General features: G+C 69.8%; 75 protein-coding genes, 3 tRNA genes and 1 pseudogene (1 of these 79 only partly in view). 31 read left to right on the forward strand and 48 right to left on the reverse strand.

What is annotated here, in order from left to right; translation table 11 throughout:
• Positions 1-440: the start of an acyltransferase family protein gene (locus ACIBF5_RS24315; protein WP_396815173.1), read on the reverse strand. It extends 1690 nt beyond the left edge of the window; 440 of the gene's 2130 nt are visible here — the first part of the coding sequence; its start codon is at positions 438-440; its stop codon lies beyond the left edge, outside the window.
• Positions 441-650: 210 nt separating this feature from the next.
• Between ACIBF5_RS24315 and ACIBF5_RS24320 the strand changes: the two genes are divergently transcribed.
• Positions 651-1370, forward strand: a complete 720-nt coding sequence (locus ACIBF5_RS24320; RefSeq protein ID WP_396815174.1) for a hypothetical protein — start codon at positions 651-653, stop codon at positions 1368-1370.
• Between the two features lie 70 nt (positions 1371-1440).
• Here the strand turns inward: ACIBF5_RS24320 and ACIBF5_RS24325 are convergent, their stop codons facing one another.
• Positions 1441-2634: a Gfo/Idh/MocA family protein gene (locus tag ACIBF5_RS24325; RefSeq protein WP_396815175.1), complete on the reverse strand. Its 1194-nt coding sequence runs from the start codon at positions 2632-2634 to the stop codon at positions 1441-1443.
• Positions 2635-2861: 227 nt separating this feature from the next.
• Here ACIBF5_RS24325 and ACIBF5_RS24330 point away from each other — a divergent pair, with 227 nt between their 5' ends.
• Both ACIBF5_RS24330 and ACIBF5_RS24335 read left to right on the forward strand, forming a co-directional pair.
• Positions 2862-4160, forward strand: coding sequence for an ABC transporter substrate-binding protein (locus ACIBF5_RS24330; RefSeq protein ID WP_396815176.1), 1299 nt, complete (start codon positions 2862-2864; stop codon positions 4158-4160).
• Positions 4161-4347: 187 nt separating this feature from the next.
• Positions 4348-5562, forward strand: a complete 1215-nt coding sequence (locus ACIBF5_RS24335) for a zinc-dependent alcohol dehydrogenase (protein ID WP_396815177.1) — start codon at positions 4348-4350, stop codon at positions 5560-5562.
• 19 nt (positions 5563-5581) lie between these two features.
• Here ACIBF5_RS24335 and ACIBF5_RS24340 read toward each other — a convergent pair whose 3' ends face one another.
• From ACIBF5_RS24340 to ACIBF5_RS24355, 4 genes are all read right to left on the reverse strand, one after another.
• Positions 5582-5791, reverse strand: a complete 210-nt coding sequence (locus ACIBF5_RS24340; protein WP_396815178.1) for an alpha/beta hydrolase — start codon at positions 5789-5791, stop codon at positions 5582-5584.
• Positions 5792-5813: 22 nt separating this feature from the next.
• Positions 5814-6194, reverse strand: a complete 381-nt coding sequence (locus ACIBF5_RS24345; RefSeq protein WP_396815179.1) for a hypothetical protein — start codon at positions 6192-6194, stop codon at positions 5814-5816.
• 22 nt (positions 6195-6216) lie between these two features.
• Positions 6217-6843, reverse strand: coding sequence for a DUF305 domain-containing protein (locus ACIBF5_RS24350; RefSeq protein WP_396815180.1), 627 nt, complete (start codon positions 6841-6843; stop codon positions 6217-6219).
• Between the two features lie 98 nt (positions 6844-6941).
• Positions 6942-8264, reverse strand: coding sequence for a DUF1996 domain-containing protein (locus tag ACIBF5_RS24355; RefSeq protein WP_396815181.1), 1323 nt, complete (start codon positions 8262-8264; stop codon positions 6942-6944).
• A 334-nt stretch (positions 8265-8598) separates the two neighbouring features.
• Between ACIBF5_RS24355 and ACIBF5_RS24360 the strand changes: the two are divergent.
• A pseudogene (locus tag ACIBF5_RS24360) lies at positions 8599-8925 on the forward strand (hypothetical protein); the annotation flags it as partial.
• On the forward strand, positions 8910-9083 hold the full coding sequence (locus ACIBF5_RS24365; RefSeq protein WP_396815182.1) for a transcriptional regulator: 174 nt from the start codon (positions 8910-8912) through the stop codon (positions 9081-9083). The pseudogene ACIBF5_RS24360 and the gene ACIBF5_RS24365, both read left to right, overlap by 16 nt.
• A gap of 98 nt (positions 9084-9181) precedes the next feature.
• Here ACIBF5_RS24365 and ACIBF5_RS24370 read toward each other — a convergent pair whose 3' ends face one another.
• The 5 genes from ACIBF5_RS24370 to ACIBF5_RS24390 all read right to left on the reverse strand — a co-directional run bounded on the left by ACIBF5_RS24370 (position 9182) and on the right by ACIBF5_RS24390 (position 15479).
• Positions 9182-10672, reverse strand: coding sequence for a rhamnulokinase family protein (locus ACIBF5_RS24370; protein WP_396815183.1), 1491 nt, complete (start codon positions 10670-10672; stop codon positions 9182-9184).
• 35 nt (positions 10673-10707) lie between these two features.
• Positions 10708-12747, reverse strand: coding sequence for a bifunctional aldolase/short-chain dehydrogenase (locus ACIBF5_RS24375; protein ID WP_396815184.1), 2040 nt, complete (start codon positions 12745-12747; stop codon positions 10708-10710).
• Positions 12748-12803: 56 nt separating this feature from the next.
• Positions 12804-13979, reverse strand: a complete 1176-nt coding sequence (gene rhaI, locus ACIBF5_RS24380; RefSeq protein ID WP_396815185.1) for an L-rhamnose isomerase — start codon at positions 13977-13979, stop codon at positions 12804-12806.
• On the reverse strand, positions 13976-14356 hold the full coding sequence (locus ACIBF5_RS24385; protein ID WP_396815186.1) for an L-rhamnose mutarotase: 381 nt from the start codon (positions 14354-14356) through the stop codon (positions 13976-13978). Before ACIBF5_RS24385 ends, rhaI begins: the two co-directional genes overlap by 4 nt.
• Before the next feature lie 88 nt (positions 14357-14444).
• Positions 14445-15479, reverse strand: coding sequence for a LacI family DNA-binding transcriptional regulator (locus ACIBF5_RS24390; protein ID WP_396815187.1), 1035 nt, complete (start codon positions 15477-15479; stop codon positions 14445-14447).
• 323 nt (positions 15480-15802) lie between these two features.
• On the opposite strand from ACIBF5_RS24390, the gene ACIBF5_RS24395 reads away from it, so the two are divergent.
• Complete coding sequence (locus ACIBF5_RS24395; RefSeq protein ID WP_396815188.1) at positions 15803-16645, forward strand: PmoA family protein; 843 nt, start codon at positions 15803-15805, stop codon at positions 16643-16645.
• Between the two features lie 106 nt (positions 16646-16751).
• On the opposite strand, the gene ACIBF5_RS24400 is transcribed toward ACIBF5_RS24395, so the two are convergent.
• From ACIBF5_RS24400 to ACIBF5_RS24420, 5 genes are all read right to left on the reverse strand, one after another.
• A complete protein-coding gene (locus ACIBF5_RS24400) occupies positions 16752-17459 on the reverse strand; it encodes a hypothetical protein (protein WP_396815189.1) in 708 nt (235 codons plus the stop codon).
• A gap of 4 nt (positions 17460-17463) precedes the next feature.
• Positions 17464-18327, reverse strand: a complete 864-nt coding sequence (locus ACIBF5_RS24405; RefSeq protein WP_396815190.1) for a carbohydrate ABC transporter permease — start codon at positions 18325-18327, stop codon at positions 17464-17466.
• Positions 18324-19289 carry a carbohydrate ABC transporter permease gene (locus tag ACIBF5_RS24410; protein ID WP_396815191.1) on the reverse strand — a complete coding sequence of 322 codons (966 nt, stop codon included), beginning with the start codon at positions 19287-19289 and terminating at the stop codon, positions 18324-18326. Before ACIBF5_RS24410 ends, ACIBF5_RS24405 begins: the two co-directional genes overlap by 4 nt.
• A gap of 228 nt (positions 19290-19517) precedes the next feature.
• Positions 19518-20099 (reverse strand): TIGR03086 family metal-binding protein, encoded by a 582-nt coding sequence (locus tag ACIBF5_RS24415; RefSeq protein WP_396815192.1) that lies wholly within the window; start codon positions 20097-20099, stop codon positions 19518-19520.
• A 93-nt stretch (positions 20100-20192) separates the two neighbouring features.
• Positions 20193-20798, reverse strand: coding sequence for a TetR/AcrR family transcriptional regulator (locus ACIBF5_RS24420; protein ID WP_396815193.1), 606 nt, complete (start codon positions 20796-20798; stop codon positions 20193-20195).
• A gap of 171 nt (positions 20799-20969) precedes the next feature.
• On the opposite strand from ACIBF5_RS24420, the gene ACIBF5_RS24425 reads away from it, so the two are divergent.
• From ACIBF5_RS24425 to ACIBF5_RS24460, 8 genes are all read left to right on the forward strand, one after another.
• Entirely contained in the window at positions 20970-23249 is a 2280-nt protein-coding gene (locus ACIBF5_RS24425; protein WP_396815194.1) for a TRAP transporter permease, read from the forward strand.
• The gene (locus ACIBF5_RS24430) at positions 23246-24265 is read left to right on the forward strand and encodes a TAXI family TRAP transporter solute-binding subunit (RefSeq protein WP_396815195.1); all 1020 of its coding nucleotides are present in this window, start codon (positions 23246-23248) and stop codon (positions 24263-24265) included. Before ACIBF5_RS24425 ends, ACIBF5_RS24430 begins: the two co-directional genes overlap by 4 nt.
• Before the next feature lie 253 nt (positions 24266-24518).
• Positions 24519-25748: a S8 family serine peptidase gene (locus ACIBF5_RS24435; protein WP_396815196.1), complete on the forward strand. Its 1230-nt coding sequence runs from the start codon at positions 24519-24521 to the stop codon at positions 25746-25748.
• 299 nt (positions 25749-26047) lie between these two features.
• Positions 26048-26120 (forward strand) — tRNA-Gly (locus ACIBF5_RS24440).
• Between the two features lie 34 nt (positions 26121-26154).
• Positions 26155-26225: transfer RNA gene (locus ACIBF5_RS24445), tRNA-Cys, on the forward strand.
• 15 nt (positions 26226-26240) lie between these two features.
• A tRNA-Val gene (locus ACIBF5_RS24450) sits at positions 26241-26315 on the forward strand.
• Positions 26316-26533: 218 nt separating this feature from the next.
• A complete protein-coding gene (locus tag ACIBF5_RS24455) occupies positions 26534-26788 on the forward strand; it encodes a hypothetical protein (protein ID WP_396815197.1) in 255 nt (84 codons plus the stop codon).
• 103 nt (positions 26789-26891) lie between these two features.
• Positions 26892-30584 carry a DUF4132 domain-containing protein gene (locus tag ACIBF5_RS24460; protein ID WP_396815198.1) on the forward strand — a complete coding sequence of 1231 codons (3693 nt, stop codon included), beginning with the start codon at positions 26892-26894 and terminating at the stop codon, positions 30582-30584.
• A 210-nt stretch (positions 30585-30794) separates the two neighbouring features.
• On the opposite strand, the gene ACIBF5_RS24465 is transcribed toward ACIBF5_RS24460, so the two are convergent.
• A complete protein-coding gene (locus tag ACIBF5_RS24465) occupies positions 30795-31205 on the reverse strand; it encodes a hypothetical protein (RefSeq protein WP_396815199.1) in 411 nt (136 codons plus the stop codon).
• Between the two features lie 554 nt (positions 31206-31759).
• Here ACIBF5_RS24465 and ACIBF5_RS24470 point away from each other — a divergent pair.
• Complete coding sequence (locus tag ACIBF5_RS24470) at positions 31760-32767, forward strand: ArsR/SmtB family transcription factor (protein ID WP_396815200.1); 1008 nt, start codon at positions 31760-31762, stop codon at positions 32765-32767.
• A gap of 123 nt (positions 32768-32890) precedes the next feature.
• Here ACIBF5_RS24470 and ACIBF5_RS24475 read toward each other — a convergent pair whose 3' ends face one another.
• Positions 32891-33307 carry a hypothetical protein gene (locus ACIBF5_RS24475; protein ID WP_396815201.1) on the reverse strand — a complete coding sequence of 139 codons (417 nt, stop codon included), beginning with the start codon at positions 33305-33307 and terminating at the stop codon, positions 32891-32893.
• Between the two features lie 1404 nt (positions 33308-34711).
• Between ACIBF5_RS24475 and ACIBF5_RS24480 the strand changes: the two genes are divergently transcribed.
• The gene (locus ACIBF5_RS24480; protein WP_396815202.1) at positions 34712-38287 is read left to right on the forward strand and encodes a S8 family serine peptidase; all 3576 of its coding nucleotides are present in this window, start codon (positions 34712-34714) and stop codon (positions 38285-38287) included.
• 182 nt (positions 38288-38469) lie between these two features.
• Here ACIBF5_RS24480 and ACIBF5_RS24485 read toward each other — a convergent pair whose 3' ends face one another.
• On the reverse strand, positions 38470-38904 hold the full coding sequence (locus tag ACIBF5_RS24485; RefSeq protein WP_396815203.1) for a hypothetical protein: 435 nt from the start codon (positions 38902-38904) through the stop codon (positions 38470-38472).
• Between the two features lie 572 nt (positions 38905-39476).
• Here ACIBF5_RS24485 and ACIBF5_RS24490 point away from each other — a divergent pair.
• Complete coding sequence (locus ACIBF5_RS24490; protein ID WP_396815204.1) at positions 39477-39986, forward strand: SigE family RNA polymerase sigma factor; 510 nt, start codon at positions 39477-39479, stop codon at positions 39984-39986.
• Positions 39987-40569: 583 nt separating this feature from the next.
• On the opposite strand, the gene ACIBF5_RS24495 is transcribed toward ACIBF5_RS24490, so the two are convergent.
• Positions 40570-40803 carry a transposase gene (locus ACIBF5_RS24495; RefSeq protein ID WP_396815205.1) on the reverse strand — a complete coding sequence of 78 codons (234 nt, stop codon included), beginning with the start codon at positions 40801-40803 and terminating at the stop codon, positions 40570-40572.
• 246 nt (positions 40804-41049) lie between these two features.
• On the opposite strand from ACIBF5_RS24495, the gene ACIBF5_RS24500 reads away from it, so the two are divergent.
• Positions 41050-42072, forward strand: a complete 1023-nt coding sequence (locus tag ACIBF5_RS24500) for a serine hydrolase (protein WP_396815206.1) — start codon at positions 41050-41052, stop codon at positions 42070-42072.
• Positions 42073-42577: 505 nt separating this feature from the next.
• Complete coding sequence (locus ACIBF5_RS24505; protein WP_396815207.1) at positions 42578-44467, forward strand: ABC transporter ATP-binding protein; 1890 nt, start codon at positions 42578-42580, stop codon at positions 44465-44467.
• A gap of 556 nt (positions 44468-45023) precedes the next feature.
• On the opposite strand, the gene ACIBF5_RS24510 is transcribed toward ACIBF5_RS24505, so the two are convergent.
• From ACIBF5_RS24510 to ACIBF5_RS24525, 4 genes are read right to left on the reverse strand one after another with little or no spacing between them, the layout of a single operon-like run.
• Positions 45024-46241 (reverse strand): ABC transporter permease, encoded by a 1218-nt coding sequence (locus ACIBF5_RS24510; RefSeq protein WP_396815208.1) that lies wholly within the window; start codon positions 46239-46241, stop codon positions 45024-45026.
• Positions 46234-46914 carry an ABC transporter ATP-binding protein gene (locus ACIBF5_RS24515; protein WP_396815209.1) on the reverse strand — a complete coding sequence of 227 codons (681 nt, stop codon included), beginning with the start codon at positions 46912-46914 and terminating at the stop codon, positions 46234-46236. Before ACIBF5_RS24515 ends, ACIBF5_RS24510 begins: the two co-directional genes overlap by 8 nt.
• Positions 46911-47915: a peptidoglycan-binding protein gene (locus tag ACIBF5_RS24520; RefSeq protein ID WP_396815210.1), complete on the reverse strand. Its 1005-nt coding sequence runs from the start codon at positions 47913-47915 to the stop codon at positions 46911-46913. The genes ACIBF5_RS24515 and ACIBF5_RS24520 overlap by 4 nt, the downstream gene beginning before the upstream one ends.
• A gap of 29 nt (positions 47916-47944) precedes the next feature.
• Positions 47945-48502: a hypothetical protein gene (locus tag ACIBF5_RS24525; RefSeq protein ID WP_396815211.1), complete on the reverse strand. Its 558-nt coding sequence runs from the start codon at positions 48500-48502 to the stop codon at positions 47945-47947.
• An 84-nt stretch (positions 48503-48586) separates the two neighbouring features.
• Here ACIBF5_RS24525 and ACIBF5_RS24530 point away from each other — a divergent pair, with 84 nt between their 5' ends.
• Together ACIBF5_RS24530 and ACIBF5_RS24535 are read left to right on the forward strand one after the other, a co-directional pair.
• A complete protein-coding gene (locus tag ACIBF5_RS24530) occupies positions 48587-49762 on the forward strand; it encodes a sensor histidine kinase (RefSeq protein ID WP_396815212.1) in 1176 nt (391 codons plus the stop codon).
• 3 nt (positions 49763-49765) lie between these two features.
• A complete protein-coding gene (locus ACIBF5_RS24535) occupies positions 49766-50425 on the forward strand; it encodes a response regulator transcription factor (RefSeq protein WP_396815213.1) in 660 nt (219 codons plus the stop codon).
• A gap of 146 nt (positions 50426-50571) precedes the next feature.
• On the opposite strand, the gene ACIBF5_RS24540 is transcribed toward ACIBF5_RS24535, so the two are convergent.
• Genes ACIBF5_RS24540 through ACIBF5_RS24590 form a run of 11 tightly spaced genes read right to left on the reverse strand, consistent with a single transcriptional unit; the run spans position 50572 to position 63414 of the window.
• Complete coding sequence (locus ACIBF5_RS24540) at positions 50572-51435, reverse strand: TylF/MycF family methyltransferase (RefSeq protein ID WP_396815214.1); 864 nt, start codon at positions 51433-51435, stop codon at positions 50572-50574.
• Positions 51432-53039 carry a hypothetical protein gene (locus ACIBF5_RS24545; RefSeq protein WP_396815215.1) on the reverse strand — a complete coding sequence of 536 codons (1608 nt, stop codon included), beginning with the start codon at positions 53037-53039 and terminating at the stop codon, positions 51432-51434. Before ACIBF5_RS24545 ends, ACIBF5_RS24540 begins: the two co-directional genes overlap by 4 nt.
• The gene (locus ACIBF5_RS24550) at positions 53036-54274 is read right to left on the reverse strand and encodes a glycosyltransferase family 4 protein (RefSeq protein ID WP_396815216.1); all 1239 of its coding nucleotides are present in this window, start codon (positions 54272-54274) and stop codon (positions 53036-53038) included. The genes ACIBF5_RS24545 and ACIBF5_RS24550 overlap by 4 nt, the downstream gene beginning before the upstream one ends.
• Before the next feature lie 2 nt (positions 54275-54276).
• Positions 54277-55251 (reverse strand): glycosyltransferase family 2 protein, encoded by a 975-nt coding sequence (locus ACIBF5_RS24555; RefSeq protein ID WP_396815217.1) that lies wholly within the window; start codon positions 55249-55251, stop codon positions 54277-54279.
• Complete coding sequence (locus tag ACIBF5_RS24560; protein ID WP_396815218.1) at positions 55248-56534, reverse strand: O-antigen ligase family protein; 1287 nt, start codon at positions 56532-56534, stop codon at positions 55248-55250. The genes ACIBF5_RS24555 and ACIBF5_RS24560 overlap by 4 nt, the downstream gene beginning before the upstream one ends.
• Positions 56531-57724, reverse strand: coding sequence for a glycosyltransferase (locus ACIBF5_RS24565; RefSeq protein ID WP_396815219.1), 1194 nt, complete (start codon positions 57722-57724; stop codon positions 56531-56533). The genes ACIBF5_RS24560 and ACIBF5_RS24565 overlap by 4 nt, the downstream gene beginning before the upstream one ends.
• Positions 57717-59009: a glycosyltransferase family 2 protein gene (locus tag ACIBF5_RS24570; protein WP_396815220.1), complete on the reverse strand. Its 1293-nt coding sequence runs from the start codon at positions 59007-59009 to the stop codon at positions 57717-57719. Before ACIBF5_RS24570 ends, ACIBF5_RS24565 begins: the two co-directional genes overlap by 8 nt.
• Positions 59006-59845 (reverse strand): class I SAM-dependent methyltransferase, encoded by an 840-nt coding sequence (locus tag ACIBF5_RS24575; protein WP_396815221.1) that lies wholly within the window; start codon positions 59843-59845, stop codon positions 59006-59008. Before ACIBF5_RS24575 ends, ACIBF5_RS24570 begins: the two co-directional genes overlap by 4 nt.
• An 11-nt stretch (positions 59846-59856) precedes the next feature.
• Positions 59857-60708, reverse strand: a complete 852-nt coding sequence (locus ACIBF5_RS24580; protein WP_396815222.1) for a methyltransferase domain-containing protein — start codon at positions 60706-60708, stop codon at positions 59857-59859.
• On the reverse strand, positions 60705-62276 hold the full coding sequence (locus ACIBF5_RS24585) for a lipopolysaccharide biosynthesis protein (RefSeq protein ID WP_396815223.1): 1572 nt from the start codon (positions 62274-62276) through the stop codon (positions 60705-60707). Before ACIBF5_RS24585 ends, ACIBF5_RS24580 begins: the two co-directional genes overlap by 4 nt.
• Positions 62269-63414 carry a sugar transferase gene (locus tag ACIBF5_RS24590; protein ID WP_396815224.1) on the reverse strand — a complete coding sequence of 382 codons (1146 nt, stop codon included), beginning with the start codon at positions 63412-63414 and terminating at the stop codon, positions 62269-62271. Before ACIBF5_RS24590 ends, ACIBF5_RS24585 begins: the two co-directional genes overlap by 8 nt.
• 232 nt (positions 63415-63646) lie before the next feature.
• Between ACIBF5_RS24590 and ACIBF5_RS24595 the strand changes: the two genes are divergently transcribed.
• Positions 63647-64819: an acyltransferase gene (locus ACIBF5_RS24595; RefSeq protein WP_396815225.1), complete on the forward strand. Its 1173-nt coding sequence runs from the start codon at positions 63647-63649 to the stop codon at positions 64817-64819.
• 57 nt (positions 64820-64876) lie between these two features.
• On the opposite strand, the gene ACIBF5_RS24600 is transcribed toward ACIBF5_RS24595, so the two are convergent.
• The 6 genes from ACIBF5_RS24600 to ACIBF5_RS24625 all read right to left on the reverse strand — a co-directional run bounded on the left by ACIBF5_RS24600 (position 64877) and on the right by ACIBF5_RS24625 (position 73418).
• Positions 64877-66919: a peptidase M6 gene (locus ACIBF5_RS24600; RefSeq protein WP_396815226.1), complete on the reverse strand. Its 2043-nt coding sequence runs from the start codon at positions 66917-66919 to the stop codon at positions 64877-64879.
• Positions 66916-68745 (reverse strand): S8 family serine peptidase, encoded by a 1830-nt coding sequence (locus ACIBF5_RS24605; RefSeq protein WP_396815227.1) that lies wholly within the window; start codon positions 68743-68745, stop codon positions 66916-66918. Before ACIBF5_RS24605 ends, ACIBF5_RS24600 begins: the two co-directional genes overlap by 4 nt.
• Positions 68746-69032: 287 nt before the next feature.
• Positions 69033-71309, reverse strand: coding sequence for a catalase/peroxidase HPI (gene katG / locus ACIBF5_RS24610; RefSeq protein WP_396815228.1), 2277 nt, complete (start codon positions 71307-71309; stop codon positions 69033-69035).
• A 23-nt stretch (positions 71310-71332) separates the two neighbouring features.
• Complete coding sequence (locus ACIBF5_RS24615; protein ID WP_396815229.1) at positions 71333-71761, reverse strand: Fur family transcriptional regulator; 429 nt, start codon at positions 71759-71761, stop codon at positions 71333-71335.
• Positions 71762-71856: 95 nt separating this feature from the next.
• Positions 71857-73002 carry an RNA polymerase sigma factor gene (locus ACIBF5_RS24620; protein WP_396815248.1) on the reverse strand — a complete coding sequence of 382 codons (1146 nt, stop codon included), beginning with the start codon at positions 73000-73002 and terminating at the stop codon, positions 71857-71859.
• An 8-nt stretch (positions 73003-73010) separates the two neighbouring features.
• A complete protein-coding gene (locus ACIBF5_RS24625; protein ID WP_396815230.1) occupies positions 73011-73418 on the reverse strand; it encodes a YciI family protein in 408 nt (135 codons plus the stop codon).
• A 194-nt stretch (positions 73419-73612) separates the two neighbouring features.
• On the opposite strand from ACIBF5_RS24625, the gene ACIBF5_RS24630 reads away from it, so the two are divergent.
• A complete protein-coding gene (locus ACIBF5_RS24630) occupies positions 73613-74077 on the forward strand; it encodes a heme-degrading domain-containing protein (RefSeq protein WP_396815231.1) in 465 nt (154 codons plus the stop codon).
• Between the two features lie 35 nt (positions 74078-74112).
• Here the strand turns inward: ACIBF5_RS24630 and ACIBF5_RS24635 are convergent, their stop codons facing one another.
• The gene (locus ACIBF5_RS24635) at positions 74113-75318 is read right to left on the reverse strand and encodes a DUF1996 domain-containing protein (protein WP_396815232.1); all 1206 of its coding nucleotides are present in this window, start codon (positions 75316-75318) and stop codon (positions 74113-74115) included.
• A gap of 362 nt (positions 75319-75680) precedes the next feature.
• On the opposite strand from ACIBF5_RS24635, the gene ACIBF5_RS24640 reads away from it, so the two are divergent.
• Positions 75681-75854: a hypothetical protein gene (locus tag ACIBF5_RS24640; protein WP_396815233.1), complete on the forward strand. Its 174-nt coding sequence runs from the start codon at positions 75681-75683 to the stop codon at positions 75852-75854.
• 27 nt (positions 75855-75881) lie between these two features.
• Here the strand turns inward: ACIBF5_RS24640 and ACIBF5_RS24645 are convergent, their stop codons facing one another.
• Positions 75882-76427, reverse strand: coding sequence for a TetR/AcrR family transcriptional regulator (locus ACIBF5_RS24645; RefSeq protein WP_396815234.1), 546 nt, complete (start codon positions 76425-76427; stop codon positions 75882-75884).
• Between the two features lie 205 nt (positions 76428-76632).
• On the opposite strand from ACIBF5_RS24645, the gene ACIBF5_RS24650 reads away from it, so the two are divergent.
• On the forward strand, positions 76633-78108 hold the full coding sequence (locus ACIBF5_RS24650) for an aldehyde dehydrogenase (RefSeq protein WP_396815235.1): 1476 nt from the start codon (positions 76633-76635) through the stop codon (positions 78106-78108).
• Between the two features lie 31 nt (positions 78109-78139).
• Here the strand turns inward: ACIBF5_RS24650 and ACIBF5_RS24655 are convergent, their stop codons facing one another.
• The gene (locus ACIBF5_RS24655; RefSeq protein WP_396815236.1) at positions 78140-79090 is read right to left on the reverse strand and encodes a D-2-hydroxyacid dehydrogenase family protein; all 951 of its coding nucleotides are present in this window, start codon (positions 79088-79090) and stop codon (positions 78140-78142) included.
• A gap of 210 nt (positions 79091-79300) precedes the next feature.
• Between ACIBF5_RS24655 and ACIBF5_RS24660 the strand changes: the two genes are divergently transcribed.
• Entirely contained in the window at positions 79301-79633 is a 333-nt protein-coding gene (locus ACIBF5_RS24660; RefSeq protein ID WP_396815237.1) for an amphi-Trp domain-containing protein, read from the forward strand.
• A gap of 207 nt (positions 79634-79840) precedes the next feature.
• On the opposite strand, the gene ACIBF5_RS24665 is transcribed toward ACIBF5_RS24660, so the two are convergent.
• On the reverse strand, positions 79841-80197 hold the full coding sequence (locus tag ACIBF5_RS24665) for a winged helix-turn-helix transcriptional regulator (protein ID WP_396815238.1): 357 nt from the start codon (positions 80195-80197) through the stop codon (positions 79841-79843).
• A 73-nt stretch (positions 80198-80270) separates the two neighbouring features.
• Here ACIBF5_RS24665 and ACIBF5_RS24670 point away from each other — a divergent pair, with 73 nt between their 5' ends.
• Positions 80271-81275, forward strand: coding sequence for a zinc-binding alcohol dehydrogenase family protein (locus tag ACIBF5_RS24670; protein WP_396815239.1), 1005 nt, complete (start codon positions 80271-80273; stop codon positions 81273-81275).
• Between the two features lie 24 nt (positions 81276-81299).
• On the opposite strand, the gene ACIBF5_RS24675 is transcribed toward ACIBF5_RS24670, so the two are convergent.
• Positions 81300-82511, reverse strand: coding sequence for a glycoside hydrolase family 3 N-terminal domain-containing protein (locus tag ACIBF5_RS24675; RefSeq protein WP_396815240.1), 1212 nt, complete (start codon positions 82509-82511; stop codon positions 81300-81302).
• Between the two features lie 144 nt (positions 82512-82655).
• Here ACIBF5_RS24675 and ACIBF5_RS24680 point away from each other — a divergent pair, with 144 nt between their 5' ends.
• Positions 82656-83069, forward strand: coding sequence for a type II toxin-antitoxin system Phd/YefM family antitoxin (locus ACIBF5_RS24680; protein WP_396815241.1), 414 nt, complete (start codon positions 82656-82658; stop codon positions 83067-83069).
• A 60-nt stretch (positions 83070-83129) separates the two neighbouring features.
• Here ACIBF5_RS24680 and ACIBF5_RS24685 read toward each other — a convergent pair whose 3' ends face one another.
• Positions 83130-84509: a glycosyl hydrolase family 18 protein gene (locus ACIBF5_RS24685; RefSeq protein WP_396815242.1), complete on the reverse strand. Its 1380-nt coding sequence runs from the start codon at positions 84507-84509 to the stop codon at positions 83130-83132.
• Positions 84510-84718: 209 nt separating this feature from the next.
• Here ACIBF5_RS24685 and nhaA point away from each other — a divergent pair, with 209 nt between their 5' ends.
• A complete protein-coding gene (gene nhaA, locus ACIBF5_RS24690; protein ID WP_396815249.1) occupies positions 84719-86584 on the forward strand; it encodes a Na+/H+ antiporter NhaA in 1866 nt (621 codons plus the stop codon).
• A gap of 49 nt (positions 86585-86633) precedes the next feature.
• On the opposite strand, the gene ACIBF5_RS24695 is transcribed toward nhaA, so the two are convergent.
• Positions 86634-87056: a YchJ family protein gene (locus tag ACIBF5_RS24695; protein WP_396815243.1), complete on the reverse strand. Its 423-nt coding sequence runs from the start codon at positions 87054-87056 to the stop codon at positions 86634-86636.
• A gap of 254 nt (positions 87057-87310) precedes the next feature.
• On the opposite strand from ACIBF5_RS24695, the gene ACIBF5_RS24700 reads away from it, so the two are divergent.
• Together ACIBF5_RS24700 and ACIBF5_RS24705 are read left to right on the forward strand one after the other, a co-directional pair.
• On the forward strand, positions 87311-88060 hold the full coding sequence (locus tag ACIBF5_RS24700; RefSeq protein ID WP_396815244.1) for a hypothetical protein: 750 nt from the start codon (positions 87311-87313) through the stop codon (positions 88058-88060).
• Positions 88061-88086: 26 nt separating this feature from the next.
• Complete coding sequence (locus tag ACIBF5_RS24705; protein ID WP_396815245.1) at positions 88087-90102, forward strand: transglycosylase domain-containing protein; 2016 nt, start codon at positions 88087-88089, stop codon at positions 90100-90102.
• Positions 90103-90557 lie beyond the last annotated feature (455 nt).

A 90557-nucleotide genomic window follows, 5' to 3' on the forward strand; every position in this document is an offset into this window, starting at 1 on the left:
ATGCTCGGTGGCTCGTTCGCGGCCAGGTAGTCGACCGCCTGGGTGGCCAGTCGCCAGTTCATCACGTACGACCCGCTGGCGACGACGTCCCAGCCGGTCTGTAGCCACCGGGTCCGGGGCAGGAACAGGTAGGTGAGCAGGAGCGACGCGGCGAGGACCAGGGCCGCCGCGGGTAGGAGCCGTTTCGCGCGCCGGGCGTAGAAGCCGACCAGGGAGATCTTGCCGGTCCGCTCCAGTTCGGAGACGAGCAGTCCGGTGATCAGGAATCCGGAGATGACAAAGAAGACGTCCACGCCGATGAATCCGCCGGGTACGACGGCGAGGTCGATGTGGAAGAGCAGCACCAGTACGACCGCCAGGGCGCGCATGCCCTCGATGTCGCCTCGGAATCCACGTCCGGACCGGGTCCGGTCACCGGCCCGGCTCGCGAGCTGAGTCATCTCCGCCTACCCCCCTACGAGCCCGGCGCCAATCTGTAGCCAAGTCGTCTATGTCCCAATCTGGTTGATATTAGAACGACTGTGGCGGTATTCGTGGTTTATCCGGGCAGCCCGGGCTACCCGCAGGATGGCTACGATGGCGGGCGATCCGATTCCGAGTGACTCCTGGCGATGCGGAGCCGGATCGGGCCCGACACGGGGAGGGTGCCGATGTGGAGGTTCCGGATCGTCGGGGTGGGGCTGGGGCTGCTCGCACTCTTCGGCGCCGGCATCGGTGACTCCACGGCGGGCGGACGTGAGACCGCCTCGGAGACGCTGGCGCGGGCGTACGAGCGGCTGGGTGGGGAACGGTTCCGCATCCTCGCCCGTTCGACGTCGATTGACGGTCGGCAGTTGTTCCAGCTCGACGCCGTCGTGGACCGCAGCCGCCGGCTCGGTGACCTCACGACAGAGGCGACGGAGGCGGGCGTGCCGGTCTCCGAGCACACGCTCCTGATCGGCGATGGTGCGTACACCCAGTTGACCAGGGACGGCGAGATCGTCGTCGGGGCGACCGGACGGAGCTGGGTCTACACCAACCTGACCCGGGTCCCCGGTGACCACGGACTGCTCGGACCGACCTTCGAGGTGCTGCTGGAGCCGTTCCGGCAGGTCCAGCACCTGGAGCGGGTGGGCCGGACGGGCTTGCGGGGAACAGTGGACCTGGTACGCGAGCAGAACGTCCCGGACGTGCCCGAGCTGCGTACGGTGCCGTTCGAGGCGACCGTCGACGACCGGGGACGGCTCACCGGCTACACGCTCGTCCGCCCCGAGTACGGCGGCAGCCCGGCGGTCCGGTCGGAGGTGCTCTTCCGTGACTTCGGACTGCCGGTCGAGGTGACCGCGCCGCCCACCGCCGATCTGATGGAGAACCCGCTCGTCGGTCGCTGAAACGACGTCCGGCGCCCCACCTTCGGCAGGGGCGCCGGACGTCGTGCCGTGGGGGCTTCCCGCCCGACGATCAGGACAGGTCGCCCGTGTGGGGCTCGGTGGTCCAGGACAGGCCGAGGTCCGCGTACGTACGCATGCTGGTCGCGGCGGCGGCGACCGCCGCGTCGACGCCGTCGATCACCCAGGCCGGGCTGCCGCTGTCGTGTCGCAGGTGCCGGTTCCCACTCGGGATCAGGGTCGGTGCCGGTGCGGCGAGGATCGCCTCGACCAGCGCGGTGAAGTCCCGGGCCGCGTCGAGCGGGGCGAGCAGCGCCACCCCCGAGGGGTCCCGGCGGTGGTCGAGCAGGTTCGCCAACAGGCCGGTCCGTTCGGCGCTCTCCGCGGCGCTCGCCCCGCCCGGTACGGCGCCCGCGTCGGCAGCGGGTGCCGAGGTGAGCAGCAGCCGGTCGGTCGGGTACTCCAGCACCGCCGAACCTTCCGTACCGTGGACGATCATGTCGCCCTCACGGAACTCGGCGGCGCTCAACGTGACCGCGATCAGCAGTGGCGGACCGGCGGTGAACTCCACCCGGAGGCAGGCGGTGTCCTCGACCTCGATCTCCCGGGTGCGGTAGCGCTCCAGGGTGAACCGGGTCGGCACCGCGCCCGTGGCGGCGGCGCGGACCAGGTCGAGACCGAGCATCAGGGTGTGCGCGAACGGGTTGACCAGGGCGCCGTCGACCACCGCCCGTCCGTCGACCGAGCGTCGTCCGGCCCAGGGGGAGCGGGCGTAGTAGGCGTCGTCACGGATCCAGGTGCCGGCGGCGGCGACGCCGGTGACCTTTCCGAGCCGACCGGTGCGGATCGCGTCGCGGAGCGTCGCCAGCGCGTGTGAGCCCTGGGCCTGGAACCCGACCTGGCAGATCCTGCCCGCGTCGCGCAGGGCCCGGGTGAGCCGGTCGTGGTCGGCGAGGCTGGTGACCGGGGGCTTCTCCAGCAGCAGGTCGGCGCCGGCGGCCACCGCGTCGAGCGCGATCGGCAGGTGGGTGTGGGGTGGGGTGCTGACCACGACGATGTCCGGGCGGGTGGCGGCGAGCATCGCCCGGTGGTCGGTGTGTACGGGGACCGCCGGGCCGGCCTCCTCTTCGGAGAGTGGCCGGGTGTCGCAGACGGCGACCAGGCGGACCCGGCCAGCGCGTTGCAGGGCGTCGATGCTCCGCCGGTGCTGGGCGCCGTAGCCGGTCGCACCGATCAGGGCCACCGTGGGGGGTGTGGGCTCGGACATGTGGGCGAGGCTACCCAGAGAATATGTAACGATTCAACCTGCCCGGCGGGCAGTGCGCGCTGGCCCAGGTAACAGAGGCGACGCGTCCTGGTAACCATCCCTTGACAAGAGGGTGGAGCGGTCCTAGCGTCCGCTCTAGTTAAACCGTTTCATAGAGCTGAGTCGCCCGTGCCGGGCAAGCGCTTACCCCCGTGCTCCACGCGCCCCCAGCGAAGGAGAAAACCCCTATGTTGAGAACCCGCCGCAACCACCGCACGGTGCGAGCCGCCGCGGTCGCCCTGTCGGCGCTCCTTGCCCTGCCGTTGGCCGCCTGCGGCGGCGGCGACGCGGCCGACGACGGCCCGGTCACCCTCCAGTTCACCTGGTGGGGCAACGACGCCCGGGCGAAGGTCACCGAAGAGGCCATCGACCTGTTCGAGGCGAAGTACCCGGACATCAAGGTGCAGACCTCGTTCGGTGCCTTCGACGCGTACTTCCAGAAGCTCTCCACCCAGATCGCCGGCGGCGACGCCCCCGACGTGGTGCAGATGGACCGCGCCTACCTGCGCGAGTACGCCGACCGCAACGCCCTGCTCGACCTGGAGAAGTACATCAAGGACGGCACCCTCAAGGTCGCCGACCTGACCCCCACGCTGCTCCCGGCCGGCAAGGTCGGTGACGCCACCTACGCGATCCCGATCGCGCAGAACACCCAGGGCGTGATCTACGACCCGGCGCTCTGGAGCAAGGCCGGTGTCACGCCGCCGAGCACCACCTGGACCTGGAACGACCTGCTCGCCGCCGGCCAGAAGCTGAGCCAGGCCAGCGGTGGCAAGGTCGCCGGTTTCGGTGACTTCGGCTTCGCCATCGACTGGTTCGACATCTGGCTCCAGCAGCGTGGCAAGAAGATCTACACCGACGACGGCAAGCTCGGCTTCGAGGAGGCCGACCTCGCCCAGTTCTGGACCATGACCGGCCAGTTCCGTACTGCGGGGGCACTCGCCCCGGCCGAGCTGACCACCCAGATGGACGGCTCGGTGCAGAACTCCTCGCTGATCAAGAAGGGCGTCACGGCGGAGGTCAACTACGACTCCAGCTTCAGCCCGATGATCTCCGCGTACGGCGCCCCGCTGGCCATCGGACCGATGCCGAGCGACACCGACAAGCGCGGCATGATCGCGTCGATGGCGATGGCCTACAGCGTGGCCGAGCGGAGCGAGCACCCGAAGCAGGCCGCCATGCTGATCGACTTCCTGATCAACGACGAGGCCGCCGGCAAGGTTCTCGCCGTCTCCCGGGGCATGCCGGCGAACGCCAAGGTCCGCGACGTGCTCGCGCCCAGCCTGGCCGCGAACGACAAGCTCGTGTACGACTTCGAAAGCTCGGTGACCAGCCAGTTGCTGCCGACCCCGCCGGCCCAGCCCAAGGGCGGTGGCGCGGTCAAGGCCGAGTTCCAGCGGGTCTACGACGAGGTCATCTTCGGCCGGATCACCCCGCAGGAAGGCGCCAAGCGCCTGATCACGGAGGCCAAGAGCCAGCTCGGCTGAGCCCGACGCACCAACGGTGCCCCGGTCCCCGCGGACCGGGGCACCGCCCTGTCCGCCCTGTCCGCGCTCGTCGTACCCGCTTCCCGCGCTCGTACCCGCTTCTCGCCGCCCCACGGGCGGTTTTTCGCGACCAGGGCCGGGTAGGCCCCGTGGACGGCTCGTGGACCTGGGGAAGGGGCTTTTCGAGATGAGGGCAGCGGTCTGGCACGGTGTCGGCGATATCCGGTTGGACGAGGTACCGGATCCGCGCATCGAGGAACCCACCGACGCGATCGTCCGAATCACCAGAACCGCCATCTGCGGCACCGACCTGCACTTCGCTCGGGGCACCGTACCCGGGCTGAGTGACGGCAGCATCCTCGGCCACGAGGGCGTCGGCCAGGTGGTCCAGGTCGGCAGCGCGGTACGCAACTTCTCACCCGGCGACCGGGTGGTGGTCTCGTCCACCATCTCCTGCGGGTTCTGTTCCTACTGCCGGGCCGGCTATCAGGCCCAGTGCGACAACGCCAACCCCGGTGGGCGACGCGCGGGCACCGCCTACTACGGCGCCCCCGCGAGCGCCGGTGGGTTCGCCGGACTCCAGGCCGAGTACGCGCGCATCCCGTACGCCAGCAACGGCCTGGTCGCCCTCCCCGACGACGTCTCCGACGACGAGGCGATCCTGCTGTCGGACATCTTCCCGACCGCCTGGTTCGGGGCCCGGATCGCGGACGTCTCCGCCGGTGACACGGTCGCCGTCTTCGGCTGCGGACCGGTCGGACAGTTGGCGATCCTCTCCGCGCAACTCCAGGGCGCCGGCCGGGTCATCGCGGTCGACCAGTTACCGGACCGGCTCGCGACCGCGAAGGGTCAACACGCCGAGGTGGTCGACTTCAGCGTGGAGGACCCGGTGTCGGTGATCGACGAGCTGACCGGCGGAATCGGTGTCGACCGGGCGATCGACGCGGTCGGCGTCGACGCCCAGCACCCGTCCCACGGCCCGGCCGCCCAGCAGGCGCAGGAGCAGGCCGACCTGCTCGCCTGGGAACGCGACGCGGTCGCCGCCCAGGCGGCACCGCAGGACGACAACTGGGTGCCGGGCAACGCCCCGGGGCAGGCACTGCGGTGGGCGGTCGACGCCCTGGCCAAGGCCGGCACGCTCGGCATCCTCGGGGTCTACCCGCCGACGATGACCTCGTTCCCGACCGGCATCGCGATGAACAAGAACCTCACCATCAAGGCCGGCAACGCCAACCACCGGCACTACCTGCCGCAACTGGTCGAGATGATCGGCAACGGCACGGTCGACCCGTCCGGGTTGGTCACCGAGGAGGAGCCGATGGGTGACATCATCGGCGCGTACCACGAGTTCGACCGGCGTGAGCCGGGCTGGCTCAAGGTGGCGATCGATCCCACCACCTGAGGCTCCGCCGGAGCTTCGGTTATCCGAGCAGGTCTGCCAGCAGGCGTTCACCGGCCAACCAGGGGCCGTAACCGGCGGCCGTGTTGAGGTGACCGGCGTCGCCCGCGTCGACCAGCTCCGCGCCCCAGGCCGCCGCGTACGTGGCCACCTGCGCGAACGTCGCGTGCGGATCGTGCCAGTGGTGCGTCGTGGGGAGGCCCCGGCCGGGCACCAGAAGCACGCTCGGCATGCGATCGACCGTACCGCCTCCGCTAGCGTGCCGGCTGCCCCGAGCGCCAGGTGTCAGGCGCGACGAGCAGCAGCACCAACGCCGTGGTGATCGCGAGCCCTTGTGCGACATCCGCCGCGCCCGTCCCATGGACGATCAGGGCTACCAGCCCGACGGTGGAGAGCAGGAGAAAGAACCAGCGAAAGATCCGGCCACCGTGCCAGAGCGCGTACGCCCACGCAGCGCCCACCGCCAGCCGAATGACGCCATCTATCAGTGTTTCGGCTCTGGCGGCGCCGAATCCGCCGATCGTCTCGGCCAGCACCACGACGAGGTTCACCGCGCACACCAGTACCACCGCGCCGACCACCTGGACCGGTGGTCGGCGCCGCCCTGACCTTGTCGGTTCGCTGATACCGGTCACTCAGGCAGTGTGCGCCAGACGATCAACGGCCCTGGGATTCCAGCTTGGCGAGCTGGTCGAGCTGCGTGGTCCGGGTCTGCTCGATCTGGGTGGCCAGCTCCCGGATGTGCGGCTCGCTGCCGGACTTCTCCACCGCACGGGCGAGCCGCACCGTCTGCTCCAGGTGGTCGCGCATGTTGCTGACGAAGAGCTGGTCGAACGCGGGGCCGCTGGCGTCGTTGAGCGCACGCAGGTCGTCGGCGGTGACCATGCCCGGCATGTCGTGCCCCTCGTGCTCGTTGCTCTCCGCCACCCCCGCCTGCCGCAGCAGGTCCCGCAGCCCGGTCAGCTCGCCCCGGTGGCCCTTGCCGACCTGGTCGGCCAGCTCACGTACACCGGTGTTCGAGGTCTGTTTCGGGGTGAGGTCGGTCAGCAGCAGGGTCGTTTCGTCCAGCGCGATCATCAGTTGGGTCCAGGCGACGTCGGTCGGGTTGAACGCCCCGGCCGCCCCGGCGGGACCGGTCGTGCCGCTCGGGCCGAGGGTCACGGACGGCGCCGCCGACCCGCCTGGGCCGGACCCGGCCGCCGGCTTGCCGCCGCTGTCGGCACAACCCGCCACGAGTACGGCGAGCAGGACGAGCGGCAGCGCGCCGCGTACGGTCGAATTCATCGTGGTTCTCCCAGGTGCTGACGGTGGTGGACGAACCGGGGCGGGACCCGGCTCGCCGGGCCCCGCCTCTCGATCACCTTCTCACCATCGGGACAGCCTCAGTAGGTCCCGTTGTGGTTGCACTTGATGACCGGCCGGATGCAGTCGCGCACCCGCCGCTCCATCTCCGCCGCGGGCCAGGCGTTGAAGAAGTCGCCGTGCATCGTGTAACCGGGACCGGACGCCAACCGGAAGTTGGCCGGGTTGCCGTTCACCGGGTAACGCAGCACCTGGCGCAGCTTCGGCACGTGCACCGGGTGGGTGGACGGGCATGCCTGGTTGACCGGGTAGGCCATGTGGCTCTTGTGGTCGGGCGAGTCCAGGTCACGGCCGTTCCAGCACTGCGGGAAGTCGAGGTACGACTCCATCATGGTGCCGGCGGGACAGTTGACGAAGTCCTTGCCCGGTGGGATGTGCCCGGCGTGCAGGCAGGACCAGCGGGCGATGCTGTCGTCACCGCCGGTGGCCCGGGCGTTGCCGGCGACGATCTTCAGACCGAGCGGCATCGGCTGGGTCTGGGCCACCACGTCGGCGCGTACGCCCTCGCCGAGGTAGTAGAAGGTGGCGATGGTCGGCTCCACCGGCACGTTGTTGTTGTAGAGCGTCGGCACCCAGTACGACGACAGGTCGATCGCCGGATTGCAGTTGCTCGACGCATTGGCCAGGCTCGTGTAGTCCGAGTTGGCGTTGGTCGAGGTGTTGCCGAAGAAGCTGTGCATGTGCGAGGCGCCGGCCAGGCCGGGGTAGATGATCGGGTCGTCCGGCAGCCGGTGGCTGAACGGACAGTCGGCCGGGAACTCGGCCACCCGGACGATCGGACCGCCGGGCGGTGGCGGAGGCGGTGGCGGAGGTGGTGCCCCACCGTCGTCGCCGAAGACCTGGAACTCCCAGAGCGACACCCCGTACGCGGTGGCGCGCTTGGTCGCGTGCAGCCGTACGTAGCGGCCGTTGCCGGAGACGGTGATGCTCTTGCTGCCGCCGGTCCCGTTCACCGTGGTGTGGATGGTGGTCCAGTTGGTGGCGTCGTTCGAGGTCTGGATGCGGAAGTCACTGGCGTACGCCGCCTCCCAGTTCAGCGCCACCCGGCTGATCGCGCGGGCGGAGCCGAGGTCGACCTGGATCCACTGCGGGTCGCTGAACGCGCTGGACCAGCGGGTGCCGGCGTTGCCGTCGACGGCTGCGGCGGCGGTGAAGCCACCCTCGACCGACGACGCGGTGGCCGGCCGCCCCTGGGAGAGCGTGATCTCGGCGGCGGCGGCGGGGCTGACACCGACCGCGAGGTAGGTCCCGAGCAGGGCGACGAGGGCGGTGGCCAGGGTGGCCAGGCGCAGCCGTTGGTGTGGTGGTCGGGTACGGACTGGTGGTGGTGCGACCGGTTGCATGGGGGCTCCTTCGAGGCATGGGGCGGAGAGCGGCGGGGGAGTCGCCACCGGTGCAACGTCCGTGGGTGAGGTTCGGTGGCGTCCGGCTCCACGGTGGAGGTGACGCCGGGACGGGCGCGGGTCGGGCGCACCGGAACCTGTGTCGAGCGGGTTAACGGACGGGTGTCGAACTGTGAAGGGAGAGCGCTCTCTGGCACCACTTTGACTCTTCTATCGCCCAGAGTCAATGCTTCGGGACGGTTCCGGAACAGCCTCTTTTCGCGGACGAATCCCTCGATCGTGATCGATGTCCGCGCGCTCCGCTCCACGCGGCGTGATCATGCAGAATGGTGCGATGGACCGGCCGCTCCTGTTCCTCGACGTAGACGGGCCGCTCATTCCGTTCGGGGCGCCAGGGTGGGCACGGGAGGCGGATCACTCGCCACCTCGTACGTTCGCCAACCCGCTGCTCGCCAGGCTCGATCGGGATCACGGGCGACGGTTGTGGGCACTCCCCTGTGACCTGGTGTGGGCGACGACCTGGATGGCTGATGCGAACGACGAGATCGCCCCGCTGCTCGGCCTGCCCGACCTGCCGGTGGTCGAGTGGCCGGACGTGGATGACGTACGCGGTGGGCTGCACTGGAAGACCCAGGGGCTGGTGGGTTGGGCGGCCGGACGTCCCTGGAGTCGGCGGGCTACCTCACCATCAGGAAGGGCCACGTCGGACGTCGCCCGCGTACCTGGTTGTCGCTCACGCCCGGCGGTCGCGCCGCCCTCCGGTCACACATAGCCGCGCTGCAACGCATCCTCAGCCGGGCCGAACGCTCGGACGAATGACGTGCGACGTGTCAGGTCGACGGGGTGGGGTGCCGTGCCACCGCACGAGACACGGCACCCCCTTTCCGAACCCGTGGGCACCCCTCCCACGGGGGTCTTCAGCCGGGCCGACCGACCCGCTCTGCCGCCGACCGCCACGCCGCCTCGGCGCCCGGCGTCGGCCGGTACGTCCGCAGCGCCCCGTCGCGGCGGGTCAGCGCCCGCAGCTCGGTCAACCCACCGTCCAACACCCCCAACGCCCGCGCCTGCACCAGGGCGTTGCCGATCGCGGTCGCCTCGACCGGTCCGGCCACGACCGGCAGCCCACAGGCATCGGCGGTGAGTTGGCAGAGCAGTTCGTTGCGGGCGCCGCCGCCGACGATGTGCACCACCTCGACGTCGCGTCCGGCCAGTTCCTGCGCCTGCCGCACGGCGGCCCGGTGGGCGAGCGCCAGACTGTCCACGATGCAGCGCACCAGCGCCGCCGGGTCGGCCGGCGCCGGCTGACCCAGCCGTACGCAGGCCTTCGCCAACCGCGTCGGCATGTCACCCGGCGACAGGAACTCGGGGTCGTCGGGATCGACCACGGCGGCCAGCCCCGGTCGGCGGGCGGCCTCGGCCAGCAGCTCGGGCAACTCCACCGTCAACCCACCGGCTCGCCAGGTACGCAGCGACTCCTGCAACAGCCAGAGTCCCATCACGTTGCGCAGGTAGCGGATCGTGCCGTCGACCCCGGCCTCGTTGCTGAAGTTGGCCGCCCGGCTGGCGGGGGAGAGGACCGGGGTGGTCAGCTCCAGCCCGACCAGCGACCAGGTGCCGCAGGAGATGAAGGCGAACCGGTCGTCCGCTGCCGGCACCGCGACCACCGCCGAGGCGGTGTCGTGCGAGCCGACAGCGGTGACCGGCACCGGCCAGGTCGCGCCGATCGTCGCACCGATCTCCGGCAACAGGTCTCCGGCGGCGTCGCCGGGGCGGCGCAGCGGGCCGAAGATCCGTGCCGGCAGCCCGGCCTGTTCGATCAGCTCGGTCGACCACTCCCTGGTCCGTACGTCGAGCAGTTGGGTGGTGGAGGCGTTGGTGACCTCACTGCCCGCGACCCCGGTCAGCCAGTACGAGAGCAGGTCCGGGACGAGTAGCATCCGCTGCGCCGCCGCCAGCGCGGGTGTGCCGAGAGCGGCGGTGAGCTGGAACAACGTGTTGAACGGCAGCAGTTGCAGCCCGGTTGTCTGATAGAGCCGCTGCGCGCCGAGCGCCCCCACCACCCGCTCCGGGACACCGTCGGTGCGCGAGTCGCGGTAGTGCACCGGGTTGCCGAGCAGCGCACCGCCCGCGTCGAGCAGGCCGTAGTCGACCGCCCAGGAGTCGATCCCGATGCTGGCCAGGTCGGGGCGGCGGGCCACGGCGGCCCGCAGCCCCGTCAGCGTCTCGGTGTGCAGCCGCAACGCGTCCCAGTAGAGCGCGTCGGGTAGCCGTACCGGGCCGTTGTCGAACCGGTGCGCCTCGGTCAGGGTGAGCCGTTCCCGGTCCACCTCGGCGAGCATCACCCGGCCACTGGACGCGCCGAGGTCGACGGCGGCGACCGCCGCCGACCTCGGAGCACTGCCGTTCATCGTGGACGGCCTGTCATCTGACCCATGTCGTCGGCTCAGCGCAGGAATGCCGCGGCTACGCCGGCGTCGACGGGTACGTGCAGGCCGGTGGTGTGCGACAGGTCCCCGCCGGTGAGCGCGAAGACCGCGTTCGCCACGTGCTCCGGCAGCACCTCCCGCTTGAGCAGGGTGCGCTGGGCGTAGTAGGCGCCCAACTCCTCCTCGGGTACGCCGTACACCGCCGCCCGTTTGGCACCCCAACCGCCGGCGAAGATGCCCGAACCCCGGACCACGCCATCGGGGTTGACCCCGTTGACCCGGATCCCGTACGGGCCCAGTTCGGCGGCGAGCAGCCGGACCTGGTGCGCCTGGTCGGCCTTGGCCGAACCGTACGCGACGTTGTTCGGGCCGGCGAAGACGGCGTTCTTGCTGACGATGTAGACGATGTCGCCGCCGGTGCCCTGGTCGATCAGCAGCTTCGCGGCGGCCCGGGAGACCAGGAACGACCCCTTCGCCATCACGTCGTGTTGCAGGTCCCAGTCGGCCTCGGTGGTCTCCAGCAGCGACTTCGACACCGACAGCCCGGCGTTGTTGACGATCAGGTCGACCCCGCCGAAGGCGAGCGCGGCCTCGGCGAACGCGGCCTCGATCCCGGCGGCGTCGGTGACGTCCACGGTCACCGGCACCGCCCGGTCAGCGTTGCCGATCTCGGCGGCGATCGTGGCCGCGGCGGTCGCGTCCCGGTCGGCGACGACCACTGCCGCGCCTTCGGCGCCGAGCCGGCGGGCGATCGCCGCCCCGATCCCGGAACCGCCGCCGGTGACCAGCGCGACCCGGCCGGCGAGCGGCTTCGGCGCCGGCAGCCGGCGCAGCTTCGCCTCTTCGAGCAGCCAGTACTCGATCCGGAACTTCTCCGACTCGTCGATCGGGGCGTACGTCGACACCGCTTCGGCGCCGCGCATCACGTTGACCGCGTTGAGGTAGTACTCCGCGGCGACCCGGGCGGTCTGCTTGTCCTTGCCGAAGCTGAACATGCCGACCCCGGGAACCAGCACGATCGCCGGGTCGGCACCCCGGATGGCGGGGGAGTCGGCGGACGCGTACCGGTCGTAGTAGGCCTGGTAGTCCCGGCGGTACGCGTCGTGCAGCTCGCGCAGCCGGGCCACCGCCTCGTCGACCGGTGCGTCCGCCGGCAGGTCCAGCACCAGCGGTCGGACCTTGGTCCGCAGGAAGTGGTCCGGGCAGGAGGTGCCGAGCGCGGCGAGCCGGGGGTGTTCGGCGCGGGCCAGGAAGTCCAGCACCGCCTCGTCGTCGCTGAAGTGCCCAACCTGCCGGACGTCGGTGCTGGCCAGACCTCGGATCACCGGGGCCAGCGCGGCGGCCTTGGCCCGTCGCCGGTCGGCCGGCAGCGCCTCGTATCCGGGCAGGACCGGACCGAAGGGCTCGGGCCGGCCGTGTTCGGCCAGGAACCGCTCGGCGGTCGCGATGATCTCCAGTGAGCGGGCTTCGCACTCCTCGCTGGTGGCGCCCCAGGCGGTGATGCCGTGGCCGCCGAGGATGACGCCGATCGCCTGCGGGTTCTCCTTGGCGAGGGTGGCGATGTCCAGACCGAGTTGGAAACCGGGGCGACGCCACGGCACCCAGAGCACCCGGTCGCCGAAGCAGCGGCGGGTCAGTTCCTCCCCGTCGGCGGCGGTCGCGAGCGCGATGCCGGCGTCGGGGTGCAGGTGGTCGACGTGCGCGACGTCGACCAGGCCGTGCATGGCGGTGTCGATCGACGGTGCGGCCCCACCCTTGCCGTGCAGGCAGAAGTCGAACGCGGCGACCATCTCGTCCTCGCGTTCGACACCGGGGTAGACGTCGACGAGGGACCGGAGCCGGTCCAGCCGCAGCACCGCCAACCCGGCCTCGGTGAGGGTGCCGATGTCGCCACCGGAGCCCTTCACCCACATCAGCTCGACCGGTTTCCCGGTGACCGGGTCCTCGCCGTTGGCCTTGACCGAGACGTTGCCGCCGCCGAAGTTGGTGTTGCGCCGGTCGGCGCCGATCCGGTGACTGCGCCCGAGCAGCGCGGTCACCTCCGGATGCGTACCCATGGCTCTGTTTCGTTTCCCCTCGTGTGTGACGTTGACTGCGATCGTGCCCACTGTGCTCAGGCGCCCCAGCCGGCCTGCTGACCGCCGACCCGGTCGGCGGCGATCTTCCCGGCGTAACCGGAACGGGCGTACGCGGCCATCGGGTCCGGGTCGAGTCCCTGTTCGGTGCGGATCTCCCGCAGCAGCGGCCGGACATCGGTGTTGTACGCGTCCATCAGCACCGCGTTCGCGCCGAGTACGTCACCGGCGGCCTGCGCGGCGGCGAGCGCGTCGGCGTCGACCAGCAGTGCCTTCGCGGTCGCCTCCTGGACGTTGAGCACCGAACGGATCTGGCCGGGGATCTTCGGCTCGATGTTGTGGCACTGGTCGAGCATGAAGTTCACGCCGGACTCCACCCGCAGCGCGTCCGCGCGGACGATCTCGTGCATGATCCGGAACAACTGGAACGGGTCGGCCGCCCCGACCATCAGGTCGTCGTCGGCGTAGAAGCGGGAGTTGAAGTCGAACGCGCCGAGTCGTCCCTCGCGCAGCAGGAACGCCACGATGAACTCGATGTTCGTGCCGGGGGCGTGGTGCCCGGTGTCGATCACCACCTGGGCCCGCTCGCCGAGCTTGAGGCAGTGCGCGTACGCGGTGCCCCAGTCCGGTACGTCGGTGACGTAGAACGCCGGCTCGAAGAGCTTGTACTCCAGCAGGATCCGCTGGTGCTCGCCGATGCGCTGGTAGGTGGCGGCGAGCGCCTCCGCGAGCCGGTCCTGCCGGGCCCGGATGTCGTCCTGGCCGGGGTAGTTGGTGCCGTCGGAGAACCAGAGCTTGAGGTCGCGGGAACCGGTCGCGTCCATGATGTCCACGCACTCGAGCAGGTGGTCGAGGGCCTTGCGCCGGATCCGGGGGTCGGGGTTGGTGACACTGCCGAGCCGGTAGTCGTCGTCCTGGAAGACGTTCGCGTTGATCGCGCCGATCCGTACCCCGAGGTCGGCGGCGTGCGCGGCGAGCTTGGCGTAGTCCTCGACCCGGTCCCACGGGATGTGCAGCGAGACGATCGGGGCGATCCCGGTGTACGCGTGCACCTGCGCCGCGTCGGCGATCTTTTCCTCCGGCGTACGGGGCACACCGGGCTGGGCGAAGACCTTGAACCGGGTGCCCGAGTTGCCGTACGCCCAGGAGGGCACCTCGATCTGCTGGCCGCGCAGGGCGGCCCGAACCTCCGGCGAGGCTGCGGTGGCGGTCACGATAGCTCCTGTGTGGATGCGGATGCGCGCTCGGTGGAGTCGAGTGCGTCGAGTTGCGCGTCGAGGTCGAAGATCTCATCGAGGACCGTGAAGCCCTCGTCCGGGCGGCGCCCGTCGAGCCCTTCGAAGAACGGGGCCATCTCCGCCTGCCACCGTGCGTTGACCTCGGTACGTTCCATCGCGGCCAGCGACTCGGCCAGGTCCTCGGTCCGGAAGTGCCCGACAAGCAGCCCGTCGGTGTGCAGGTGGAGCGAGTAGTCGTGCCACCCGGCGGCTCGGAGGGCGGCCAGCATGTCCGGCCAGACGGCGGCGTGCCGCGCGCGGTACTCGGTCAGCCGATCGGGTCTCACCCGTAGGACGAAACAGACTCTCCGCACCGGGCCCCCTTAGTTGTGAACCGTTTCAAAAAACCCGCTCTCAAACTACGAGCGACGGCGCGGGGATGTCAAGGAATGATGGCGGCGGTCAGCTTGGCCGGCGGGTGTACCGGCTCGACTCGCGGACCACGAGTTCCGGTTCGAAGATCACCTGCTGGTGCTGGTGCACGGTCGGGTCGTTCGACTCCTCCAGCATCAGCGCGGCGGCGGTACGCCCCAGGCGCTGACGGGGCTGGCGGACCGAGGAGAGCGGCACCGCCGCGGCGGCGGCGAACTCGATGTCGTCGTACCCGACCAGGGCGATCTCCTCGGGCACCCGGACCTGCTGGCGGGTCAGCTCCTGCAACACCCCGAGGGCGAGCAGGTCGTTGGCGCAGAAGACCGCGGTGGCACGGGCCGAGCGGGGCTGGCCGAGGATGCGGGCGGCGGCGTCCCGGCCGGCGGCGACGGTCGGACTGGGAGTGTCGAAGCGGCGCAACTGGTCCTCGTCGAGCCCCGCCTCGCGTAGCGCGCCCAGCGCGCCCGCGTACCGGTCCCGGACCTGCTCCAGCCGCCACGGCCCGCCGACGAAGGCGATCTGCCGGTGTCCGGTCTCGACCAGGTGTCGAGCCGCCAACTCGCCGCCGAGCCGGTCGTCGACCGAGACCGAACAGACGTCCGGTCGGGTCGAACGCCGGTCCAGCAGGACCACCAGCACGCCCCGGTCCCGGAGCCGGACCAGCCGCTCGTTGGCGTCGTCCACCGGGGTGATCAGCACACCCTGGACCCGCTGTTCCTCCAGTAGGTCCAGGTAGGCGCTCTCGCGTACCGGGTCGCCGTCGCTGTTGCAGAAGATGACCGCCATCCCGGCCGCGCCGGTGGCCTCCTCGACTCCCTTGGCGACATCGGTGAAGAAAGGGTTTGCCACGTCGAGCACGACCAGGCCGAGCGTGCGTCCCCGGCCCCGGCGCAACTGGCGGGCCGCGTCGTTGGGCACGAAGCCGAGTTCGCTGATCGCGGCGAGTACGCGGGTCCGGGTCGACGCCGCGACGATGTCGGGCCGATTGAGCACGTTGGAAACCGTGCCGACCGACACACCCGCGCGGGTGGCCACGTCACGGATGCTCACGGCTGGTCCCGCCACCGTCGCCTCCTTCCGTAGTCGTCGCTGCTGCGCGAGCGACTGAAACGTGTCAAGAATAGCGGTGCCCGGTCCGGGTCCCCCGTGTCCCGCCGACCGCGCGTCGTCGAGTCGCTCCGGGCCCGTCCGTCGCGCGTGGCCGCACCACCTCGCGCGCACCGTTGCGCGTCGTGGCGCCGACCCTACCGGCAGCAGTGGCCAGGCCGCGCCGGGTAGGGTGACGCGGATCGGGGGCAAGCGCTTTCCCGTTCACGTCGGGATCGACCCGAACCAGTTCGTACCGGGATCGACCCGAACCAGGCCGATCGACCACGAGAGGCGGACCGATGAGCCACGAAACGACCGCGACCCGGCTGCGCGTACGCGGCGAGACCGTCGCCGAGTACGTTCCCGAGCCGGACCTCGACCCGCGCCTGTCTCCCCGGCCGTACCTGCACCCGGTACGCACCCTCGCCGGAGTCACCGTCACCGACATCCTGCCCGAGGACCACCCGCACCACCTTGGCGTCTCGGTCGGGGTGCAGGACGTCAACCGCTTCAACCTCTGGGGCGGTCGCACCTACGTCCGCGACCAGGGCTACACCTGGCTTGAGGACCACGGCCGGATCGTGCCGGAAAGCTGGGGCCGGCAGGCCGACAACGGCTTCGGGCAGCGACTGCGCTGGCTCGACCGGTCCGGGCAGACCCTGGCCACCGAGGACCGGACCGTCTCCGCCGGTGCGATCGCCGGCCGCGACGACGCCTGGCTGCTCGACTTCGCCTACACACTGACCGCACCGGCGGACCGGGACGTGACGTTGGGCAGTCCGGCCACCAACGGTCGACCGGACGGCGCCGGCTACGGCGGTTTCTTCTGGCGGGCGGCACCGGGCGACACCCGGGTGCTCACCGCCAGCGCCGAAGGCGAGAAGCAGGTCAACGGGAGCACCGAGCCGTGGCTGGCGATGGTCGGGCAGAGCACCGACGGCGCCCCGTACACCCTGGTCTTCTCCGGGCTCGGCGAGGGCGACCAGTGGTTCACCCGGGACGGCGAGTACCCCGGGGTCTGCGTCGCGCTGGCCTACCAGCGCACCCTGACCATCCCGGCCGGCGGTCGGATCAGCCGCCGGCACCGGGTCGCCGTCGTGGACGGCGCCCTCACCCGTGATCGGTTGGCCGGACTGAGCTGAATCGGACCCCGACCCGGCCGGAGCGCGCCCGCACCGAGGAGGCGGGCGGTTCCGACCGGGTCAGGGTCCGCGCCGCCGGTACGACAATGGACCGGCGGGAGAGCGGTCAGCGCTCGTACGCGGGGGAGCGCCCGGCCCCGACACCGCGCGCCGAGCGGCGCTGGTCCGTTGCGTCCGCCGGGCGGTGCCGGTGTGTTGCGCCCGCGACCGCGCGGCGTCGGTCGACGGCGACCGCGGCGAGCGCCGGCAAGCCGGGCAGCAGCGGCCAGAGCACGGGTCCCATCGACGCGGTCAGTCCCACCGCGACGAGTGCGAGCAGCAGCAACCCGGTGCCGGCCGGGTCGGACCGGGTCCGGGCCACCGCCTCGGTGGCCGCGAGCGGCCAGCCGGTCGCGGGCCGCCAGGCCACGCAGGCGCGCAGCGCCACCGTGACCAGCAAACCGGTGGCGAGCAGTAGCGCCGGGCCGACGACCCGGGCGCCGGGCAGACCGGCACCGACCGCCACCGCGTCGAGCGTGAGCACGGCGGTCACCCCGACCGGCACCAGGTACGGCCACCAGCCGCTGCCCGCCGCCGCGCGCCAGGCCCGCAGGTAACCCCGTACGGTGACGCCGGTCCCGTCGTCGGCGCGCTGACGCAGCACGGTGACCGCGGCCGTGACGGCCACGTACGCGGTCACCAGTGGCAGCGCCGTGACCAGCGTGAGTACGCCGGTCACCAGCACCTCGGAGAGCCAGGCCAGTCCGGTGGCGAACCCGCCACCGGCCCTGAGCCGTCGCCCGGTGTCGCCCGCTTCCTCGTCCGTGGCGGTCATCCGTTCAGCCCTTCAACCCGGAGGTGGCGATCCCCTCGACCAGGTAACGCTGGAAGGCCAGGAAGAAGAGGACCACCGGCACGATGCTCAGCACCGACATGGCGAACATCGGGCCGAACGCCGACTCGCTGGTCTGGTCGATGAAGAGCCGCAACGCCAACGGCAGCGTGTACGTCTCCGGATCGTTCAGGTAGACCAGTTGGCTGAAGAAGTCGTTCCAGGTCCAGATGAACGTGAAGATCGTGGTGGTGACCAGTGCCGGCTTCAGCAGCGGCAGGATGACGTACCGGAAGGTCAGCACCGGTCCGCAGCCGTCGATCTCGGCGGCGTCGTCCAGTTCCCGGGGCAGCCCCCGGATGAACTGCACCATCAGGAAGATGAAGAACGCGTCGGTGGCGAGCAGCTTCGGCAGGATGAGCGGGACGAAGGTGCCGACCAGGTCGAGCTTCTGGAAGATCGTGTACTGCGGGATCAGCACCACGTGGTACGGCAGCATGATGGTGAGCAGGGTGAACGCGAACAGCGGCCCGCGCAGCCTGAACCGCAGCCGGGCGAAGGCGTACGCGGCCAGCGAGCAGGAGATCAGGTTTCCCAGCACCGCGCCGACCGCGACGATCACCGAGTTGCCGAAGAACCGCCACACGCTGATGCCCGCCACCCCGTCCAGTGCCGTGCCGTAGTTCTCCGGCACGAACCGGGTCGGCAGCAGGTCGAGACTGGACAGGATCTCGTCGGTCGGCTTCACCGAGGCGGTGAGCAGCCACGCGATCGGGTAGAGCAGCAGCACCAGCATGGCGATGATCAGCACGTGCCAGCCGAGGCCGCGCAGCCGGCGGCCGGTGCTGATGGTTGCCGTGTGAGTGGTCATTTGTTCTCCCCGGCGTAGAAGACCCAACGGCGGGAGGTGCCGAAGAAGAGCGCGGTGATCGCGGCGACGGTGAGCAGCAGGATCCAGGCCATCGCCGAGGCGTAGCCCATCCGGAACTGGGAGAAGCCGCGTTCGTAGAGGTAGAGCGTGTAGAAGAGGGTGGAGTTGCTCGGTCCGCCCCGGCCGCCGCTGACGATGAAGGCGGGGGTGAACGCCTGGAAGGCGTGGATGGTCTCCAGCACCAGGTTGAACAGGATGATCGGGGAGAGCATCGGCAGGGTCACCGAGCGGAAGGTGCGCCAGCGACCCGAGCCGTCGACCGCCGCGGCGTCGTACAACTCCTGCGGGACCTGCTTCAGCCCGGCCAGGAAGATGACCATCGGGGCGCCGAACTGCCAGATCGCGAGGATGATCAGCACGTAGATGGCGTAGTCCGGCTCGTTGATCCAGCCGCCGGTGTCCCAGCCGACCTGGCCGGTCAGCGAGTCGACGACCCCGTCGTCGGTGAAGAGCGCCCGCCAGGCCAGCGCGATCGCGACCCCGGTGCCGAGCAGCGAGGGGGCGTAGAAGGCCGACCGGTAGAAACCCTGCCCGCGCCGCGAGTTGTTGAGCAGCATCGCCACCGCGAGGGCGGCGGCCAGCTTCAACGGTACGGAGATCAGCACGTACGTCGCGGTCACCTTGGCCGAGGCGAGGAACCGGGCGTCGTCGGTGAAGAGCTTCCGGTAGTTCTCCAACCCGACCCAGTTCGGCGTGGTGAACAGGTCGTAGTCGGTGAACGAGAGGTAGAGCGAGGCGAGCATCGGGCCCAGGGTGAGCAGGAGCGCACCGAGGACCCAGGGGGAGAGGAAGAGGTAGGCGATCCCCGGCCGGTGCCGGCGGTAGCGGGGTCGGTTCCGGCCCCGTCCGGCGGCCGGGTCGGCGGACCCTGGGGGCGGCCGGCGAAGTGTCTCAGTCGTCATGGCGTGGCTATCCGATCGGCTCGTGACGCCTGCGCCGCCGGGGCAGCGCACTCCCGTGCTGGCGCGCGTGAAACCATTCAATGACGGCGAACGTACCGGCGGTCGCTGGTCCTGTCAACGAAATGGACACGGCCGTGAAACATTCACCGGCCCCTGTGGATCGGTAAGGCGGGCTTGTGAAACGTTTCATTTACCGGTACGCGCAGAGCCGCACCAGCTAGGCCCGCCTCAGTCGCCCGGAGCCCAGTCCGGGTCCCGCCCGAACACGGCCACCAACCGGTCCTGCTCACTGGCATTCTCCGGTACGTGCACCGCCGGCGAGACCAGCCCGCCCTGCCGGTACATCCCCGACCGCTCGGTGAACCACCGGGCACACTCGCGGACCGCCTCGGGGTCCAGTTTCGGCTCCACCCCGATCGCCACCGCCAGGTCCCAGCCGTGCACCAGGTGCTCGGCGAGCAACTGGCGCAGGTACTCGCTGGCCGGCGTCAGCCCGAACGACAGGTGAACCGTCCGGTCCAGCGCGCCGGCCTCGCTCGCCGCCCGTACGGCCGCCGCCGCGGCGTCCTGCGCGGCACCGGCCGGATCCGCCCCCAGCAGGTCACCGTCGAACCGGTCGCCGACCTGCTCGACGGTGGCGCCGGAGAGCAGCGGCACGGTCCAGCGGTCCTCGCCGACCACGTGGTTGACCAGTGTCCGTACGTCCCAGTGCGCGCACGGCGTCGGCGTGGGCCACTGGTCGTACCCGACCTGGGCGACCCGGTCGGTGAACTCGCTCAGGCTGCGCTGGTACGTCTGCAGCAGGTCCATGCGCCCGATTCTGCTCTGGTTCGCCCCCGCTGGCCGGGCTTTCCGCCCACCTGCTGCCGGTCGGCTCCGCGCCCGTCCGGCCCCCCGGGGTGGCTAGCCCTCCAGTTGCTCGGGGGCCAGGCCGAGTTCGCGGGCGGTGGCGAGCCGTACCCAGTCGGAGAGTCGCCGTCGGGAGATCACCCGATCATGGACCGCGGACTGCACGGCGAGCCCGTCGATCAGCGCGTTGATCCGCCAGGCGGCGCCGGCCGGGTCCTCGCAGACGAAGACCCCGTCGTCGACGCCGGCCGCGATGATCCCGGTGAGGTCTTCCTTCCAGCGCAGGTCGAGCCGGCGGGAGACCTTCTCCAACTCGGGCGTCCGCAGCGACTCGGACCAGCCGTCGATCCACATCGCCCACGACTTCGCCCGACCGGTCGGTGCGTAGAGCTTGAGGATCTTCCGGAGCTTCTCCAACGGCTGGGCCGACGAGCGCATCACCGTGTCGAGCCGGGCCAGATCCTGCTCGGCGGCGTACGCGAACGCCTCTGCGAGCAGCCGGTCCTTCGTGGAGAAGTGGTAGAAGACCAGGGCCTGACTCACCCCGGCGGCCTGGGCCACATCGGCGGTACGGGTGTTGGCCAACCCGCGCTCCTTGATCACCGCACAGGCGGTACGCAACAGCGCATCTAGGCGGACCTCGGCCGCGCGTCTTGTCACGCGGCTACGTTAACCTATCGATGTGAATACGGTAAGTCACCAGTACTGACGGTCTTCGCGTCGTGACCCGGCGTGCGATCGACAGTTCAACGGCGTACTGGGCCGCACACATTGATCTACATTGCGCAAAGGTATCGGTGTTCATCGGTGGCTCGTAGTAGGGTCCCGCACATGCCCGAGGGTCAGGCCCCTGTTCCACCAACGGCCAAGGCCGAGCGGGACAGCCCCACACGACCGTCGACGGTGGAGTCGACCACCGGCACCGGGACGGACGACAGTGGCCAGTCGACGCAACCGGACAGAAGCGCCGGGCCGGCCCTGCCCGGCGGACCGTCAGACCTGCCGGCAGTCGGGTACGACGACGAGGAACGACCCGCCCGCGCACTGACCGGACCAGCCGCCACCGTGGTCACCACGGTGGCGTTCGTCGTCGCACTGCTCGTCCTCGCGCAGGTGTTCCGGCCACTGGCCCAGGGCAGCCAGTTCTACCTGATCATCTTCCTCGCGGGCGTACTCCCGCTGGTTTTCCTCGCCTACCGGTCCGGCCTGCGGTGGCCGGCGCGGCTACGCCCGCGCGGCGCCGCGCCGACCGACCCGGACCAGCCGGACCAGCCCCGGCCCACCCGGCACGACCGCCCCACCGTCGGCGACTGGCTGCTCGCCGGAATCGCCCTGCTGGTCTGCCTCTACCCGGTGCTGCCGATCCCGATCGCCGGGGCCGGCGGCGGCTACGACGACTTCCTGGACCGGCAGGGCCTGCTCGCCCCGACCGACGTGCTGTTCGGCGCGGTGCTGCTGGTCCTGCTGATCGAGGCATGCCGCCGGACCACCGGCTGGGTGCTGCCCGTCGTCTGCCTGCTCTTCCTCGGCTACGGCTACTACGGCGGCCTGCTGCCGCAGCACTGGGCGGTCGCCCACGCCGGGCTCGACTTCGCCCAGATCGTCGACGCGCTCTACAACTCCGGCAGCGGCTTCTACGGCACCCCGCTCGACGTCGCCGCCACCTACATCGTGCTCTTCACCATCTACGGCGCCGTCCTCGACCTCTCCGGTGCCGGCCGCTTCTTCGTCGACCTCTCGGTCGCCGCGTTCCGCCGCTCCCGCAGCGCCGCCGGCCGCACCGCCGTCGCCGCCGGCTTCCTCCTCGGCACCGTCTCCGGCTCCGGCACCGCCACCGCGGTCAGCGTCGGCGCGGTGAGCTGGCCGATCCTGCGCCGCGCCGGCTACCCGGCCGAACAGGCCGGCGGCATGCTCGCCGCAGCCGGCGTCGGCGCCATCCTCTCCCCGCCCACCCTCGGCGCCGCCGCGTTCATCGTCGCCGAATACCTCCGCGTCTCCTACCTGACCGTGCTCGGCTGGGCGATGATCCCGACCCTGCTCTACTACCTCGGCATCCTGCTCGCGGTCGAGATCGACGCCCGCCGCTTCAGGGTCCGCCCGGTCGAGGTCGTCGCCGGCTCACCGAGCCGGCTGCTGCTCCGCTTCGGCTACCACTTCTCCTCACTGATCATGATCGTGGTGCTGCTCGCGGTCGGGGTCAGCGCCACCCGTTCGGTCGTCTACGCCACCGCGCTCGCGTTCGCGCTCTCCTTCCTCGACCGCCGAGGCTGGCTCACCCCCGGCCGGCTCTTCACCGCGCTGGTCAACGGCGTACGCGGGGTCCTCCCCGTCGCCGCCGTCTGCGGCGCCGCCGGCATCATCACCGCCACCACCACCAAGACCGGACTCGGCGCCCAGTTCGCCGGACTCCTCGTCCGTGCCGCCGAGACCCTCGCCGACCGGCCCGCGGTCGTGCTCGCACTCACCGTCGTCTTCGCCGCCGTCGCCCTCGCGCTGCTCGGGCTCGCCGTACCGGTCACCGCCTCGTTCATCATCGGCTGGGTCATCATCGGACCGGCGCTGCTCGCGCTCGGCGTACCGGCCCCGGCCGCGGCGATGTTCGTCTTCTACTACTCGGTCCTCTCCGAGGTCACCCCGCCGACCGCGCTCGCCGCCGTCGGAGCCGCCGCGATCACCGGCGGACGGACCGTCGGCACCATGTGGCAGGCACTGAAGTACGCGCTCCCGGCCTTCCTCGCCCCAATCGCCTTCGTTCTCACCGGGCCGGGGGAGTACCTGCTCGGTCGGGGACCGGCGCTCGGGGTGCTCTGGACCGGTCTCGTCGCCTGCGTCGGCATCGCGGCGCTCGCCACCGCGACCGGCGGATGGGTGCTCGGCGTCGGACCGGTCGACCGGCCGGGGCGGATCCTCGCCGGCACCGCCGGCCTGCTCCTGCTCTACCTGCACCCGATCTCGATCCTCGCGGGCGGCGGGCTGCTCGCGGCGACCGTCGCACTGGCCCTCGTCCGGCGCCGCGCCGACCACCGGGCGGCCGACGGCGGTGCGGTCAGGTCAACGGCCCGGCCCACCCTGAAGTCGGACCCGTCATCCCGGAAGAAGGAGAGCACATGAACCGTGCCACCAAGGCCGTCGCGACACTCGCGGCGGTCGGCCTCGGCCTGGCCGGCCTGGTCGGTTGCGGCGGCCGGCAGGACGGGGCCAGCACCGACGCCGGCGGCGACGTGACCTGCGAGGTCGGGGCGGACACCCGGATCGGCATCGCCACCGGCAATGCCACCGGCGTCTACTTCGCGCTCGGCAACGCGTACGCGGAGCAGGTCACCACCACGACCGACGGCAAGGTCAAGGCGAGCGCGGCGGAGACCGGCGCGTCCGTACAGAACATCCAGCAGTTGGTCGCCGGGAGCTACGCGGTCGCGTTCTCACTCGCCGACACGGCGGCCGACGCGGTGGCGGGCAAGGGCAGCTTCAACGGGCAGGCACAGCCGGTGCAGGCACTCTCCCGGATCTACACCAACTACACCCAGGTGGTGGTCCGTACCGGCGCCGGCATCACCTCGGTCGCCGGGATGAAGGGCAAGCGGGTCTCCACCGGTTCCCCGAAGTCGGGCACCGAAGTGATCGCCCACCGGCTGTTACAGGCCGCCGGTCTCGACCCGGCCTCGGACATCCAGGCCCAGCGGCTCGACCTGACCAAGACCGTCGACGGCATGAAGGACGGCTCGATCGACGCCTTCTTCTGGTCCGGCGGCCTCCCCACCCCCGGCATCACCGATCTGCTCACCACCAGCCGCGACCAGGTCGCCTTCCTCGACATCACCCCGCTGCTGGCCGAGATGAAGAAGGTCAACCCGGTGTACGAGGTCGGCACCATCCCGGCCGCGACCTACGGCACCCCCGCCGAGGTACGGACCATCGTGGTGCCGAACCTACTGCTGGTGAAGAGCGACCTCGACGCGAACCTGGTCTGCGTACTGACCAGGGCACTGTTCGACCGGAAGCCGCAGTTGGAGCAGGCCAACGCGGCAGCCAGGGAGATCAGCCTGGAGACCGCCCGCAACACCGACCCGGTTCCGCTGCACCGGGGCGCGCGCAAGGCGCTGGACGACCTCACCGAGGCGAAGTAGCGACCCGGGCGGGGTGCGCCGGTGTCCGTGGCGGCACCGGTGCACTCGGGCGCTGCCGCACTCCGATGCCGGTGCGTCCCGAGGGCCGGTGCGTTCCGGGGGCCGGTGCGTTCCGGTGCCGGGACACGGGTGGCCGAAACCCCAAGGTATCCGAGTTGGTCGATGTCCTAGTAGGCTTCGGTCACCATTCGGGCCGACCGTCGCCGCGCCCAGGAGCCCGGCTGTGGTCGCCGGGTTTCAGGGAGGCCGGAAGATGACCGCCGTACCCGCCCACCGACGCTGGCTGACCGCCGTCAGCGCCGTCGTTGTCACCGCCGTCGTTGGCGTCGCCGGAACCAGTGTGCCGTCGACGGCCGCGCCCCACCCCGGTGGGCAGATCCATCGCGCTGGCGGTGCGACCGCCGTACCGGACAGCTACATCGTGCTACTGCGTGAACCGGCCGCGTCCGGTGCAGCCGCGACCCGCGCCGACACCGGTGCCGAGGCCACCCGCCTCGCCCGCCGCTACGGCGGCACCCTCGACCGGGTCTACCGGGCCGCGGTGCGTGGCTTCGAGGTACGGCTACCAGCGCCCGCCGTTCGCCGCCTCGCCGTCGACCCGGCTGTCGCGTACGTCGAACAGAACCACCTGGTCCCGCTCGCCGCCGGGGTGCAGCTCAACCCGCCCTCGTGGGGGTTGGACCGGATCGACCAGCGTCAACTGCCACTGGACCAGCGGTACGCCTATCCGAACACCGCGCCGAACGTGCACGCGTACGTCATCGACACCGGCATCCGGGCGACCCACGTCGACTTCGGTGGCTCCGTCGTCGGCGGGTACGACGCCGTTGACGGCGCGCTGCCGGCGGACGACTGCAACGGTCACGGCACCCACCTCGCCGGCACCATCGGCGGCCAGTCGTACGGCGTCGCCAAGGACGTGCGACTGGTCCCGGTACGCGTGCTCGGCTGCACCGCCAGCGGCAGTTACGCCCAGGTCATCGCCGGCATCGACTGGACCACCGCGAACGCGGTCAGGCCGGCGGTCGCGAACCTCGCCATCGGCGGCGGCGCCAGCGCGGCGCTCGACGCGGCGGTGACCAACTCGATCAACTCGGGCATCACCTACGCCGTACCGTCGGGTGGTTCGGCCACGAACGCGTGCACCTTCTCGCCCGCCCGGGTCCCGGCGGCACTGACCGTTGCCGGCACCACACCGACCGACGCCCGGCTCGGCTCCGCCAACTACGGCGCCTGCGTGGACATCTTCGCCCCCGGCCAGGGGATCACCTCCACCTGGCACACCAGCAACACCGCTACCGCCACGATCAGCGGCAGCTCGGCGTCCGCGCATGTCGCGGGCTGTGCGGCACTGGTCCTCTCGACCCACCCCACCTGGACCGCCGCCCAGGTGGCCGCTCATCTGATCGCCCAGTCCACGCCGGGGATCGTCGCCAACCCCGGTGCCGGCTCGCCCAACCGTCTCCTCTACTGCGGCCCCTGACCGATCCGTCCGCCCCGGCGGGCCGCCCTCTTGCCCGGTGCCTCTTCGGGGAGCGGCCCGTCCCTCAACCGAACGGACCAAACCACATCCACCGTACGTCCCTCCCCCCTCAAACCCAGGTTCCTAGGATGCTTACCGGGTGTGGCCTCCGTCCGGCCGTGATGCCTGCCGCGACCCTCGCTCACCTGGGACAATCGGAGTACGGAGCTGCGCCGACCCGCCATGGTCACCCCCGATTTGGCACATGTTCGCGGGCTCGGCTAAAGTTCTCATCCGTCACCAGGAAACACCGGAGACAAGCGGACGTAGCGCAGTTGGTAGCGCATCACCTTGCCAAGGTGAGGGTCGCGGGTTCGAGTCCCGTCGTCCGCTCGGAGATGCCGCCACGCACGTCGGGGGCAACCTCGGTGGAGTGGCCGAGAGGCGAGGCAACGGCCTGCAAAGCCGTGTACACGGGTTCAAATCCCGTCTCCACCTCGGCAGTAATGGCGAGGGCGATTGGCGCAGTGGGAGCGCGCTTCCTTGACACGGAAGAGGTCACTGGTTCAAACCCAGTATCGCCCACCAGTAGTACCAGCAGGTCAGCGGCTCGTTACCGGAAATCCGGTAACGAGCCGTTCCCGTTGCGCCCCTCACACTGGGAGCAAACTGGGAGCAGCTCCGTTGCGTTGTCGGTAGCGGAGGTCGAGGCAAGCTGGGTGTGTGTGAAGCGATCGAGCTACCGAGCGTAGTGGTCACCGCCCAAGTCGGCGTTCGCCGGCTTCCGGCTCCCCGCCGAGGTGATCGTGGTCGCGGTCCGCTGGTACGTGCGGTACGACCTGGCCGGCTCGGCCTCGGCCGTCGAACCGCATGTCTTCGCGGGCGCGGCCACGGAGACGACGATCTTGCTCGGCGAAGGCCGCGCGGCGCGGTTCGTGCCGGTCGGGGAGCTGCTCGACGTGGACCTGAGCCCCACGGCGGCGGCGGTGTGGCACCGGTTCCTCGGCGGTTTCGCCGGGGCGCCGTCGGGCACCGGTTGGTCAGCAACACGGGTCCCGTAGAAGCCGATGAGCCGGATCAGCCGACGTGGACGCGCGGTCGCCGGGGCGGCGGCGTACAACCAGTTAGAGTGCCGTGGTCCTGGACACGGTCGGGGGAAGTGCAGTGCGGAACTTTCAGTTCGTCAGCGGTGACTCGGCAAAGTATTGGCGGGTCAACCGCGATGGCTCGACAGTAATCGTGCAGTTCGGCCGGGTCGGCGCCAACGGCACGAGTCAGGCCAAGGAGTTTCCCGACGAGGAGGCTGCGGCCGCCCACGTGGACAAGTGCGTCGCCGAGAAGCTGCGCAAGGGGTACGTGGAGGTGACAGCCGCCGCGCCGCCGAACGCGGCCCCGCCGGTGGGCTTGGCGTCGACGGGCTCGGCCGCGCCCTCGGATAGCTCGCTTCCCGAGGGTGCGGTGGTTCGGGTGGTGGTCGGCGGGTCGCCGGCCGCGCCTGCCACCGACGCAGTGGCCGCTGCCGTACCGGATGAAGACATCCTGGTCCCCCCGTCCACCTGGCGGCGGAACCTGCGTTTGCGGCGCGGTGGCTGGTTCACCGGCACGCCGATGCCGGCCGGGGCGGACGCGACCGGAACGGAGTACCTCGACTCGGCACGTCCGGAGATCCACCGACTGTTACAGGACCCGGGATCTGACCCCGAGCTGCGCGCCGCGGCCCTGCTCCTGCTCGACGGCGATCGCCACCGCCCCCTCGGCGCCGATCCGGCCGTCGGCTCGCCCCTGGGCGCGGCGGCGCTGATGGGGGCCGCGGCCCGAGTGCGCGGCCTCTCCTTCTACGGTGGGCTGGCTCAGCTCGCCAACTACTGGGCCGAGACACGCGGGCTGCTCTTCGCCGCGGAGGCGGCCGTCGCGCTCGCCGGCATCTACGTCGACGACAACGTGCGCCGAGCGACCCTGCCCGACTTCCAGCCGCAACACGTCTACCGGGGGTGGCCGGACAGCAATCTGCACTACTGCGGCCGGATACGCGACCTCCTGGCGACCGCGAGCGAGGCCGACTACGCGGCGGTCGAGCGTGTCCTACAACCGGTCCGTCAGGCCGGCACCCCGCTGCAACGGCTGGTGACGTCGTTCCTGCTGCCGACCCGGACGGACTGGGTGGAGGAGGACACGCTACTTGCCGGCACCCTGCCAGCCGGCCTCGACGCCGCCCCGTTGCTACTGCCCGCCCTGCATACCGCCGAGCAGCTCGAGCGGGTGAGCCGGCATCTCCCCGTGCACCCGAACGGCTGGACGGAGTCGGTGTTGCCCTCCTTGCTGGAGGGCGTGGGCGCGGCGGCACTGCCGGTGCTGCTGCGCTGCTTCGACGCCGCCCCGGACGCACGCGACAAGCAGGCGCTGTCGTCGCTGGTCGCACTGCTTCCCGCCGACGAGGCGTTCCAGGCGCTGCTCGACCGGATCGACCGTAGTCACGTGCTACCGGCAGCGCTACACGAGGCCGCTGCCGCCTACCCGCGCCGGGCCGTCCGACTCATGGCGCAGTCCGGCTCCCGCACGGTCGACGGTATGCTCCGCCTCCATCTGGCCCGGCACCGAGAACTCGTCGATGAACTGCTGCCGACGCTGCCGGCCCTCGCCGCCGACCGGATCCGCGCAATCGACGCCGAGGCGGCTGCGATGACCGACGCGCCGACCGCGAAGCTGCCCGCAGTGCTGGTCAGCCCGCCGTGGAGCGGCAAGAGCAGCGTCGCCAAGTCGTTGACGATCCCAGGTCTGGCCGCCGAGTTCCCGCCAGCGGTGAGCTGGTTGCCCGGCGAGCGTGACGAGTGGCTGGCCGCGTACGACAGGCGGTTCCGGCACGAGATTTCCCGGACCGACCTCGACCAACTGATGCAGCTGTACCGCACGGGTGGCCCCATCACGTACGGCGACCAGACCCTGCTCCTCGCCAAGGCTCCGGAAGAGCTGGTCCGGCCACTGCTCGCTCACATACAGCACCAGGACGTCTGGAATCTCACGCAGCTACGCGTCATCGTCGCCCGGCACGGAACTGCCGCACTGCCGGCGGCGCTACGCATCGCGCGGGTGGCGACCACAATGGCGCCGGCCTTGCTGCCGTTGGCGAGTCCCGAACTCGCCACGCTCATGGCCGACTGGTGCACCCGGAGCGGCCCTCTACACCAGGTGGCCCGCACCTGGCTGGAGCGCCACCCACTCGCTGCGGCGCGGGCCTTGGTGCCGGCGTCGCTCGGCAAGGCGGGCTCGTCCCGGCGCCGCGCCGAGGCGACGCTTCGCCTCCTGGCCGGGGCTGGGCACCGGGCCGTGGTGCTGGTAGCCGCCGCCGAGTACGGCGAGGCCGCCGCCGTGGCCGTCGGGGCAGTACTCGATCAGGATCCGCTGGACCTGCTGCCGACGAAGATGCCGGTGATCGGGGATTGGGCCGACCCCGCGTCGCTGCCCCGGATCCCGCTGCGCGACGGCTCCGGGGCGCTGCCGCACGAGTCGGTGCGACACCTGCTCACCATGCTGGCCATGTCCAAGCTGGGCGAGCCCTACCCTGGCGTCGCGATCGTCAAGGAGGTGGTGGAGCCGCGCGGTCTCGCCGAATTCGGCTGGGCCGTCTTCGAACGGTGGCAGGCGGCCTTGATGCCACCCAGGGACAGTTGGGCCCTGGAGTCCTTGGGGTTGACCGGCGACGACGAGACGATCCGTCGGCTGGCTCCGATCATCCGCGCCTGGCCGGGCGAAGGCGGCCACGCCCGCGCGGTCACCGGGCTCGACGTGCTCGCCGCGCTCGGCAGCGACGTGGCGCTGATGCACCTCAACAGCATCGCGCAACGGGTGAAGTTCAAGGGCCTCAAGGAGCAGGCCGTCGAGAAGGTCGCCAAGGTTGCCGAGGCGATCGGGCTGACCGGTGAACAGCTCGCCGACCGACTCGTCCCCGACCTGGGCCTGGCCACGGACGGTACACTGCGGCTGGACTACGGGCCGCGGCAGTTTGTGGTTACCTTCGACGAGCAGCTGAAACCGTGTGTGACGGATGCGGCGGGCGGGCGGTCGGGCGCGTTGCCCAAGCCGGGCACCGGGGACGACGCCACGCTGGCCAACGAGGCGTACACCCGGTTCGCCGCGGTCCGGAAGAACGTCCGGAGCATCGCCGCCGACCAGCTCGTACGGCTGGAGCAGGCCATGGTCACCGCGCGGCGTTGGACCGTCACCGAGTTCCGGGAGCTCCTCGTCGCGCACCCGCTGCTGTGGCACCTCGTCCGACGGCTGGTCTGGGGCGTGTACGAGCTGCCCGATGGCCCTCTCCGGTACGGGTTCCGGATCGCGGAGGACCGTACCTTCGTCGACGCGACCGACAACAAGGTCGCCATCGCCGACGAGGCGGTGATCGGTCTGGTGCATCCGATCGAGCTGGGCACGGCGTGTGCCGGATGGGCGACGCTCTTCGCCAACCACCAGACCCGGCAGCCGTTCCCACAGCTCGACCGGAAGGTCTTCGTGCCAACTCCAGAGGTCGTCGCGGCGTTGGACGGCCAGACGGTGCCGACCGGCCGGATCCTGGGCCTGGAACAGCGCGGCTGGCGGCGCGGCGGCCCGCAGGACGGGGGCATCCAGGGGTGGATCGAGCGGACGGTACGCGACGAGTGGACCTTTGTCGTCGGGGTGGACCCGGGGATCGCCATCGGTGCGCCCACCGAGTGGCCGGAGCAGAAACTCGATACTCTCGGCCTCTATGAGGGCGCCGGAGTGTACTGGTGGTTTGACCGCCCGACGGTGCCGCTCGACCGGCTCGACCCCGTGACCGCGTCCGAAATCATCCGTGACATCACCGAACTGACCGCCAAATGATGTCGGCGCTCAGCGAACCTCGCCACCGGTAGCGGCGCGACGAACCAGCACTTCCCGATCGACACTCCGACGGCGTCCGCCGCGCGCCAGGCCAACTCGGGGTTCGGCTTGCGTATCCCCGCCTCGTCGCTGTACGGCTCGGCGGCGAACAGCGGGCCGAGGCCGGCGGAGGCGAGGAAGTCCGATGGGCGGCGCCGCTGATCGCGTTGCTCACCACCACCATCGGGATCCCCCCCGGCCGCCGCCGTACGCAGCGCTTCCGGGATTCCGTCGCGGGACGGTCCACTCGTCGCCCCACGCCCACGCGTAGCTCAACGAGACCGCCTCACGCCGTACCGCCTCTCGCGCCGCGTCCGGCCAGCCCGGGGTGACGACGTCTTCCCATACCCGCTCGTGGGTCACCTCCAAGGGACCCTGGTCCCGGCTGGTGTCGTCGCGCCAGCGGGAATACCGGCGGGAGCCGTCAGCGATGCCCCGGACGATCGTGTCGATCGGGACGGTTTGCCCGGTGAGTGCGTGTATTCGCTGGACCAGGGCGGGCGGGGCGGCTGGCTGCGGGCGTGGCAACTCGACAAGGACACCACCGAAGTCCAGCAGCAGCGCGGCGGGCGGAAACAGCATGCGTCCATCGTCGCCGCATCGGCCGGCTCTTGCGGCCAGGAGGCCAGAGTTCGCGGGGCAGGGAAGCCGCCTGAGCGCTGGGTGACCGGGCAAGCCGGCGACCCCCCATGCGCTGATTCACCGCTGCCATCAACCGGCCCGCTGCCCTGAGGCCCTGACATCGCCGGACGGGAGTAGGAGGCGGACGCGGTATTTGCGGATGGGATCGGGTCCGCCGCCGAGCGCTGACCGTACGAGAAGCGGAAGCCGAGCGGCTGCGGTAGTCGGGGCACCAGTCACGTACGGCCACCGACTGGGCCCGTCACCAGAGCCGACGGGCCGGTCACCGCGACGCCGCGCGGGTCGCCGACCCGGCGGCGGCCGGCTCCGGATCGTGATCTGTCGGATATGGAACGAAGTCGCTGTACGGAAAGCTGCCGACCGGTAACAATGGGTTTCGTGAATCCAGAGAGGCGGGAGACGGATTTCGCCCGCCAGCCGAAGATCCATCCCGACCAGTGGCGTCGCCCCCTCCAGCCCAGGAAGAACGCGTTCTGTGACTGCCGGTGGGTCCTGTGTTGAGGATCCACTTCCTGCCAGAGGACCTGGCCCGGACCCACGTCGCCGCCAACGTGGACGCGTTGTGGGAGACGGTGTTGAGCCTGCAGTTGCTCCACAACCACGACGGCCGGCTCGTGTTCCGCCACTGGCGCCGCGAGGTGCGGCCCCGGGCTCCCCGTTCGGTGCGGGCGATCCTGCTGTCCCTGTCGCCACCGCGTGGCGACTTTGCCGACCTGCTCACCCCGGCCACCGGAACGCTCGGCTTGGACGCTGGTCTGGAAAGCGTCCGCGCCACCCCGCTGCGGCTGATCCGTCGCGACCTCGACCACCTGGCCGTACGCCAGCGGCTCCCCTCATGGAGCAGCCCATTGGCCGACGGGGAACCTCAGGCGCTGAACCACGTCGTCCAGGCGCTGCGCACCTGGCATGACACCGCAGTCCGTCCGTACCACGATCAGATCACCACACATCTCGACGCCGACCGGGCGATCCGCCTCCGGGACGCCCGGCTGGGCGGACCGGAACGCGTCCTCGCCGGCCTGCCACCACCACTGGACTGGCAGCCGCCGGTCCTGCTCAGCCCGTACCCGGAAGATCATGACCTGTACCTCGACGGCCGAGGGCTGATCCTGTTGCCGGCCTTTTTCTGCTGGGGTAAGCCGGTCACCCTCATCAACCCGCATCTACCACCGGTCCTCGTCTATCCGGTGGAGCGCGACCTGGACTGGCTGAACCCGCACTCCACTTCGACCACCTACGGAGACCGTGCCATCGCGGCCCTGATCGGATCGACCAGAGCCGCGGTGTTGGACACGGTGGGCCAGGGCCCGGTCAGCACCACCGAGGTGGCGAAACGCCTACGCATCTGCCCGTCGTCGGCCAGCGAACACGCTACGACTCTCCGCGAAGCCGGGCTCATCGTCACCCGCCGAGCCGGCAACGCCGTGCTTCACAGCCTCACCCCGACCGGAGTCGCCCTGCTCGACGGTCCTCGGGGGAGTGTGTCGATTTCGCCTCTCTAGCAGACATAGTGTTGGACTTTGAAGTCGAGCGTGCGCGGGATGGCTACCTGCGCACGTGCCCGCAAAGCCAAACCTATGTCTCACCCACGGTCAGAGGCCACCTTATCGGTGGTCGCGGCTAGACTAGACCGGGAAATAGACGTCGACCGCGAGAAAGCCGCCGGCCACGTCGCACGTCTTCTCGAATCCGAAGGTTTTCGTGGTGCCCGCAGACGCCGTGCGGGGCTCTTCGAAGTAGCAGCTGCCATTCTCGTTGTAGCCTACGAACAACACCGTCCGCGAATCGCTGACCGCCTTCACGTATCCACCGATTTGCAGGCTGCGGTTGTAGAAGATGATGTCACCCTCGGTGATTGATGCGCCGTAGGTGATGCGGAATGGTTGTGTAGTCGAGTCGACTGCCGATACGGTGGCCACGCGTACGTATGTCTGCGGGGCGGCCTGAGCTGGAGCTTCGGCTTGGGCCAGCGTGCCGGCGGTGAGGGTGGCTGCGGCGGCCAGCGCGGTCAATAGTCGGCCGGCGTTCCTGCGTGCGGTCATCGACACTCCCTGCTTCCTACTTGGGAAGATCTGTTCCGACAATCTCTGTCGATGAGATCCCCGTTGACAATGCGCCGGTACACGACACCGCGTCGGCTTCGCGTGGCCGGCTCCTGTCCATGCTGGTGGCTGCGGTCATCAGAGCGGAGCGCCATTCGGCCAGTGCCGAATGGCGCAGGTCCGAGGCAAGCGGGGGAATTCTGGATGATCTTCGTACTTGCCGGGCAGGTGCTGCGACCAGCAGGCGGTTCTCTGGGCGGGTAGTCGAGGGTGACCAACTCCGGGGTGACGCGGACGGTGACCATGACGAAGCCGTTGCGGTCCGGGTACGCATCGATCGTCGACGGTGGCGACAGCGGTGCCGTTGGGTGCGTGCCGTCGGATATCTGGTGATCCGCAGGCGGGTCGAACCTCCCGGCGTCCGACGAGGCCACTGCCGTCGCCGCCTGTACCGTGCCAATACTTGCCGCTGGGAACCGTCTCGGCGGGGAACCGGAACCCGGCGAACGCCGACTTGGGCGGTGACCACTACGCTCGGTAGCCCGATCGCTTCACACACCCAGCTTGCCCCGACCTCCGCTACCAGCAACGCAACGGAGCCGGCACCCGATTCCCTCGGCACCAGCGATATGCCGATCCGGATGCGACGAAAGACGCTGATGGCCTGTGGAATGTGGCGGTGCAGTCTCCGTGGTGGTCTTTTGTAGACAGCCGATGGCTCTTGATTGCCTGCGCTGGACTTCCTTGGGTTCCCGAACCGATCCCGGCGCGAGGCACCCACCACGTGGCGCCAGGATCAAATCAGGCTGATTTGCGTTGCGGTCTGGGTCGCCTGGTGGTCAAGGCGTTCGCCTGGGTCAGGCTTGGAGGAGAGCTTGGAGTTGTGGCGACGGGGTGTCGGGGTCGACGACCAGGTTGGTTCGTTGACGACGAGACCGGCGTTCCATCGGCAGTGTTTGCGATGCAGTTCGCAGTCGCCTGTCGGACAATCGACGCTGCTGGCCGTCGGCGTCGTGGCATGGAATCTTACTACCGGGCGGCAGTGGGGGCATGGGCGCCGGTTCTTCTGACTTGGCGCCGGAATACCTGCGTCCAGGTGTGATGTCCATCTGGCGTCATGTCGCCTCTGCGACAGGGCTGAGGCGGCGCCGACGAAATGTTCGCGTCGCAGACTCCCAGCTGTCGTCATTTCCGATGGCGCACTGCTGAACACAAGGAGTCTGTTTCATGTCCACCGTTCTGCGTCGTACGGCTGCTGGACTGGCGGCCGTCCTCGCGATCACCGCTGCCAGTCCGCCGCTGGCTTCAGCCGCGCCGTCAACCGCTCCGCCGGTAGTTCCGCCTGGGAGTGGTCCGGCCTTGTCGGCTGGCGCGGCTGCGAAGGTCACCCTGATCACGGGTGATGTGGTTGAGGTCAGCTCGGTCGGGGGCGGCCGGTTCGCCGCTTCGGTGCAGCCGGCTCCGGGTCGGGAGCAGATCACGTTCCACACGCTCGAGGCCGATGGCGGCTTGCGGGTGCTGCCGAGCGACGTGATTCCCTACGTCTCGACCGGCAAGGTGGACGCGGATCTCTTCGATGTGCAGGAGCTGATCGCAGACGGCTATGGTGACTCGTCGGCGGTGAGTCTGCCGTTGATTGTGCGTTACCGGGATCCGGCCGCCGGGGCCCGGGCCGCGATGGCGGGTGTGACGAGCAGCCGGGCGTTGCCGAGTATCGGTGGTGCCGCGTTGGCTGCGGGTAAGGCGTCGTTGGCCGACTTCTGGCGGGCCGCCGCGACGGAACCGGCTGCGGGTGCCCGTTCGGGTAGCGCGGCGGCGTTGGGCGGTGGGATCGACAAGATCTGGCTGGACGGCAAGGTCCGTCCGGTGCTTGACCGGAGTACCGCACAGATCGGTGCGCCAGCGGCGTGGCAGGCGGGTTACGACGGCACCGGGGTCAAGGTGGCGGTGCTCGACACCGGCATCGATCAGACCCATCCGGATATCGCGGGCAAGGTGGTACTGGCAAAGAACTTCACCACCAGCGAGGATACGGTTGACCACTTCGGGCACGGCACGCACGTGGCGGCGACGGTGGCGGGGACCGGTGCTGGTTCCGGTGGCACCCGCAAGGGGGTGGCGCCGGGGGCGAGTCTGCTGGTCGGCAAGGTCCTCGGAGATGACGGAAGTGGATCCGAGTCGTGGATCATCTCCGGGATGGAATGGGCTGCGGCTCAGGGCGCCGGTGTGATCAACATGAGTCTCGGTGGTGGGGCGACTGACGGCACCGATCCGATGAGTGAGGCGGTCAATCGGATCACCGCCGAGGAGGGCACCCTCTTCGTGATCGCCGCAGGTAATGAGGGTGCGGAGTACACCGTCGGGTCGCCGGGTGCCGCCGCGTCGGCGCTGACGGTAGGCGCGGTGGACCGGGACGAGTCGCTGGCCGACTTCTCGAGCCGGGGTCCTCGGTTGGGTGATGAGGGGTTGAAGCCCGAGATTACCGCTCCGGGTGTGGACATCGTCGCGGCCCGGGCCGCTGGCACCACGATGGGTACGCCGGCGGATGAGCTGTACACGGCGGCGTCGGGTACCTCGATGGCGACCCCTCACGTGGCCGGTGCGGCCGCGCTGCTGGCGCAGCAGCACCCGGACTGGTCGCCGGCGCGGTTGAAGAACGCGTTGGTCAGTACTGCCCGAACGAACAAGGACGTCTCGGTGTTCGGCGGGGGGGCCGGGCGGGTCGATGTGGCTCGGGCTGTCTCCCAGCACGTCTTCGCCACCGGGGTGGCCGACTTCGCCCTGATCACGGGTGCGGGCCCGGACTCGGCACCGGTGAGTCGGACGGTGACCTACACCAACGACGGTCCCGCTCCGGTGACGCTGAACCTGGCGCTTGAGATGTCGGACCTCGGCACTGGTGCCCCCGCGGGTGACGCGATCACGGTTGGCGGTCGCGCGGTGACGGTGCCGGCTGGCGGATCGGTCGAGGCGCCGGTCACGGTCGATGTGGCGAAGCTGCCCTACGGGCAGTATGGCGGCTGGCTCACCGCGACCGGACCGGATGGCGTCGTGGTCACCACCGCCGTCGCGGTCTCCGTCGAGGGACCGCCGCACACCGTGACCTTCCGCGCGGTGGATCGAGCCGGCGCGCCGCTGCAACGATTGCCGGTCATCCTTCTGCAGGGCGACAACTCGCGTTCGGACCGGTCCGGCTCGCTGTACGGGTCTCCCACCTGGACCACCTCTGTGGCGGAGGGCACCTATCTCCTGTACGCCATGATGGAGGACACCACCAACCGGCAGTACATCCAGGCCGGCGTGATCATCGATCCTGAGCTGAAGGTGGATCGGGACATTGAGGTGATTCTCGACTTCCGTAAGGCCACCCCGATCCGGATCGAAACGCCAAAGCCGGCCGAGCAGCAGTCTGTGCTGAGCTACTACGCGCATCGGGTGACCGGCACCGGTCGCGAGATCAACATCGGCGCCATGCACTTCAGCGGGGTCCGACAGGTCAGCGTCACGCCGACCAAGAAGCTCTCCAGCGGCGAGTTCGAATTCTCATCCCGCTGGCAACTGGCCGCGCCGAGGGTCCAGGCCAAAGTCGGCGGGGTACCCGGCCCGCTCGACATGAGCCTCTCTGTTCGCTCACCGGCCTCCGACGGTAAGCGCAGCTTCCCGCTGGTCGACGCCGGCCAGGGCACCCCCGCCGAACTGAAGGCGGCGAAGGTGAAGGGCGCGGCCGTCCTGTTCCGGTCCAATCTGACGAACGAGGGGGCGCTCGCTGCGGCTGCTGCGGCTGCTGGCGCGGCGGTGGCGCTGATGGTGCGTCCCAGCGAGTTCTCGACATGGGCTGAGTGGAACCCGGTTCATCCGTTCCGGGAGGCGCTCCCCATGCTGGTGGTGTCGGCGGAGACCGGGGCGAAGCTGATCGACCGGGTAGCCAAGAGACCGGCCACCCTGGACCTGACCATTACCACCGCAAGCCCATACCTCTACGACGTGCAGCACGTGGAGACTGACCAAATCCCGGAGCAGATCGTCTACCGGGTGACCCCGGAGAACTCCGTGCGGATCACCACCAAGTACCCGGACAACGGCGGTAGTCTCTGGGCGAAGGAGCAGCGGTTCGGCTGGCGCCCCTGGCAGGATTTTGCCTGGAACGATCAGTCCCGCTACGCCGCGACCTCGCAGGTGCGCGAGGAGTGGGTAACCGCCGGAGACTCTCTCTGGCAGCACCGGGTGGCGCAGGACTGGGCGTTGGGGCCCGATGACACGTTGAGGTCCGGAATGACCAAGCCGCCCACCAGCTACCGTCCCGGTAAGCGTGAGGAGAGCTGGTACACCCCGGTGGTCCGGCCAGCATCACCCAAGGGTGTGCCGGAGCTGGTCTCCACCCGCACCGGCAATACCCTCGCGCTGCGGGTACCCGAGTTCGTCGACGCCGATGGCCACTACACCATCGGTGAGGCGAACAGGGTCAACGCCACCCTGTGGCGCGATGGCCAACTCTTGGCCGAACTCCCCAACGCGCGCCGGGACGTCACCACCACTAGCGCCCAGGCGTGGTACCGCCTGGCCCTGAACACCAGCCGTTCGAGCGCGGAATGGACCTGGGGTACCCGCACTGAGACGGTGTGGGACTTCCGCTCCGGACAACGACCGGGCGACAAGGCCCGGCCGCTGCCGCTGCTCCAGGTCGACTACACGGCACCGGTCAACCTGGACGGTGTGGCCCGCGAACGGGAACACACGCTGCGCCTGAGCGTGCGTAACCAGAACGGGCTCGGCGCCGTCGACGGTGCCGCGCTAACCGCCGAGGTCTCCTTCAACGAGGGAGCCACCTGGAAGAAGGTCACCGTCTCCGGCAAGGGTCCGGACTTCCGGGCCAGCATCCCGGCCGGACACGGCAAGAGCGTTTCGCTGCGGGTCCGGGCGACCGACGCTGACGGTAACGCGATCACCCAGACCGTCATCCGGGCCTATGGTCTGAGCTGACAGCTCACTGGGCGGGGCGACCGGTTGGTCGCCCCGCCCGCAGTGGCGGTACGGAGCCTGCTGCCCGCTCGGATCCTGACCGATCGCGATAGCGGGCTAGGTAAAGGCGCAGGCCACAGCCCGTCCCCCAGATATGGGGGCCGGGCCGCCGAAGCCAGTGGCTCCGGCAGCTCCAGGTCGACCTAACTGCCGGAGATCGGGGCTTCCTCCCACGCCACGCGATCTCCATACGACCATGGGTCCTCAGGAGCATCGAGGAAGTCCGCACGCGGCAGATCAGCAACAGCGACGTGAAACGCGCATCCCGCCCGGACCGTCTCATCGATCCACGCCGTGTCGGGTTCACCAGCGGCGACTCGCCATGCCTCCCAGCCATCAACCAACCAGCTCCCGTCCGCCGCTGGCACCGGACGTGGCACTCGGAACTCGGCCGACATCTGCACCATGGCGAGTGCCTCCGCCCGCCACCGCGACTCCTCGGCGCGCTCGGACGGCTTGAGCACCACATCACCAACACGCCAGGTTCCACCCTTGCCGCCCGGTAACACCTCCTGCACGCCTGAAACACCGAACGCGTGCAGGATTTCCAGCGGAGGGCCATTCGTCGCAGACTCCACGACCAAAGAGCGTAGATACCCCGACCCTCTCGACGTCATCCGGATTGCCAACCGGGTCAACCGAGCAACAGACCCACGTCCGTTGACGCACGATGGGAGCGCGGGCCGGGAGCACCGGATTCCACGGAATCGCCGCGCGGGAACATGCTGCTGCCGGCCCTGCATTCTGGCCGCTAGAACGGCCCTCGGTTATTGATGTGACTTCCCAGACAAGAAGACCATCACCCAAGGCCTGTTTCGTCATCGGTCAGGGGCCATCCCCACAGGGCCTTCCGCCCTTGAAGATCAGCATGACTTCCGTTTCCCCTGGTAGAGTGGCCCGCCGGCCGCCACGAAGTGGCGGTGCCGGCTCGCGCGGTGACGGAAACGATCAATGTCCGCGCCTGCCCCGACTAGGTCGACGGACAGCCCGGCCGGGCCACCCTCGCCGTGCTCTCGCACCCTCCTTGGGTTGGTGGTCGGGCCCTAGCAACAGCCACCAAGACTTGCCAGGGCTGAATCCGTCGCCGAGTCGGGATAGCTGGACCCAGCTGCGGCGTCTGTATCTATGACAACGATGAACGGGAGGGTGAGTGGACGAGAACGACCAGGCCCGGCTGGCCGAGTTCGTAACCAGCCGCACACCCGCGCTGATGCGGGTGGCGTACCTGCTCACCGGCGATCGGCATGCCGCCGAGGACCTCCTACAGTCGGCACTGGCCAAGACCATCCCGAAGTGGCGGACACTGCGCAACGCTGACCCGGAGGGCTACCTGCGCGCGGTTATGTACCGGGAGCAGGTGAGCTGGTGGCGGCGACTGCGGCGCCGCCGGGAGACGGTGGTCACCGAAACTGCCGAGGCGGTGCAGCCGGATCCCAGCGGCGGGACCGACGTACGCCTAGCCATGCGGGCGGCGCTACGGCTGCTTCCGCCGGACCAACGCACGGTACTGGTCCTGCGCTACTACGAGGACCTCACTGAGAACCAAGTAGCCGATGTGCTGGGCTGCAGCGTCGGCACTGTTCGCAGCCGAACTCACCGTGCGGTGACTCGGTTGCGCCGGCTTATACCGGACGACGAACTTCTGGAGGTACGGCGGTGACCACGGCCTTCGAGCACCTTATCCGCGCCACCCTTTCCGACCTAGCCGAGGAGGCACCAGCAGTGCAGGACCAGATGGCCCCGGCGGAGCGCCGATTCCGGAATCGGCGGCGGAGCACCATGACACTCAGCGCGGTCGGCGTCCTGGCCGCCGTGTCGCTCGGCACGCCTTTCGCCATGGCGATGCCTCAAGACAACGCTCCGCTACCAAGCACGCCGAGCGGACGAATCGAGGTCACCATCTCCCCCACCCCGGCACCTACCACAACCTCGGGCGCCACGCCACAGACCTCGACATCCCCGTCCACAAACTCCCACCTCACACCTGAAACCTCAACATCCCCGCCGGCCGCAAACCCCCACGTGACACCACTAACCTCAATATCCCCGTCGGCCGCAAACCCCTACATGACACCACTAACCTCAATATCCCCGTCGGCCACAAACTCCCACGTCACGCCGGACTCCTCAACCTCCCCCTCCACGCCAGCCACGACGCAATAGCCGGCAGCCGCTTTCCCGTAACCCGGCACGTAGTCCAGGAACGGCACGAACTGCGGCCAGGAAGTCCGCCAGAGCCGGGATCACGGCCGGATACTGGTCGCCGAGCTCGGCGACGAACGCCCCGAACCGTGCCTCCACGGCGTGAACAAACCGGCCCGATCCCGGGGGACTCGGACCCACACCGGCCCGACCTCGGTCTGCGCCGTCTTCGCACCATGACTGTTACGTACATTGGTCCGCCGGCCGGTCGTCTCGTCAACGCCGGCCCCATCGAGGTGGACATCCAGCTCGGCGTCGAGCGCTGACTCGAGCACGGTGCGAGTGCTCCCGACCGGGAGCCCACCCGAGCCGACGAGGGATACCCCATCGTCCTTGGCCCGCTCCCTCCAACTGCTGGGCGAACTCTACCTCCACCGCAGTTGCTTGCGGAAGCTGAACAGCGCTTTCTTGCTGCCTGACGTAGTCCTTCCCGGACAAGATCAACGTCCTGTCCAACGGACCACGCCCAAGTCAAACACGGAAATCCACGCAGTCCCGAAGCCCCGAAAAGGAACTCCCCGATGCGCCCTCGCATGATCATGACGCTCGCCCTGGCGAGCCTGGTCACTGGCGGCGTCCTGCTGGCGCCGGCCGTGCTCGCCCAACTCGGCACCGACTCCCGGGCCAGGACTGAGGTGACCGGTTCGATGGGGTCGGCCCCGGATGCCCCCTCCTATGCCCGGAAGGCGTCCGAGCCAGCCCCGCCACTGCCACCGACCCTGTCACCCGGACCGGTTAAGGTGCAGATCGACAAGGGCTTCTTCTCTTGGGCGCTACTCGACCGCAAGAGCGGCAAGATCTCGGGCGCACCGAACCTGAACGCCACCAACAGCACCGAGTCGATGATCAAAATCTGGATCGTCTCGGACTACCTACGGGAACTCGGCAACAAGGAGCCCTCGGCCGAGCAGTTGCGCATCGCGACTGTCGCCATCATCAACAGTGACGACGACGCCGCACAGATCCTGTTCGAGGCCGGCCACGGCAAACCGGTGATCGATCGCCTCGTGAAGTTGTGTGGCCTGACCGACACAAGAGCGGTGGTCCCGCCGGGCCGCAAAACCGTCTGGTGGAGCTACACCAAGATCTCCGCCCAGGACGCGGTACGCATGGGGGAGTGCGTCAAGAACGGCACCGCCGCCGGGCCGAGATGGACCGAATGGATCCTCGACACGATGACGAAGGTGCAGGGCAGCACCGCTGCCAAGGATCAGCAGGCGAAAAGGGGCGGAGGGCGGTGGGGGATCATCGACGGCCTACCACGGGAGATCACCGACCAGGGCCGCATCGGAATCAAGAACGGCTGGACGAAGATCTCCGCAGACCAGTCGTGGCACCTCAACTGCCTGGCGGTGGCGGACGACTGGGTGCTTGCTGTGCTGCTGCGCTATCCCCAGCACCTCGGACTCGACTACGGGGCCGACATCTGCGCGAGTGTGGCCGCCCAACTGGTCACCCCGCAGCCCGGTGCCGCCCTCAAGGTGCCGCTGCCAGAGCGCGAGCCGGCGGTCCGCCGCCCCGGTCCGAGCGGAGCACCCGCGTGACCGGAACCCAGCGGAACGCTCCGTACATCGCGGCCTCGGGGATTAGCCGGCTGGCCGGCGAGTAGCGGGTCGACCCGCCGGGATCGGCTTCGACCTGGCGCTCGCGGCTGGGTGATCGACCGATGGGCGACGGTAATCGCTGTGCTGGTGTCGTGGTCGTCACCCGGACTGCGTGGAGCGATGCATCACGGACGACTCCGATGAAACATCTGTTCGACACGCCGACTACTGAATGACTCGATCTTGTTGCGGACCGTAGGCTCCTCGACGTGGTCGTCGGTCACTGACATTCGACATCCGCACCCCAGGAACTCCTGCTCCCGACGCCAGACGCGCCGGGCGTACCTCCGTGCCCGACGGTGTCAGCATCGACGCCGCCCGGCATCACCCGCTGACCCGAGGAGGCCGTGTGAGGACAGCGATCCGCCAGCGACGATCCACCGACGATGAGGGTCGGGCAACCGTAGGCAAGGGCCCGACGACCAGCGAGAGGGCGACGGAGTCGGTGCTGCCGGAGCTACGCAGCATGTGGTGGGAAAGCGGCATGCGGGCCCGTGCCAACGCCGGCCTGCTCGCCGTCTTCGCCGAGCTGCCTCGTCTGGTCGGACAGGCATTGCGCATCAGCTGGCGCGCGGACCGGATCCGTACCAGCGTCGTTGCCGCTGCCACGATCGGCGCCGGTGTGACGGCGGCGTTCGGGCTGCTTGCCACCCAGCGGATCCTGGTAGAGCTGTTCGCTGGCGGTCCCACGCCTGACCGGGTGACGGCGGCTCTGCCGGCGCTCGCGTTTCTCGCGGCGGCGACCGCCCTCCGTGCCGGGATGGGCATCGCCACCGGATATGCCCAGAACGGGCTCAGCCCGCGGGTGAGCCGTGAGGTCGAACGTGGTCTGTTCGAGGTCAGCACTCTGGTTCGCCTGGATGCCTTCGATGAGGATGCGTTCGCCGACGACATGGAACGCGCGAGCCGGGGCACGGAATCGGTGACCGGGCTTGTCCAAGGCGTCATGAATCTGCTTGCCGGGCTGGTCAGCCTTCTTGCCGTCACAGTCGCGGTTATCGTGATTCACCCGCTGCTGCTTATCGCGTTACTGGTCGCGACTCTGCCCAACGCGTGGGCGTCTCTACGCGCCGGCCATCAGCGGTACCAGACGTACACCGCCGGTTCGGTACGCCGACGCCGGCTGTGGCTCCTGCACCGTCTGATGGCTGAGCGGGCTTCGGCGCCGGAGTTGCGTTCGTACGGGCTACGCGGGTTCCTGCTCGACCAGTACGACCGGGTCATGAACGTGGAAACTGATATACAGATCGCGCTGGCCCGGAAGGTAACCACCACCACCAGTATCGGGTCGGTGATCGGCGGGCTCGCCACTGGTGTGGTGTATGTGCTGCTCGGTGTTCTGCTCCTCGACGGGCAGATTCCGCTCGCGGCGGCGGCGACGTGCGTGCTCGCAGTCCAGGCCGCGCAGCGTTCTTTGACTACCGTGACCTTGCAGATGGACCGGATCTACACCGAGGGTCAGCATTTCGGCGACTACACCGGGTTCATGCGCCGTGCGAACGACTACCTGCCTGGGGCTGTGGGCGGTGCGGCCGTTACGCCGTTGAAGGAAGTCGCCGTACGGGGGGTCAGCCTGTGCTACCCCGACCGTGACATCGCAGCCGTCAACGACGTGACACTTACCATCCACGCCGGGCAGACCGTGGCTTTCGTCGGCGAGAACGGCTCTGGCAAGAGCACCCTCGCCGCGATGATCGCCGCCCTGCGGAGCCCAGGTGCTGGCACCATCGAGTGGAACGGTCGACCGCTCGGCGAGTGGAATCCCGACGAGCTACGTGCACGTATCGCCGTGGTCACCCAGGAGTACCACAAGTGGCCCTTCACTGCGGCGACCAACATTGCCATCGGAGACACCGATGTCGAACCACGGCAGGACCGGATCGAGATCGCCGCGCAACGCGCGGTCGCCCATGACATGATCCGTGACCTGCCCCATGGGTACGAAACACTTCTCGACCGCACGTTCGCCAAGGGCCAGGATCTCTCCGGCGGACAGTGGCAGCGGATCACCGCCGCACGCGGCTTCCTCCGCGAGGCCGAACTGCTAATCATGGACGAGCCGTCGTCTGCCCTGGACCCCCGTGCCGAAGATGCGCTCTTCCAGGCAATCCGCGACCGCCAGGGCAACGCGACCACGATCCTGATCACCCACCGACTTGCCAACGTCCGCCACGCTGACCGGATCTTCGTCCTGGACAACGGCAACCTGATCGAGGCCGGGACCCACGACGAACTCGTTACCGCGGGCGGTCGGTACGCCGAACTGTTCACCCTGCAGGCCGCCGGCTACGCAGACAGGACTAATCACCACGAAAACAACTCCCCATCCGCGTAAGTCATCGTGAAACCGATCAACTCCACTGCCTCGATCCGGTCATCTCGGACGTGCGGCTGGCAGCTCGTCGAGGGTGATCCGTCGAGAGTGATCCGATGGATTGCGCGACATGAATTTAGGGGAGCAGATTGGGAGCGGTGGTGCGTCCCCACACCGCGCTGAACGGCGTTCAACCGGTTGAGCTGCTCGGATCGTCTCCACCTGGCCTGCGGTCGTTGGTGTTGTCCCTGTCAGAGCGTCGGGGACCGTTACTTGGCACGGAAGAGTTCGCTGGTTCACACCCAGTAGCCCACCAGTAGTACGAGCCGTTCCCGTTGCGCCCTTACGTCGGGAGCGGATTGGCAGCGGATTGGGAGCGCATGATCATCCTGTGTGGGTCGGCGGCGTGGGTGCGACCGGGCCAGACGACTACCTCCCCGCACTGCGCGTCTTCCGGACGTGCCGCTGGCGGACCACGAAAGGTGTCTGCGGGGCCGTGGTCGAGGGTGCCGCCGGCCACGGCCCCGCGGCTCGACGCCTTAAGCAACGGCTGGACGCCTACGCAACGGCTCGACGCCTACGCAACGGTGAGTGCCTCCGTCGGTGAGAGGCGAGCGGCGCGGATCGCCGGGTAGAGGCCGGCGACGGCACCGATCAGGATCGTGACCAGGACGGCCCCTGCTTGCGCCGTACCCGGTACCGAGACGGGCCAGCCCTGGGTCAGGGCGTAACCGGTGGTGACGGCGACACCGAGCACGAGGCCACCGAGGCCACCGAGCGCCGACAGGAGCAGCGCCTCGGTCAGAAACTGGATGCGGATCTGGCCCTTCGTCGCGCCAAGCGCTCGGCGCCAGCCGATCTCGCCGCGTCGTTCGAGGACAGAGATCACCATGGTGTTAGCGACACCGACGCCGCCGACGAGAAGGGCGACGGCGCCGAGGCCGAGAAGCAGGGCCGAGAAGGTCCGGTCGGTGGCCTCCTTGACGCGCAGGGCGTCCGAGGGACGTTCGACCCGGACCTCGTTGGGGCGTTCGGGGTTGACGGTGCGGCCCAGCTTCGCCCGCACCTCGTCCACGGCGTGTGGCGCGATCCGGGCGTAGACCGTCGTGGTGTGGCCGTCGAATCCGAGCCGGTCACGGGCTGCCGTCCAGCCGACGAAGACTGCGGTGTTCAGTTCGGGTGTCAGTGCTATCGGCGCGAGGATCCCGATGACCGTGAACCATTGCTCGCCGAGCCACACCCGTACGTCCGGGCCGGGGGCGTGGAGACCCAGATGTCGGGCCGAGGTGGCGCCGAGGACGACCACCGGGGCGCGTTCGGTGGCGGAATTGAACCATGTGCCGGCGGCGAGGCTCGCGTCGACCGGGGCGCGCAGGTCGGTCCGGGCGGCCAGCACGGCGATGGCATTGGTGTTGCCTTTGGGCACGTTGTCGTTGCGGTACACCGCCGCGTCGACCGCGCCGGTCGCGGAGACCTGCTCCACGTCGCTGATCCGGGCCACCATCCGGACCGCCTCCTCGGGTAGAACCGCGTCCTCACCGTTGAAGTCGACGCCCGGGGTCACGGTGAGGATGTTCGTACCGAAGCGGTCGAGCCGCTGCTGCAGTTCGAGTCGGCTGGAGGCGGTGATGCCCACGACGGCGATCATCGCGGCGATGCCGATCGCGATGCCGAGCGCGGAGAGGGCGGCCCGTGCGGGCCGGGTGTGGAGCCCGATCGCGCCGACGCGGGCGACGTCGAGCGGACGTAGCCGGGCTGGCCTGGGGGCGGCGTGGTGTCGTGGGACGTCAGACATCGGAGCCTCCCGAGTCGGCGACGACCTGGCCGTCGCGCATCACAACCTGCCGGGGAAGGCTCGCGGCGAGGTCTCGGTCATGGGTGATGACAACCACGGTGGTACCGGTCGCGTGCAGTTCCCGGAGCAGTTCGAGCACGCCGGCGCCGGCTGCGGTGTCAAGATTGCCGGTGGGCTCGTCGGCGAGCAGCAGTGGCGGTGATCCGACTGCCGCGCGGGCGATCGCGACTCGTTGCCGCTCCCCTCCCGAGAGCTCGTTCGGGCGGTGCCCGAACCGGTGGCCGAGCCCGACGCGCTCCAGGACCAGGCGTGCGCGTCTCCTCCGCTCCCGCAGCGGGACGCCCCGGTAGAGCAGGCCATCGGCGACGTTGTCGACCGCGGACACCCCGCCAGCGAGGTGGAACTGCTGGAACACGAAGCCAATCGTGTGGGCGCGCAGAGCCGCGAGCCGCCGGTCCGTAAGCCGGGACACGTCGCGGTCGTCGACAGTGACCTGCCCCCTGGTGGGCCGGTCGAGCGTGCCAGCGACGTGCAGCATCGTGGATTTCCCGGAGCCGGACGGGCCAACGATGGCGACGAGTTCGCCAGGCTGGACGGCGAGACTGACGTCGTCCAGGGCCACGACGCCGCCCGGGTACTCCTTGCGTACGCCCGCGAGGGACAGGATGCTCATGAGGAGGCCACCCCGACGATCATGCCCTCGGCCAGCTCCGGTGAGCTGACCTCGGCCCGGCCCTGGGCGAACATTCCGACTGTGACGGGCACGACCTGCCGCCCACCTTCTCCGAAGAGCTCGACGCCGTAGCCGTCGCCGACCGCGAGCAGGGCCACCACGGGTACGGTCAGGACGTCCTTTTTCTCGGCGCGTACCACGACCACCTCGACGGTGTCACCTTTGCCGAGCGCCGACTGGTCCGAAACGGTCACGGTGACGGCGGTCTTCGGTTGCCCGGTCGTGTCCTGCACGGTCTTCACCGCGGTCATGACGCCGCCGGTTGGCTTCCCGTCCTCGGCTCGTACCTGAACCTTGGTGTTGACCTTGGCTACCGCCGACGCTTTCGTGTCGAGCTCCATCGTGACGGTACGAGTGGTGCCGGTCACGGTGAAGACCGCCGTGCCCGGCGTCGCCGTTTCGCCGACCCGCTGTTTCAGCTCGGCGATCCGGACCGGGTCGGCGACGTAGGCGATCCGGCCCAGTTCCACGGAGCCGGTCTCGGTGAGACCGAGATCCCTCTGCCACTGCTTCACTGCCTGCGCGGTCGACTTTCCGAAGCTCTCGTCGACGGTAAATCCGCGGTAGCCGAGTGCCCGGAGATTCTCCTCGAACTGCTCGACGTCCGGACCCTCGACATCCAGGGTCAGCGCCCGGTACGCCGGCAGTTCGCCGATCAGGACGATGACCGGCTGCTCGTCGACCCGGTAGGCGACGTCGCCGCGGCGCAGTACGGTACCCACTCCGGCGATCTTCGTCAGTGTGCCGGGAAGCTTGCCGACGAATTCCTCCCCGGACCCGTAGCCGATCTTGCCGCTGAGGCGTACCTGGTCGATGAGGTCCATCCGGGTCACCGATGCGGTCTGCGGCGTCGGGGTCGGGGGAGCGGTGTCGTCCCGGCCCATGCCCCGGCCGCCGTATCCGAGCGTGGCGAGGACGGCGACGGCTGCGGCCAGCGTCACCGCGGTTCCTCCGATCACCGTGCCCCGGCTCATTTGGTCGCTTCCTGAGCCTTGGCGGCGCACTCGCGGGCCGCCGTGTCAGTCGCCCCTTCCTCACCGGAGTTCTCCGGGCCAGCGGGCGGTGCTCCCGGGACGAAACCGAAGCTGATGCCCGAGCCGTCGGCTCCCGGGTCCGGCAGGTCGATGCCGTGTTCGCGCATGCACTGGGTGAACCTGCGCTGCTGTTCCACCTCTGCCTCGCTGAGCTTTGGTGCTTCCCCACCGTTGGGCAGGAAGGTGCGGCACGCGGCGAGGGCGTCGGCCTGCGGCTGCGAGTCGCCGAGGTGACCGGACCCGCCCGACGGCCCCGGTTGCGCCTGGGCCTGGCCGTTGCCGGGCCCGGCGGCACCGTTGGAGCCGGAATCGGAGACATCGATGCCGTGCTCGCGCATGCACTGCGCCCACTTCAGGCGTTGCTCGTGGTCGCGCTCGGCGGACGACACGCCGTTGTCACCGCCGCCGCCGTCGGAACCACGGCAGGCGGTGGTGCCGAGCACCACCAGGCTGGAGATCGCGAATACCGCCACAAAGATCTTCAACTTCGACATGGCGTCATCGTTCGCGGCCCGGCGTGGCCCCACCGTGTGGCGGCAGCACACGCCGACGCCACATCGCGCGGGCACAATAGTGGAATGATCTCAAGGCTCACCATCCGGGGGCGCCTCACGCTGTGGTACGCGGCCGTGTTCGCGGTGACTGGCGCGGTGCTGCTCACGTTGATGTACCTCCTGGTGCGTCGCGAGTTCTTCGCGGCGAGCGGCGAGGTGGTCGAGAGGCTTGGCGAGGATGCCGCGAAGCCCTCGGTGATGACCGGGCAACACCTCTCGGACCTGGGGTTGGGCGGCGTCCCGCAGCCGAACGCCCAACCCGGCCTCGGGGTCGTCGAGGTGGTGACGAGCGAGGCCCGCACCGATGCGCTGCGTACGATCATGATCGAGTCCGGGATCACGTTTGTCGTACTCGCCGCCGTCTCCTTGGCGCTCTGCTGGCTGATCGCCGGACGGGCACTGCGGCCGCTGCGACGGATCACCGCCACCGCCGCAGGGCTGTCACAGGAGACCCTCGACGCTCGGATCGGGCTTCGCGGCGCGCGGGACGAAATCCACACCCTCGCTGACGCCTTCGATCAGATGCTGGACCGGCTCGGCCGGGCGTTCCAGGCGCAGCGACTCTTCGTGGCGAACGCGTCGCACGAACTGCGTACCCCGCTGGCCATCATCCGCACGGCGTGCGAGGTGGCGCTCTCCCGCCCCGAGCGGTCGGGCGAGGAGTACCGGCGGGCGCTGCGAACGGCCGCCGCCGCGGCGGCTCGGAGTGACGCGACGCTCACCAGCCTGCTGCGGCTCGCCCAGACCGCCCGCAGCGCGGCGCTGGAGCCGGTCGACCTGGCGGCGCTGGTCCGCTCCGAGATCGCCGCCTGGCCGACCCTCGCCCTGCCGGTACACGCGAATCTCGCGGTCGCGCCCTGCGTGGCCGATCCCGCGCAGGTGGGCATACTGCTGCGCAACCTGTTGGAAAACGCCGCCCGCTACAACACCGACGGCGGGGCGGTTTGGGTCACGACCGGCAACAATACGGACAGCTCGTGGCTGCGGGTCGAGAACACCGGCCCGGCCGTCGACCCTTCCGCCGTGCCATCCCTGCGTCAGCCGTTCCAACGCGGTACGGGTCGCAGCACCGGTTCACCCGGCGCGGGTCTGGGCCTGGCGATCGTCGACGCTGTCGTCACCGCGCACGGCGGCGACTGGAGCGTGACGCCGCGCGACGGTGGCGGCCTGTCGGTGACCATCAACCTCGCGGCGGGCTGACCCATGCTCCGTGTGCTCGTAGTTGAGGACGACACCGTGCTGGCCGGGCTGATCGCCGACGGCCTGCGCGAGCACGGCATCGTCGTGGACGTGGTACACGACGGCGCGACGGCCGTCAGTCGCGCGACCGATCTCGTCCCGGACGTCGTCGTGCTCGACCGCGACCTGCCGGTCCTGCACGGCGACGACGTCACCCGGGCCCTGATCCGGATCGGATGCCCCGCCCGGGTGCTGATGTTGACCGCGGCCAGCACCATGGAGAGCCTGGTCGAAGGGCTGCTCCTCGGCGCCGACGACTACCTCGCCAAGCCCTTCGCGTTCAGCGAGCTCATCGCACGGATTACCGCGCTCGGTCGGCGGGCCAGTACACGAGTACCAACGATCCTGAATCGCGGCGAGCTGCATCTTGACGTCGGGCGTCACGAGGCACGCCGATCCGGCAAAATGATCACGCTGACCAGGAAGGAGTTCGCGGTGCTCGCCGAACTGATGCGCGCCGACGGCGAACTCGTCAGCGCCGAGCAGTTACTTGACCGGGTCTGGGACGAACATGCGGACCCCTTCACCACCGCCGTGCGTACGACATTGAAGACGTTGCGCCGCAAGCTTGGTGACCCCGACCCGATCGTGACGGTAGTCGGGCGCGGTTACCGGCTACGCTGATCGACTTTCCCGGTGCCTGAAGGAACAGTGAGCAGCAGGAAATCCGGCGCATGCGCCGGGAGCTGCGCGCTGGGAGCTGTCGGGGCGGGGTCGGTGGGTTTTCCCTGGGACCGATCCCACCCCGTGTCCGCGTACGGATAGTGCCGTCAGCTCGTCCGCTGCCAGTAGCGGCAGGTCCAGTCAACCTGTCGCAGTTCGTCGGTGATGCCGTGGGCCGCGCGGAAGTCGTCCACCGCCTGGCGGCAGCCGCGCACCGCGTGGTAGTCGTCTACGATCACGTACCCGCCGACCGACAGTTTCGGATAGAGCGAGTTCAGCGCCACCATTGTCGAGTCGTACAGGTCGCCGTCGAGTCGCATGACCGCGACCTGCTCCACCGGTGCGGTCGGCAGGGTGTCCTCGAACCAGCCGGGGAGGAACCGTACCTGCTCGTCGAGCAGGTCGTAGCGGCGGAAGTTCGCCTGCACCCGTTCGAGCGGCACCGCCAGGAAAGGCTCGGCCCACAGCGCGTCCTCGACGTCCTCGATTCGCTTCGGATCGGGTTTCGGCAGCCCGCGGAACGAGTCCGCGACCCAGACCGTCCGGTGCTGGTCACCGTAGGCCTTCAACACGCCTCGCATGAAGATGCAGGCGCCGCCACGCCAGACCCCGGTTTCGATAAGATCACCGGGTACGCCACGTTCGAGGACGTCGGTGACACACTGCTCCAGGTTGTCCAACCGGCGTAGCCCGACCATCGTCTCCGCCTCCGGCGGCCAGTCGCGTCCGTGCGCCCGCTCGTCGGGGTTGAACGGGAAGCGCACGACGAGTTCCATGCCGCGCCGGTGCAGCATGCGCTGCCCCCGGCGTACCAGGGAAGTGCGCAGCGACCTGCGGCGCGGGCTGTACGCGATCCACGACTCGCCGAAGGCGTACCGGGTGAGCGCCTTTTTCATCAGGTCGCAGTACAACCTGCGGGGGTCGTCCAGGCCCGAGGCTTGGTGGCGGGGCGGGGACAGGGTTTCGCTCATGACTTCTCCTCATTCGGGTGTTGGCTGTCTGTGGCCGAGGCCACCGGGTACCTCGTCGGCCGTTCGATCGGATGGGTTTCGACGGGCATGTTCGGTTCGGCGGGTCGGCGTGGGTTTCGCGCCGGCCCCCAGGACGTGGCGAGCATCTGCCCGCCCGGCCATGACGGCGTCCGGTTGGCGGACCCGTCGGACAAGGACGGGCGAAGTGAGGCTCTCTTGTCGACCGATGGGTCCGACCTCAGGTGCCGTGCGCCGACGGTTCCGGCCCGGACCGGCCGGGTCGGCCAGATGTCGGCCGCCGGGCTCACCTCACCGGCCCCGTCGACCACCAGGACGCCGACGAGCGGAACACCCATCCGCTGGACGAGCAGCGCGGCCCGGCTCGCCTCGTTCGCGTCGGTGACGTCCCGCTGTACGACCAGCAGCACACCCTCGACGTGTTTGGCGATCTCGGACAGTTCCGTCCCGGCAAGCACCGGAGGCCCGTGGACGATGACGGTGTCGTCTCGGTCTGCCAGTCGGTTCAGCAGTGCGCCGAGACGGTCTTTCCCCTCACCCGCTCCGGCCGACTGCTCCCGAGCGAAGTCGGGGGCGAGCACGGTGAGCGAGGTGGACCCGGCGAGCGGGGCGACGGATCCGTCCGTGGTTTTTCGCAGCGCCTGCCCAGCCATTTCGGGGAAGTGGCCCGAGATCAACGGAGGTTGTGACTGTCCGTCGACGAGCGCCACCCGGTCGTGCCGCCCGGCCAGCCCGAGGGCCAGCAATGTGGCGACGAGCGCCTTGCAGTCCTCGTTGCGCGCGCTGGTGATCAGCAGCCGGCGACGGGGCAGAGAGGAGGTCAGCACAGCCAGACTCGCGACCGTCGCGGCAACCGCGTCGGCTACCTCCGGACGGGAGTGCAGCGTACGGGCGCGACGCAGCGCGAACCGCCGAGGCAGCCGGGGGAACACACCGAGCACCGGAAGCCCGAGCTGTACCTCGATCTTGTCGAGGTCGCGCAGTCTGCGGTCCACCCGGTTGCGCATGCTGATCAGTGCGAGGCCGGCCAGTAGACCGGCGACCGCGCCGAAGATGCTGTTCAGCTCCGGTTTCGGCAGCGAGGGCCGGGTCGGCGGGGCGGCCTGGTCGAGCGGCTCCGCGGTGACCTCGGTGCCGCTGGCGATTCTGAGGCGGGCGAGTTGACGGCTGACCGAACTACTCGCCGCGTTGGCGATCGCCGCCGCCCGCGACGCGGACCGGGCCGAGGCCCGTACGGTCACGATGTGCAGCCCGGGCTCGAACTCGCCGTCGATGCGACCGGCCACGTCCGCCTCGGGCAGACGCAGTGTGGCCGCCGTGTCGCGGGAGACCTCCCGGGACTCGACCAGCCGGGCGATCGTCGGTGCGAGGTTCTGGGCGAGGGTCAGAGCGGCGGCCTCCCGACCGCTCGAATCGTCCGACGGACCGGCTGCGATCACCAGCGAGGCCGACGCCTCGTACGTGGGTGGCAGCAGTTTCGTGACACCCTGTGCCGCGATCAGGCCCACACCGAGCCCGAGCAGCGGAATCCCGACTTGCCGCCGTATCTTTCGCAAGGCGCGTAGCGCCCTGAACGAGATTGTCATGAGGTCTTTGCCTCTCGGTTGGCCGGACCCACCTGCCGCGCGGCCAGCGTCACCGGCGTGTCCCGGGCGACCGATGTCGGTCCGGGAGCGTCCGGCTGTCTCGCCGTCAACAGGTTGGTCCAGATGTCGTACATCCTGTGTGCGATCTGATCCCAGGTGAACTCTTCGCAGACCCGGTCGACGCCGCGGGCGGAAAGCTCTGCGGCCAGGTCGGGGTGGTCCCGTAGCCGACCCAGACGGTCGGCGAGAGCCACCGGGTCGCCGGGCGGGAAGATCAGCCCCGCCGCTCCGATCACATGCCGGATCTCGCCCACGTCGCTACCCACGACCGGCACCCCGCAGGCCATCGCCTCGACCAGCACCCGACCGAACTGCTCCCGCAGCGGGATGCCGATCCACGGCAGCACGTTGCGCTGGATCAACTCGACCGACGGCAGGACGAGCGCGCTCATGCGGGCGAGCAGCGCGGGCAGGTTCCTGTGCTCGGTCCAGCCGTGTAGCACCACCCGGCCGGGACGGCGCCGCGCGGCCTCCTCCACCAGCGGCCGGAGACTGCCCTCGCCGATCAGCAGCAGGTCGCAGTCGATCAGCTCGGCGGCCCGTAACAGGTCCGGCAGACCCTTGTGCTGTTCGAGTCGCCCCACGAATCCTGCGGTGAACGCGCCGGTCGACGGTGGCGTCGGGCGCGGCTGGAAGCGGTTGCCGTCCACACCGAGCGGCACGATCGTCGCGTCCCCCCGGTAGCCCTTCACGCGCAGCACGTCGAGCGCGGCGGGCGTGATCGGGAAGACGTGGCTGACCGCCTGGTACGCCCGGCGTTCCAGCAGCGGAAACGGTTGCGGAAAGCGCATGACGATGTTCTGCGCCGCGTACAGCGTCAGCGGTGTGGTCGGCCAGCGCCTGCGGCACAGCCTGACCACCTGCCAGGTGCTGAGATAGGCGGCCTCGCCGATGACGTGCACCACGTCCGGTCGCGGCACCGCCACCGCGCCGAACCCGGGCCCGAACAACACCGACGCCATGTGCCCCGTGCGTCTCTCACCGAGGAGGTACGGCAGCACCTGGTAGTGCATGCGTCGGTGTCGGCGTGCCAGCCGGGCGAGTTCTTCGCGGGTGACGTCCGTGACGTCGGCGACGAGCACCGTCAACTCGACGCCGGGTCGTTCACACAGCGCCTCGAACAGTTCCGTCCAGTGCTCCGTGCGCTGCCCCACGGCCGTGACGAGTACGTGCACCGTTACCTCCTCCGTGCCTCGGCTGCGGTCGTCAACGCCCGTACCTCGGTTGTCGAGGTCAGGGCGATTCGGGATATCCGGGTCCAGGCCCGCGCCCGGGCCGCGCCGGCGCGGGGTTGCACCGGCAGACGTACGCCGGCCAGTCCGATGCCGACGAAGGCACGCAGCAGGACGGCGACCCGTACGGCGGGCAGTGACGCTTGCCGGTGGCGGGCAAAGAACCGCAGCATGCTCCGGTACAGGTGTGGCCAGGTGCGGGTCGGATCGTTGCTGCTCGCACCGCCGATGTGCACAGCCTCGACTGCGGGTACGTACACCACCTCGGCACCGTGCTGCCATGCCTGCAGGCACAGCTCCTCGTCCTCGTAATAGAGGAAGTAGCCCTCGTCCATGCCGCCGATCGCGCGCAGCAGGTCGGTCCGGACCGCCAGGCAGGCGCCGGAGAGCCAGTCCACCGTCACCGGTCCGCCGGGTTCGCGGCATGCGTCGTACGCCTGCCGCCGCCGACTGCCGGAGAGCAGGCGTCGCAGCGTCACCGGCGCCAGGTTGCCCCCGAACCGGGATGCGAGCACGCTGGTCAGCGACTCGAACGGGTGGGCACTGATGGCAACCCGCCCCTGCGCGTCCAGCAGCCGTGGGCCGGCGATCCCGGCCCGTGGCCGCGACCGCAGCACCCGGACCAGTTCCACGGCCGTGGCCGGGGGCAGCACACAGTCGGGATTGACCAGCAGTACGACGTCGGTGCTCACGCCCCGCAGCGCCTGGTTGACGGCGGCGGCGAACCCGACGTTGACCCGGTTCTCGATCAGCTCGACATCGGGAAAGCTGTCCGCGACGACCGATACCGTGTCGTCGCCTGAGGCGTTGTCGACGACCCGTACGTGTATTCCGGATCGTCGCAGCGCCAGCAGCGTGGCCTGGATCTGGGCCCCGGAGTTGTGGGTGACGACGATCCCGGTGACGTCGAGTTCGGTCATGCCGACACCTCCGCGCGGGCTCCGGGGACGGGTGCCTCGGCCCGTAGCGCCATCAGGGTCAGCGCCGGCAGCAGACCGAGTTCCCAATGCCCGTCGGTCGGGCCGGCGAACACCGCGCCGACGAGAAAACCACAGGTCATGGCCGCGAATACGAGAGCGACGCCGTTGGGTCGGCGGAATCCGTCGGGCAGCGTTCGCAGGATCGGCCAGAGCACCACGGCGAGTCCGACGAGGCCGGCGTTCGCCAGCAGGGTCACGTAGAACGCGTGGTAGACCGGGCCGACGTCGGTCACGGAAAAGCCGGCGAGGTAGATGTCCTGGGCGGACTGGCCCAGCCCACCACCGGCGAGCGGCCGGTTCGCGAAGACGTCGAGGCCGACCGACGACTCGGGCGCCCGGTAGCCGGGCGACTCGTCTACCTCCTGGGCCACGACCTCTACTCGTGCACGCAACCCGGAGTCGACCATGGCGAGCGCGATGAAGACCAACGCGGCGGCGGCGGTCGCGGCCATCCCTTGCCGGACGATCCGACCACCGCGCAGCAGCATCAGGACGATCGTGATCCCCGCGGCCAGCCAGAGGGCGCGGAACGAGGAGAGCACCACGTCGGCGAGGAACAGCGCGGCGAGCAGCGCGAAGCCGGCCCGGCGCCAGCCCCTGCCTCGTCCGGCGAGCACGACCAGGGGCGGTGCCGCGAGCATCGCGATGAGACCACCGTGGTGCCCCGGGGCGGCCAGGGCCGCAGCGGTGAGTAGCGCGGCCGGAGTGATGTACAGAATCGCCGCGGCGCGTAGCCGCCGTCGGTCGTTCAGCGTGCGGGTGCCGAGGAAGAAGTACACCGGGATGACGGTCACCTGGTACGCCGCGACCACGACGTCCATCGGCAGGTTGCCGAGCGCCAGGCCGTACAACGCCATGACGGTGGTGAACGCGGTCAGTACCAGCATCGCGACGTCGACCGTGGTCCGGGAGCGGTGGAAATCCTCCAGTCCGAGGATTTGACGGGTGAGCAGGGCCACGCAGCCGACGGCCAGGATCAGGGTGTGGATCACCACGAGTGTGCGTACGTCCCCGCCGCCGATGGCGCCGCCCGTGATGGTGCCACCGATGATGCCGAAGGGCAGGACCGACCAGGGCCAGAGCGTGAACGCGCCCCAGCAGAGCAGTGCCCCGGCGCCGACGAGGCCGACGACACCCGGTGCGGTGGAGAGCAGCCCGACCGTCAGCAGCGCGAGCAGGGACGGCACCACGACGGCCCAGATCGTGAGCGTTCGGCCGGTCACGGCGACGCCCCGATCCCGGCGAGCAGCTCGCGTACCAGGGCGCCCCGTACCGACCACGCGTTGCGTACCGCCATGGCACGTCGTTCGGCCACCTCTGCCGGCTGGTCGGCGGTGCGTAACGCCTGCTCGACGGCGGCCGTGAACTCGGCCGCGTCGCCCGCGAGCCGGACCGCACCCCGCAGTTCCCGCAGTTCGCGCAGTGCCGGTAGCGGCGTCGCGACGACCGGTTTGCCGAGTGCGAGGTACTCGTAGCACTTCTTCGGGTGCACGTAATCGATCAGGCCATTGACCCTGTACGGGATCATCGTCACGTCGCAGGCACGCAGGATCGCGGGCGTCTCGGCGAACGGCACGGCGTCGACCAGCAGCACGTTCGCCAGTCGCTCCAGCGGCGCCCGGCCGGCCGGGGTGGACGGCCCGACCAGCAGGAAAGTCCACTCGGGGCGGGCCGCCGCGACGCTGGCCACCAGTTCGGCATCGAACGCGCGGGTGTCCACCGCGCCGGCATAGCCGAGCAGCGGACGGGGCAGGCGCGCCACCCAGGGCGCGACCGGGCCGACCGGCGTGAACTGGTCGGGGTCGCAGCCGTTGGGCACCACCACCGCCGGGCGGCGGGCGGCGGGCAGCCGTTCGGGCAGCGCCGACGAGGACGCCAGAACCAGGTCGGCGGCGCTGACCGCGGCGCGCAGCCCAGCACGCAGGTGCCAGCGGTTCCACCAGCGGGTGAAGGTCCAATCGAGGTCCGTGGCGTCGTACACGACGGCGGATTCGCCGAGCCGGCCGATCGCCGGAGCGGCGAGGTCCTCGTCGATCCAGAGCAGCCGGGGCCCCGGTCGCTCGTCGAGCCAACGGCGCAGCACGCGTGCGCCGCATCGGCGGGTGAGGACGTTCACCGGTGGCAGTTGCCGGCCCATCGGCAGTGCGGTCGGTACGACCGCGTGCCACAGCCGGGGCGCGACCGGCCGTACCGCCCACCGCCAGCGCGGCCGCTGGCCGGGCGGGTCGACGAAGAGCACCCGTCGATCGGCGGCGAGTTGCCGCGCCATCGCCTGCTGACGGTGAGCGTCGGCCCGCCACGGGCTGCCGCTGAGCATGACCACCCAGTCCGGGTCCGCCAGGTCCGGCGCGGACCGGTCGGGCGCTGACGAGTCACCGGGTCGCGCACGCGGCGGACGGTAGCCCTCAGACATGGACCGGATCCAGGGCCAGGAGGGCCGGCGGGTGGTCGAGCACCTCGTCCTCACCGAGCCGACCGAGCACCGGCCGGTATCTCTCATCCAGGCAGAGCACCCGGGCTCCGGCGTGCTTGTCGAGCCACTGGCGTAGCTGACCTGCGGCGATTCGCAGGTTCCACCGGTTCACCCACGGCAGGTAGCGGCCAAACGGCAGCGGGGCGGGCAGCGTGCCGTGCCAGACCGAGTCGCCAACGGGAAGCACCCGCAGCCGCCAACCGGACCGACCGGCCGGAGGCCGCGCGACCAGGATCCGCCGGCCTTCCTCCGTGTCGGCCAGATCCGCGTCGCCCGGCACGGCGTCGCCGAGGATCACCAACCAGTCCCGGATGTCGCCGTCGGGCAGGGGGCCGACGTCGCCGCGCAGCGCGGCGCGCAGGTCCGGCAGACCGAGCTGGACCGGACGGCCGCAGAGCCGCTTCAAGGCGTGGTCGGCGAGCACCACCAACCGGAACAGGTTGAGTCGGTACTGCGGCTCGGTCAGCCCCAGGTAGCCCACCAGGCTGCCGAGCAGATGGCGGAACCGGATCGCCGGACCGAGCCGACGGCAGGAGGCTCCCCGGCTGTGCGTGACCGCAGCGTGTGGAATCATCCAGAGCTGGTGGCCGGCGTCCTGGAGCGTACGGGCGAGCACCGCGTCGTTCCAGTAGATCGGAAAGCGTTCGTCGAATATGCGTTCGGGCGGAAGTACCGAACGACGCAGCAGCATGCAGCTTCCGGAGGCCAACGGACGCGGACGGGAGAAGTCCTCGCCGCGCATCTGGAACCGGTGCAGGGCCTGCCGGAATCCGGGAAGACGGCGCACTGCGGTGACCAGCGCGATTGTCGCCGCGAAACTCGGCAACTGCACGTAGTGCTGCTGGAACGTCCCGTCGGGGTTCAGGTAGAGCGGACTGACCCCGGCCGCGTCGGGCCGGAGCCGGATGAACTCGACCATGGTGCTGAGCGCGCCCGGGTGGAACCGTACGTCGCTGTTGAGCAGGAGGATCAGATCGCCACGGGCCTGCCGGTAGGCCTGGTTGACGGCGGCGGCGAACCCGATGTTGCGGTCGTTGCGTGACAGCCGCACCTGCGGGTACGTCTCCAGCATCTCGGCGGAGCCGTCCCGGGAACCGTTGTCGACGGCCACGACCTCGTAGCGCAGCCCGTCGTCGATGCCGACCGGCAACGAGTCGAGGCAGTCGCGCGTTTCCCCCTTGGTGTTCCAACTCACCAGGAGGATGGACACCTCCGGCGTGGTCATCTCGCCCCCCGCGGCCCGGCTGGCCGGGCGAAGACCCGCAGCAGATCGCCGAGGTAGGGATGACTCATCCGAGGTGAGCCGGACGCCACCCAGTCGGGGATCAGCAGGTTGCGGGCGTGCGCGAGACGCGCGAGTGGCTGCCAGTAGTAGCGGGAGAAGACGGTGTCGTGGCGTACGACGCGGAAACCGGACTCGTGCAACAGGTGCGTCAGCGACTCGGGTGTGAAGTGCCACCGGTGGTAGGCCGGTGCGATCGCCGGCCAGGCGCTGCCGAGCCGGCGGGCTGCCGCCGAGGCGATGTTCGGCACCTCCAGCGCCAGCCAGCCCTCCGGTACGAGTGCCGCCCGCGCTGTCTCGATGAAGCGCCGTGGATCCTCCACGTGTTCGAGTACGTGGAACGCGCAGACGGCCTGCACCGGTTCGGCGTGCACGCTTTCCTCGAAACAGCCCTGGCGGACCGGGACACCCAGTTCGTCGCGGGCGAACCGGGCGGCCACCTCGGAGACCTCGACACCGGAGACGGTGATTCCCTTCCGCTGGGCGGCTTCCAGGAAGTACCCGCCGGCCGGTCCGGCCTCCAGCAGCGACGTCGGGCGTACCGCCGAGAGCAGCCAGCGCAGCCGGCGGGCGGACTCGAAGCGGCGCTGTCGGGCCGAGGTGAAGTAGTTCTGGTAGCCGTCGGTCTCGTAGTACGTCCGGTCGTACAGCTCCTCTGGCGGCGGCAAACTGTCCGCGGTCCACACGAACTGGCAGCTTCCGCAGCGACGGAGTAGTCCGTCCGCGACGTGCTGGTGTCCGTTGGTCTCGCCGCAGAGCAGGCAGCGGTTCGCAACCATGCCACTGATCGTCATTGGGATCCCCTTCTGGCGTCCGGCAGCGCGGCGACGAGTCGGAGCAGGTCGCCGTGCCGCGCGTGGGTGAGCCGCAGTGAGCGGGTGGCCAGCCAGTCGCCGGGGAGCAGGCGGTGGGCGTGACGCAGCCGGTATCGCGGCGGCATGTAGTAACGGAAAACCGTGGTGTCCTGTCGCAGCACCCGGAAGCCGGCCGAGGTGACCAGCCGGGTGAGCGATTCCGGGGTGAAGTGCCAGCGGTGGTATTCCGGCTGTAGACCGGGCCATGCGGGGCCGAGTCGGCGGGCGGCCGGTGAGGCGACGTTCGGCACCTCCAGGACGAGCCATCCACCCGGGACGAGCGCGGTCCGCGCCGCGTCGAGGAACGCCCTCGGTTCGTCCACGTGTTCCAGTACGTGGAACGCGCAGACGGCCTGCACCGCCCGTTCGGGAACGGCCGTCTCGAACCGGCCCTGCCGGACCGGCACGCCGAGCTGGTCGCGTGCGTACCGGGCGGCCGATTCGGAGATGTCGATGCCGGACGCGGCGATCCCCGCCCGCCGTGCCGCCTCGACGAAGAAGCCGCCCGCCGGGCCGGCCTCGATCAGCGACGTCGGGCGTACCAGCGACAGCAGCCAGCGCAGCCGACGGGACGCCTCGTACCGACGCGGTGCGGGGAGGAAGTACTCCTCGTACCCGCCGCCGTCGAAGTAGCTCTCGTCGTACAACTCGGGTGAGGGGGCCATCGCCGCAGCGGTCCAGGCGAACCCGCAGGCGAGGCACGTGCGAAGCAGACCGTCGAAATCGGACCGCCAACGTGGTACCGGACCGCAGACCAGACAGGCGGTGGCGGTGTCGTGTGTGCTCATCGGTCGCCTCCCCGCCCCACGACGGTCGCCATCCGGGTGCCTGCCCGGCTGCTCGGCAGCCGTGGACGGCGCCGGCCCGGGGGACGGACCAGACGGGCAGCGGCGAGCAGCACACCGACGACCAGCAGCGTGCAGCCGACCCGGCAGGTGACGGCGAGCGCCGCGCCCGCGCGGTCCGGCCCGTCCGGCAGGTACGGCGCCGCCGCCGCGCCGACCGAACCGGCGACCGTCGACGCGACCACCGGCCACCAGTTGCTCCGCAGGACGGGGCGGATCGGCCGATTCGTTCGCTGGTGGAAGTACCAGAAGAAGTAGAGGGTGGAGATGACGACGGCCAGAGCGGTGGCGGCTGGCACCCCGAGTGGGCCGAGCAATATCAGCATCGGTGCTGTCAGGGCGAGATTCAGCACCACCGAGAGCAGGACGTACCGGGTCTCTCGGCCTGGTCGTCCCTCGGCCCGGGTCACGATGGTCGCCGCTCCGGCCGCCAGATTCAGCGCGTACGCCGGGGCAAGCAGCGCGAGGTTCGCGGCGGCCCACTCGACCTGGTGGCCGAGCCAGAGCCGTACCAGCGGATCCGCGCAGACCACGATCACGGCGGCCCCGGGTGCGACGAACGCGGTGACGTACCGGGTCGTCCGCAGGTAGAAGGTGTCGAGCCAGGCGGCGCCGCCGCGGGCCGCACCGGTGACCGCCACCGGGAACAATGCGATCAACACGAAGCCGGGCGGCAGTCGCAGCAGGTTGAGCAGACGGGTGCCGAGATCGAAGTTCCCGGCGGTGGCCGGCCCGAAGCAGGTGCCGAGGACGAGCCGGTCGAGCTCGGTGTTGACCGCGCCCGCCGCGCTCGTGGCCTGGACCCGCAGCCCGTACCCGCGCACGACCTGGAGGTCCGTGCGACGGAGGTGACTGATCCGGGGGCGGTAGGCGCTGTGGTGGCGCCGGGCTGCGGCGACCACCAGCAGGGTACGGATGCCGGAGGCGACGGTCGTCACGGCGGCGAGCGCGGCCAGGCCCCCTCCGAACCGGACCATGAGCACCGTCAGCGCCGCACCCAGCAGGGCGGTGGCGGCGCTGATCCAGGCGACTGTGCCGTAGCGTTGCGTTCCTTCCAGGACTGCCCGCCAAGGCAGCTCGACGCCGCCGAAGAACAGGCCCAGGGCCAGCCAGAGGGCGGCGCGGCGCGCCTCGTCGGCCATCTCGGCGAGGTGGAACAGCCGGCTGAGCCAGGGCCAGCAGGCCGGTATGGCGGCCGTGGCCAGTACGCCGACGCAGACGGCCCAGCCGAGGCCGAGCCCGAGTACGGCGGAGAGCCGCTTCCGGGGCTCGCCCGCGTGCGTCGCGGCGACCTCGCGCACCATGGCCGAACCGAGGCCCAGGTCGGCGAGGGCCAGGATGGCGAACACGCTGCTCAGGAGCACCCAGATGCCGAACCCGCGGCTGCCCAGCCGTTCGTAGACCAACGGCAGGGTGGCGAGGCCGGTGACCGCCATGACGACGCGGGCGGCGACCATGCTCAGCGTGTTGTGGGCGACCTTCCGGCCGGCCACCGTCGTCGCGCTAGCCACGCGGAAATCCGCGGACGAGGTCCAGGACCGTCAGGAGCAGCAGCATGAGGTCGAGGCGCAGCGAGCGGCAGTTGAGATAGAGCAGGTCGCAGCGGAGCTTCTCTTCCACGGTTGCGGCGTATCCGCCGGTGAGCTGGGCGATGCCGGTCAGTCCCGGCCTGATCAGGTGCCGCAGGTCGTAGTGGGGCAGGCGCTGGAAGTCGGCGATGAACTCGGGTCGTTCGGGGCGTGGGCCGACCAGGCTCATGTCGCCGCGCAGCACGTTCCACATCTGCGGTAGTTCGTCGAGGCGGCTGCGTCGCAGCAGCCGACCGATCGCGGTGACCCGGCTGTCGTTCAGGATGGCCATGGCCGGGCCGGTGCCCGTCTCCGCGCCGACCCGCATCGACCGGAACTTGACCAGGCGAAACAGTCGGCCGCCGGCACCGACCCGGGTCTGGACGTACAGCGGTGGTCCGGTCATGCCGACCACCACCGTGACCAGCACCATCAGCGGTATCAGGACAGGGGAGGCCAGGAGGATGAGTGCCAGGTCGACGGCGCGTTTGACCCGGGCCTCTCCCAGGTCGCCGGTGCCACACCGCAGTTGCAGCCAGGGAAGCCCGCCGTATCGGCGCATCCGTGCCGGCCGGAGCAGACCGTAGATGGGTCGTGCCAGGACGAGGATCTGAATCTGGTACGCCAGACAAGCGGTGATCAGACGTACGTCGATGGTGTCGAGGGAGTGCTTCAGCAGGAGGAGCCTCGGGCGGCAGTGGGCGAGCACGTGGTTCAGCCGTTCCGCGTTGATCGGTCCCTGGATCCGGTAGACGACGTCGAACTCCTCGTCGAGTCGGTCGGCCGGGGTATCTGCGGCAGGGCCTTCGAGGACGACGATCCGGGCCCGGTGGGTGGCCGCCGAGGGAATCCGGGCCGCTGGGGATGACCAGCCCTGAGCTGTCCCGTGCGGTCGACCGGTAGCGGTGTCCGGCATCTGGGGCGCCTGTGACACGGCCCATGGTGGTGGTGCGACGTCGATCAGGTCCTGACCGGTCGTCTGATCGACCGGCGTCCGCCAGAGCGTTGCGTCGGCGAGGTCGGCATGTGCGGGTGCGGGAGCGGCCGGAGACGGGGCAGGCGGCGCGGCGAAGTCTTGCAACCCGAGCCTCCTTCCAGGCCGAATAACGGGTTTATACGCACTGATTGGGCAGAGCGGATAATTAATGCCATGCGTTACTATGCTGCATAGATACCGCATGGTGGGGCAAATACCCCAAACTCGTCATGAGGTGCGGTGGACGGGGTGTGGGGCAGTGGCTTACGGTGCGCCAGCCGCCCAGCAAAAAGGCATAAACAGCCATATACCGTACGTATCGTGGAAAGATAGCCGCATGCCTGGGCAGGAGGGGACAGCAGCGCGTGGGACGGTAGAGCCCCCTGCCAGGCCGGAGCGAGAGGGCTACCTCGACCTGTGGCGGGCACTCGCGCTGGGCCGGGTCGTTCTCTATCACACGACCGGCTGGGTCTGGCTGACCATCGTCTTTCCCGCCATGGGTCTGATGCTCGGCCTGGCCGCTTCGCTCATGGTGAAGTCCCTCGACCGAGGGGGACTACGCTCGCTCGGATCTCGCCTACGCCGGCTGCTGCCCTCGCTGTGGGTCTTCGGCCTGGTGGCGGTGCCGGTGATGCTGCTCAACGGTTGGCGCGTGCCGCCGACTGGTCCGCTCGGATGGGGCGAACTCGTCTTCTGGATAGTGCCCGCGCAGGTGCCCCCGGTCGGCGGCCCGCCCTGGGCGTGGGCCTTCAACATCTCGCTCTGGTACCTGGTCACCTACCTGTGGCTGGTGACGCTCTCACCCGTACTGCTGGTGGTCTTCCGTCGTTGGCCCAAGCTGACCCTCGCCGTCGCGACGACGCTGCCCCTCCTGTACGCGCTCATCGGCTCCGACCTGCCCGGCTACTTCATCATCACGTACGCGCCCTGCTGGCTCATCGGGTTCGCGCATCGCGACGGTCTGCTTCGCCGCGTGCCTCGCCGTCGGTACGTCGCCGCCCTGGCGGTGCTCGCCGCGGTCGGCCTCATCTGGTGGTACGTCAACAACTCGCTGCTCCCCGCCGGGCAGGTCGACGACGCACTCGCCGCCAACCCCTGGTGGTCCCTGGCGGTCGTCGCGGCGGTGCTCCGTTTTCAGCCTCGGACGGATCGGCTGACCCGGGTCCGTTCGATCGATCGCGCCCTACGGCTGATCAACGCCCGCGCGGTCACGATCTATCTGTGGCACCTGCCGGCCGGCACCCTCGTCGGCATCCTGCTGCTGTCGGTCACACCAGGCGATTCGACCGTCCGCCTGATCCTGCGGCTCGCCGGAACAGTGGTGCTCACCATGGTGGCGATCGCGTTGTTCGGCTGGGTCGAGGACCTGGCTGCCGGACGAGGGCGGGCTGATCGAGCGGCCCGGGCCTACGACACCGGACTCCGCCACCGCCGGCCGGTGCCGACCACGCCCGAACCTCCGCGCGACGCGGACAGGATCCCACGCCACGCCGTCGATCAACCCTCGTAGCCGCACCGCCCTTCCACCGGGCCGGACAGCGCCGGATGGAAGGGCGGTGACGAACGTTCAGCGGGCGAGGGTGCAGGTGGCGGTGGCGGTACGGTTCGGGTCGCTGACCGAGGTGGCGGTGAGGCGTACCACGCCGGACGTCGCTGCCGTGGCGGTCGCCGCCACCCAGGCCCGCGCCGGCACCGAACCGCCGAACGGGGCGCTGGTCAGCTCGGTGGGCAGTTCGACCCGCCAGCCCTGACCGGTGACCGACGCGGAGAGCCGGTAGACGTCCGCCCGCAGGTACTGGCTGACGTCCTCCGGGTGCGACGCCCCGCCGGCCACGTACCGGCCGGTGTTGGACAGGTTGAAGTTACAGGTGGCGCCGGTGCCCTGCGGGCTGCCGGACGGGGTGCCCTGTCCCAGGGTCACGCCCCGCACGTGCGGGCCGGCCCCGTCGAGCGACCGGACCGCCAGGGTGTAGGAGAGCACCCCGTCGGCGTCGGTCTTGCGGTCCAGGACGTAGAAGTGCAGCCGGTTGGCCTGGTCGACGTACTCGTCCTGGCTGCCGGAGTTGGTGCCGGCGTGAAACAGGGCGTCGTTGAGCTGCCGGGAATCGGCGATGGTCCGCTTGACCGGCGTGCCGTCCGGCTTGTAGTAGTCGACCAGGTTGACGTCCTGCGGGTTGGCGTCGACGACCCAGGTGAAGCAGAGGTACCCGCAGGTGTTCGTCTCGGCGGTCTTGTTCTTGGCGATCAGCACCCCGTTGTCCGGGGTGAACGAGTCCGCGCCGATGCGCTGCACGGTCTCCACCGTGTAGAAGTCGTAGGCCGGCGTGCCGGCGCAGCGCGGGTCCGTGTTGATGTTGCAGGTGGGGGTGCGGTCGGAGTTCATGCCGATCCGGATGCCCTGCACTCCGCTGGCGAGCGCCGAGCGGGCCCGCACGTCGAGCACGACCAGGCCGGAGGAGGCGAGCGCCTCCCGGGAGAGCCGGATCACCTGCGCCTCGGCGATGTGGCCGAGCTTCAGCTTGCTGCGGAGGGTCTGTCCGGCCGGCATCGAGGCGCCTTGCGCCGCCGGCACCACCCACCGCTGGTGTGGTCCGCCCGGACCGTTGAACGACCCCCGGTCCATCACGTCCCAGGGACCCGATCCGACCCGACGGTACGGTGTCGCGTAGGGATTGTTGTTGTTGTCGGCGATGCCGAAGGTGTGCGCGATCTCGTGCGTGATCGTGCCGGAACTCTCTCCCTGGCGCATGCTCGACGAGCCCCAGAGCTGCGCGCCAGCGCGCCAGGACGTCCACGGCACGTAGCGGGAGCGCACCCAGTTCGGCAGGTTCGGGTCCGGTGGCCCCCACGCGTCCGGGATGTCCTCCTTGGTCTGGAACATCATCTCGCCGAACTCCTGCCAGACCGATGTCTCGTCGTACCCGGCGTAGACGCGCAGTACCAGGTCGAACCGCGACCGGACGTCCGATCCCTCGGCCGCCCGCCAGAGCGCGTCCACGTCGGGGTCGAGGTCGCCGTTGCAGGTGTACCCGGACGGGCAGCCGGCGCGTTCCTGGCCGATGTCGTTCAGGCCGTACTCGAACAGGTTGCGGCCGAGCCGGTACGGGCCGAACGGCGTGAACTCGACCCCGAGCCGCCCGGCGGTTTGCTCCATCCAGTACTCGTTGACGGTGTGCCCGTGGTTGAACTCGTTCGGCGTACCCCAGAAGTTGGCGTAGAAGCGGGGCACCTCGGCCCGGGGCACGGGCGCCACCTGCGGGTTGCCGAACCGGTCCGAGTTACGCGGCTGGGTGATGACGAACGGCTGGTCCGGGAAGTCCGAGGCGACCAGCGCGATTCGCAGTTTGCGCTGGCTCGGTTGGCGGCCCGGGTTGGCCCAGTCCGCCCGGGGCACCGGTCGGTAGTCAGACCAGGTCATCGTCTGCTGGTCCTGCCACCGCTGCGGGTCGATCGGCTGGAACGGGTCGCCTGGCGCGGCGACCGACCTGCCGGGGAGGCCGATCGCGCCGACCAGCGCGGCCAACACGGTGATCACCGCCGCGCCGGCCCTGACTCGACCGCCGGTACGGCGCCGGACACCGGCTGGATTCTCCGGCTTCACGGTACTCATCCGGTCACCCCCGCCGGGGCCGACACCGCACCCGCCGCCGGGACCTGCACCTGCGCCAGCGCGGCGCGCAGGTTCGGCAGCGGGCCGATCCGCTGAGCGGTGTTGCCGCCCTGCGGGGTGCCGGTGTTCTTCAACAGCGTGGAGATCTGGCTGGCGGTCCAGACCGGTCGGCCGGTGGCCTTGAGGTACGACTGCACGGCCGCCACGGCGCCGGTGACGATCGGTCCGGCCCCGGAGGTGCCGCCGAACGACCGGGTGTAGCGGATGTTCCGGTTCGCCGGGGTGGTGCCGCCCTGGAGGTTGCCGTTGCTGCCGGTGGTCGTGATGTTCTGCCCCCAGCCCTGCAGGTCGACCCGGGAGCCGTAGACGGAAAAGTTGAGCCGGGCCCGGGTGGTGTCCGAGCCAGCCCCGACCATGATGGAGCCGGAGTCGCGTACCGCGCGGTTGAAGCGCCCCTGGAACTCGGGGGCGTCCAGGTTTTCACCGCCGTTCCCGCCGGTGGCGACCACGATGACGCCGAGTTGGGTGAGCAGCCGGGTGGCGTCGAACACCGACTGCGTCCATTCCAGCGGGACATAGCGGGTACCGCCGTTCGGGCCCACCGTCTGCTGCTCGATCAGCAGCACGTCACCGGCTCGGAGGTACTGGGCCACGTGGGTCATCGACGCTGCCGGTCGGTAGCTGGCCTGTCCGCTGCTGAGCCGCTGCATGGGCGAGATGCCGTACATGGTGGCGTCGGGTACGCCGCCGGTGACCCCGTACCCGTTCTCGTCGGCGACCAGCTCGCCGAAGACGGCGGTGCCGTGCTCGTCGGCGAAGCTGGTGTTGCGCGGGTACTGGCTGCCGCCAAGGTCGCTGGACCAGTCGAGGTTCAGGTCCTCGTGGAACGGGTTCCAGTCGTACTCCAGGTCGGCGATCCGGATGTCCGCACCCCGGGCACGTGGGTCCTGGCGGGCGTAGTCCGCGTCCACCCCCTGTGGCGCCGGCCGCTGGTAGCCCTGTCGACTGGTGAAGTCCGGTGTGGCCGGCGGCGGGGCCGGCTCCGGCGCCGGGTAGACGTACGCGATCTCGGGTTGTGCCTGGAGGTCCTTGAGCGCGGCCGTCACGTCCGCGCCGGCCGGCAGTGTCACCTGGTACCAGGAGGCCAGGTCCGGCGCGGGCTGGCCGGAGTGGGAAGACGCCTGCGCGGTGAGCCGGGACAGTTGCGCCACGGCCGTGGCCGGAACCAGCGGTGAGAGGTGTGCGGCCCGGTGCCGGTCCAGCACCGCCCGGACCCCCGTCAGGCCCGATCCCCGGGTGCTGTGCAGGTCGCGGTCCTGGCCGCGTACGGCGAGGGTTTCCTGGAACTTGACTTCCAGTACGACGATCGGGGCGACCCGGTCGGTGCCCCGGATCTCGCGGCCGTCGACGGTACGGCCGGAGAGGGTCAGTGTGGTGCTGGCCGCGGTCAGTTGTCCCTCGGCGCGCAGCGTCTCCTTGTCGAAGTAGAGCCGCAGGTCGTCGCGGCCGTCGGCGTTCGCGTCGGTGATCGTGCCGAGCGGGCCGGCGCCGACCACCTGGGCCATCCCGACGCCGGTGCCGGGGTGGCCCAGCCGCACGGTGGCCAGGTCCACCCGGTCGACGTCGAGTTGGGTGGTGCCGAAGAGGGTCACCCCGAGCTGGCCGAGACCGGCGAGGTTGGGTGTATCGGGCGCATCCACCGGCACCACGAGGGAGCTGGCCGGATTCGCGGCGTGTGCCGGCCCGGCGCCGGCTGCTGTGTTCAGGGCGGTGCCCGACGCGAGCAGCGCCCCGAGCGCGAGTAGGGATGTGGACCGTCTGGACATGCGGCCTCCCGGAGATCAAGGGGATCAACGCAGGATCGTGCAAGCCAGCAAGTTACTCACTTCATTGAAGTCCATCCATGGATAAGTGTTGCGACATTCATTCACATGGATCTACTTCTGTTCTAACATGAATTAACATCAGGTTTCAGGGATCAATCTGCTGACGTCGACGCCACCTGGACTGACCGTGACAAGACCTTGTCGTGCTGTGTACGCCACCAGGCTCATGGCCGACGAGCCCCGGTCGATCGCCGCGCGATCGACCGGGGCTCGTCAGTAGGGGCCGGTCAGGCCAGGTCGAACCGGTCGAGTTCCATGACCTTGGTCCAGGCTGCGACGAAGTCCGTCACGAACTTGTCGCGGGCGTCCTGGCTGGCGTAGACCTCCGCGAGGGCTCGCAGCTGGGAGTTGGAGCCGAAGATGAGATCGACCGCGGTGGCGGTCCACTTCACCTCATCGGTGGCCAGGTCACGGATCTCGTACACGTGCTCGTCGGACTCCGACGCCTTCCACCGGGTGCCCGGGGAGAGCAGGTTGGCGAAGAAGTCGTTGGTGAGCACGCCGGGCCGGTCGGTGAGGACCCCGTGGCTGGCGCCGCCGACGTTGGCACCGAGGGAGCGCAGGCCGCCGAGAAGAACGGTCATCTCGGGCGCGGTCAGGTTGAGCATGTAGGCGCGGTCGATGAGCAGCACCTCCGGCTGGGTCTTCTCGCCGGGGCGCAGGTAGTTGCGGAACGCGTCGGCGCGCGGCTCAAGGACCCGGAAGGACTCGACGTCGGTCTGCTCCTGGGTGGCGTCGGTGCGGCCCGCCCGGAACGGCACGGTCACCTCGAAGCCGGCTTCGCGTGCCGCCTTCTCGACGGCGGCCGAGCCGGCCAGCACGATCAGGTCGGCGAGCGAAATCGTCGCGCCGCCGGCACCGTTGAACTCCCGCTGGATGCCCTCCAGGGTGTCCAGGACCGTCGCGAGCTGCTCGGGCTGGTTGACCTCCCAGCCGCGCTGGGGTTCGAGCCGGAGCCGACCGCCGTTGGCGCCGCCGCGCTTGTCGGTGGACCGGTAGCTCGCGGCGGAGGCCCAGGCGGTGGAGACGAGCTGGGCGGTCGTGAGGCCGGACTCCAGAACCTTCGCCTTGAGAGCGGCGACGTCGGCGTCACCGACGAGTTCACCGTTGACGGCCGGCACCGGGTCCTGCCACAGCTGGGGCTCGGCGACCCACGGTCCCAGGAAGCGGTTGACCGGACCCATGTCGCGGTGCAGCAGCTTGTACCAGGCCTTGGCGAAGGCCAACGCGAACTCGTCGGGGTTCTCCAGGAAACGACGCGAGATCTTCTCGTACGTCGGGTCGAAGCGCAGCGACAGGTCGGTCGTGAGCATCGTCGGCTTGTACTTCTTCGCCGAGTCGTAGGCGTCCGGAATGATTGCCTCGGCGTCCTTGGCGACCCACTGCTTGGCGCCACCGGGGCTCGTGGTGAGCTCCCACTCGTAACCGAAGAGGATCTCGAAGAAGCGGTTGCTCCACTGCGTCGGCCGGTCGGTCCACGTCACCTCGAGGCCGCTGGTGATCGTGTCACCGCCCTTGCCGCTGGCGTGGGTGCTGAGCCAGCCCAGGCCCTGCGCCTCCAGCGGGGCGCCCTCGGGCTCCGCGCCCACGTGGCGGTCGGCGACGCCGGCACCGTGGGTCTTGCCGAAGGTGTGGCCGCCGGCGATGAGGGCGACGGTTTCCTCGTCGTTCATCGCCATCCGGCCGAAGGTCTCGCGGATGAAGTGCGCCGCCGCCAGGAAGTCCGCACTGCCGCGCGGCCCTTCGGGGTTGACGTAGATGAGTCCCATCTCGGTCGCGCCGACTCCCTGCGCCATCTCCGTTTCGGAGACGTAGCGCTCGTCGCCGAGCCAGGCGTCCTCGGGACCCCAGAAGATCTCCTCGGGCTCCCATACGTCCTCGCGACCGAAGCCGAAACCGAAGGTCTTGAACCCCATCGACTCCAGGGCGACGTTGCCGGCGAGCACGAGCAGGTCGGCCCAGGAGATCTTCTGGCCGTACTTCTGCTTGACCGGCCACAGCAGCCGGCGGGCCTTGTCGAGGTTGGCGTTGTCCGGCCAGCTGTTGAGCGGGGCGAAACGCTGACCGCCGTCGCCGGCTCCGCCGCGACCGTCCTGGATGCGGTAGGTGCCGGCGGCGTGCCAGCTCATCCGGATCATCAGGCCGCCGTAGTGGCCGAAGTCGGCCGGCCACCAGTCCTGCGAGGTGGTGAGCACCTCGACGATGTCCTGCTTGAGGGCCTCGACGTCGAGCTTCTCGAATTCCTTGGCGTAGCTGAAGTTCTTGTCGAGCGGGTTGCCCTTGGACGAGTGGGCGTGCAGCACCGAGAGGTCGAGCTGGTTGGGCCACCAGTCCCGGTTGGTACGCGGACGACCGCCGGTCTTCGGGGTCGGCGAGTCGATCGCCGGGTTCTCGCTCTCGCTGCCGTGCGCGGTGACGGAGTCGTGCGCGACCGGGCAGCCGGCCGCTTCTTTCTGGTCCACGCCCTGCGCGCTGGAGGGACCATTGTTCTGGGTGTCGCTCATCTGCTTCCTTCCGAGCTGGCGAATCACTGGGGCGTGCGTTCGGTCGCGCAGTCGGGGCAGGTGCCCCAGTAGACGACCTCCGCCTCGTCTACCACGAAACCGTGGTCGTCCGAGGCGGTGAGACAGGGAGAGTCGCCGACGGCGCAGTCGACGTCGGCGATCGCGCCGCAGGAGCGGCAGACGACGTGGTGGTGGTTGTCCGCCACCCGGGACTCGTAGCGGGCGGTCGCACCGGCCGGCTGGATACGCCGTACCAGGCCGGCGTCGGTGAGCGCTCGTAGTACGTCGTAGACCGCCTGGTGGGAGACTGTGGGATGAGCCGCCCGTACCAGCGCGATCACCGTGTCGGTGTCGACGTGCGGGTGGTCGTGCAGCGCTGCGAGCACCGCCAACCGGGGTCGGGTCACGCGCAACGAGACCGCCCGAAGCTGTGCCTCGAAGTCGGACGTCACGTGGTGAACATAGCCCACTGTTCTGGAATGAATCAAGTTTGGCGCGATCTCGGACCCGTACGCCTCGATAGCGCCGCGTGAGGACGTATGACCCGTCAGTGATACCCGGGAGCGTTGAGTCGGGCGGCCTGACGCGTCAGGTGGTCGCGCTCGGCGAGGTGGGGCGCCTTCCGGGCCGCCTCGGCGTACAACCGTGCCGCCGTCGCCAGGTCGCCGTCGCGCTCGTGGAGATGCGCCGCCACCGCGGTGTGGCGGGGGAGTGAGTCGTCCAGCGCCGCGAGCGCCGCCAGGCCGGCGCGTGGTCCGTCGGCCTCGCCGACCGCCACCGCGCGGTTGAGCCGGACGACCGGGCTGTCGGTCAGGCGCGCTAGCTCGTCGTACCACTCGACGATCTGCACCCAGTCGGTCTCCTCGGCGCTGGGTGCGTCAGCGTGGAGTGCCGCGATGGCGGCCTGGGCCTGGAACTCGCCCAGCCGGTCGCGGGTGAGGGCCGCCTGCAGGATGTCGACACCCTCGGCGATCGACCTGGTGTCCCACCGGCCTCGGTCCTGCTCGGCGAGGGGCACCAGGCTGCCGTCGGGCGCGGTCCGGGCGGAACGCCGGGCGTGGTGGAGCAGCATGAGGGCGAGCAATCCGGCCACCTCGGGGTGGTCGAACGTGGCCGCGAGCTGCCGGGTGAGCCGGATGGCCTCGGCGGCCACGTCGACGTCGCCGGAGTAGCCCTCGTTGAAGACGAGGTAGAGGACGCGCAGCACGGTGGCGACGTCACCGGGCTGGTCGAACCGCACGCCGGAGACGGTGCGCTTGGCTCGGCTGATGCGCTGCGCCATGGTCGCCTCGGGTACCAGGTAGGCACGGGCGATCTGGCGGGTGGTCAGCCCGCCGACGGCGCGGAGCGTGAGCGCGACCGCGGACGACGGTGTCAGCGACGGGTGGGCGCACAGGAAGTAGAGCTGGAGTGTGTCGTCCACCGAAGGCGCCGGCCCGGGTGCCGGCTCGTCGTCGACGAGGTCCTCGCGCCTGCGGCGGGCGGCATCCGCCCGGGTCACGTCGAGGAACTTCCGCCAGGCCACGGTGACCAGCCAGCCCTTAGGGTCCCGTGGCGGGTCGACCGGCCAGACGCGGACGGCCTCGACCAGCGCGTCCTGCACGGCGTCCTCGGCCGCCGCGAAGTCGGCTCCGCGGCGGACGAGGATCCCGAGCACGCTCGGCGTGAGGCTCCGGAGCAGCGCCTCGTTCACTTCAGGGATCACTCCGTGATGGTGGGCGACGTGCCCAGGAACGGGCGCAGTTCAAGCCACTCGTGGATCGGCTTACCGCCCGCCCCGGGGGCGGCCGACAGTTCCCCGGCCAGTTCGACGGCGCGCTGGTAGCTGTCGACGTCGATCACCATCCAGCCGGCGATGAGGTCCTTGGTCTCGGCGAAGGGGCCGTCGGTGACCGGTGGACGGCCCTCGCCGTCGTACCGGACGAACGTCCCTCCGGGCGCGAGCGCCTGACTGTCGACGAACTCGCCGGTTCCCTCCAGTCGGGCCGCGAAGTCGTTCATGTACTGCACGTGGGCCGAGATCTCCTCCGGCGTCCACTGGTCCATGGGTGCGTCGTTCACCGAAGCCGGGGCGCCGCGGTAGTGCTTGAGCAGCAGGTACTTGGCCATCGTGGGTTTCTCCTCGGTACGGGTGCGAACAATTGTGGTCGCGTTCGTTGCGGGGACGAAGCCAGCCACGAGTTCTCGACATCGCCGAAGAAGTCTTTTTCGAGTCTCGTGGGCGTACCCGGTGGACCGTGCAGCCGGTCGCCGATCCTTCCTCTGTTTAGATGATCCGACGAACGAGGAAGGGACGGTACGCCGTGACGCCAGAGCTTCAGGAGCAGGAGGAACGCCTCCAGTTCGACCGCTTCGACCATGACGACGCCTGGGACCTGGGCAATCGCCTGGTCGGACTGGCCCGAGAGCGGAGCCTCGCCGTCACCGTCGACATCCGCCGGGGCGACCACCAACTCTTCCACTGCGCGCTTCCCGGCACGTCGCCCGACAACGACGACTGGATCGAACGCAAGATCCGGGTCGTCCGCCGGTTCGGACACAGCTCCTACCTCGTCGGCCAGACCTACCGCGACCGTGGCACCACCTTCGAGGAACAGTCCCACCTCGAAACGGCCCAGTACGCCGCGCACGGTGGCTGCTTCCCGATCATCCTCAGGGGCACCGGCCCGGTCGGCACCGTCACCGTCTCGGGCCTGCCCCAACTCGACGACCACCGCCTTGTCGTCGAGGCCATCGAACTCTTCCTGGACGCCAAGGGCTCCGAGTAGGGCCGTCTCGTGAACGGCCCTGTCTCGTCGTCGCGTTACTTCTGGTATCCGTAGTTGTCGCAGGTCCGGCGCTGTAGCACGCAGTTCTTGGTGCGCTTGTTCATGGTGTCGACGTCCCACATCACAAAAGCGTCACCGTGCATCGACGAGGCGCTCTTGCCTTCCTTGTCGGAGGAGAGGTAGTAGCCCGCCGGGGTGCCTTTCGCTCCGTACTGGATGTCGAAGGTGATCGCCGGGATCTTCACCGGGTGGCTGCGCGGGCAGGCGTTGCCCGCGCCGTACGCCACGTGGTCCTTGTGGTTGGGGCTGTCCAGGTGCTTGCCGTCCCAGCAGTCCGGGAACTGCATCATGAAGTGCAGCGTGGCGTCCCCGCCGCAGATGGGCCAGTTGCCGTTGGTGCTGCGGGCGATGCCGTCGAGGTCGCCGGGGCCGTAGAAGGCGCAGTAGAACTGGCCGGTCGCGCCGCGCGGTGTCGGTTTTTTCTTCTTGGCGTCGCCGGTGATCATGCGCAGGCCGTTGGGCATCGGCATCTGGCCGGTCGAGTCCTGCATGTGCGAGCGGTAGTAGACCCGGAAGCCGGTGGTCTCGACCGGCTTGCCGGTCGAGTTGTCGTAGAGCGTCGGCACCCAGTAGGCGGAGTGGTCTTGGACCGGCTTGCAGGTGGTGGCCGTGAACTTCGTCAGATCCTCGGCCACCGTGCCCGCGTCGACGGCCTTGTTCCCGACGAAGGAGTGCATGTGCGAGGCGCCGGGGAGGCCGGGGGCGACGATCGGGTCGTCCGGCAGTGAGTGGCTGTACTGGCAGTCTGCCCGGAACTCCGCGAGGTTGCCCACACCAGCCGGAACGGGGTCGATCTTCAATGCGTTGTACGCGTTGACCTGCGCTTTCCAGGCCGCGTCGTCGACCGGGACCCAGCCGGTCTTGGGGATCTTCGGCGGGGCAGCGGCCGAAGGTGTCGCGGCGGCGGACGGCGTCGCGGCGGCCGGCGTCGCGGCGGCGGACGGCGACGCGCCGAGCGCCTGCGCGGCCGACGGCGAGGTGTCCACGAGGGCGTTGGCCGCGTTCGACGGCTCGGGGTTGGTGGCGGCGTCGGCGACGTACACGACTGCGACCGCGACGACGATCACGACGGCGGCCACGCTGGCGGCCATGCTCCGCTTGTCCCGGGCGAGCCGTCGCAGGAGGCCCGGACGCGACGGCGGTGGGCTCGCGTCGGGTTCGCGGAACGAGGTGTAGGACACGGGTCACTTCCCAACAAGCAAGGCACGACAAGCTGACCGGACGGCCACAGCCGCCGTATGTTAGGCGCTTTCCGCCCGTACCCGATAGGTTCTTAAACCTTCCTTAAAGCACGCGGCACCGCCCGACGATCAGCGGCGCGGATTGGCGGCAGGCTGCTCGCCCGTCCTGAGTCGTTGTCGACTCATTTCATGGCCCGGCTGGCCGTCGATATCTGACCGGTGGCGTAGCGCGGTCCGGATCGGGAATGCCGTGGCTACCGCTCGTTCGCGTCGTTCAACGACCGGAGGGCAATGGCTTTCCGTCGCAGGAGATGAAGCAGTGGGCAACCGGCCGCTGACCGCCGTCCGGAACGGAGATCCCCATGGAAATTGTCTACTCGTCTGTGCAGGAACTGGAGCAGTCCCTTCGTGACGCGGCGGCGGCCCACGGCAGGCACGAGGCGGAAACCGGGCGTGAGGACCCGGACTGGCCCACCTGGTACGCCGACTACATGGCCCGTACCCAGACGGGGAAGTCGGTTTCGGATCAACCCTAGGGAGTACGTCATCTGCCAGCGCGTGGGTCAGCGCTGTCCGACCCCGTCGAGGAAGGTGGAGACGACCAGGTCGGCGGCCTGACCCGGTGCGAGGTCGGGGAAGTCGTGCGCCGCGTTGTCCACGAGTCGTCCGAGCGTGGCCAGGGCCCAGCCGTCCGGGAGGTCCGCTCGTATCAGACCCTCGTCGACCGCGCGGGCGAGGAAATCGCGGAGGCGACCGGTCTGCGCGTCGGCCCGCTCGGACGCCTCCGGGTCCTGTCGGATCAGGCGGCGCAGGTGCAGGGGCCACTGACGGCTGACCGGGATGATCGATTCGACGTAGCGGTGCAGCGCCACGGCGACCGGAGCCTCGATGAGTCGGGCCTCGTCGAGTGCCTCATCCGAGGCGTCGAGCTTTGCCACGTAGACGGCGGACAGGAGAGCGTCCCTGGTCGGGAACCGTCGGTAGACGGTGCGCCGGTCGACGCCCGCCTGCGCCGCGATCGTCGCGATGCTCGTCGCCGGGTCCTCCGCCAGCAGCCGTGCACCGGTGTGCAGGACGGCGTCGAGGTTGCGCACGGCATCGGCTCTCATGGCGCTAAGTGTACCCTCGGTGTGGCGGAAGACCTCTGCTGAGCTGCTCTTTTGTGACGGTTGTGGGCCCGACCGGGACGCCTGGGAGACGCGGCAGGGGTGTACGTCCACTTCCGTCCCTCCTTGGATGCTATGTGAAATGAAGTGTCACACAATCGTGGCGGTTGAGTGGTAGTTCAGCCACAGCGAACTAGCATTTGTGCGGATGAGGATCCGGCAGCAGGAGGACACCATGATCGTGCGTGACAAGCTCTACATCGGCGGCACGTGGACCGCCCCGAGCAGCCCCGACCTGCTCGACATCCGCTCACCCCACGACCAGTCGCTGGTCGGCCGCTCGGTGCAGGCGTACCCGGCTGACGTCGACCGCGCGGTGGCCGCGGCCCGCAGGGCGTTCGACGAGGGCCCCTGGTCGCGTACCTCCCCGGAGGAACGGCAGGAACTGGTCGTCCGGCTCAACGCGCTGCGGGAGGCACGCGCCGACGAGATCGCCGAACTGATCACGAAGGAGCGCGGCAACCCGCACTGGTTCAACAAGGCGGGCCAGGCCGGACTCACCCGTCAGGCCCTCGGATACCTCAAGGCCGCCCGCGAGTTCGGCTGGGAGGAGACCCTCGAATCCTCCATCCCCGGCGCGCCCTTCCGCAGCGTCGTACGCCGCGAACCGACCGGTGTGGTCGCCGCGGTCATCCCGTGGAACTCGCCCTACTCCGCCGCGCTGGCCAAGCTGGTCCCCGCCCTCCTGGCGGGCTGCACGGTCGTGCTCAAGACCTCGCCCGAGAACTCGCTGAGCATGATGGTGCTGGCGGAGATCTTCGACGAACTGGGCCTGCCCGAGGGTGTGGTCAGCGTCCTTCCGGCCGACCGCGAAACCAGCGAGTACCTGGTCGCGCACCCCGGCGTCGACAAGATCTCCTTCACCGGCTCCACCCGCGCGGGCCGGGCGATCGCGGCCGTCGCGGGTCGACAGCTCAAGCGCGTGGGGCTGGAACTCGGCGGGAAGTCCGCTGCGATCATCCTCCCCGACGCGGACCTCACGCAGGTCGTACCGTCGCTGAAGTTCTCCTGCCTGGCCAACAACGGCGAGGCGTGCATCGCCCAGACCCGGATCCTCGCCCCGCGCTCCCGGTACGAAGAGGTCGTCGCCGAACTCAAGGACCTGCTGGAGAGCCTCAAGGTCGGCGACCCGTCGGACGACGACACCTTCGTCGGCCCGCTGGTCCGGGCCGACCAGCAGGAGCGCGTCCGTGACTACATCCGCCTCGCCGTCGAGGAGGGCGCACGGCTCGTCACCGGCGGACCGGAGTCCCCGGAGGGACTGGAGCGGGGCAACTACGTCAAGCCGACGCTCTTCGCCGACGTCGACAACTCCATGCGGATCGCCCGCGAGGAGGTCTTCGGTCCGGTCCTGGTGGTGATTCCGTACGAGGACGAGGAGGAAGCGGTCCGCATCGCCAACGACTCCGAGTACGGGCTCAGCGGCGGGGTCTGGACCGCCGACGACGCGCACGGCCTGGAGATCGCACGACGGGTGCGTACCGGCACGTTCACGGTCAACGGCGCCCCGATCGGCTTCGACGGTCCGTTCGGCGGCTTCAAGACCAGTGGCGTCGGCCGCGAGTACGGTGCGGCCGGCCTGGCCGGGTACGTCGAGCAGAAGACCATCACCGTCCCCGCCTGAGGACGCCGCTCAGAGTGCCTGAGGACGCCGCTCAGAGCACCCGCACCGGGCGTCCGGCCAGGAAGGCGTCGATGTCCTCCACCGCGTCGCCGTAGAACACCCGGTAGGTCTCCCGGGTGACGTAACCGAGGTGCGGGGTCAGCACCGTGTTCGGTGCCGTACGCAGCGGATGGTCGGCGGGCAGGGGTTCCACGTCGAAGACGTCCAGCGCGGCGCCGGCGATCCAGCCCTCCCGAAGCGCGGTGAGCAGGGCGGCCTCGTCGATGATCGGCCCACGTGCGGTGTTCACCAGGTACGCGTCCGGGCGCATCGACCGCAGTTCGGCCGCGCCGATCAGTCCCCGGGTCCGGTCGCCGAGCTGGAGGTGGATGGTCACGATGTCCGAACCGCTGAACAGCTCTTCCTTGCTCACCGCGCGTACGCCCAACTCGGCGGCGTGTTCCGGACGGAGGTGCTGACTCCACGCGACGACCTGCATCCCGAACGCCCGGCCGACCGTCGCCACCTGGGCGCCGAGCCGGCCCAGCCCGACCACGCCGAGAGTGTGCCCGGCCAGGTCGCCGCCGATGGTGCTCTGCCAGCCGCCGGTCCGTACCCGCTGCGACTCGGCGGGAACCTGACGTACGAGTGCCAGGATCAGGGCCCAGGTGAGTTCCGCGGTGCCGGTGGGCACCCCACGGGTGCCGGTCACGGTGACGCCCCGTCGCTTGGCCGCCGCCAGGTCGATGGCGACGTTGGCCATCCCGGTGGTGACCAGCAGACGTAGCCGGGGCAGTCGGTCGAGTACCGCCTCGGGAAAGGCGGTCCGTTCCCGCATCGCCACCACGACCTCGGCGTCGGCGAGCCGTTGGACGAGAACCTCGGCGTCGTCGATGTGGTCGGTGAAGACGGTCAATTCGACCTGTTCGCCGAGCCTCTCCCAGCCACCGAACTCGCGTGCCGCGTTCTGGTAGTCGTCGAGCACCACGACCTGAACGGCCATCCCCGCCTCCCGCGTCATCCCGGCCCGCCAGGCTGTGGCTGTCTCCGCAGGTGACGGGCCTTTCCTTTGACGATCATGGCACGCTCGCGCGGGCGTCGCACCGGATGCCCGGAAGGTCGTGTCCGGTCGACGCCGGCGGGTGTCGGCCCGGCGGCTGACCCACCGGACCCCTGCGCACATCGTCCTCAGTGGAATGCGAGCATGTCCGGCATGGGAATTTACGAGGACGCTCGTGAGGTATCGCGGGCCGATCTGGCCGCGTGGTTGCGTCAGCTGGCGAGCCAGTTGGAGACCGGTGGACAGCTCTTCTACGGTGCCGCCGGTGCGGTGACCGTCGCCGACCAGGTCCGGTGCGAGCTGGAGATCGAGCGGGAGAGCGACACGGAGATCTCGGTCGAGATCGAGTTCTCCTGGACCACCCCCGCTCCGGCCGAGGCCCCCGAATCGTCCGACGAGGCGGAGGCTACGGAGCAGGACGAGGAAGCGAAGGACGAAGAGGAGAAGCCCGCGGAGGGCGAGGCGAAGCCCGCCGAAGAGGCATAGGCAGGCGTACGGTCCGTCCGCGGATCTTTACGGTGGCGGGACCATCCGCGCCACTGGACAGGTAGGTCGAACGGCTCGTCATCGGCATGCTGGTGGCGAGCTGTTCCGATTGCCGAGCTGTTCCGATTGGCAAGCTGTTCCGATTGTCGAGCCGGGCCGAGCCGAGCCGGTGCCGACGTGCCGTCACCCGCGCCCCGGTCACCTTGTTCAGCCAGGAAAGCGGTCGATGTTCTGCTCGACCCAGGTCCGCAGGTGCGCCAGGGGCTTGCAGGCGTCCTGCCCGAGTGGGGTGAGTGCGTACTCGACGTGCAGTGGCACGGCGGGATAGACGGTCCGGTCGACCAGCCCGTGATCTTCGAGGCGCCGGAGGGTGTTGGTGAGCACCTTGGGGCTGATGCCCTGGAGGCGGGCCCTGATCGCGCCGAAGCGCTGCGGCCCCTGCTCAAGCGCGCCGAGGGCGAGGGCGCTCCACTTGTTCGCGAGCAGGTCGAGCATGTCGCGGCAGGGGCAGGCAGCGGCGTAGACGTTGTTGGGTCCGCAGGTCTCGGTTGCGCTGTGGTTCATCCGGGCACCGTACTACCCAACGGAAACTACGATCCCTTGACGGTAACTATCGCGTCGGGGATAGCGTCCCGGTATGAACGATGCAATGCGTGCGGTGGGTTACCGCCGAAACCTGCCGATCACCGACCCGGAGAGCCTTCTCGACGCAGAGGCCCCGATTCCCACGCCCGGCCCCAACGATCTTCTCGTACGGGTCGAGGCCGTCTCGGTGAACCCGGTCGACGTCAAGGTCCGGGCCGGCGTCGACCCCGGCGGCGAGCTGAAGGTGCTCGGATTCGACGCGGCCGGCGTGGTCACCGCGGTCGGCGACCGGGTGAGCCGGTTCACCGTCGGAGACGAGGTCTACTACGCGGGCTCGATCGGCCGGCCGGGCAGCAACGCCCAGTACCACGTGGTCGACGAGCACGTGGTCGGACACAAGCCGACGAGCCTGTCCTTCGCCGAGGCGGCGGCGCTCCCGCTGACCACGATCACCGCGTGGGAGGCGCTCTTCGACCGGTTCGCCCTGACCGAGAAGAGCACCGGTACGCTGCTCGTCCTCGGGGCGGCCGGCGGGGTCGGATCGATGGCGGTCCAGCTCGCCCGTACCCTGACCGAGCTGACCGTGGTCGGCACCGCCTCCCGGCCCGAGTCCCGCCAGTGGGTCACCGATCTCGGCGCCCACCAGGTGGTCGACCACCGGAACCTGGTCGAGTCCGTGCGTTCCGTCGCCCCGGACGGCGTGGACTACCTGATCAGCCCGTTCACGGCGGGCAACGTCGAGAGTTACGCCGAGATCGTGCGACCCGGGGGTCACATCGTCGCGATCGACGAGCCCGAGGGGCTGGACCTGCTGCCACTCAAGGCGAAGAGCATCAGCTGGCACTGGGAGTTCATGTTCACCCGGCCGCTCTTCCTCCCCACCGACCCCGCCCAGCACGAGTTGCTCGAAGAGACCGCCCGGCTGGTGGACGCCGGACGCCTGCGTACCACGATGACCACCCAGCTCGGGCCGATCGACGCGGCGAACCTGCGGCAGGCGCACGAACTGCTGGAGACCTCCTCGACCATCGGCAAGGTGGTCATCGCCGGCTTCTGACCCCGGCAACCGGGTCGACGCCGGTCAGCCCTTCGGGCGGAGGGCGTCGACCCGGGCCACCGACTGGTCGATCCGGGCCTCGGTGATCCGACCGGTACGGACCAGGTTGACGACGTCGTCGAGGGTCTGGTTGACGATGTTCGGGTCGTACGTCTGCTGGTTTCCGAACACGAGCAGGTCGAGCCCGGCTTCGAGGGCGAGTGCGACCGCCTCGTCCCGGCCGAACTTGCTGGAGATCGCCACGGCCTGCATGTCGTCGCTGACGACCGGGCCCTTCCAACCGAGTTCTCCCCGGAGCAGGTTCGTCACGACCGCCGGTGAGAGCGAGGCCGGGAGCTTCGGGTCGAGCTGGCTGTTGAGCAGGTGGCCCACGAGGATCGAGTCGGCGTTGCCGCTGGCGATCAACTTCTGGTACGGCACCAGTTCGTTGCGGTGCCAGGTCTTGCTCACGTCGACCACCGTGAAGTCGGTGTTGCCGGTGGCGCTGCCCAGCCCGGGGAAGTGTTTGAGTGAGGTCTTCACTCCGGCTTCCCGGTGGACCTTGATCTCCTCGGTGGCGTTGGCGACGACGATGTCCGGATTGGCGGAGAAGCTGCGGTCCAGCTTGCCGATCGCGGGGTTGTTCGGGTTGACGTCGAGGTCGACGACGGGTGCGTAGTTGAGTGTGATGCCGACCGACGTGAGGCTGTGGACCAGCCCCTGCGCCCAGGTGCGGGTGGCCGCCGGGGAGTTCTCCGCCCCGATCTCGGCCTCCGACCGGGTGGCGGGGAATCCGTTGCTCGGGTTGAGCCGGGCGACGCGCCCGCCCTCCTGGTCGATCGAGACGATCAGTCGTCCGGGCGAGGCCCCTCGCAGGCTCTTGACGAGCGCGGTGACCTGCGCTGGCGAGGTGATGTTGCGTGGGGCGTCGGTCTGGAGGTCGCGGTCGAAGAGGATCACGCCGCCGAGACCCTCGCGTACGGCCTTCATGATCCAGTCGTTCGCGCCGACCTGTTCGCCCCGGAAACCGACCACGAGCAGGCTCGCGATCTTGCGACGGAGTGCCGCCTCGTCGAGCGGCGCGGTTCCGGCCGCCCGGGAGGTCGGGGACTGTGGCGCGCTGGGCGACTGCGGGTTCGGCTGCGGCCTGGCCGTCGTTGACGACCCACAGCCGACGAGACCGGCCGCGACCGCGGCGGAGCCGGTGGCCGTGAGTAGCGAACGGCGGGTCAGGCGGGCATCCTTCACCTGGTTCACGCTACGACCGTCGTCGTGACCGGGTAGCCATATCGTGGCTCTTCGACGCCCCGGGCGGGTGAAGGCGGACCGATGGGCGGGCGAAGGCGGACCGATGACGGCCCGGGAGTCTGGATTGTCGTACCCCGGCGGCAACATGTGTCCATGGCTGCCCCCGCCCTGGACCAGGATCTCGACCGGTCCCGCGTGCTGTCGCTGCGCGAGGCCCGCACCCGGCTGACCCAGCTTGTCGCCCTCGCCGAACTCACCGACACGGTCACCGTCATCGCCCGCGACGGTGACCCGCGACCGATCGCCGCGATCGTGCCGGCACCCGCGGCGCGCACCGTCGCGCGGGCCCGCGCCGACGCCGACCGGGTCGCCGAGGTCACGGCGGGCTGGGCCCGCCGCCTCGACGAACTGCACCAGCAGAGCGCGCGTCGCCACGCGGCCGAACTGCGGGCGGTGACCGACGCTCTCGCCGAGGCGTGGGCCGAACTCGACCGCCGGGTCGTCCCGGGAAGCGACCCGGCCCTGCTCCGGCTACGCGCGGCCCACGCCGACCTGCTGCGCGGCTGACCCACTCGACCGTGCGGCGGAGTCTCTCCACCGCGCGGCCGGCGGGTGGGCCGGTGTGGCTCAGCGTGACTGGAGCGCCTTGACGTTGTCGCCGAAGGTCCAGTTCTTCGAGCCGTCCCAGTTCAGCGACCAGGTCATCAGCCCCTTGAGCCCGTTCTGGTAGGTGTTCCACGCCTGCGCCACCAACGCGGGCGACATGTAGCCGCCTCCGGCTCCCGGCTGCGCGGGCAGGCCGGGCACCTGCTTGTCGTACGGCACCCGGATGGTGGTGCCCTGGACGACCAGACCCGTGTTCAGGCAGTTGGTCTGCGCGGTGAACCCCTGCACGGTGCCGGCGGCGTACGAGTCGCCGGAGCAGCCGTACATGCTGCCGTTGTAGTACTGCATGTTCAGCCACCAGAGCCGGCCGTTGTCGGCGTACTTCTTCACGATCGGCAGGTAGGCACCCCAGATCGACCCGTACGTGACGCTGCCGCCGGTGACGTACGCGGTCTCGGGTGCCATGGTGAGCCCGAAGTTGGCGGGCATCTGGGCGAGCACGCCGTCGATGATGCGGATCAGGTTCGCCTGCGACGTGGACAACTGGTTGATGTTGCCGCTGCCGGTCAGGCCGGTCTCGATGTCGATGTCGATGCCGTCGAAGTTGTACCGCTTGAGGATCGGCACCACGGTCGCGACGAAGCGGTTGGCCACGGTGCTGGAGCTGAGGTCGATGCCGGCGGTCGCGCCTCCGATGGAGAGCAGGATGGTGAGCCCCGCCGCCTTGGCCTGGCACATTTCGGCCGGGGTCGCGACCTTCACGCCCACGTCCATGCCGTCCTCCCAGAGGACGGTGCCGTCGGAGCGGATGACCGGGAAGGCCGCGTTGATCACGTTGTAGCCGTGGGTACGGATGCGCTGGTCGGTGATCGGGATCCAGCCGAGCGGGGGGTGCACCCCGTTCGCCGCGCCGTCCCAGTTCTCCCAGTACCCGTGCAGCACCTTGCCGGCCGGCCGCGACTTCACCGCGCACGTCTCCGACCCCGGCGGGGAGGTGGTCGTCGGGGTGGGAGTCGGGGTACGGGTCGGCGTGGGCGACGGGGTGGGAGTCCGGGTGGCCGTGGGGGAGGGCGTCGGGGTGCGGGTCGGGGTCGGGCTGCTACCGCCGTCGCAGGCGCCGAGGTCGCGCCAGAGGGAGGCCGCCGCGACCGGGTTCCAACCGGCTCCGGGTGGTGGTGTGTGCGTCACCAGTGCCTCGTAGAGCCGGCCGTTGTAGGTCACCCGACTTCCCACCGGATAGGTGACACCTTCGGCCCAGGGTGGTGACGTACAGACGACGAGGACGGCTGGCGGAGCCCCGTCAGCCGGTGCGGCGAGACCGTTCGGTGCCGCGACGAGCCCGGTCGCGATCGCCGTTGCGGCACCGGTCACCAGGGCGATTACCTCACGTCGAAACCTCATGACACCCACCCCCATCGATGGCCGGGAGCCTATCAGTTAACTTTGCTAAATGTAACTGTGTCGATTTCTCGTGGCCTGCGCTCCCGCGCCGCGAAAGTGAACTTATCGGTAAGCATCGGACATATAATCGGTTCTGTTGGTGAGGGAGCAGATGATGTCTTGTGCCGTGACGGCGCGGAGCCCGCGTGGCTGACCATCCTCCTTCCGGGATGCTCGGCCGGACGACCTGGACCCATGGCCTCGCCGCGCCGCTGCGCACGTTCATCCGTACGGAGGCGGGCAGCGCGGGCGTGCTGGTCGCCGCCATCGCCGGGGCGCTGCTCTGGGCGAACCTCGACCCCCACTCGTACGAGGTGCTCTGGCAGACCCGGTTCTCCATCGAACTCGGCAACTGGAGCGTGGGCTACAACCTGCGCACCTGGGTCAACAGCGGGCTGATGACACTCTTCTTCCTGGTCGTCGGGTTGGAGGCGCGCAGGGAGTTCGACCTCGGTGACCTCCGCGACCGGCGGCGCTTCCTGCTGCCGGCGTTCGCCGGGATCACCGGCATGCTGCTCCCGGTCCTGATCTTCCTACTGGTCAACCAGGGCGGACCCGGCGCGCACGGCTGGGGTGCGGCCATGTCCACCGACACCGCGCTCGCCCTCGGCCTGCTCGCACTGCTCGGGCGGGACGTACCCGAGCAGGCGCGGGTCTTCCTGCTGACCGTCTTCGTGGTCGACGACCTGCTCGCACTCGTGGTCATCGCCGTGGTCTACAGCGAGCACATCAGGATGCTGCCGCTGGTCCTCGCGGTCGTGTTCTTCGCCGTCGTGCTCGGGCTGCGGGTGCTGGGCGTACGGCGAGGCGTCGTCTACGCCCCGTTCTGCGTCGCTCTCTGGGGTGCGTTGCTGGCCAGCGGGGTCGAGCCGGTGGTGGCCGGGCTTCTCATCGGGCTCACCGCCAGCGCCTACTCACCGGCCCGGGGTGCACTCGAACGGGCCAGCAAGCTGTTCAAGCTCTACCGTGAGCAGCCCACCGCCGAACTCGCCCGCTCCGCCACCCTCGGACTGGCCCGGTCACTCTCGCCGAACGACCGGCTCCAGCGGTGGTACCACCCGTGGTCGAGCTACGTCATCGTCCCGCTCTTCGGACTGGCCAACGCCGGCATCACCATCGACGGCACGCTTCTCGCCCACGCCTTCACCTCGCCGATCACCCTCGGCATCCTGCTCGGGTACGTCATCGGCAAACCGGTCGCGGTGGTCGGCGTCTCGTGGCTGCTGGCGCTGGTCAGCCGGGGCCGGATCCGCCCCACGGTCGGCTGGGCGGCGGTCCTCGGCAGCGGCACCATCGCCGGCATCGGCTTCACCGTGTCGTTGCTGATCGCCACCCTCGCCTTCGACGGCCAGCAACTCGTCGAGGCGAAGGTCGGGGTGCTCGCCGCGGCCCTGGTCGCCTCCCTGCTCACCTGGACCGTCTACCGGATCACGGCGGCACTGCCGAAGGCCCGCAAGGCCCGTGCCCTACTCGGCGTGGCCGAGCAGTTGGTCGACCTCATCCCACCGGTCGACCCGGACCGCGACCACGTACGGGGACCGGAGGACGCCTCGGTGACGGTGGTCGAGTACGGCGACTTCCAGTGCCCGTACTGCGGCCAGGCCGAGCCGGCGGTACGCGAACTGCTCGCCGACGCCGACCTGCGTTACGTCTGGCGCCACCTGCCGCTGACCGACGTGCACCCGCAGGCGCTGCTCGCGGCGGAGGCGGCCGAGGCGGCAGCCGCCCAGGGCGCGTTCTGGGAGATGCACGACCTCCTCCTCGACCACCAGGACAAGCTGACAATGCCGGACCTGCTCGGTTACGCCGACCGGCTCGGCCTGGACCGGGAGCGGTTCCGGGAGGGGTTGCGCTCGGAGACGTACGCCGGACGGGTCGCTCGCGATCTCCAGTCGGCTGACCTGAGCGGTGTCTCCGGCACCCCGACGTTCTTCATCAACGAGCAGCGCCACTACGGCGCGTACGACATCGACACCCTGACCCGGGCGATCAAGATCGCCCGCGCCCGTGCCCGGATCGGTGCCGCCCCAACCTGACAGCCGCCCACCCGCCCCGCCCGTCACGTCGCGTCGGAGCCCTCGCCGGTCAGTGCGACTCGTCCGCGTCGAGGTAGACCCACTGTCCGTCCTCGCGGACAAAACGGCTCCGCTCGTACACCGTGTTGGTCTGTCCTGATTCGCGGTAGTGCGCCCGGAACTCGACCGTGCCCGTGGTGTCGAAGAGGCCACCCTGTTCGGCGCCGAGGACGTCGAGCCGGGTCCAGTGCTGCCGGGGGTCGAGCGTCAGCCGGGCCGGCCGGGTGGTGGAGTGCCAGGTCCGCGACAGGTAGTCGGCGTCCCCGACGGAGAAGGCGCTGAACCGGGACCGCATAAGCTGCTCCGCCGTCGCCGCGGTGGTCTCCCGCCGGTGCAGGCGGCCACAGCAGCCACCGTACGGCTCGGTCGAACCGCAGGGACAGAGGCGGGTCGATGGGTCGGCGGTCGCTCGACGGGCAGGGCGTTTCGGCACAGGATCATTCTGACCCAGTGGGCGTCGAGGACGTCGTGCGTGGCCGGTCGTAGGTGACGAAGCGCTCCAGCACGGCACCGTCGGCGACGAAGAGGACAGAAGCGAATCTTCATCAGATCTTAGGCAACGGCTGATTCGGTTGCCGGAGTTTATGAGGTGTGCACGAAGAAGGACTGACGCCCGACGGCGAGCGGAGCGTCCGACCCCGCCCACGGTGGAAGAGGCGCCTCGTGACGGCGGCGACCCTCGCATCGGTGCTTCTGGTCACGGGTGTGGTCGTGGGCCTGCCCCGGTGGCGGGCAGCCGACGAGGTCACCCGGGCCGACCCGGGTTGGTCCGCCTGGGCCATGCTCGACCGGAAGACCCTGGAGGTGACCGGATCCCGCAACGCGGCGAGCCCCAACCGGGTCGAGCTGATGGTCGCGGTCTGGATAGCCGCCGACGACCTGCGCCGGCTGTCCGAGCGCGGTTTCCAACCCAACGCCGCCGAACTCGCCGCGCTCTCCTCGGTGCTCAGATACGGCGACGACCAGGCCGCCCAGACGTTCTACCGGCGTAACGGCGGGGACCAGATCATCCAGCGGCTGATCGAGCTCTGCGGCCTGGTCGATACGGCGATCCGCCCGGGGTGGTGGTCGCTGACCGAGATGTCGTCGAACGACGCCGTACGGATGGGTGCCTGCATCGCCGACGGGCGGGCCGCCGGCTCCCAGTGGACGAAGTGGGTGCTGGACGAGATGCGGCAGGTCCCCAGGGAGGAGCGGTTCGGCATCGTCGTGACCCTCCCCGCCGACCAGCAGGGCGCGGTGGCGATGACGAACGGCTGGACACTGCACGTGAACGAGGGGCTGTGGGTGGTCAACTGCCTGGCCATCGCCGACAACTGGATCCTCGCCGTGCAGACCCGCTACCCGCAACGGATCGGCGACCTCGGCCACGGGGCGAAGACCTGCGCAGACATCGCCCGGCAGGTGCTGCCCCCGATCCTGGGCGGGGCGAGTTGACCGGTGGGTTCGCCACCACCCTTGCCGTGGCGCGCCGCGTCGGCCGGTCCGGCCTGCTCGGGCTACGCCGGCTGGTCACCCGGCGCTGGCTACGGTGGACGGCGGCGGGCGTGGTGCTGCTGATCCTCGCGGCCGGTGGGGTGGTGGTGGCGTACGTCGCCTCGGTGCCGGTGCCGAAGGAGCCGACCGTGGTGCAGGCATCGGTCCTCTACTACCGCGACGGGAAGACCATCCTGGCCCGGGTCGGGATCTCCGACCGTACCGACGTGACCCTGGACCAGATTCCGCTCGCGGTACGCCGGGCGGTGCTCGCCGCCGAGGACCGCAGCTACGACGAGCACGTCGGCGTCTCGCCCCGGGGGGTGTTGCGGGCGGTCTGGGCGAACCTGTTCAGCGGTGCCTCCGAGGGCGCCTCGACCATCACCCAGCAGTACGCGCGCAACGCCTACCTGACCCAGGACGTCACCGCCGAACGCAAGGCCAAGGAGTTCGCCCTCGCGCTCAAACTGGAACGGAAGTACACAAAGGACGAAATCCTCCAGCGTTACCTGAACACGATCTACTTCGGACGCGGCGCGTACGGCATCCAGGCGGCAGCCGCCGCCTACTTCGGCATCTCGGTCGAGCAGCTCACCCTCACCCAGGGTGCGGTGCTGGCCAGCCTGATCAAGGATCCGTGGGCGTTCGACCCGGTGGTGGACCCGGTCGGCGCGCGGGACCGGTGGAAATGGCTCGTCCGGTCGATGGAGACACTCGGCTGGGCCGCCCCCGGCACCGCCGACGGCGCGTACCCGACGGTCACCGACCGGTCACCGAACCGGCAGGCGTTGAGTGGGCCGCTGGGTCTCGTCGTCGACGCGGTCGAGAACGAACTCGTGGCGAAGGGCATCTCCCGGCAGGTCCTCTACGCGGGCGGGTTGCGGGTGGTGACCACCCTCGACGTCACGGCTCAGCGGGCTGCGATGGAGCGGGTCGAGAAGGCGCTGATCGAGCAGCCGTTCGGCCTCCAGGCTGCGCTGGTGGCCCAGGACCCGGCCACCGGCGGCATCCGGGCGTACTACGGCGGGGACCGGGGCAGCGGCTACTTCGACTACGCGCAGGCGCCCCGGCCGCCGGCCGCCACGTTCAAGCCGGTCACCGTCGCCGCCGCGCTGCACTCCGGCATCCCGTACGACACTCGCTGGAACGGCAGCAGCCCGCGAATCTTCAAGGACCGGTTCGGCGTGCCCCTCTACAACCCGAACAACTTCCAGTGCCGGGACTGCACCCTGGAAGACGCGCTGTCGTTGTCGCTGAACACGCCGTTCTACGCCGCCGCGCAGAACATCGGGCCGGACAAGGTCCGCAAGCTGGCCACCAGCCTCGGCATCCCCGACAAGTACGGCAGCCAGCGCACCCTGGTCGACGCGAAGAACGAGCCGGCCGCCGGACGTACCCGGGCCGACATCGCCCTCGGCCGTTACCCGGTCGCGCCGGTCGACCTGGTCGGCGTCTATGCCACCCTCGCCTCCGGCGGCACCTACAGCGAGCGGCACTTCGTCGACTCGGTGGAGGATGGCGAAGGGCGCCGCCACTACTCGGCCGCACCCCGGCGCAGCCGGGCGGTGAGCGAGCAGGTCGCCGCTGACGTCGGTCGGGCCATGGCCACGGCGTTGGACTCCCGGTCCCTGGTGGCGGGGCGACCGGTGGGGCCGAAGCCGACGGTCACCAAGCCGCCGCAGCCGCCGATGATCGCCGAGCGGGGCGCCAACCGCCCTGAGCCCGACCGACCCGCCGCCGGCATCGCCGGCAGCCAGATCCTGGGCGACGGCCCGGACACTCAGGACGCCTGGATGGCCGGCTACACCGCCCAGCTCGCCACCGTCGTCTGGGTCGGCCACACCAACCCCGGACCGGTACGCGACATGGCCGGCAAACCGATCACCGGCGACGGCCTACCACTGACCCTCTGGCGCGACTTCCTCACCGACGCGCTCGCCGGCCAACCGGCAAACCCGCTCCCGTCAGCGGCAAACCCCGGCGGTCATCGCGTCACCCGGTGATCCCGCAGCAGGGCTGTGCCATGAGACATGGGTCGCTGACTTCCGCTTCTGCCGATGAGCGGTAGTCCGTCAGCCTCGCTGACGAGCCTCGTAGGCGCGCATTACTCGGACCGTGGGGTCCGTGCTTTCCAGCGTGAGCAGACGGTCGGTCAGCAGAAAACCAGGCAAGGAGAACCGGGCCGCATGCTCGCGCTCGGACAGCACGAACGTTCCACCCCGCAGCGCCGGCTGCCACCCGTGTTCAAGGGCATAGCTGATGAGTGCCCGTACGTCGGCGGGTGCAGGATAGGCGCCGTCCGTCGCACATGCTCCCCACGGCGCTGGCCAGGCCAGCGATAGCAGATCCGCCTGGAGTGCCTGACTAGTAGTGCTTTGTCATGATCTGAGTGGGTAGTTGGGTTTTGTTGTGGGGAACCGTGTTTTGCAGGTGGGGCAGACGCCGGCGAGGCGGACGA

The sequence above is a fragment of the Micromonospora sp. NPDC050417 genome, from assembly GCF_044458865.1.
Classification (GTDB): domain Bacteria; phylum Actinomycetota; class Actinomycetes; order Mycobacteriales; family Micromonosporaceae; genus Micromonospora_G.

Excerpts from the sequence above, each read along its gene's own strand:
- ACIBF5_RS24320 (WP_396815174.1), top strand. The coding sequence starts at position 651 with ATGTGGAGGTTCCGGATCGTCGGGGTGGGGCTGGGGCTGCTCGCACTC.
- ACIBF5_RS24325 (WP_396815175.1), bottom strand. The coding sequence starts at position 2,634 with ATGTCCGAGCCCACACCCCCCACGGTGGCCCTGATCGGTGCGACCGGC.
- ACIBF5_RS24330 (WP_396815176.1), top strand. The coding sequence starts at position 2,862 with ATGTTGAGAACCCGCCGCAACCACCGCACGGTGCGAGCCGCCGCGGTC.
- ACIBF5_RS24335 (WP_396815177.1), top strand. The coding sequence starts at position 4,348 with ATGAGGGCAGCGGTCTGGCACGGTGTCGGCGATATCCGGTTGGACGAG.
- ACIBF5_RS24340 (WP_396815178.1), bottom strand. The coding sequence starts at position 5,791 with ATGCCGAGCGTGCTTCTGGTGCCCGGCCGGGGCCTCCCCACGACGCAC.
- ACIBF5_RS24350 (WP_396815180.1), bottom strand. The coding sequence starts at position 6,843 with ATGAATTCGACCGTACGCGGCGCGCTGCCGCTCGTCCTGCTCGCCGTA.
- ACIBF5_RS24355 (WP_396815181.1), bottom strand. The coding sequence starts at position 8,264 with ATGCAACCGGTCGCACCACCACCAGTCCGTACCCGACCACCACACCAA.
- ACIBF5_RS24370 (WP_396815183.1), bottom strand. The coding sequence starts at position 10,672 with ATGAACGGCAGTGCTCCGAGGTCGGCGGCGGTCGCCGCCGTCGACCTC.
- ACIBF5_RS24375 (WP_396815184.1), bottom strand. The coding sequence starts at position 12,747 with ATGGGTACGCATCCGGAGGTGACCGCGCTGCTCGGGCGCAGTCACCGG.
- ACIBF5_RS24395 (WP_396815188.1), top strand. The coding sequence starts at position 15,803 with ATGAGCCACGAAACGACCGCGACCCGGCTGCGCGTACGCGGCGAGACC.
- ACIBF5_RS24400 (WP_396815189.1), bottom strand. The coding sequence starts at position 17,459 with ATGACCGCCACGGACGAGGAAGCGGGCGACACCGGGCGACGGCTCAGG.
- ACIBF5_RS24405 (WP_396815190.1), bottom strand. The coding sequence starts at position 18,327 with ATGACCACTCACACGGCAACCATCAGCACCGGCCGCCGGCTGCGCGGC.
- ACIBF5_RS24410 (WP_396815191.1), bottom strand. The coding sequence starts at position 19,289 with ATGACGACTGAGACACTTCGCCGGCCGCCCCCAGGGTCCGCCGACCCG.
- ACIBF5_RS24415 (WP_396815192.1), bottom strand. The coding sequence starts at position 20,099 with ATGGACCTGCTGCAGACGTACCAGCGCAGCCTGAGCGAGTTCACCGAC.
- ACIBF5_RS24425 (WP_396815194.1), top strand. The coding sequence starts at position 20,970 with ATGCCCGAGGGTCAGGCCCCTGTTCCACCAACGGCCAAGGCCGAGCGG.
- ACIBF5_RS24430 (WP_396815195.1), top strand. The coding sequence starts at position 23,246 with ATGAACCGTGCCACCAAGGCCGTCGCGACACTCGCGGCGGTCGGCCTC.
- ACIBF5_RS24435 (WP_396815196.1), top strand. The coding sequence starts at position 24,519 with ATGACCGCCGTACCCGCCCACCGACGCTGGCTGACCGCCGTCAGCGCC.
- ACIBF5_RS24465 (WP_396815199.1), bottom strand. The coding sequence starts at position 31,205 with ATGCTGTTTCCGCCCGCCGCGCTGCTGCTGGACTTCGGTGGTGTCCTT.
- ACIBF5_RS24475 (WP_396815201.1), bottom strand. The coding sequence starts at position 33,307 with ATGACCGCACGCAGGAACGCCGGCCGACTATTGACCGCGCTGGCCGCC.
- ACIBF5_RS24500 (WP_396815206.1), top strand. The coding sequence starts at position 41,050 with ATGCGCCCTCGCATGATCATGACGCTCGCCCTGGCGAGCCTGGTCACT.
- ACIBF5_RS24510 (WP_396815208.1), bottom strand. The coding sequence starts at position 46,241 with ATGTCTGACGTCCCACGACACCACGCCGCCCCCAGGCCAGCCCGGCTA.
- ACIBF5_RS24515 (WP_396815209.1), bottom strand. The coding sequence starts at position 46,914 with ATGAGCATCCTGTCCCTCGCGGGCGTACGCAAGGAGTACCCGGGCGGC.
- ACIBF5_RS24525 (WP_396815211.1), bottom strand. The coding sequence starts at position 48,502 with ATGTCGAAGTTGAAGATCTTTGTGGCGGTATTCGCGATCTCCAGCCTG.
- ACIBF5_RS24530 (WP_396815212.1), top strand. The coding sequence starts at position 48,587 with ATGATCTCAAGGCTCACCATCCGGGGGCGCCTCACGCTGTGGTACGCG.
- ACIBF5_RS24535 (WP_396815213.1), top strand. The coding sequence starts at position 49,766 with ATGCTCCGTGTGCTCGTAGTTGAGGACGACACCGTGCTGGCCGGGCTG.
- ACIBF5_RS24540 (WP_396815214.1), bottom strand. The coding sequence starts at position 51,435 with ATGAGCGAAACCCTGTCCCCGCCCCGCCACCAAGCCTCGGGCCTGGAC.
- ACIBF5_RS24545 (WP_396815215.1), bottom strand. The coding sequence starts at position 53,039 with ATGACAATCTCGTTCAGGGCGCTACGCGCCTTGCGAAAGATACGGCGG.
- ACIBF5_RS24555 (WP_396815217.1), bottom strand. The coding sequence starts at position 55,251 with ATGACCGAACTCGACGTCACCGGGATCGTCGTCACCCACAACTCCGGG.
- ACIBF5_RS24565 (WP_396815219.1), bottom strand. The coding sequence starts at position 57,724 with ATGTCTGAGGGCTACCGTCCGCCGCGTGCGCGACCCGGTGACTCGTCA.
- ACIBF5_RS24570 (WP_396815220.1), bottom strand. The coding sequence starts at position 59,009 with ATGACCACGCCGGAGGTGTCCATCCTCCTGGTGAGTTGGAACACCAAG.
- ACIBF5_RS24575 (WP_396815221.1), bottom strand. The coding sequence starts at position 59,845 with ATGGTTGCGAACCGCTGCCTGCTCTGCGGCGAGACCAACGGACACCAG.
- ACIBF5_RS24580 (WP_396815222.1), bottom strand. The coding sequence starts at position 60,708 with ATGAGCACACACGACACCGCCACCGCCTGTCTGGTCTGCGGTCCGGTA.
- ACIBF5_RS24595 (WP_396815225.1), top strand. The coding sequence starts at position 63,647 with ATGCCTGGGCAGGAGGGGACAGCAGCGCGTGGGACGGTAGAGCCCCCT.
- ACIBF5_RS24600 (WP_396815226.1), bottom strand. The coding sequence starts at position 66,919 with ATGAGTACCGTGAAGCCGGAGAATCCAGCCGGTGTCCGGCGCCGTACC.
- ACIBF5_RS24605 (WP_396815227.1), bottom strand. The coding sequence starts at position 68,745 with ATGTCCAGACGGTCCACATCCCTACTCGCGCTCGGGGCGCTGCTCGCG.
- katG (WP_396815228.1), bottom strand. The coding sequence starts at position 71,309 with ATGAGCGACACCCAGAACAATGGTCCCTCCAGCGCGCAGGGCGTGGAC.
- ACIBF5_RS24625 (WP_396815230.1), bottom strand. The coding sequence starts at position 73,418 with ATGGCCAAGTACCTGCTGCTCAAGCACTACCGCGGCGCCCCGGCTTCG.
- ACIBF5_RS24640 (WP_396815233.1), top strand. The coding sequence starts at position 75,681 with ATGGAAATTGTCTACTCGTCTGTGCAGGAACTGGAGCAGTCCCTTCGT.
- ACIBF5_RS24645 (WP_396815234.1), bottom strand. The coding sequence starts at position 76,427 with ATGAGAGCCGATGCCGTGCGCAACCTCGACGCCGTCCTGCACACCGGT.
- ACIBF5_RS24650 (WP_396815235.1), top strand. The coding sequence starts at position 76,633 with ATGAGGATCCGGCAGCAGGAGGACACCATGATCGTGCGTGACAAGCTC.
- ACIBF5_RS24655 (WP_396815236.1), bottom strand. The coding sequence starts at position 79,090 with ATGGCCGTTCAGGTCGTGGTGCTCGACGACTACCAGAACGCGGCACGC.
- ACIBF5_RS24660 (WP_396815237.1), top strand. The coding sequence starts at position 79,301 with ATGGGAATTTACGAGGACGCTCGTGAGGTATCGCGGGCCGATCTGGCC.
- ACIBF5_RS24665 (WP_396815238.1), bottom strand. The coding sequence starts at position 80,197 with ATGAACCACAGCGCAACCGAGACCTGCGGACCCAACAACGTCTACGCC.
- ACIBF5_RS24670 (WP_396815239.1), top strand. The coding sequence starts at position 80,271 with ATGAACGATGCAATGCGTGCGGTGGGTTACCGCCGAAACCTGCCGATC.
- ACIBF5_RS24680 (WP_396815241.1), top strand. The coding sequence starts at position 82,656 with ATGGCTGCCCCCGCCCTGGACCAGGATCTCGACCGGTCCCGCGTGCTG.
- ACIBF5_RS24685 (WP_396815242.1), bottom strand. The coding sequence starts at position 84,509 with ATGAGGTTTCGACGTGAGGTAATCGCCCTGGTGACCGGTGCCGCAACG.
- nhaA (WP_396815249.1), top strand. The coding sequence starts at position 84,719 with ATGCTCGGCCGGACGACCTGGACCCATGGCCTCGCCGCGCCGCTGCGC.